Here is a 98,580-nt window from a genome sequence, read left to right on the forward strand (position 1 = left end):
TCCGTACATGTCCGAATGGGGAAACCCACCTAGCATAAGTTAGGTATCCTTAACTGAATACATAGGTTAAGGAGGCGAACCCGGGGAACTGAAACATCTAAGTACCCGGAGGAAAAGAAATCAACCGAGATTCCGTTAGTAGCGGCGAGCGAACGCGGATTAGCCCTTAAGCAACTTTTGTCTTAGTGGAACCTTCTGGAAAGTTGGGCGATACAGGGTGATAGCCCCGTACACGAAAAGGCAATTGTTGTGAAATCGAGTAGGTCGGGACACGTGTTATCTTGACTGAACATGGGGGGACCATCCTCCAAGGCTAAATACTCCCAGCTGACCGATAGTGAACCAGTACCGTGAGGGAAAGGCGAAAAGAACCCCTGTGAGGGGAGTGAAATAGATCCTGAAACCGTGTGCGTACAAGCAGTAGGAGCAGACTTGTTCTGTGACTGCGTACCTTTTGTATAATGGGTCAGCGACTTAATGTATGTGGCAAGGTTAACCGTTTAGGGGAGCCGTAGGGAAACCGAGTCTTAATAGGGCGTCCAGTCGCATGCATTAGACCCGAAACCCGGCGATCTATCCATGGGCAGGTTGAAGGTTAGGTAACACTGACTGGAGGACCGAACTCACTAACGTTGAAAAGTTAGGAGATGACTTGTGGATCGGAGTGAAAGGCTAATCAAGCCGGGAGATAGCTGGTTCTCCCCGAAAACTATTTAGGTAGTGCGTCATGTCTCACCCACGGGGGTAGAGCACTGTTTGGGCTAGGGGGTCATCCCGACTTACCAACCCCATGCAAACTCCGAATACCGTGGAGTGCAATCATGGCAGACAGACTGCGGGTGCTAACGTCCGTAGTCAAGAGGGCAACAACCCAGACCGCCAGCTAAGGTCCCAAATGTTAGTTAAGTGGGAAACGATGTGGGAAGGCTCAGACAGCTAGGAGGTTGGCTTAGAAGCAGCCACCCTTTAAAGAAAGCGTAATAGCTCACTAGTCGAGTCGGCCTGCGCGGAAGATGTAACGGGGCTAAAACTAGCAACCGAAGCTGCGGATGCTTTCGAGCATGGTAGGGGAGCGTTCTGTAAGCCGTTGAAGGTGAGTTGAGAAGCTTGCTGGAGGTATCAGAAGTGCGAATGCTGACATGAGTAACGATAAAGGGGGTGAAAAACCCCCTCGCCGGAAGATCAAGGTTTCCTATTCAACGTTAATCGGAATAGGGTTAGTCGGCCCCTAAGGCGAGGCAGAAATGCGTAGTCGATGGGAAACGGGTTAACATTCCCGTACTTGTTATTACTGCGATGGAGGGACGGAGTAGGCTAGGCCAGCACGGCGTTGGTTGTCCGTGTTTAAGGTTGTAGGCTGAGAGCTTAGGTAAATCCGGGCTCTTAAGGCTGAGAACTGATGACGAGTCTCATTGCGAGACGAAGTGGTTGATGCCATGCTTCCAGGAAAAGCTTCTAAGCTTCAGGTAATAACGAACCGTACTGTAAACCGACACAGGTGATCAGGTAGAGAATACCAAGGCGCTTGAGAGAACTTGGGTGAAGGAACTAGGCAAAATGGTACCGTAACTTCGGGAGAAGGTACGCCGGATCTGGTGATGGGACTTGCTCCCTAAGCTGGGCCCGGTCGAAGTGACCAGGTGGCTGCGACTGTTTATTAAAAACATAGTACTCTGCAAACACGTAAGTGGACGTATAGGGTATGACGCCTGCCCGGTGCCGGAAGGTTAATTGATGGGGTTAGCTTCGGCGAAGCTCTTGATCGAAGCCCCGGTAAACGGCGGCCGTAACTATAACGGTCCTAAGGTAGCGAAATTCCTTGTCGGGTAAGTTCCGACCTGCACGAATGGCGTAACGATGGCCACGCTGTCTCCACCCAAGACTCAGTGAAATTGAAATCGCTGTTAAGATGCAGTGTTCCCGCGGCTAGACGGAAAGACCCCGTGAACCTTTACTATAGCTTTACACTGAACTCTGAACCTATTTGTGTAGGATAGGTGGGAGGCTTTGAAACCATGTCGCTAGATGTGGTGGAGCTGCCCTTGAAATACCACCCTGGTATGTTTGGGGTTCTAACTCAGGTCCGTTATCCGGATCGAGGACAGTGTATGGTGGGTAGTTTGACTGGGGCGGTCTCCTCCCAAAGAGTAACGGAGGAGCACGAAGGTTGGCTAATCATGGTCGGAAATCATGAGGTTAGTGTAATGGCACAAGCCAGCTTGACTGCGAGTCTGACACGACGAGCAGGTACGAAAGTAGGTCATAGTGATCCGGTGGTTCTGTATGGAAGGGCCATCGCTCAACGGATAAAAGGTACTCCGGGGATAACAGGCTGATACCGCCCAAGAGTTCACATCGACGGCGGTGTTTGGCACCTCGATGTCGGCTCATCACATCCTGGGGCTGAAGCCGGTCCCAAGGGTATGGCTGTTCGCCATTTAAAGTGGTACGCGAGCTGGGTTTAGAACGTCGTGAGACAGTTCGGTCCCTATCTGCCGTGGGCGTTGGAAAGTTGAGAAGAGCTGCTCCTAGTACGAGAGGACCGGAGTGGACGAACCTCTGGTGTTCCGGTTGTTATGCCAATAGCATTGCCGGGTAGCTACGTTCGGACGGGATAACCGCTGAAAGCATCTAAGCGGGAAGCCTCCTTCAAGATAAGCTTTCCCTGGGACCTTGAGTCCCCTGAAGGGCCGTAGAAGACTACTACGTTGATAGGCTGGGTGTGGAAGCGTTGTGAGGCGTTGAGCTAACCAGTACTAATTGCCCGTGAGGCTTGACCATATAACAGAAACGACTGATTGATACGTTTTACGTGATTAATCGACGGACTTGAGTGAGACATACACAGTGTCCTCAGCAATTACCGAGATTGTTCCTGACAATCTTCGGCATACACTCCATCCGTGGAGATAACAACTTTGTTCATCGCCCTATTTGGTGTTGTGAGTACGCACTCTGCAAAGAGGTAAGACGAAAAACAACCCAAACCTGTTTGCTTGACGATCATAGCGAGTTGGAACCACCTGATTCCATTCCGAACTCAGCAGTGAAACGACTCAGCGCCGATGGTAGTGTGGGGATTCCCCATGTGAGAGTAGGTCATCGTCAAGCTTTAATACCAAAACGCCCAATCGAGCAATCGATTGGGCGTTTTACTTTGTGGGGAGCGAATCGGGTCACAGCCCAGGCTGCTTTCTTTGCTGCTTCGCGCTATTTACGGCCTCTTTGCCCCTGTGCCCACCCCTTTGGCGGAGCGGATATAGCGCGTGTCCTAGCGCTCTACCTTACAGAAAGCTTCGCTGGACCCGTCTGTCCAGAAACGCTTCCCATCACTAGGTCAGTTCCCCAGCACAACATTGTCTTTTTATGAGCTAATGTTCAACAAAGTGATAAAGAAAAGGTCTGTCAATGTGGCACACGACCTACCATAATCATGTCCAGCGTCCAGCGTCCAGCAAAGAAGAGGTTAATTCGTACCATTGAATATCAATACTGTCGATCTGACTGAGCAAAAAATAACTTGTTCAACCTGCCGTGCAAATTGCTGCCGTCTGGAGGTAATGCTTATCACCGACACCGGCGTGCCAGAAAGGTATATTGAGGAGGATCAATGGGGGGGCATGACAATGGCTAGATTAGAAGATGGTTGGTGTGCGGCACTAGACCGACAAACAATGCTGTGTACAATCTATGAAAACCGCCCTTTGATCTGTCGCGAGTTTGAAATGGGTGGGTATGAGTGTTTAGCTGAGCGTGATTAAAAAGATTTTTATTTTGGGGATAACAGTTACTTCGTTTTAAATTGTTGTCACATAAGATCACTTGATAGCTATATTCCAACTGTTCCCTCGGCAACTAATCTTAAGATACCCATTTCCGTATTTTTCTAAATTACCCTGTCTCCAGATTCGTATCGCCCATTTCATAGAGTTTCGCACCTTGATATAGTCAGTAATCCATAGTGGTACTCAGGTAGTAATGTTTATGCAAATTGACCAAACCCAAAATATCGCTTTGTTCCTGGATTTTGATGGCACCCTAGTGGATTTTGCGCCTACCCCAGATGGTGTATTTGTCTCTGAGGAATTAACTCAGATTTTGGGTACCTTAGCTGTGCAACTTAATGGTGCTTTGGCTCTGGTGTCTGGGCGGGCGATCGAATCACTGGCAGGCTTAATCGTCTTACCCTTGACGATGGCGGGTAGTCATGGTGCCGAGTGGCGCTTCGGGGACGGGCCTGTTATGTCTCATAAACTAGATCTAACTGAGTTTGCACATATCAAAGCCAAGTTAATAGATTACGCAACAAATGCTGGCTTAATCGTTGAAGATAAGGGGCATGCTGTTGCCTTGCATTACCGAGGTAAAGAGCATTTGCGTGAACACTTGGACAGTTTTATTGATGATCAGCTACAGTTGACTAAACGGACAGATATACGTGTGATTAAAGGCAACTGTGTCAGGGAAATACAGCCAATCGGAGTTGATAAGGGTGTTGCCGTTGCACGTTTTATGAGCACACATCCTTTTGCCGGCCGTCAGCCGGTGTACATTGGTGACGATACAACCGATGAAGACGCTTTTGCTTGGGTGAACCAGAATGGCGGTGTCTCTATCAAGGTTGGAGCCGGAGAAACGTGCGCTGGGGTACATTTAACAGATTCTGGCGAGGTTCTTGCTTTTTTAAAGTTACAACTCAATAGACTGGAGGGTGTGGATGAAAAAGCGAAATCTAAAAATGGGGTTAATTGGTAACTGTGTCATTGGGGCATTGGTCGATCAATATGCTGAAATTGTATGGACGTGTTTACCTCGATTTGATGGCGACCCTGTCTTTTGTTCGCTTTTAAAGACCGATGATGAGGATGCGGTACAAGGTACTTACGCCATTGATCTAGAAGACTTTAGCCATAGTGAACAGCATTACGAAAAAAATACAGCCATTCTAATAACCACTTTATATGATACCCATGGTAATGGGGTTGTGGTAACCGACTTTGTTCCGCGTTTTACTCAGTATGGCCGCATGTTTCGGCCCATGATGCTAAACCGAAAACTTGCACCTATAGGCTCTCCTAAAATTCGCATCCGGTTACGCCCCGCATACAGTGATGGCCAGTATCCCTATTCTCGCATACAGGGCAGTAACCACATTCGTTTTGTTGGCAATGATTTAGCGTTACGACTCACTACCGGCTTGTCGGTGACGGCGGTAATGGATGAAACCTGGTTTGTTCTTGACGGTGAACACTATCTTATTTTGGGTGATGACAAATCAATTAAGGAGCCTATTAAAGAAATAAGCGAGCGTTTTTACGCTGAAACGGAGTCTTATTGGTTGGAGTGGTCGCGCTATCTAGCGATTCCCTTCGAATGGCAGGGCGCGGTTATCAGAGCGGCCATAACTTTAAAACTGAGTGCCTATGAAGATACAGGGGCTATTATTGCCGCGATGACGACCTCTTTACCAGAGGCCAAAGATACCCAACGTAACTGGGATTATCGCTTCTGTTGGTTAAGAGATAGTTTCTTTACCGTGCATGCGTTAAATCGGCTGGGTACGACTAGAACGATGGAGCAATATTTACAATATCTTGTAAATATAGTTGCTGAAATGGATGAAGATCACCTACAGCCGGTGTTTTGTATTAATGGCTCTAAAAGTATGCCAGAGAGAATTGCTCATGATCTTCCTGGCTACCGAGGAATGGGGCCGGTCCGCGTGGGTAATCAGGCCGCCGAACAAATTCAACACGATGTATACGGCGCTATCGTACTTTCCGCCACGCAAATGTTTTTTGATGAGCGTATAAGACGCCCAGGCAGTGTTCAATTATTTGAGTTATTGGAAACTGTCGGAGATAAAGCCTATGCCTTTTATGATAAACCCGATGCCGGCTTGTGGGAGTTAAGAGGCTCGAAGCACGTACACACTTTTTCCAGCATGATGTGCTGGGCTGCGGCTGACCGATTGGCCAAAATAGCACGTAAATTAGAATTGCCAGAAAGAGTGGAATACTGGCAGTGTGCAAGCCATAAAATTAGCACTGCTATTGAGGCCAATGGTTTTAATAATGAGTTGAATGCCTATACAGCTACCTGGGGGGGGGACACCATGGATGCAAGCTTGTTATTAGCTTGTGAGCTGGGGTATATAGACGGTAAAGATCCACGATTTATAGGTACCATTACTGAGATTGAAAACAAATTAATTCCCGAAGGCAGTAAATATTTATTTCGCTATGTGGTTGAGGATGACTTTGGTACACCTGAAAATGCCTTTACGATTTGTTCGTTTTGGTATATCGATGCACTAGCTGCGGCAGGTCGTGAGCAAGAAGCTAGGGTTCTATTTGAAGATTTATTGTCTAAGCGTAATCACTTGGGATTAATGTCGGAGGATTTAGATCCTGAAACTGGTGAGTTGTGGGGTAACTTCCCACAAACATACTCAATGGTCGGCATTATCAATAGCGCTCGAATTCTTAGTAAGAAATGGGAGCATGAACTGTGAGTCGTTTAATTGTTGTATCGAATCGAGTGGCAAAAACGGATGGGGCCAACAAAGGTTCAGAAGGTGGTTTAGCCGTAGGTGTAATGGCTGCTATGGAAAAGGCCGGAGGTGTATGGTTCGGCTGGAGCGGTAAGGTAGACAACCGCGATGAAGCTGCCAAGCACGAAGTAAAAGGCAATATTGAATATATTACCGTCAATATGCGGCAGTCCGAATACAACCAATATTATAAAGGTTATGCCAACAGCGTCCTCTGGCCACTGTTTCATCAGCGTCCGGAATTAATGCAGTACAGCGATAGAGATTTGAGTGGCTATATACAGGTTAATAAGAAATTTGCCGATGAATTGTTAAAAATCATTACTCCCACCGATACCATTTGGATACATGATTATCACTTAATTCCATTGGGTAAAATACTGCGTGAAGCTGGCGTAAGAAATCCGATAGGTTTTTTTCTACACACGCCTTTTCCATCTATTGATTTATTGCGTACAGTGCCCGGTTATAAGAATGTATTGGAGTCTTTGCTGCACTATGACTTGGTGGGCTTCCAGACTGAAGCCGACCACCTAGGCTTTTGCATGGGTGTGGGGCAGGGGTTAGGCGGAGAAATTCTAAAGAATGATCGTTTGCGATTTGGTGACAGACACTGTACCTCGCGCGTTTATCCTATCAGTGTTGAGACACAAGCTTTACCGGGAGTCGCTGACCACGGTGAGTCTACCCAAGAGTACCAGCGTTTATACGAAAGCTTGGGGGATCGTAAACTACTTATTGGTGTAGACCGGCTGGATTATTCCAAGGGGTTGGTAAGGCGCTTTCAGGCCTACGATCGTTTGCTGGGGCATAATAGAGAATTTTTGCGGCAAGTGGTTTATTTACAAATATCCCCGACCTCACGCGGCGATGTACAGGCCTATGGTGACCTTGCCAAACGTATCGACCGAGAGGCGGGACATATCATTGGGACTTACGCTGATTTTGATTGGATGCCCTTGCGTTATCTAAATCGAGGATTTCGCCGTAAAACCATTCTGGCGATGTATCGTCTAGCGCATGTAGGTTTAGTGACTCCACTAAAAGATGGGATGAACTTAGTCGCCAAAGAATACGTGGTTGCGCAAAATCCGAAAGACCCAGGAGTGTTGGTTTTGTCGGAATTGGCGGGAGCTGCCGATGAGCTAGACTCAGCCGTTATAGTTAATCCCTACGATGTGGATGGTATGGCGGGATCTCTGGCGAAGGCATTACGCATGCCATTGGATGAGCGAATAGATCGCTGGCAGCGCATGATGAGCGTATTAGAAGCTCAAGATATTCACGCCTGGCAGAAAAGTTTCTTAACAGATCTTAAACAGTTAAGTGATGGACAGGCTGTTACTGCACGGGCTATCAATACCTGATAGATTGCCGCTGCTACTAGTGCTTTACCGGGCGCTTGCTCAGCTTTCGTTGTAATGTACGGCGGTGCATGCCTAGAGCGCGTGCAGTAGCCGATATATTACCATCGTGTGCGGCTAGAACGCTTTGTATATGCTCCCACGCTAGGCGATCGACCGAGGGCGGTTGATCAGGAATCGTGGGAGTTTCTCTCGTGTCAGTAAATGCCGCTAAAATCTCATCGGCATCGGCCGGTTTACACAAATATTGGATCACCCCTTTTTTTACTGCTTGCACGGCAGTGGCAATACTGGAATACCCAGTTAGCATAACAATGTGCAACGATGGTTTGCGCAGTAATAATTCATCGACTAATTCTAAGCCGGATTCGGCGCCAATTTTCAAATCAATAATAGCTCGTTGATAATCATTCTGTTCGCTTAAGGTATAAGCTTCTTGGCTATTATGAGCGACATCGGTCTTAAACCCTCGTCGAATTAAGGCGCGTTGTAAAATTTCGCCGAAAGTTATGTCATCATCAATAATGAGTATGGCGTCGCAGTTGTTCATATTCCACCTAAAGGCAAAGTAATGGTAGTGAGAGTCCCGCCCTTAGGGCCGGCCTCTAGGCTAACACTGCCACCGTAACGTTGAATACTGGCATGAGTTAGAAATAGACCGATACCTAGGCCATCGGGTTTGGTTGTGGATATCGGCTGTGTTCCTAATAAGGGGCGAGTGCTGGGTGCTATGCCTTTGCCGTCATCGATAATACGCCAGAGTAGTCGTTCATTTTCTATTGCCACCTTAATCGCTATACCTTCTTCACTGGCATCGGCAGCGTTATTTAGCACATTAATAATGGCCTGCTCAATAGTTGGGTGCAAGGTCACTGAGTGGCTCGCTAGGTTTTTATCTAAATCTTGTTGGGTCGACACATCGGGTCTTAATAATTGCCAGTGATCAAGCAATTGCTGACAGTACTTTAATGCCGGTACCGCAGAGGGGTTAGTGAGTTGATCAATATCCGCGCGCTGACGTAATTTTTGTAAAATACTTGCGCACTGACTCACCTGTGTACCGAGTAAAGCAATGTCATCTTGGGTTTGTTGCGGCAATAAAGGATCGGCTGCGATTTCCCCTAATAATACTTTAATGGTTGCTAGAGGCGTACCTAACTCATGGGCGGTGCCTGCGGCTTGAGTCGCAACTGCTATTAGTTGTTCATTGCGCAAATCTTCTTCACGCAGTGAATTTAACTCGTCTTGGTGTTGTCGTACGGTAGCCGTCATACGAACAATAAAAAAGCTGATTAACAGTGCGCTGAGGGCAAAGTTAAACCACATGCCTATCATATGAATATTCATACTGGGCAAATGGTGTGAATGGTGATCTATGTGCGGGGTAAATAAAGGCAGAGGTTGGTGCCAAAATAACAAAAGACTGTAAAGTGCAATGGCCAATAGGCTGAGCGACCAAGCATAGAGCCTGGGCAGTACGCTGGCGGCAATACAAACGGGCACGAGAATATAAGACAGTAATGGGTTGCTGACTCCGCCCGTGAAATAAGCCAAAATAGCCACTGCGGCGATATCGATTAACAAATGAAGGGCCAGCTCGGCTGGTTGAATCTCGAGTGCAGGGGAGGTTCTGGGCAGCGATGCAAAGTTAACCGCGATGAGGGTGAGGGTGATTACTGCGATCGGGATAACAGGAATTGATGAAAATAAATGAGCAATGGTGCTTGCCAAAACCAATGACAATATCAATAAAAAGCGAATAAAAACCAAATGTCGCAAATGCACAAAGCTCACCGTTTTAGAGAATCGTTGGCAGAATGCCCCAGTTGCGTTAAAAACTCAAAAAAACCGGGTGCGGCGAAATGTCGCAGGACTTATAGGCGTAAAGTGTAAGCCATAATGATGGCGTCTTCCCGCCCTTTGGCACTGGGGTAATAATTAGGACGAATGCCTACTTCGGCAAGTCCCAGCTCTTGATATAACATAATCGCCTTGATGTTTGATTGGCGTACTTCCAAGTAGAGTGTATCGGCAACGCAAGTGAGCTGTTCCAGTAAATAGCTGAGCAAGAGTCGAGCGAGGCCACGTCGTTGCCACTGTGGTGCAGTAGCAATATTCAATAGCTCAGCGTCACCAGCGGCGACACTAAAGACACAATAGGCAACGACGGTTTGCTGATCACACAAAAGTAAGCATTGTTGGCGCGAGTGGAGGCAGTCTTCGAACAACTGTCGACTCCATGGGTGAGAATGGACGGACTGTTCGATCGTTAAAACAGCGGCAATATCGTCTGCTGCCAGTGGCCGCAGTTGCAGGTATACCCCGTTCAACGGTAGCTGGGTGTTGAGCGCGTCCGCGCCAAGTTTATTTGTACTCACGAGCTTGTAACGTTTGCCAAACTTGGCGTTTCAGATCGGGGGTTTGCAGTAATTCGGTGAGGCTGGGAAGTACCGCGGCACGCCGTGTCGTTTCAGTTTCGCCATAACAGCTTACTAGCGCCTGACTAAACGTCGCTTCGGGTTTAGTTTCTGGGGTGGCTAAGTACTGTGCAGGCCGCAGACCAAAAATCCATAAATTGGCTTGCGGCGATTTAATTAATTCTTCATTGATCCAAGCTTTTAATTCTTCGCTCACATCTTCTTCGCGGTAACGGCTGGCCAGGTCATCATTAATGGGGCAGCGGATTCGCTCGGCCTCTGCTAGTGGCTGAGAGATCTGCTGGGTTGCCCGTAAAATATTGGTTAATAATGTTTCTTTGGGGAACGCCATTCCCGGCTCGTGTTGATCGACAATCATTAAGGACGGCGAGGCGCGCCAAAGATGTAAGTGCACCGGCTTTACGCCGGCGGTCTTGGGGGTAAGTGATGCTTTTAGCGGCGCTTTTGGGGCTGCTTTGCGCTCTTGATTCCCCCCTATACCGGCCAGTACCTGACCGACTGATTCTACATTTTCTTTCGGTGTTGAGCGTGCGGGAAGAGCCTCAGTCTCAGGCCGCATCAATGCTTGGGCCGGTGTGTGGCTTGACGCCTGCACAAGTGTCTCTGGTATCGCGCAGAGTACAGGTTGCGGCGCGTGGGGTAGCCGCACACGGGGCATATAGCCATCAATGCCTAGAGCGTTTAAATACTTTTGCCGCGCGAGCTCATCCATGTTCTGTTAAATGCCTTCGCGCTGCGGGTGCGAGCGCTCGGGAGCGGCCAGTAAATTCAAGGCGTGTAAATACGCCTTGGCTGAAGCAACGACTATGTCTGTGTCTGCCCCGACGCCGTTGACGATTAGGCCGTCTTTGGCCAAACGTACGGTAACATCGCCCTGTGAGTCGGTACCCTGAGTAATAGCATTCACCGAATAAAGTTTTAAGGTCGCGCCGCTATTCGCCACGCTTTCGATTGCTTTGTAAGCGGCGTCTACAGGGCCACTGCCGGTGGCGGAGCACTGGTGTTGCTCACCACTAATGGTGAGAGATAAGTGAGCTTCTGGCTGTTGGCCGGTTTTACTGATTACCTCCATGTCGCCAAGCACGTAAATGTCGGGTGCCTCTTGGGGTACCACACCACTGACTAGGGCCTGTAAGTCTTCATCAAAAATTTCGTGTTTTTTATCGGCTAAGTCTTTAAAACGCTCGAAGGCTACGGTTAGTTCTTCGGGTGTCTCAAAGGTAATACCGAGGGCTTCAAATCGAGCCTTCACCGCTGCTCGACCCGAGTGTTTACCTAATACCAGTTTGTTCGTGTTCCAACCCACATCCTCGGCGCGCATGATTTCGTAGGTTTCGCGATGCTTAAGCACGCCGTCTTGATGGATGCCGGATTCGTGGGCAAACGCATTGGCGCCAACGATGGCTTTATTAGGCTGTACTGGAAATCCGGTAATGGTGGATACTAGGCGCGAGGTGGGTACGATGTGACTGGCGTCGAGGTCGGTTTCGACCGGCATCATATCTTGTCGGGTGCGTACTGCCATGACAATCTCTTCCAGCGCTGCATTGCCTGCACGCTCACCTAAGCCATTGATCGTGCATTCCACCTGACGGGCGCCGTGCATCACAGCTGATAGGGAATTGGCTACAGCCAGCCCTAAATCGTTGTGACAATGGGTTGAGAAAATGGCTTTATCCGCATTGGGGATGTTTTCTATTAAACGGCCAAACATGGCCCCGTACTCGCCCGGTTCGCCATAGCCGACGGTGTCGGGAAGGTTGATGGTACGAGCGCCGGCATTGATTACCGCTTCAATGATTTGGCACATAAAGCCGAACTCTGAGCGGCTGGCATCTTCCAGTGAGAACTCAACGTCATCGGTGTAGTTACGTGCTTGCTTGACTGCAGCGACTGCTTGCTCCAGCACCTTAGGTGGCTCCATTTTCAGTTTGTACTGCATATGGATAGGGCTAGTGGCAATAAACGTATGTATACGGCCGCTGTTAGCAGGGCGAATAGCTTCGGCGGCGCGTTCAATATCCCCAGGTACGGCGCGAGCCAAGGAGCAAATAGTACTGTCTTTAACGACCTTAGATATCGCTTGAATGGACTCAAAGTCGCCTTTGCTGGCGATGGCAAAGCCCGCTTCGATAATGTCCACGCGCATTTTTTCCAGCATTCTAGCAATGCGGATTTTCTCTTCCCGGGTCATGGATGCGCCAGGGCTCTGTTCGCCGTCACGCAGTGTGGTATCAAAGATAAACAGTTTGTCTTTATTGCTCATGGTTGCCATTTCTCAAGGTCATATCTGCGACCCGCCGGCCGCAGTGTATTCATTAACAGCGTTGTAGCCCATTATAGAGTTTAGTGGCTCGCAAAAACACCATAACCGAGTCTGGCGCTGCTAGTTGGTCAGCTTATGGGCTGACAGGCAGCCACCTAGCGGGTCTGGTATACTTTGCCACCCGCCGTTAGGCTCCATACATCCGATTAGGTTGCCATTCATGCCGCCACTTCAGGCCACCATGACCGAGGGGCATGTGCCCACCCAGCTGCGTACTCTCGCGCTGCCGATGGTGTGGGGATTGATGGCGACCATGTCTTTCAATGTTGTCGATACCTATTTTGTCGCTCAATTGGGCAACAGCCAGTTGGCGGCAATGAGTTTTACCTTCCCTGTGGTGATGGTACTGACCAGTATCGGTATAGGCTTGGGCGCCGGCACCTCATCGGCTGTGGCCCGCCTGCTGGGTGCAGGTAATGCTTCCAGCGCCCAGCGCTTGGCAACCGATGCGGTGACACTAACACTGTTGATTGCGGTATCCGTGTGTGCACTAGGTTGGTTTACCATTGACCCTTTATTTACTCTGCTGGGCGCTCCACCTGAGTTGATACCACTTATTCACCAATATATGAGTATCTGGTATTTCAGCGCACCTTGTTTGTTAGTGCCCATGGTGGCGCTAGCATCGCTGCGTGCTATGGGCATGAGTCAAATTCAGGGAACATTAATGAGTGTCGCGGCTCTGTTTAATGCAGCGCTTGACCCTCTATTAATTTTTGGTTTGTGGGGGTTCCCCGAGCTCGGTATCGCCGGAGCGGCTTGGGCCACTTTGATCACTAGAGCACTGACGCTGGTGTTCGCTTTATATATACTGAAAGCTCGCGTTGGGTTATTGGGCCCCTTAAGGGCACCTATAGCCGTTATTGCCAGCTCTTGGCGAACGATTATTCATGTAGGGCTGCCGGCCATGGCGTCCAATATTATCATTCCGCTGGCCAGTGGTGTGGTGGTGATTATGGTGGCAAGCTTCGGTACCGATGCGGTGGCAGGGCTCGGAGTGGCAGTGCGAATTGAGCCATTAGCGCTGATTGCCTTTTACGCATTAAGTGGTGTAGTAGGCCCTTTTTTTGGGCAAAATGATGGAGCCGGAAAGCACCATCGAATGTACGAAGCCTTGACCATCATTACGCTTTTTTGTTTGGGCTTTGGTGCCTTACTAACAGGCCTAATGTGGTTGTTTGGCGCCCAGTTGGCTGAATTGTTTAGTGAGCACCGCGCAGTACTGGAAGTGGCCGTTTTGTATTTGGCCATTGTCCCTTTAAGTTATGGCTTATATGGGCTGACGATGTCAGTCAATGCGGCGTTTAATGGTTTGGGGGCACCTTGGCCGGCCATGATGTTATCCGCCAGCAGGGTGCTTTTGGTATTTCTGCCGTTAATGTTGTTACTCAAGTCAATCTGGGGTTTAACGGGCATATTTATCGCCATTGCTGTTACCAATGCCATTGTGGGTGTATGGGCCTATTTCTGGCTTCGCTCCCGTATTCAATGAGCCAGTAATACATTGTAAGATTGAGTGATCAGAAGAAGGATCAACGAGAGACACTATGAGCCAATCAGATAACCCCTACAAGTTAAAGGACATTACCTTGCCATCTAATGCGGTATGGCACACTTGTACCGTAAGCGCTGCTCAGCGCGCAGAGTTATTACAGCAGATGCCCCGTTGCATCTGGTTAACCGGGCTTTCTGGGTCGGGTAAATCCACGGTGGCCAATGCGTTGGATTCAGCTTTACATAGCAATGGTATTAAATCCTATTTATTGGATGGTGATAATGTCCGTCACGGGCTGAATAAAGACTTGGGCATGACGGAAAATGACCGCGCTGAAAACATTCGCCGAGTAGGAGAGGTTGCAAAGCTGATGGTGGATGCAGGTTTAGTGGTGATTTGTGCCTTCATCTCCCCTTACAAGCGTGACCGGCAGATGGTTCGTTCCATGTTTAATCACGGCCAGTTTATCGAGGCTTATCTGGACACTCCTTTATTTGTATGCGAGGGGCGCGACCCCAAAGGCTTGTATAAAAAAGCGCGCGCCGGTGTGATTAAGCAATTTACCGGTATTAGTGATCCATACGAGCAACCGGAAAATCCTGAGGTCATACTCGATACCAGCAAGTTGAGTGTCAATGATAGTGTTAAACAAATTTTCAATACGTTGGCACAATAACAGCGGAGAGCAAAACCTTGCAGAAGAATCAGTATGAGCAAGTCATCACCATTGCCCAGGCGGCCGGTGATAAAATCATGGAAGTTTACCAGCGCGATTTTGCTATCGAACAAAAAGTAGATCAAAGTCCCTTAACCGAAGCGGATTTGGCCGCTCACACTCTCATAGAAAAGGGTTTGCAAGAGCTGGGAGAAGTGCTGCCAGTGTTGTCAGAAGAGAGCGGCGATATTACTTGGGCCGAGCGTCAGCAGTGGAGCGAATACTGGTTGGTGGACCCTCTCGACGGCACCAAAGAATTTATTAAAAAAAATGATGAATTCACCGTAAACATTGCCCACATAGTTAATGGCGCCCCTGTGTGGGGCGTGGTGGTTGCGCCTGCCTTGGGGGTGACTTATCACGGCGGTACGGCCGTGGAAAACAGTTATAAACGTTCACCCAATGATATCGAGATGCAAGTGGCCGAGCTGCCAAGTGGGACGGCAGATTGGTGCATTGTGGGCAGTCGCTCACACCAAAGTGATGCTTTTGTTGAGTTTGTTAGCCGCTTCCAAGCGCCTAGTATCACCAGTATGGGTAGCTCATTGAAAATTTGTTTGGTGGCCGAGGGGAAGGCTCATTTGTATCCGCGGCTGGGCCCCACCAGTGAGTGGGACACCGGTGCTGCTCACGCGGTATTGCTGGGCGCTGGTGGCAAAGTGGTTGACTTGAACTCCAATCAGCCGCTGCTTTATAACCAGGAGGAGAATATACTCAATCCATACTTTTTAGCAGCTCCCCAAGAATATAATATCTAGGGTATGAATGGTGGTTGAGTTGGTTAAAAATTCTTTGTTTCTTGTCAATGCGCTCAGTGGTTCGCATTAACCAAATTTTCAATAGTTAAAGCAAGTTGTCAGTGTTTATTGTCTGATGGAAATTAGGTGGCTTGCGATAATTAATACACATTTTCCGGAGCTATTTTTTGTCATATAGATTACAAATAATAGCTCCTGCTTTGAACAGGTAATAACTCTTAATATGTCTAACACTGCGTTGCAAAAGCATATCGACAAACGCCGCACTTTCGCGATTATCTCGCACCCTGATGCAGGTAAAACCACCATCACTGAAAAGCTACTGTTGTTCGGCAACGCTATTCAGGTGGGCGGCTCGGTGAAAGGAAAAAAAGGCCCTCATGCCAAATCTGACTGGATGACTATGGAGCAAGAGCGGGGCATTTCGGTGACCTCGTCGGTGATGCAGTTCCCCTATAAAGAGCGCATTGTTAACTTGCTGGATACGCCTGGGCACGAAGACTTCTCGGAAGATACATATCGTACCTTGACCGCAGTGGATTCGGTATTAATGGTGATTGATGGGGCGAAGGGTGTTGAAGATCGCACCATTAAATTAATGGAGGTGTGTCGTCTGCGCGACACGCCTATTTTGTCGTTTATCAATAAAATGGACCGCGATAGTCGCGACCCGATTGAGGTCATGGATGAAATTGAAGATGTGTTGAAAATTTCTGCCGCGCCAATCAATTGGCCGCTAGGTAACGGCTCACATTTTAAGGGTGTATATAATCTTTATACCGACACTCTTCATGTTTACCGCTCGGGTCAAGGCCATACCATTCCTGAGGATGAGCAGGTTAAGGGGTTGGAGACCGACGAGGCGAAACAGTTGCTGGGTGACGAGTACGATGATATTTGTGATGAAATCGAACTGGTGCGTGGTGCCACTCACCAGTTCGACTTGGATGAGTATTTGGCAGGGCGTATGACGCCGGTATTTTTTGGTACTGCATTGGGTAATTTTGGTGTGCGTGAAATGCTCGATGGATTTGTTGAGTGGTCACCTAAACCTATTGGACGCGCGACCAACGAGCGATTTATCGAATCTAACGAGGAAGGGTTTTCTGGATTCGTCTTTAAGATACAAGCCAATATGGACCCGAAACATCGTGACCGTATTGCATTTATGCGTGTGTGCTCAGGGGTGTATAGCAAAGGCATGAAAATGCGGCACGTTCGTCTGGGCAAAGACGTGAAGGTTTCCGATGCGGTTACTTTTATGGCGGGTGACCGGGAGTCCGTGGAGCAAGCGGTAGCAGGTGATATTATCGGTTTGCACAATCACGGCACCATCCAAATCGGTGACACCTTTACCGCTGGTGAGGCGCTTAAATTTACCGGTATTCCCCATTTTGCACCAGAACTCTTTCGTCGTATTCGTCTAAAGGATCCTCTAAAAACCAAAGCGTTGCAAAAAGGTTTACAACAATTGTCTGAGGAGGGGTCCACCCAGGTTTTCTTTCCGCTGAATAATAACGATATCGTGGTGGGTGCGGTTGGGGTGCTGCAATTTGAAGTGGTTGCCTACCGACTTAAAGATGAGTACAAGGTCGAGGCCATTTACGAACCCGTTAATGTGGCCACAGCTCGTTGGGTTGAGTGTGATGACGCCAAGAAAATGGAGCAGTTTAAAAACAAGTGTGAGGATAACCTATCCATTGATGGCGGCGGCCACCTAACTTATTTAGCCCCAACACGCGTGAATCTGTCACTGGCAGAAGAGCGCTATCCGGATGTTAGATTCCGAGCTACGCGGGAACACTGACGCTGTACCGACCCGTAGTGGTGTGGCTGCTATGGGTTAAGCTTGTAGATTACAGTGGTCAGTGCGTTTAGGTATATTACGTTATACTAACGAGACGATTTGCCCTACATGGAACGGGAGCTGGTGTGGAAGAGACAAACGATAATAAAGATCTGGTGTGGGATCTTGACACTTTCAGTCAGCGTCAAAAGGCGGTTAGTTTTGTCATGGGTTTTGAAAACAAACTTTGTGTCTACTCCAGTTCGGTTCGTCAGCTTTACACTAACTACAATATTTTCTTTCCTAAAGAAGAGTCACGTAAGCTTGTGATTCTTCCCAACCCCTATGCCCCGCACGACACCTATAATGGTATTCCAACCCGTTCTGTAACTGCTAGCGGGTTGCATATTGTGCCTGATAGTGCGGGTGCGTTACAGCTTACCCTGCCACTTAAGCGCGGTACTAAAGCATACCGAAAGGTGCCATTGCGAGTAGGATTGCGAATGGTGGAGCAGCGACTGCCCGAAGGAAAGTCATTTTTACCCGTACTAATGAAGGGTGATTTACGTGAGATGGATGCGACCACACCGTGCCTGCATTTGCATTTTATCCATCTAGAGCGCTTAGAGTCTCACTCTGTGTTGGAGCAAACTGGAATTCGCAAGGTAATTGAGAGCCATTTGAACAGTTTGTGCTAATCATTGCGTTAGGTGCAGTGCCGTTTAGACGGCACTGCACCCATTCAGTTGTTATTGCAAAGCGAAAGTAATGGGAATGGTGAACTCGTGAAACTGGCCACTGATGACTTCCGGGATCTCGGCAAAAGGGGCGGCATCCGCGACGGCGTCTAGGGCTTCATTATTCAAAACAGAGTGATCGGCTTCTTCTAACAGATCAGTGCTCAACAAATCGCCATTGCGGTTGATGCGAACCGCAATACGGATAAACCCTTGATAGCCACGAGCCAGAGCTCTTTGTGGATATTCAATTTCTCGCTGAACTTTGATGACCAGTTTGGAGAAGTAACGTTGGTTGGCTAGTATCGACTCCGCGGTAAAGGCCGGTACAAAGTCTTCGTCGGTCTCGTCGACCATTTCACTGGCCTCACTGCTGGATGATGCAGCAATCTGCTCAGTCTTGGCAGGAATCGGTGGCTCGGGAGTGCTGTCTTCGACCACCTCGCTGTCCGGTGCTGGCTCAGAGGGCTCGCTGGTCGCGATATCGTTCGTGGCGACTGTATCAGTGGTGTCCTCAACTGAGCTGGGGCCGGCTAACTCCAGCTTGGGCGGCTTAATGGGGGTGGCGGCAATTGTTGGCTCAGGAGCTGGGGCAACAACAGGTTCTGGCTCAGGCGCAACAGCAGGCTCTGGTGCCGGCTCAGGGGGCGGCGGTGGAGCAATCCATGCTGCAACCTCTTGGCGACGCTCCTCATTGGGTTGAATGTTGCTATACCGGCTTTGCAGTGCACCGCTGACTTCACCTGCTTTTAACAGCTGGTCGCGAAAGGTAGATGATAGGGGCACTCGGCCCACCCAGGCACTCGCGAGTAAGCCAAAAAATGCGTCGCTTTCGATTCTTCCCAGTTCTACACCGTTAACGCTAATGGATGTTCCCTCCCCTGGGGCAAGGGCCATGACAATGTGATCATTTTCCAGCAGGCGATCTTGAAACATTTGGGTAAATGCGACCATGTTGTCCGCCTGCTCGGTCAGAGCGCTAGAGCGAATATTAATGGCCATGCCTTCAATCCACATGCGGCTAAAACGTCGGGCAGCCATGCCTCGGTCGGCGGTGATTTTCATCTCCAGCCGCATCGGCATATTTGAAGCTACCAGTAAGTCGGCGGCTTCGGTCAAGCGCTCGCTATAGATAGCCCCGATAAACCGGTCTTTACCTAGTTCTTGGTGTATCGCCATACCGTTTAACAGGGGCTCTGCATGAGCTTTGCCGATAAGCAGTAGGCTTACCAATAAAGTCATTAGGTAGGCTGGCCAGAGAGAGTTTTTTCGATTCGTTTGCATACTTGGCTTCACTTTTACGATAAGGTTTTATTCTTGGAAGTACGGTAAAGCAATGATTTTGGTACTTTATCAAGCGATCAACTTCAACTGTACCGAAAAACAACTCGTCAGAAAAGCAGTTTGGTTGGAATCTTGGCGTAGAATAGAGAATTGTCAGCTGCATTTGCTCTGAACGAGCGGAAAGGCTATAAAGTGTAAAGAACTGATAGCATTACATTGAAAAGTACCCGCTCGGTGGTACCTAAAACCTGTTAATTGAGCTGTATGGGCACGTATTTATGGAAATTAAGCGCATTGAAACAATGGGACGGCAAACGATAGAGCAGTTATTATCGGCCATTCCGTTTTTCAAAGCGGTCAAGCAGGCTGATTTGAGCCAGTTTGAGGTGTTGTTACAGTTTTCCCGTATTATTACCTACGCCCCTGGTGAAGTTGTCTTGCAGCGAGGCGATGGCGATCAGTGTTTGTACTTTTTGCTTAAGGGCCGTTTGGCGGTCTACCCTGGCGAGAGTCTCACTGCTGATCCAGTCAACTTTATTACCCCAGGAGAGGTGTTCGGTGACCTAGCCAGGCTTACCCACAGGCCTCGTTCGGCAACCATTGTCGCCGATAGCCCAGGCCGGGAAAGCATGGTGTTTTCGTCGGATTTCAGCGAGTTAGACAATCTGCGTTCAACGTATCCGATCAGCCTGCAAACTAAATTACTCTATTATCGAAACACGGTACATAATTTACGCTGGAAGCTTGAGGTCTATCGCTCGCAGCATCCTAAAGATGATCTGGCCAATCAGCACCGAGCCATCAGATTATATATGGGGCCTAAAGATACGCCCGAAGAACTGCAATCGCTCTACCAGCAAGCGTGTGAGTTAGCGAATTTGTTGGTGGCTTGGAACGATCAGTTTGGTGGTTTGAGCGGTGCGCAAGAGGCCTCAGGGGCAACTCAGCTGATCAGCGCAGTTGACCATTAACAGTTTTGACATGACACGGGTCATCATTGATAGGCTTAGCCCCACTTTGCTCCATGTAAAAAAGCGAATAGCGCACCTTATCGCGATGCGTTGGCTGCTCGCCTGAAAATTGAATATTAATGAGACTTGTTAACGATGGACTTTGAGGCCTTAAAACTTCCCCATGGCACCTCCCTTCAGTTACAGGTGACCAATGGGCAGGGGCAGCCAGAGCGGTATGCTTGTCGCTTTATTGGGGCCGTGCCTGGACGCAATTTAATGTTTTCCGTCCCCAAAGCCGCTGGCAAGCTTGTGCGTTTTCGGCCTGGTCAGCGATTGGCGGTGCGTATGATGGTGGCCAATGGGGTTGGTGTATTCGCCGTGGCAGTTGAAGCGCAAAGTAATGAGCCATTCCCTTTACTGTTTGTAAGTTATCCTGAATCGGTTAAATTCAAAGGTATTCGCAACGCCACGCGTGTGGTGGTTGATTTACCCATAAAAGTCGAAAATATCAGTAGCCTGACTAGTGTTAATGGTGCGGGCTACATAGCTGACATTAGCGTTACCGGTGCCCGCTTAGAATTAACAGAGGCATTGGCGAGCATTGGAGATGAGGTCATTATCCGGGCCCAAGTGCCTGTTGAGAGGCTCGCTTTACAATGGTCGATTAAGGCGGTTATTCGCTCTCGCGTGGAGCGCAGCACCCAGGAGCAAGTCCAAGAATTATCTGCGGTTTATGGTATTGAGTTTATCGAAAGCGAGCAGGAATCACTATTAACACTATATGCCTATGTGTATGCTCAAATTGTTGCCGATCAAACGCCGCAAGACAGTGAATAAGCAAGCGCTATTGATATTGGCGCTGGCTCTGACAACAGGTTCAGCCAATGCGGTAGAGCTCGATCAGTTACACCTGCCTAAAAGTTATTTGCGGTACCTGCCTCAATTGCTCGATGGTGCACGTTTAATGGAGTCTAGCGAGCAGTGCCACAAGTTTCTTTCCGGCACTCTAAAAACGGATGCCAGTCGCTTAGAGCGACCAGTTTTTGTGTATGCTTGCCGAGATGAAAGCTTATTAACCTATCGCTGGCTGGTCGACGGAATAGATTTAACGATCCTCGATTCCACGCGCCCCACCGGACGCATCAGTTTTACTGACCTACAAGCTGAGATCGATGCGGAGCGAGAGCGAATGCGCGCATTGGAAGCGGTGCGACAGGAACAAATGGCAGCCCTAAAAGCGGAGCGCGTGAAATTAGAAAGTATGCGTCAGCAGGAGCAGAAGAGACGTCAAGAGCTGCTTCGCCGTAAAAAGCTGTGGCAGGTATGTATGCAGAAGTTTAAATTCCAAACTCAGAATATGCAGGCCGTAGAGCTTAAAACCCTAGCACAACCACAGGCCATAGAATTAACGCAAGAGGATAAGCAGGCTCAGTCTCAATCAAGCCTGAGTGATGGCTCTCCTGCCGCCGCTGCGTCTAATCTTGCCATCCGTTTTATAATAGACTTTGATGCACGTGATATTTACGATCAGGCGCTCAATTACCGAGGGTACTGTGATGTGTCTGCTCAAGAGGAAATCGATTTAAATATCCATCCGCGCGCCCTGGAGCTAGAGTCGGCCCAAAGTTCAGAGTCAGTCGCTCGCTAGTTTATTGGGGAGTTTCCGGGTGCACACCTGGCCTGTTAACGCTGATTATCAATTTTGTGGTGTTTTAATCCTGCAAGGGTTTTAAGGTTATGAGTTGAGTGCGGCAGCTGGGACTGTCACTTGTTACCGCGCCGCCGCGGCTTTTTCCTTAGACTCTACACTTGTGGTGCCGGTTGCACTCCGGGTGCTCATAAGACGCCGACTGCTTCCGTATAGGTTATTTAAATGAGGGGGCAGTCAAAAGTGCAAATCCATGCTTGCATGGTTAACCGGGTCGTAAGCGTTCCGGCATAAAAAAACCGCCCTAATGGGCGGTTTTTTGTTTTTCCAAGCTTATACGACTAATTACTTAGCCTTTGGCTTGCGACCGCGTTTAGCAGCGGCTTTCTTGGCCGGTGCTTTTTTCGCAGTGGTTTTCTTTTTGGCCGGAGCTTTTTTAGCGGTTGTTTTGCGCTTAGCTGGGGCCTTTTTTGCCTTGGCTTTAGTGGCTGCTTTCTTAGCTGTGGCTTTTTGCTTGGCAGCAGCTTTTTTGGCGGCGACTTTAGCTTTGGCAGCGGCTTTACGCTCGGCAGCTTTTTGCTTGGCGGCGGCTTTCTTAGCAGCAGCTTTAGCTTTGGCAGCGGCTTTACGAGCGGCTAGTTTGGCTTTGGCGGCAGCTTTGCGCTCGGCAGCCTTTTGCTTGGCAGCGGCTTTCTTGGCAGCAACCTTAGCTTTAGCAGCAGCTTTTTTGTCAGCAGCCTTTTGCTTTTTGGCCATTTCACGCTGAGCTTTGCTCATGGCGGCAGAGAACTGAGCTGCTACCTTGTTGCCTGACTTGATTGAGGCCAGAGTCGCTTTGGCTTCAGCCAGAGCTGCGCTGGCGCTGTTAGCGGCAGTTTGAGCTTTCTTAACGGCGGCGTTAGCAGCAGTCACTTGTTTGGCCGAAGCCGGGGTTTTCTTTTTCTTTTTCGCAGCGGCCAGTTTTGTTCTGGCTGCTTTCAATGCGTTCTTTGCTTTGGTTACCGCTTTTTGCTGAGAATCAACGGTTTTAGCCGCCGCCTTTTCTTCAGCACTGCGGGCCTTGTTCAGTTGGGTTTGCAGCTGATCAAGCTGTTTTTCCAACTGTGCAACTGTATTTACAGTTTGGGTTTTACGAGCAGCCATGGTGAGCTTCCTTTATTGTTGTGAACAATTGTTATGAACAAAAAAGTGAACGGAATCTTTCCGCTGCCAATACGTTAAAACTTTGCAGAGGAATTTCAACCATTTTAAAGCATTTTTATTGAAAAAAACGCAGAAAATGGAAAATTAATGCCGATTTCGATGATTTTTTTGCCACTTGCTAAGAAAAAACGCATTTATAGAGCGTGCAAAGGATGAAATACAATTATTTTTTTAGACGCAGTACCGAAGTGTTGCAGGATATATACTGAATGCATGTACAGTTCATGGGGGTTTTTTTGAATCGATTTATAATTCATATTGATGCGGATTGTTTTTTTGCTGCGATTGAAATGCGCGATCGGCCCGAATTATTCGATCGTCCAATGGCAATTGGCGGCAGTGCAAACCGACGTGGTGTAATTTCAACGTGTAATTATTCGGCGCGACAGTTTGGTGTGCGCTCGGCTATGGCAACGGCATACGCATTAAGATTGTGCCCGGGCTTAACATTGCTGGAGCATCGTATGGCACTGTACCGAGAAGTCTCGCAAGAGATGATGGCAATATTTCACAAATATTCCGATATTGTTGAGCCGTTGTCACTGGATGAAGCGTTTCTCGATGTCTCATCGAATTGTGAATCGCTGCAGGAGGCGGGAAGCCTAGCGCAAGAGATCAGGCAAAAAGTTTGGCAAACATTGGGGATTACGGTCTCCGCGGGTGTTGCCGGTAATAAGTTTCTGGCCAAGGTGGCCAGTGATTGGCGCAAACCCGATGGAATGTTTGTCATTGATAGTGATCGGCAGAATTCATTTGTGGCGCAATTGCCTATACGGTGTATACCCGGCGTAGGGAAGGTCACCTCTGATCAGTTACAGTTTATGGGCGTGAGTTTGTGCCAGGATCTTTATTGTCACAGTGAAAACGATTTAGTTAAGCGTTTCGGTCGTTTTGGTGCTCGACTTTATCATTTAAGTCGAGGTGTGGATGAGCGGCCGGTCAAGCCGACACGGGAACGAAAGTCCGTTAGTGTGGAGCAAACCTACGCTCAAGATATCGAATCACTGAACGCTTGTGAGGCTTTATTGCCCGAGCTGTATCAGCGATTAATGCTACGGCTAGAAAAGCTGCCGGCGGATACGGTAATCGCTAAAGGGTTTGTCAAAATAAAATTTTCAGATTTCCGTCAAACCACGCTGGAGCGATTAGGTGGGGATTGGGCGGCGGATGCATTTTTACCCTTACTTGCACAGGCTTACTCGCGGGGTAATGGCCGGGTACGTCTATTGGGGTTGGGGGTTAGATTGGCGGGATCAGGCCCTCAGTCCGCTGCTGTGGAGCAAATAAACTTATTATAAAAAGCGGTTACCCGGGGGCGATTGGCTTGCGCAACACAGCGGTGGCCTGCACCAAGGTGGTGCGCCGGTGCGGGCTGCCTTCTTAGTATCCGTTGGTTTTAAAGTGACCCGATAAAAATTTTTACGCATATTTGCATGAAAAAGGTCTTCAAATGGTTAGTCATGGCCACCACAAGCTGGTAGTATTGCTCCTCGAAAATTAATACCAACCACCAGTAATAATAACGGGAGTGTGCGCGGTGAGTCGTAGAAAGAAAAACCGTAGCTCTGAAGAAAGTAATGATATCGATCTGACGCCAATGCTGGACGTCGTCTTTATCATGCTAATTTTCTTCATCGTAACAGCGTCTTTTGTTAAGGAAATTGGCCTCGACGTCAATGTGCCAGAAGAAAATGACGAGCCACCACCAGAGAATGCGGATCCTAATATCCTGGTTCAGATTACCGCTGACAACCAAATTTGGATGTTTGGTGATAATGGTTTGCGTCGGATAGATGAGGCTGCCGTGCGTTCTAATATCGCCCAGATGCGTGCCGAGCTGCCCAAGGCTGCGGTGATCATTCAGGCTAACCACGAAGCTGACTCAGGTGTTTATGTTGCTGTGGCTGATGCCGCTCGTGCAGCCAAGGCTCCTGCCGTCGTACTGGTGCCAGTGGAACACAACTGATACTCGTTCAAGAGTGTGAGTTAAAAAACCACCTACGGGTGGTTTTTTTATGCCTGTAAAAAGCGTTTAGAGTGCAAAGGTGTTGGCATTGCTCTGAAGTCGGTGTGAGTGGTCGGGGGGATGGCCCGAGCGCTGAACGCAGCCCGGGCCCAGTGGATGTATTAGCCTGCCAGTGCTTGGCGAACAGAAGCCAGCTTAACGCACACCACAAAGACCTCCATGGCACCGACAACCTCTTCAATGGAGGGTACGGAAGGTGCAATGCGTATATTGCGATTTTCTGGGTCATCACCGTAGGGGAAAGTCGCTCCTGCTGGGGTCAATTTGACGCCTGCTTCAGCGGCGAGCTTAACGGTGGCTTTGGCACATCCAGGGCGGGTATCAAAGGAGACGAAATAACCGCCAACAGGCGCTTCCCAATTGCCGAGGTCAGTGCCATCAAAGGCGGTGCCCAGTGCTGACAGTACGGCATCAAAGCGCGGTTGCAGCAGTGCAGCATGCTTTTTCATATGCTTGATCAGTGCGTCGCGATTGGGTAAAAATTGCGCGTGACGTAATTGGTTGACCTTGTCTGGCCCAATCGTACTGGCCCCTAAGAATTTCTTCAGACCGGCTAAATTTTCGGTGCTGGCGGCAGTAAACGCAACGCCGGCGCCGGCGAAGGTGATTTTAGAGGTGGAGGCAAACTGAATAACGCTATGTTCAGTGCCGTGCTTGGCGGTCAGTTCGAAAACGCTGGCCAGCTGTGGTGGGTTCTCCACCAAATCGTGCACCGCGTAAGCGTTGTCCCAAAAAACACGGAAATCGGCGTGAGCTATCTGGCCCAGTTTGGCAATTCGCTCGACAGTTTCGTCGGAGTAAACCACCCCGGTTGGGTTGGAGTACTTGGGAACGCACCACATGCCGCGGATACTGGAATCATTTTTAATCAGCTCTTCAACCGCCTGCATGTCCGGACCATTTGCGGTCATGGGCACGGTGACCATATCGATACCCAGTTGCTCACACACGGTGTAGTGACGGTCATAGCCGGGTACCGGGCAGATGACTTTCGGCTGCTCGGCATTTTTCCAGGCGCTATCGGGACCGGTAAGCCCGAAGTGGTAGGCTGTCATCATGGTTTGATGCATCAAAGTAAGGCTGGAGTTGCCTCCCACGACAATATTGCTGCTGGGCACGCCCATGAGGTCAGAGCCGAGGCGTTTGGCTTCCGCAATGCCGTCCAGGCCGCCGTAGTTACGGGTATCAGTGCCGTCGCTGGCCTTATAGTTGCCCTTTAAAATACCGTCCATGCCGTCCGACAGGGACAGTTGATCTGCAGAAGGCTTGCCACGAGTGACGTCGAGTGAGAGGTTTTTGCCGAGAATAGCGTTGTATTGCTCAGCCAGTTCTGATTCCCAGGCTTTGAGTTGCTCAGCGGTAGCTTGATCCAGTAACAATGGGGTCACCTCAATATTGGTTGCAAAGCGCGCGGGGCGCAGGTGTCGCTATTATAGCGGCACTGGAGCCAAGATTTAAGGTGCCGAAGCAAATACAGTTTTAACAGCGGCGGGATTGATTAGTGATTGCGGGCGAGGTCGGCTCTTAATGGTGGCACTGGGCAGTTTAAGCTATCGGCAACAGCGCGAAAGAGCTCTGCCTCAGCGATGGTGATAACACCGTCAGATTCGATGGCGCGCATCATAGCTTTAAGTAATTGCGGCTTTTGCAAAGGCTTAATTTGATTGAGCTTGTCGAGTGCGCGATCCAGTGTGTGAGTATCCAGCTGGAATAAATCGATCAAGGACAGCTCACTTAAACGCAGCTCTTGGCAGGCGGCGGTAAAGGCTTTTTGGCAGTGTTGTAAATTGTCGCTGCTGGCATGACTCATAAACGATAGCAATGTGGCGCACTCGCCGCGCAACTGACGAATACTGAGTGAACCACTGCGGTGCTGAATTGCCCCTAGGTGATGTTGGATAATACGTCTGACCGACCACTCCATGACATTAGTTTCTTGGTCGGCTTCAATTAATGTGTCGATGGCGGTCAAGAAGTTCCGGTGCTGTGTGTGGCTTAGGTTTTTTAATGCCGGCAGTGCCAGCTCAATTAGCGGCAGGCGCAAATGGATTTCAATTTTTTGCGCGCGCTGGGCTGTGGACGCTAATTGGTTAAGCTCTGTTGTAGGGTAGAGTTCGGTTAGGGCGCGCCACTGTTGCCCGCGCAGTTGTTGATCGTTATCCAGTAGCAGGCCAAAGACCACCGCACGCGCAGAAAATGGATCGTGAGCTGCAGCGTGCAATACATCGCTAATGCTTGCCATGGTTGACTGGGCCTGAGCCAAGTCTTCCGTGCTGGGTTGGCCGATATTGTCGACCGCGGCTGTCATATGTTCGCTGTGAAAACTGGCGGCACTTGCAGCGCTGAAGCCACTGACTTGTGCGCTGGCATTTGATGGTTCGCCTTGTTCAGGCGTCGCCGTAGTAGTGCTAGCCTTGCCCGCACTGGGGTAATCACCGTTCCATTCTGGTTGCACGCGCTTAATACGCTCGGGAAGTGGTGGGTGAGTGGCCATCAGGCTATTGAAAGCGGTGGAAACCCCCTGGCCAAAATACATATGGCTAAACTCGGCGCAGTGCTTGGCTTCCATTCGACTGCCAGCGGGTAGGCCGCCGATTTTTTTTAGCGCGCCAGCAATGCCACTGTTGTCGCGAGTAAATTGAACTGCGGAGGCATCGGCCAAAAATTCCCGTTGACGGCTGACGGCGGCTTTGATCAAACTGCCGAAAAACGTACCGGCATAACCAATTACCATTAGCGCTAAGCCTGCGCCTATAACAGCTCCCTGAGAGTTGTTTTTGCTGGAGCGGCCAGAGCGGCGATACAAAGAGCCGCGCAGTATATATTGACCGATAAGACCGAGTAATAAAATGCCGTTTAGTAAAGCGACCAAGCGCATATTTAAGCGCATATCGCCATGGAAAATGTGGCTGAACTCGTGGGCGACAACACCTTGTAGCTCATTGCGGTTGAGCTGTTCAATGCAGCCTCGCGTGACTCCAATCACCGCATCCTGAGGCGTGTGCCCCGCGGCGAAAGCGTTAATGGAGGCCTCTTCCAGCACGAATACTGGTGGCACGGGTGTGCCCGAGGCGATAGCCATCTCTTCGACCACATTCAGTAGTTGTTTTTCCGCGTAGTCGTTTGTGTCGTGATTGATCTGTCGACCGCCTAAAGCCTCGGCCACTGTGCTGCCACCACCGTTTAGCTGGAGGTACTTATAAATGCCTCCGAGCACCACAACGGTTATGACCATCAGGGCGATCCCTGTAGCGGTCTGCCAGCTTATCAATGTGTCCAGTTTTTGCAAAAATGTCATGCCGGCCGTTTCCATCACAAATAAGCTATTACCGGTTTGCAAATAATAAGTGATGCCAATAAAAAGCACTGTGGTGACGGCTATTAATGAGAGGACGGCCAGCCCAAGCAGAAAAACCAGGTTGCGTGTATTTTTCTTGGCAATGTCTTGCTGCTCAAAAAAGTTCATGGCGGCTCTCATTAATCATCAGTAGGCACTGAGGTGGTTACATAGAACCTTTAAAATTGAACTTTAGGAGCTTGTTGGATTTGCTCGCTGTCTTCAAATTCGAGTAGGCTGGCGTCTTCACTGTGACCCAATACGCCGGCCAGGGCAACCGGTGGGAAGCTTTGCTTATAGGTGTTGTAGTTCATAACCGAATCGTTAAACGCTTGGCGTGCAAACGCAATGCGATTTTCGGTGCTGGTTAATTCTTCCGATACCTGTTGCATATTGGCTGAGGCTTTTAGGTCGGGATAGGCTTCCATTACCATGTTCAACCGGCCCAGTGCGTTGGAGAGAACCCCCTCTGTCCCAGCTAATTGCGCCATGGCGCCGGCATCACCAGGGGACGCTGATGCGGCACTTAAGCCTGCCATTGCCTGATTGCGCGCCTCTGTGACAGCGGTCAGGGTTTCGTTTTCATGGGCGAGATATGCTTTCGCGGTTTCCACGAGGTTAGGGATTAAATCGTAGCGGCGTTTTAATTGCACCTCAATTTGAGCGAAGGCATTTTCAAACCGGTTCTTTAAGCTGACGAGCTTGTTGTAAATGCCAATGGCGTAAAAAACAATAACAGCCACGACGACTAAAAATACAATCGTTGAGATATCCATAATGATAGTTCCTGTCAGTTAATCGATGTATTCAAAAACTCTAACAACTTTTTGGACTCCGCCGGTGTGGCGGGCAATGTCGGTGATCACTTTTGCTTCAGCGTGAGTCACCAATCCCATTAAAAAAACAGTATTGTTTTCTGTGATGATATTCAGGCGCCCGCCGTCAATGTCACGGTTGGTGAGAAGCTTGGATTTGATTTTTGTGGTTAGCCAACTGTCGTTAGCGCCGTCCAACAGAGAGATAGGGGCTTGAACTTGCAGCTCGTTGTGCACTTGGCGAACATTGGGCAACTTTTTAACCGTAGCCCCTGCCAGTTCACGCATATCACTGGTGGGGACTTGTCCTACCAGCAAGACAACCGCATTAAAACTGTGTGCGCTGACCGGCGCTTGGTCGAGCAGAGCGTGCGCCTTATCGATATTGACAGAGGCTATAGTTTCAATTTGTTGATCATCAATCTTAACGCCGAGCGAGCGCTTACCTGGGTCAATGGTAATAGGCTCGTTTGTTGTGGCGCCGATAATGCTCGTACAGCCTGAGCTAATCAGGATGGTCATTAAAAGCCATAGCGGAAATAGAAATTTCAATGGCATTACTCATGGCCTCCAAATAATTGTTGTTCGATAAGGTCGCACAAACAAAAAAGCGTGAGTAGGTGCACCTCATGAGTTCTGGCGTAGGACATTTCGGGGGCCCTTAATTCAACATCGCGGTTGTCCAGCAAGGCCACAATATCGTCACTGTTCCGTCCCGTTAACGCAATAACTGGCATGTCGCGGTCGTGGGCGGCGCTGATCGCTTGCAGTAGATTACTGGCGTTACCGGCCGCACTCAAGACTACTAGAACATCGCCCGGGTTGCCTAGCGCGCGGATTTGCTTTGCGTAGATTTCATTAAAGGTATAATCGTGCGCGATGGCGGACTGAGTAATGTGATCGGCGCCGATGTTTAGAGCGGGAAGGCTGGGCCTTTCTTGCTCAAATCGGTTGATCAGCGTGGAGGAGAACGTCTGGGCTAGGGCCGCACTGGCGCCATTGCCGCAGGTTAGGATTTTGCCATCTTGCAATAAACTTTCAACGATTAACTCTGAGCTGTGAGCAATCAGCGGAGCCAGTTGTTCGCCGGCCTGCATCTTGGCTTCAATACTTTCGTGAAAGAGGGTAATGACCCTTTGTTCCATATCTGACCTTATTTCGCTTTTGCTACGTTGCGTGCGCCGCTGGTATGAAGGGGCAGCGCTCGCTGTGATGGCCTTGCTTTAAAAGTGGAAAGCGTTACTTATCCATTCTATAGAGGTGTTTGCTTCCAATGAGTTCAATGCTACCACATCAAAGCGACAAGGTACCTTATCCACTAGGTTTTCCTGCTGGAGGTAGTGCTGGGCGGTGGCCCACAGTCTTGCTTGTTTGGCGCTATTGACGCTCTCAGCGGCACTGGTAAATTGCCGGTTGCGCCTCAGGCGTACTTCGATAAAAACCAAGGCGTCGCCATCGCTCATAATGAGGTCAATTTCACCTCGGGGGCCTGCGTAATTACGCGCCAGCAATTGCAGTCCCTGTTGCTTTAAATGCTTGAGGGCTAAATCTTCCGCACAGGCCCCTGAGGATTTATTATTTCTCTTGAGCCAACTCACAGCGGTTATGACTCGTCGGCTGTTGTGGCCAGTGGTTGTGTGTTCAAGCGCTGTGCCGTGCCATCGCGAAATTCAGCCCACACAGATTGTCGATTGATCTGCCGGTCTGGGCTCATGCTGAGGATCCCTGTGGCACCCTCGAGGCGAGTTTGTGGTAGTCGCTTTAGTTGCGGTAGGCGAGGGTAAAGGTGAAATGCGTCTATCCCGAGCGCATGGAGCCTATTATAGGCATCGGGCGCATCAGTGTAAGAGTTAATGTTTTGGGTTTCGGTGCCGTCGTCGAAAAGCCAGGGCAGGGTGCTGAAGCGTATACCGTTTAGATCGCGATCGCTTTTGGGGTTGGGCTCACCGGTGTAAATTTGGCTGGTGGCAATCACGGGAATGTCGCCGGCGTAGTGGAAGGCCAGCGTGGGTTTTATTTGTCGCGCTTCTTTGGGGGTGGCAATTAAGAAGATAACGTCAATATCTTTACGTCGCCGGGGCTCAAACTCCATATTGGTGTAAATGGCACTGCGCAATTGTTGATGACGCTCCTCGCTATCATCAATGCGTAACGCTGATTTGATCACGCCAGAAAAATCACCGACTCCAATATAGCGGCTGTCGAGAATGACCTCGCCGCCGTTACCTTCCCAGTGTTCAATAAAGGTCTGCACGCTGCGTTCAGCCCAGTCAATATCTGGGGCAATAATCATTGCGCGCTTGTGCCCCGATAGATGGGCCAGCTGGGCAATTTGTTCAGCCTCATCCTCTGGCGCCAGGCCAAATTGGTAGAGTTCAGGAGTGAACAGCTGTGGGTTGTGGCGAGTGGGCAGGACCAGTGTCGGTAAATTTAGTCGGGGGGGTTCACTGGTATTTATATCTTGCTGGTTCAGCGCTAGTACCGGTACGGGCAGCTGGACGCGAGCGGCTAGCTGCTCGACATTCTCCTTGGCCAGGGGGCCAATAATCAGTTCAGCCCCCTCTCTTGCTGCTTGGTCAACTAAAAGATTGATGTCTACACCGCTGGTGTCATATTGGCGCACACTGGGCTTGGGTTCGTCTTGGCCAAGGTTGTAGTAGGCCGCTAAAAACCCATCGCGCACAGCTGTGGCCGCACTCGCTAGACGCCCCTGACGTGGTAATAATAAGGCGATTTTTTGCGGCTGTTGGGCGATAAGCGCGTTGAGTAGCCGTAAGTCACTAGGGGTATTCAAGCTTGCTGGATGCTGTGGCCATTGATCCTGCCATTGTTTTACGCTGCGCAATTGTTCGGTGAGATTGGCAGCATTGTTGCGGCTAATGTAAGCGAGCTCGGCCCAGCCACGCAATTCGTGTTGCTCGGCACTGCGTAGGTTTTCCAACTCTGATAGCGCCAGGCTCATTAAATCCTGCCAGATGGCTTCATTGTTGTACTGCTGGCTGTTGGCATCGGCTAAAAAGTGTCCCAGCTCAAGCCGAGCCGATAAACTTTGACGGTAATCCCCCAGTAGGCACTCGATTTCGGCGCGCCTTTGCAAAAGACGCTGCTGTTGGGCGGGGGGCTGTAGGGTCCAAATGGCGTCTAGGCGAGGAGCGGATAATAGTTGTCGGGCGCGAAGAAAATGGCCCGATTGAATCGCGGCGGCACTGAGTGTGTCGGTGTACTGAAGGAAGGTGAAGTCACCGATGAGGTCGGGGTCGATAGACTGAATAAGATTGAAAGCCCAGTCATCCTGATCTTGTTCGAGTAGCAATTGGGCGGCGTCGAGTAGTATTTTGGGGCGTTCGGTGGCGCTAGCTTGGCGCGCCTGGCGAACCAAGTTGTTAACTTTTTCCTCCAGAGCACTTTCGCTCAGTGTCTGGGTGCCTGAGTCTGTTTCGGGTTTGTCTACTTGATTTGAGCAGCTTGCCAGTAGTAGAGGAAAGGCGAGGGCCGCGAGTATCAGTGATAGCTTTCTTTGCATAGAGTAACTCGTCTTAATGTTAGACTGCTCGTTTTGGGCGGAAACTGTTATGACCAACTCCGTGGGAACCTTATATGTAGTGGCGACGCCTATCGGCAATCTGTCCGATATGGTGCCGCGCGCCGAACAAGTGCTCCGGGCGGTCAGCCTGATAGCCTGTGAGGATACCCGACACAGTGCCAGATTGCTGGAACATTTTAACATCCCGACGCGTACTACGGCCTATCACGACCACTCCGATGATAAAAAAACCGACCAGTTGTTGGCGCTGCTGGATAAAGGCGAAGACCTGGCGCTGATTAGCGATGCGGGGACTCCCCTGGTGTCTGACCCCGGCTACCGCTTAATTCGCCGTGCGCGCCAACAGGGTTATCGAGTGGAGCCGGTACCGGGTGCTTGCGCTTTAATTGCAGCACTCAGTGCCGCTGGCCTGCCTTCTGACCGCTTTATCTTTGAAGGTTTTTTGCCCGCCAAGGCGGTGGCCAGACGCCAGCGACTGGAGGCTTTGGCGGCGGAGCCTCGCACACTTATTTTTTACGAGGCCCCCCACCGGGTACTGGAGAGCTTACGGGCGATGCAGGAGCTATTTGGCGACGAGCGGGAAGTAGTGATTGCCCGGGAGATCAGCAAAACCTTCGAGACGATTGTGGGGCACCCTTTGCACATGATGGTTGATTGGGTGGAGAGCGATAAAAATCAGCAGCGTGGGGAGATTGTGTTGCTGGTGCACGGCGCCGCCGAGCGCCCTCAGGCTATCGATGAGAGAGCAGCGCACACCATGAGGGTTTTGCTGGAAGAGTTGCCGGTTAAGAAAGCCGCCGCTTTGGCCGCAAAACTCACTGGTCTGCGTAAAAATGAGCTTTATCAATGGGCGCTGGACAACGCAAAAGCTTGACTTTTATACCGCTGCGGTTATTGTGTTGCCACGGAGTCGGCTCGGCAGTCGCTGCCTGTTTACAGGTGGAGGAAAGTCCGGGCTCCATAGGGCAGAGCGCCAGGTAACGCCTGGGAAGTGTGAGCTTACGGAAAGTGCAGCAGAGAGTAGACCGCCTAAGCGCGCAAGCGCCGGTAAGGCTGAAAGGGTGCGGTAAGAGCGCACCGCGCGACTGGTAACAGTTCGTGGCATGGTAAACCCCGCTCGGAGCAAGACCAAATAGGAATCCATTGGTGTGGCCCGCACTGGATTCGGGTAGGTTGCATGAGGTGTCCGGTGACGGGCATCCCAGATGAATGACTGTCCACGACAGAACCCGGCTTACAGGCCGACTCCGTATTACCTTTCTTATACTTTTATTGTCTGATACCCCCCTATTTTTAATTCAAAATAATACCAAACTTAAAGTAGTTTCTTAAGAGTTGCTTGTAACCACCTGAAAATGCAAGATTTCCACTTGTCTTTCCTGCTGCTTTATCGGCCGGTTGGCCGATGTTGGCCGCAACTTCCCCCTGTTTTTGTGAATTTTAGCCGCAATTTCCCGACCTGTTGCTTGACTTTGTTTCCACCCGATTTATAGTGTGCCAATGTGGAGAAAAGTGGGTAATAGTGGTTTTTAGTGGGCTGCAGGACCTAATAAGTGGTGAATTGTGTTTACAGGTAACTATTCCATCAATATGGACGCCAAAGGGCGCATGGCGATACCGACCAAGGTAAGAGAAGGGTTGGTGGATCTGTGTGCCGGTCGTTTGGTGGTTACTGCCCACACCGAAGACAAGTGCTTGTTGGTGTACCCCGAACCACGCTGGAAAGAAATACTGCCCGCTATTCAGGCGCTGCCGGCCATGAACCGCCAAGTGCGACGAGTTCAGCGTTTGCTGATAGGTCATGCCTGTTCGCTGGAAATGGACGGCAATGGTCGGGTGTTGGTGCCGCCGACCCTACGCGCTTATGCGAATTTGGATAAAAAGCTAATGTTGGCGGGTCTGGGAGACAAATTAGAACTGTGGGATGAGGCGACGTGGACCGCTCAGATGGAAGAGCCGGGCGACGACGACATGCCTGCAGAATTACAAACGCTGGTGCTGTAGGAGGCCCTATGAAGCTACAGCCCCATATAACCGTACTTGAGCAAGAGGCGGTTGAGTCGCTGGTGATCGATCCGGCGGGTTTTTATATTGACGGGACTTTTGGGCGCGGCGGTCATTCGGCGCAGATTCTGCAAAACCTAGCGCCTGAGGGGCAGTTGCTGGCTATTGATAAAGATGTTGACGCCATTGCGGTGGCGAGCGAGCGCTTTGCCGATGAGCCGCGTTTTGAAATCGCCCACTGCAGCTTTGCACAGATGCGTTCTTTGGTTGAAGAGCGCGGCTTGATGGGCAAGGTGTCGGGCGTTTTACTCGATTTGGGGGTGTCGTCGCCGCAATTGGATGAGCCGGAGCGCGGTTTTAGTTTTTTACATGACGGCCCTCTCGACATGCGGATGGATCAAACCCGAGGCCAGAGTGCTGCCGAGTGGGTGAACACCGCTAGCGAAGCCGAATTGGCTCGCGTTATGAAAGAGTATGGCGAAGAGCGTTTCTCCAAACGAATGGCGCGAGCTTTGGTGGCGGAGCGCGAAAAGTCACCCATTGAGCGAACTGGCCGCTTGGCGCACATATTAAAAGAAGCAAACCCTGCCTGGGAGAAGGGGAAACACCCTGCCACCCGGGCATTTCAGGGAATACGAATTCACATTAACAGTGAGCTGTCAGATCTTGAGTCCACCTTGGATCAGGCGCTCGAAGTTTTGGCCGTTGGCGGTCATTTGGTGGTGATTAGTTTTCACTCGCTGGAAGATCGGTTGGTTAAGCGATTTATTCGTCGCCAAGAAAAAGGTGACCCTGTACCGCGCGATATACCGCTGATGGACAGTCAGTTAAATCGACGTTTAAAAAGTCGCTCCAAGGCGGTTAAGGCTGGTTCCGACGAGCTCGAGAAAAACATACGGTCGCGCAGTGCAGTGATGCGTGTGGCCGAAAAAATTGCGTGATCGGGGCGTTTACTTGTGACGGCTCGATGGTTGGTTGTGGCGCTCTGGTTCAGCTGTGTGATATCGGCCTTGATGGTGGTTCATGTAACTCATCAGGTGCGCAAAGAAACAGATCAGCTGGAAGGTTTGCGTCGAGAGTCGGCCCACTTGCAGGTGGAGTGGGGGCAGTTTTTGTTAGAGCAGAGTACCTGGGCCTCTTATTCTCGGGTGCGTACAGAGGCCGAACGGGAGCTGCAAATGCAGGTGCCGGAGTCGGGTCAAATAATATTTGTGGGGAAGGAATAATAGATGCAGCAGCAGCGCTTACAGTCGTGGCGTTTTTACAGCGTGGTTATTGCCATGCTGCTGCTGGCTGCCGTCTTGTTGTGGCGGATGGCATCGCTACAGGTGTTGCCCGATGCTGACCGTGGTTTTGAGTTTTTGCAGGGCCAGGGTGAGGCTCGAACAGTAAGAACCGAGCCTATCAGTGCTTATCGCGGTGTAATTACCGATCGCAATGGCGAGCCTTTGGCGGTGAGTACGCCGGTAGAGTCTATTTGGGCCAACCCTAAGGTTTTGCTTCAGCACCCCAAAGATTGGTCGCGATTAGCGCAGGCGCTGTCCTGGGATAAGGCCATGCTGGAGTCACGTTTAGTCAAATTCAGCGCAAAAGAATTTATGTACCTGGAGCGCCATCTCCCCCCACATGAAGCGGCGACAATTCTCGATCTGGGTATTGATGGAGTCTATGCCCAGCGTGAATATCGCCGTTACTATCCAGCCGGTGAAGTGACGGCCCATTTAGTGGGTATGACCGATATCGATGATCGCGGTCAGGAGGGGATGGAATTAGCTTACGACGCATGGCTCACGGGTGAGTCGGGCGCCAAACAAGTTATGAAAGATTTGCGTGGCCGAACCATTAAAGAGCTGGGGTTGATTAAGTCCGCGCGCAGCGGTCAAGCCATGGCGTTAAGTATTGATCTGCGATTGCAGTATGTGGCGTATCGCGAGCTCAAGCAGGCGGTTGCTAATTTTGGTGCCAAGGCGGGCTCTGTGGTTGTGCTCAATGCAAAAACCGGAGAGGTCTTAGCGATGGCAAACCAGCCGTCTTACAATCCTAATGATCGCAGTAATATCGCCCCTGCAAGTTTACGTAATCGCGCCATCACAGATGTGTTTGAACCGGGGTCAACCATTAAGCCATTGGCCGTTTTGGCTGCGTTAGAGACGGAGCAATTTAAGCCATACACCGTGATAGATACCACGCCTGGGTACGTTCAAGTGGGGCGGAAAACACTACTTGATCCGGTCAATTATGGTGAGCTGGACATTACCCGGATTATTGCCAAGTCAAGCCAAGTGGGTATGACTAAAATGGCGCTGCAATTAGAGCCTGACGTCGTTCGCGATATGTACTACCGGTTGGGTCTAGGGCAAGGCACCGGAACCGGCTTTCCCGGTGAGGCGGTGGGTGTGTTACCGGAATATGATCGCTGGCGACCCATTCAGCAGGCGACCTATGCATTTGGCTACGGGCTGAATTTAACCGTTGTGCAGTTGGCGCAAGCGTACGCAGTGATTGCCAATGAAGGTGTAAAGCGCCCAGTGAGTTTATTGCGCACGGATAAATCCCCGCCCGGACAGAAAGTTGTAGAAGCTCATTATGCTCGCGATGTTATGAAAATGTTGCGCAAGGTGGTTAGCGATGACGGCACTGGCAGCAGAGCTTTTATCGATTCCTATTCAGTTGCTGGGAAAACCGGTACCGCGCATAAAGCGGATGCTGGCGGTTATGCTGATCATCTATATATTGGCTCGTTTGTTGGAGTAGCACCGGCCGATGATCCGGAAATTATTGTTGCGGTCATGATTGATGAGCCACGAGATACCAAGTATCACGGTGGTCAGGTAGCGGCTCCAACATTTGCCAAAATTACCGAAGATGCTTTGCGTCTGCTGCAAGAACCCCCTCATAGCAAGCCTGTTCGTCTTAGTGTTAGTCCTAAGTCGGTTGATCAGCTTGCCGCTCACGGGGTGGCATTATAATGCGCGCGACGACAATGAAAATAGAGTCGCTGCTAGAGGAATCTCCATCCTCATTGGCGAAGCAAACGTTTACGGGTATTACCTTAGACAGCCGTAATGTGTTGCCGGGTGACCTGTTTATCGCCTTGCAAGGAGCACGCATTAATGCGGTCGATTACATAGATGACGCGATAGAGGCTGGGGCCGTTGCAGTGCTGGCGGATAAGCGTGGGTTTGATGATCATTTTAATGCACGATCAGTCGTGTGGATTGATCAGCTGGATAAAAAGCTCAGTCATATAGCTGGAATCGTCTTTGGCGACCCTAGCGCATCGATGGACGTGATCGGCATTACCGGCACCAATGGTAAAACAACAACAGCGTTGCTGATTGCTCAGTTAATGAGTTTGGTGGGAAAGAATGCCGCAAGTTTAGGTACATTGGGCTATGGAAAACCTCAAAGGGAAATAACTGCAACTGGGCTAACAACGCCTGACGCGATTACTGTTCAGCGAGCTTTGCAAGAGCTGGCCGCTGATGGTGTTGACGCCTTGGCTATGGAAGTTTCTTCTCATGCACTGGTACAGCACCGGGTAAAAGACATACGAATTACCACGGCTATTTTTACCAATTTATCTCACGATCATCTCGATTATCACGGTGATTTTAAGCAGTACGGTAAAGCTAAAGCTAAATTGTTGAAAAGCCGAGGCCTGAAGCACGCAATTTTGAACCTTGATGATGTGTGGTGTGCTGGCCTGCAGAAGCGGGCGGCTAAATATGCCGAGTGTTTTACTTATTCAATACATAATCCTAAGGCAGATTTATATTGTCACTCGTTGCAATATTCATGCAGTGGTGTTTCCGGTCGTATCGAATTTCGCGGTGAATCGGCATCATTTAATTCACCGCTAATTGGTGAATTTAATGCGAGTAATTTATTGGCGGCCATAAGTGCGATATTAATTCGCGGCTATGATCTTAAGCGAGTCGTACAATACGTACCGCTTTTGAAGTCGGCGCCGGGTCGCATGGAGCAGGTACAGCTGGGTCCGGAGCAAGGTGTGCAAGTTGTGGTTGATTACGCTCACACACCGGATGCACTCATAAAAGCATTGCGAGCGTTGCGCTTACATGCAGACGGCAGTGTCTGGTGTGTTTTCGGTTGTGGTGGTGATCGCGATGTCGAAAAAAGATCTATTATGGGACGCGCCGCGGAAAAATCCTCTGATTATATAATTGTGACTAACGATAACCCTCGAAGCGAAGACCCTGCTGCTATTGCAGCTCAAATCGTTGAGGGTATGCACAATCCGGAGCGCTGCCTGGTTATTCCCGATAGAGAGAAAGCTATAGAGTTAGCGGTACAGCAAGCCGCAGCGGGCGATGCTGTTCTTATTGCCGGTAAAGGGCATGAGCAGGTCCAGATTTTTGCTGACAAAGAGAGCCGTTTTAACGATGTGGAGTGCGCAATAAGCGCTCTACAAAAACGGGGAGGCGCATAATGATTGGCACTATGACAATTGCTCAATTGCGCGATGATTTTTCTCGCTATGCAGCGGCTCTTGCTACTGGTAACAGTCAGTCCTTTCAACAAGTGGGTATTGATTCGCGCAAAATAAAAGCGGGTGATTTTTTCGTCGCACTGCGCGGCCCCAATTTCGATGGCCATGCGTATTTGCAGCAGGTACAAGAAAAAGGGGCTGTAGGTGCCTTGGTTGATACGGTTGACCCCGATTGTGATTTACCTCAGTTGCAAGTAGACGACACTGTATTGGGGTTGGGTGAATTGGCTCGTATTAATCGCCAACGTTTTACCGGCCCGGTAATTGCAGTTACAGGCTCCAGCGGTAAAACAACGGTTCGAACAATGGTTGATGGTATCTTGCGTGAGCAAGGCCCTGTGCTGTCGACTCAAGGTAACCTCAATAATCATATTGGTGTGCCACTTACGTTACTGCGTTTATCGGGCAATGAGAGTTTTGCGATTGTCGAGATGGGAGCAAGTAGCATTGGCGAAATAGCTTACTTGTGTGAACTTGCCCTGCCTGATGTCGGTTTGGTCAATAATGTTATGCCTGCTCATCTAGAGGGGTTTGGTTCTCTAGAGGGAGTGGCGGAAGCCAAAGGTGAAATTTATCAGGGTGTTAAAGCTGATGGTTGTTGTGTGATTAATATCGATGACCAGTTTTCCGGTCAGTGGTTGTCGCAGATCAAAAAACGAACACTGCTTACATTCTCGCTGAACAATACCCAGGCCAACTGTTATGCATCGAATATTCAAACTTCAGCCAGTGGTTTGAGCTTTGATTTGCAATTGTTGGGGCGCACTTTACCAGTACAACTTCCGGTTAGTGGTTACCATAATGTTCGCAATGCCTTAGCTGCAGCCTGCTGCGCTTATGCTGTTGGAGCCCGAGATGAATCTATTGTTGAGGGGCTTGCTCGGTTTAATCCGGTTGATGGGCGAATGAAGTTTTGCGCGGGCCCTCATGGCAGTACCATTATTGATGACTCCTACAATGCCAATCCAGGTTCGGTGCGTGCGGCAATTGATGTTTTGGCAGAGATTAAAGGTGTGAATATTTTAGTTATGGGAGATATGGGTGAGCTGGGTGATGAGTCCTATTTGCATCATGCCGACATAGGTGCATACGCTTCAGAAAAATCCCTACAAGCTGTATTTACTATCGGTTCAATGGCAAAGGCTGTGGCGGAACACTTTGATGGGCCGTGTAAACATTTTGAGACGCAGGATGATCTTATCAGTCATTTATTATGTGTGATGACTGACAGCGACTGCACTGTATTAATTAAAGGCTCTCGTAGCGCGCGTATGGACTTAGTCGCCGAGGCATTGATTCGCGGGGAAGATATCTAATGTTGCTCTGGTTGGCTGAAAACTTACAAGAATACAACAGTCACTTTTTTGTGTTTCAGTACCTGACGTTGCGCGCTATTTTGAGTGTTATGACCGCCTTAGGCATTTCATTGTTAATGGGCCCCTGGATGATTCGTAAATTGAATCAGTTGCAAATAGGGCAGTCAGTGAGAGACGACGGACCTCAATCGCATCTGACCAAGTCGGGCACGCCGACCATGGGTGGTACTTTAATTCTGGCGTCTATCTTTATCAGTACTTTGTTGTGGGCTGATTTGGCAAATCGATATGTATGGGTAGTGTTGATGGTGACCGCAGTATTTGGTGCTGTGGGCTGGGTGGATGATTACCGAAAAGTAGTACAAAAAAATTCGCGTGGGTTACCAGCGCGCTGGAAATACCTGTGGCAATCGGTTGGGGGTGTTGGTGCTGCCGTTTTTTTGTATATGACTGCAACGGAAGCGGTAGAAACTCAATTGTTTTTACCCTTTTTGAAAGACTTTGCGTTGGAGTTGGGTGTTTTTTATGTGGTGCTGACCTACTTTGTCGTGGTCGGGTCAAGTAACGCGGTGAACCTAACCGATGGTTTAGATGGCTTGGCCATTATGCCGTCGGTGATGGTGGCGGGTGCTCTCGGTGTGATTGCCTATGTCACTGGGCACTTTGAATTTGCACAGTACCTGCATATTGCTCATGTGCCTGGCAGTGGTGAGCTGGTGGTTTTTTGCGCTGCGTTGTGCGGCGCGGGTTTAGGTTTTCTCTGGTTTAACACCTATCCCGCACAGGTGTTTATGGGTGATGTGGGCGCGCTGTCGCTGGGCGCTGCACTGGGCATTATTGCTGTCATCGTGCGTCATGAAATAGTGTTTTTTATTATGGGTGGCGTTTTTGTTATGGAAACCGTCTCGGTGATTTTGCAAGTAGGTTCATATAAATTGACCGGCCGACGAATTTTTCGAATGGCGCCACTGCACCACCATTTTGAGTTGAAAGGTTGGCCGGAACCACGAGTGATTGTGCGGTTTTGGATTATCACCGTTATGTTGGTCCTGTTTGGGCTGGCGACACTGAAATTACGTTGAGGTTAAGCGTGAGTGAGCTGATTGCAACAAGTAGATGCGTAGCAGTTATAGGCACCGGAATTACCGGCCTGTCTGTTGCGCGCTTTTTGCAAGAATCAGGGCAGCGTTTTACGTTTTTTGATACACGCGAACTGCCACCCAATGCCACTCTTATCGCTGAGCAGTTTCCCGATGTGCATTGTGAGTTTGGCTCGTGGGATGAGTCGTTGCTCTTGTCCATGGACGAAATTATTGTCAGCCCAGGGGTGAGTCTGAAAGAGCCACGGCTGGCGCTGGCGAAAGCACAGGGCGTGGCAGTGTTGGGTGATATCGATCTATTTGTGCAACATGCAAAAGCTCCCATTATCGCTATTACCGGGTCAAATGCTAAAAGTACGGTCACCACATTAGTGGGAGAAATGGCCCAGGCGCAAGGGGTAAATGTTGCTGTCGGTGGAAATTTAGGCACGCCTGCGCTGGATTTATTGAATGATGCCATAGAGTTGTATGTGTTGGAGTTATCCAGCTTTCAGTTGGAGACTACATCCAAGCTCGGTGCGCAGGTTGCCAGCATTCTCAATATCAGTCCCGACCATATGGATAGATATGACTCCATACCTGCCTATCATGCGGCTAAACAACGAGTGTATTTTGGTGCGCAGCAGGTGGTTGTCAATCGACGTGATATTTTAACCCATCCTCCAATTGCAGCGGATGTAACGGTCACCTCTTTCGGAGGCAGTGCTGACTTTAAAAATATGGGGCTGCAGGTGCGTGAAGGGGAAGCATGGCTTTGCGATCAGCTCACTCCTTTAATGCCGGTCGGCGAGTTGAGTATTGTCGGCAGTCATAATGTCGATAATGCACTGGCTGCATTAGCTATAGGCAAAGCGGCAGGCTTCACGCAAGAGGCTATGGTTCAGGCGTTGCGTTCATTTAGAGGTTTACCTCATCGCTGTGAGCCCGTTGGTGTTATCGACGACGTTAAGTTTATCAATGATTCTAAGGGCACCAATGTCGGTGCCACCTTGGCCGCTATTAACGGATTGGCTAATCCCTCGGCAAAGTTGGTAGTTCTGTTGGGCGGAGTAGCCAAAGATGCTGATTTTTCAGCGTTAAAGCCTGTGTTAATGCAACAGGCTCGCCATGTGATTGTATACGGCCAAGATGCATCGTTATTGGCAGAGGCTTTACAGGGGGTGCCTGGTTTGGTGCAAGTGGCCGGTATGGCTGAGGCCTTTGACTCTGCCCGAAAGTTTGCTCAACCCAAAGATAGCGTGCTCTTAAGTCCGGCTTGTGCAAGTTTTGATGAGTTCGATAATTATATTCAGCGCGGGGAAATTTTCTCCCGCTGGGTGGGAGAGGCTGCGAATGGTTAAGTGGCAGCCGCTTTTGCCCGCTAGTGAACCAGACTGGAAGCTTCTGCTTTTATGGGGCGCGCTGGTGTCTGTGGGTATTGTTATGGTGGCCTCCGCCTCTATTGCCTTTGCTTCGGCGTACTATGGCAATGCGTTTTATTTTGTGGAGCGCCACATAATTTTTCTCGTTATGGGGGTCACCAGTGCAGCGGTTGTGTTTTTAGTGCCGGGTGAGCTTTGGCAAAAGCTGGGTGAGCCCCTGTTAATTGTAGCGATAATGCTTTTGGTTGTTGTATTAATCCCCGGAATTGGGAAAAAAGTGAATGGTTCGCAACGCTGGATTAGCTTTGGGTTTTTTGCGGTGCAGATTTCAGAGCTGGCTAAATTTGCGGTGATTATATTCTTCGCCAGTTATTTTTCGAGACGTCAGCCAGTGGCTGTTAGCAGTTGGAAAGAGTTTGGTGCTTTAATTGCTGTGTTGGGGGTGCTACTTGCCCTTTTAATACTGGAGCCGGATTTTGGTAGCACAGTTGTGATTGGTGCGACCAGCATCGCCATAATGTTTATTGCAGGTTTAAAGCTTAGGTATTTTTTACCTATGGCACTGGGTGCTTTGGGGATGCTGGCTGCGCTGGCAGTTGCTAGTCCATATCGATTGAAACGGTTGGTGACATTCTTAGATCCTTGGGCAGATCAATTTAATTCAGGCTATCAACTGACCCAGTCATTAATCGCGTTTGGGCGCGGCGAGTGGTTTGGTGTTGGCTTGGGTAATAGTGTACAAAAGTTGTTTTTTTTGCCTGAGGCTCATACCGATTTTATTTTTGCCATTATTGCAGAAGAAATCGGGTTAATAGGCTGTGTATTGTTGTTGGCAATATTCGCCGGGCTTATAAAGCGCACTTTGACAATTGCCAGCCGCTGCTACAATCGACATTTATTTTTTTATGCCTATGCCTGTTTTGGTGTGGCGATTGTTTTGTCGCTGCAGGTGTTTATTAATGTGGGAGTGTCTTGTGGCTTATTGCCCACTAAAGGCTTGACCTTACCGTTTATTAGCTACGGCGGTAGTAGCTTGATCATTTGTTGTTCGATGCTGGCCTTGGTGATGAGAGCGTCGATGGAAGCCAATGTGGTGCCGCAGACGCAAACAGCTGTGACTAATCCATCGCGCTTGCGACGAGAGTCAATGGTTGCAGGAGAAATGTCATGACACGGGTGGTTATTATGGCTGGTGGTACCGGTGGCCATGTGTTTCCTGCGCTCGCTCTCGCTGATGAGTTGCGTCGCCGCCAAGTACTTGTATCTTGGCTGGGAACAAAAGCGGGTATTGAGTCACGTTTAGTGCCCCAGGCGAATATTGACATCGACTACCTCAGCGTTGAAGGCGTTCGTGGCCGAGGGCTCTTAGGATTGTTAAAGGCCCCATTTTTTATTGGGCGAGCTATTGTTCAGTCATTAAAAGTTTTAAAGAGTTTAAAGCCGGATGTGGTAGTTGGATTTGGTGGATTTGCATCTGGCCCCGGAGGTGTTGCTGCAAAGCTTTTGGGTGTTCCTTTGGTGATTCATGAGCAAAATGCCATTGCCGGTACAACGAATAAAATTTTGAGCCGTGTGGCCATTAAAACACTGACCGGATTTGAAAATGTGTTCGCGCAAGGTCTGTGGGTCGGTAATCCAGTTCGAGCGAGTATTCAGGCTCTGCCAGAGCCGAGTGTGCGATACGCCGCGCGTGGAGAAGAGCCTTTGCGACTATTGGTGCTGGGAGGGAGCTTGGGGGCGTTAGCTATTAATGAGTTAGTGCCTAGCGCCGTTGCATTAATAGAGGAGAGCCAGCGTCCACAAATTCGTCACCAGTGTGGCGCCAAGCATGTTGAGATAACATCAGCCGCTTATGTGAAAGCCCAAGTAAAGGCGAAAGTTGAGCCTTTTATTGAAGATATGAGTGAAGCGTATGGATGGGCTGATTATGTTATTTGCCGGGCCGGGGCGCTCACAGTGGCAGAACTGGCATCGGCAGGGGTGGCCGCCTTACTTGTGCCTTTACCCAGCGCTATTGATGACCACCAGACGCATAATGCCGCCGTATTAGCCGGGGGCGGCGCTGCACTCAGTGTGGCACAACGCGATTTAAACTCACAAACATTAGCTGATTTGCTGCACCAGCACTGCGCTAAGCGCTCAACACTTTTAGGCATGGCAGAAAATGCGCGAAAAGTGGATCGCCCTGAAGCGGTGCAAAGTGTGGCAAATCAGATTGAGGAATTGGCGAATGGATAAGTCCATAACCTATTACGAAGTTCCAGAAATGCGCCGTATTCGCCGTATTCATTTTATTGGTATTGGGGGCGCAGGCATGAGTGGTATTGCCGAAGTGCTGTTAAATCAAGGATATGAGATTTCTGGATCAGATTTAAAAAAATCCGATGTCACTGAGCGTTTACAGTTAATGGGTGCACAGATATTTATCGGTCATAGTGCATCCCATGTTGCCGGTGTTGATGTGGTAGTGAACTCTAGTGCGGTGGGAGAGCACAACCCTGAGATGGTGGCGGCACGCGATAAACGTATCCCTATTGTTCGTCGTGCAGAAATGCTTGCGGAATTAATGCGTTATCGGCACGGTATTGCTGTAGCTGGCACGCACGGCAAAACTACCACAACCAGTTTAATGGCGTCGGTGCTGGCTGCAGCGGATAGACACCCCACCTATATAATTGGTGGGGTCGTGAATAGCTCAGGCAGTAATGCCCAGCTGGGCGAAAGCCGGTATTTAGTAGCCGAAGCTGATGAGAGCGATGCATCGTTTCTACATTTGCAGCCAATGGTCGCTGTGGTTACTAATATTGATGCCGATCATATGGATACTTATGGCGGAGATTTCTCCAAGCTCAAGCAAACCTTTGTCGAGTTTCTGCATAACTTGCCATTTTATGGTGTGGCTGTGGTCTGCGGTGATGATCCCGTAGTGCAAGAGATTCTGAATGATGTGTCGCGTGCGGTAGTCACCTATGGCTTTTCTGAGCATTGCGATATACGTGCCATCGATGTTCATCAAAATAAAATGCTATCGACTTTTAATGTCGTGGGTTCAGGTTTGAGTGAACCCTTAAGTGTCAAAATTAATATTCCAGGTGAGCACAACATATTAAACGCCTTGGCGGTTGTTGCAGTTGCCTTGGATGAAGGGGTGAGTCCACAGGCAATAGTGCAGGGCTTGGAAAGCTTCACTGGTGTTGGGCGGCGGTTTCAGGTGTATGGCGAGTTTCCGGTTTCTGAAGGCAACGCTATGCTAGTGGATGATTATGGTCATCATCCTCGAGAGGTGGCCGCCACTATTAAAGCCATTCGTGATGGTTGGCCAGACCGGCGTTTGGTGATGGTATATCAACCGCATCGTTTTTCTCGTACGCGCGATCTATTCGAAGATTTTGTCGACGTGTTATCGGGGGTCGATGCTCTGGTAATGCTTGAAGTTTACAGCGCCGGCGAAGAGCCCGTGCCCGGTGCCGATGGCCGTACTTTATGTCGAAGTATTCGCAACCGAGGCCTAATCGACCCCATTTTTGTTGAGGGCGTCGATGGTGTGCCCGCTGTTATTCAAGATGTTGTACAAGCTGGGGATATTGTCATAACTCAGGGGGCCGGTAATGTCGGCGCTCTGGCGGTTGAGTTGGCCAAGCGTCAACTTATTAATTAGTGATAGTGAAGGAAATTATTCAGTGTCGGAAGTAAATACACAAAAATACGGTCGAGTTGGCGTTTTGTACGGTGGCAACTCGGCTGAGCGTGAAATCTCTCTGAAAAGTGGTGCGGCAGTACAGTCGGCGCTGGAAGGGCAGGGTGTTTATTGTGTGGGTATCGACATTGGTAAAAACAGCATCGTGGAATTGCAGGCTGCCGAGTTAGATCGAGCATTTATTGCATTGCATGGCCCCGGAGGTGAAGACGGTAAAATTCAAGCCGTTTTAGAGTACCTAGAAATACCATTTACCGGGAGTCGAGTTCAGGCGTCGGCTATTGCTATGGATAAACTCAGAACCAAGCAGTTGTGGCAGGCCATGGGCGTGTCGACACCTGATTTTGCAGTTCTTGATGACGATACCGATTGGGCCGCGGTAATAGAAAGATTGGGTGGCGACGTTATGGTTAAGCCCGCCCATGAAGGTTCCAGTATTGGCATGTCAAGAGTGAATACGGCGAGTGCTTTACATCGAGCCTATCAATTGGCTGCTGAGTACGATGGCTTGGTCATCGCAGAGAAGCTCATTGTAGGCGCTGAATACACCGTGGCCATTTTAGGCGATAGGGCTTTGCCCCCCATAAAATTGGAAACGGGGCATACTTTTTATGATTTTGAGGCTAAATATGTCACGGGTGATACACAATATATTTGTCCTTGTGGCTTGAGCGATGAGCAAGTGGAAACTTTGCAATCCTTGGCGTTAAACGCGTTTCAGTCGATTGGTTGTCGCGGCTGGGGGCGGGTGGATGTGATGGCTGATGCCAACGGTAATTTTTATATGTTGGAGGTGAACACGGTGCCCGGAATGACCGAGCACTCTTTGGTGCCAATGGCGGGCAAAGCGAAAGGGCTGAATTTTTCTGAGCTCACATTGGCCATTCTAGAAGAGACTCTGGCCGGATGAATAAGCCCGCTAATCGCTCTAGAAATATACGTCAAGCAACCCCTAGACGTGGGGCCGAAATTTATTCCGGTCGCATGGCTGGGTTAGTGAAGGTGCTGGGGCGGCTGGTGCTGGCAGGGTGTGTCGTTGCTAGCATAGTTGGTGCTTATTTTTACGGTGATAAAGTTTGGCAGCACGGTGTTCAACAGCCGGTAGAGTCGGTCAAAGTTGAAGGTGAGTTTAAGCACTTGTCACGTGACGAGGCGAGCCGATTGATTGGGGAGGCAATTAATCAAGATTTCGTCAACCTTAATATTGCGCAACTAAAAAAATTGATAGAGCAGCACCCATGGGTTGAAAGGGCGATTGTAGCGCGTGGCTTATCACGTACTTTACGAGTCACCATCATTGAGCAGACACCGATAGCGGTGTGGGGTGAAGCGGGGTACCTGAATCAACGTGGACAAGTTATTCATACCGATAAGGTGCAAGGCTTGGCAGAGTTGCCGGTGTTGGATGGGCGAGAGCAAGATTCAGAAAAAATTATGCGTCAGTTTCAAGATTTGTCGCAAATGGTTCGTTCGCGCAATTTAGGTGTTCGTCAATTGTGGGTGGACGAGCTGGGGAGTTGGACCGTTAAGCTGGATGGTGGTGTGCAACTCATGCTGGGAAAAGATCAGTTACCTGAAAAAGTACAGCGGTTTTTAGTAGTGTATGACGAATATTTAGTGCAGCGATTTGATGCTGTTGAACGCGTGGATTTACGCTATGCCAATGGTTTGGCGGTGGCTTGGTCGGACAGTTATAACGTGTCCGTTGAAGTGGCGGGTTAAGACCCATGACAACACATAAAGATTTGGGGAAAAGAGGTCCAAATAATGGCAGGCTCTAACGACAATAAAATGATTGTTGGGCTGGATATCGGCACTTCCAAAGTGGTGGCCATAGTCGGGGCAATTACACCCGAAGGCGATTTGGAAATTGTTGGTATTGGCTCTTGCCGCTCAAACGGTTTGAAAAAAGGTGTGGTGGTCAATATTGAGTCGACAGTCCACTCCATACAGCGAGCCGTAGAAGAGGCGGAATTGATGGCAGGGTGTCAAATTCATTCTGTTTATGCGGGTATTGCCGGTAGCCATATTCGCAGTTTGAATTCGCACGGTATTGTGGCGATTAAAGACCGCGAAGTTTATACCCAGGATATAGACCGGGTGATTGATGCCGCACAAGCCGTAGCCATTCCTGCAGATCAAAAGATCCTACATATTTTGCCGCAAGAGTTTTTGATTGACGATCAAGAAGGCGTTAAAGAGCCCTTAGGGATGAGTGGCGTTCGCTTAGAGGCAAAGGTGCACTTGGTGACCTGTGCGGTCAATGCTGCGCAAAATATCGATAAATGTATTCGGCGCTGCGGGCTGGATGTTGAAGACATCATTTTGGAACAATTAGCGTCTAGCTATTCGGTATTAACCGACGATGAGCGTGAGCTTGGGGTTTGCATTGTGGATATCGGTGGCGGTACAACCGATATTGCTATCTTTACCGATGGTGCGATTCGTCACACGGGTGTCATTCCAATAGCAGGTGATCAAGTTACCAATGATATCGCCATGGCCTTGCGTACACCTACTCAAAATGCCGAAGAGATTAAAATAAAATACGCTTGTGCGTTAGCTAAATTAACAGGCCCTGATGAAACCATTAAGGTGCCAAGTGTTGGCGAGCGCGCACCTCGCAACTTGTCTCGCCAGGCCCTGGCTGAAGTGGTCGAGCCGCGTTATGACGAGCTGTTTACGTTGGTGCAAGCCGAGGTTCGTCGCAGTGGGTTTGAGGATATGATTCCCGCGGGCATTGTGCTGACGGGCGGTACCGCAAAAATGGAAGGCGTTGTTGAGCTGGCAGAGGAAATTTTTCATATGCCGGTGCGCCTGGGGGCCCCACAAAATATTACGGGCTTATCCGATATTGTGAACAATCCTATTTATTCTACCGGTGTGGGGCTATTGCAATACGCATTAAAGCAACACCAGGGTGAACACTCTGCCACACCGGCCAGTGAAAGCGAGCCTAACCTGCTCGCTAAACTGAAAAAAATGTTTCAAGGTGAATTTTAATTTTTGATTTAATATGGAAGAGAGGGGAACGTCATGTTTGAATTAGTCGATAGCATGCCACAAAATGCAGTTATTAAAGTGATCGGTGTCGGTGGCGGCGGTGGTAACGCCGTTAAGCACATGATCGGAAATAATGTCGAAGGTGTGGAGTTTATCTGTGCCAATACAGATGCGCAGGCACTGAAAGATATTGATGCCCGGGTTGCTTTACAGCTGGGTAACAGTATGACCAAAGGCTTGGGTGCGGGTGCCAATCCAGAGGTGGGTCGACATGCGGCGATGGAAGATCGTGAACGTATTGCTGAGGTGTTGAGCGGTGCGGATATGGTGTTTATTGCAGCGGGTATGGGCGGTGGTACCGGCACCGGTGCGGCCCCTATCGTTGCCGAAGTCGCGCGCGATTTGGACATACTGACGGTGGCGGTAGTTACCAAGCCTTTCCCTTTCGAAGGGCGCAAGCGTATGTTAGTGGCGGACGCCGGCATTAAAGAGCTGCAAGAGCGAGTTGACTCGCTGATTACCATCCCTAATGAAAAGCTTTTATCTGTGCTGGGTAAAGCCACCAGTTTGCTAGACGCCTTTAAAGCGGCCAATAGCGTGTTGCAAGGAGCAGTACAAGGTATTGCGGATTTGATTATACGCCCCGGCATGATCAACGTAGACTTTGCTGACGTACGCACGGTGATGTCTGAAATGGGTATGGCTATGATGGGCACCGCGCACGCGGAAGGTGAAACCCGCGCTCGCGAAGCGGCGGAAGCGGCTATTCGCAGTCCCTTGCTGGAAGATGTTAACTTGCAGGGCGCACGCGGTATTCTGGTGAATATTACCGCCGGTATGGACTTATCTTTGGGTGAGTATCAAGAAGTCGGCGATACCATCGCTGAGTTTTCATCGGATGACGCCACGATAGTGGTGGGTACGGTGATTGATCCGGAACTGACTGATGAGCTGCGTGTCACAGTTGTGGCTACGGGTTTAGGCGCCGCACAAGCGGCAAAAGCGCCTACCAAAGTCGTGGTGGATAACACCCGTCGCCCAGATGGCCAGCTCGATTACTCAGCTCTGGATCGCCCGACAATTATGCGCAATGGCCCCGGCGGTCAGAGTGATGCAGCGCCCGCTGCCGATAAAGATATGGAATATCTTGATATTCCAGCTTTTTTACGGCGCCAGGCAGACTGATGCGTGGCCTAAGGTTGGCGATTAACAGGGTGTGACAGCGTGTTTGCACCACATTTGGGCGCCAAAGTGGCTGTTACTGGTGGACATTTAGCATTTTGTGCTATAGTTCCGCCTTTACAGCCGTAATTTACGGGCAATGTCATATTGCTGTGAGTTATGGTGCCCGATACAGTGGCTATGACTCGGTATCGGGCTTTGTAGCCGTTTCAACTATATGCCCGTCATCGCAAACGAGAGCCAGACTCAAACAATGATCAGACAACGTACCCTTAAAAATGCAATCCGCGCTACCGGCGTGGGCCTGCATACCGGTCAAAAGGTGTTCCTTACGTTACTTCCCGCCGAAGTGGATACTGGCATCATCTTTCGACGGGTCGACTTAGACCCAGTCGTGGAAATTGAAGCTAAGGCCGAAAACGTCGGCGATACCACCCTCTCTACTAGCTTGGTCAAGGATGACGTCAAGGTATCGACCGTGGAACATTTGCTGTCAGCAATGGCCGGTTTAGGGATTGATAATGCGATTGTTGAGGTCAGTGCGCCTGAAGTGCCAATCATGGATGGCAGTGCTGGTCCGTTTGTGTTTTTGATTCAATCGGCGGGTATTCAGGAGCAGGCTGCCGCAAAGAAATTTATCCGTATCAAGCGTCCGATCACGGTAGAAGATGGCGACAAATCTGCCAGCTTTGTGCCATTTGACGGTTTTAAAGTGACCTTCTCGATAGAGTTTGATCATCCGGTCTTTCAAGACCGCTCACTGGAAACCTCGGTAGATTTCTCCAGTACCTCATTTGTGAAAGAAGTTAGCCGCGCCCGAACCTTTGGTTTTATGCACGAAATAGAGTATCTGCGCTCTAAGGGCTTGGCCAAGGGCGGCAGTGTCGACAATGCCATCGTAGTTGACGAGTACCGAATCCTCAATGAGGATGGGCTGCGTTACGAAGATGAGTTTGTAAAGCATAAAGTACTCGATGCTATTGGTGACCTTTACCTGCTGGGCAATAGCCTGATCGGTGAATTTAAAGCACATAAATCGGGTCATGCCCTCAACAACAAGTCTCTGCGGCAACTTATTGCTCAGCCTGACGCGTGGGAGGTGGTGACGTTCGATGATGAAAATGCCGCCCCGATCTCCTATATGAAGCCATTATTGGCGGTGTGAAAAAATACCTAAAAAGGCCCGCTGATTGTGTTTAGCGGGCCTTTTTTATATAGTTAACGGAAATGAGCGTCGCATGTCGCTATTGCAAATTTAGGCAGCTAATTAAAGTAGGGATGGAGGCCAAGGTTAGTGATTACTTGCTAATCCTTCAGCCCATACAAAATACACATGAAAATTATATTGGTAAGCAAACGACACGGCCATACTCGCAGCATTACGCTGGGAGGGTGGACTCGTGCGGTCTTATCCGTGTGTATTTTGGGAATGCCGGCGGTGGCAGGTGTTCTAGGTTACCACTTCCTCGTAGCACAAAATAATAGCAATTTATTTTCGGTTGAGTCGCGCCAAGCATGGCAAATGGCGCTGGCTGAGCAAAAAGAACAGGTCTTTGAAAGCCGCCGTCAAGCACAGGCTGAAGTTGCCGCATTGACATTAAAGGTCGCTGAATTACAGGCGCGTCTGGTTCGCCTAGATGCTTTGGGCGAACGCTTAACCACCATTGCTAAGCTTGACCAAGGTGAGTTCGATTTCAGCCAAAAGCCCGCTATCGGTGGGCCTGAGGGTGAGCTGCTGGGCGATGCCTACGCGGCGCCCGACTTTCTTACCGCTATTGATGACTTATCGCGTCAAATTGCCAACCGTGAACAACAGCTAGAAACACTCGATGCGCTGCTGGTAAATCGCCGATTAAAAGAAGACATATTTGTCGCTGGCCGCCCGGTCGAAAAAGGCTGGATGTCATCGCGCTTTGGCCGCCGTACCGACCCTTTCACTGGGAAGGTCGCCTGGCACGGTGGTGTCGATTTTGCCGGTAAAGAAGATTCCAATATTATTGCCGTTGCCTCTGGAGTGGTGACTTGGTCTGCTGATCGCCACGGTTACGGCAATCTAGTGGAAATAAGCCATGGCAATGGCTTTTCTACGCGTTACGCACACAATAAGGCTAACTCGGTTGAAGTTGGCGATGTTGTAAAAAAAGGGCAAGTCATTGCTCTAATGGGCTCTACTGGCCGCTCTACCGGCCCGCATGTGCATTTTGAAGTTTACAAAAATGGCCGTGCGGTTGACCCCTCCTCCTATATTCATCGCACCCTGCGATAAAAGCCCACCTGTTTTCACTATACCTTCACGCTTGGTGCTGCCTTGGCTAGCGCCCAATTATTATTTTTTGTACGGATGTGTTAGATGTTAGGCAAGATTACTAAATTCATATTGGGATCTAAAAACGATCGCGTGCTAAAGCGCATGCGCAAGACAGTTGTGCGTATCAACGCATTAGAAGAGCAATTACAAGCGCTCAGCGATGAGGAGCTCAAGGCGAAAACAGCTGAGTTCAAGCAACGCCATGAAAATGGCGAGTCACTTGATGCTTTGCTACCAGAAGCATTCGCCACCGTGCGCGAAGCAGGTAAGCGCACCATGGGAATGCGACACTTCGATGTTCAGCTTATCGGTGGTATGGCATTGCACGAAGGTTGTATTGCCGAGATGCGCACCGGTGAAGGTAAAACCTTGATGGCCACCTTGCCTGCCTACCTGCGCGCACTAACCGGTTTGGGTGTTCACATCGTAACAGTGAACGACTACTTGGCCACACGCGATGCGGCCTGGATGACGCCTTTGTTTAATTTCCTAGGTATGGATGTTGGGGCTATTGTCTCGGGCCAAGATCCGCAGCAAAAGCGCGCGGCTTATCAGGCCGATATTACTTACGGCACCAATAACGAATACGGATTTGATTATTTGCGTGACAACATGGCGCTGTCAAAAGCCGATAAGTTTCAGCGCCCTCTACACTTTGCTGTGGTGGATGAAGTCGACTCCATTTTGATTGACGAGGCACGTACACCATTAATCATCTCTGGTCCGGCTCAAAATAGCTCGGAAATGTACCAGCGTATGAATAAGTTAATTGCTAACCTGACTCGTCAAAAAGAAGACGAAGAAGATGGCGACTACTATGTTGATGAAAAAGCTCGCCAAGTTGAAATGACCGAGCAAGGTCATCAGCATGTAGAAGAGCTATTGATTAAGGCCGGCTTACTGTCTGAAGAAGAAAGTCTGTACTCTGCTGCCAATCTAAGTTTGTTGCATCATGTCAATTCGGCACTGCGCGCGAATGCACTGTTCAATCGTGATGTTGAATATATTGTGCAAAACAATGAAGTAGTGCTGATTGATGAGCACACAGGCCGCACAATGGCAGGTCGTCGGTTGTCAGAAGGTTTACACCAGGCGATTGAAGCCAAAGAAGGCGTACAGATTCAAAGCGAAAGCCAAACCTTGGCATCGACTACTTTTCAAAACTATTTCCGCTTGTACTCCACCCTGTCGGGCATGACCGGCACGGCAGATACCGAAGCGTTTGAGTTTAGGGAAATCTACAGCCTGGATGTTGTGGTTATTCCTTCTAACCGGCCCACGCAACGCGATGACTTAAACGATTTGGTGTATTTGTCCATCGCAGAGAAGTTCGATGCCATCGTACAGGATGTGGAAGAGTTCCGGGCTAAAAATGCACCTGTTCTCGTAGGTACCGCATCGATTGAAACCTCGGAAGAGATGTCTAAACGGTTGAAGCAAAGCAAAGTGCCGCATCAGGTGTTGAACGCAAAATACCATGAGAAAGAAGCGGAAATTATTGCCCAGGCTGGCCGCCCAGGTGCTGTGACTATTGCGACCAATATGGCCGGTCGTGGTACTGATATTGTTTTGGGGGGCAATTGGGAGTCTGAGGTAGCGCAGCTCGATAACCCCACCCAAGACCAAATCGATACAATCAAAGCAGACTGGAAAGAGCGTCACGACAAAGTCATTGCTGCGGGCGGATTACATATTGTCGGCACAGAGCGCCACGAATCGCGTCGCATTGATAACCAGTTGCGTGGGCGGGCCGGTCGTCAAGGTGACCCAGGGGTTACCCGCTTTTATTTATCGCTGGAAGATAACCTGATGCGTATCTTCGCCTCGGACCGGGTGCGTAATTTTATGCAGGCCCTGGGTATGGATAAAGGCGAGGCGATTGAGCACCGCATGGTCAATAACGCTATTGAAAAAGCGCAAAGGAAAGTAGAAGGGCGTAATTTTGATATGCGTAAGCAATTGCTAGAGTTTGATGATGTGGCAAATGACCAGCGTCAAATTGTTTATCAGCAACGCAATGAGTTGCTTGAGGCCGGTGACATCTCTGACACCATAACCAATGTTCGCGCCGATGTGGTCGACGAGGTGATCAGTACGCATATACCGCCACAGTCCATTGAAGATCAATGGGATGTAGCAGGACTTGAGAAACAGCTAGAGTCTGATTTTGGCTTGAAATTGCCGGTCAAACAATGGCTGGATGAAGATGACAATCTGCACGAAGACACTTTGCGTGAGCGAATCCTTAAGGATGTCCAAGCCGCTTATGATGCCAAGTGTGCCGCAGTGGGTGAGGCTGCAGGTAACCCAGATGCTATGCGCCCGGTCGAGCAACAAATTATGTTGCAGGTGTTGGATACCGCGTGGAAAGAGCAGCTATCCAGTATGGATCATCTGCGCCAGGGGATTAACCTACGTTCTTACGCACAGAAAAACCCCAAGCAAGAGTATAAGCGCGAAGCGTTTTATCTTTTCCAAGACATGCTGTCTACGGTTAAGCGAGAAGTGGTTGTTGTCCTTGCTCGCTTTCAGCCCTATACCCGAGAGCAGTTGGAGCAGATGGAACTACGCCGGCGCGAAATGGAAGAGCAAGCCCGCAGTAAAATGCAATTGCAACACGAGCAGGCATCCGCTATGGGGGGCGAGTCTGAAGCGCCCTCGGCTGGACAGCCAGGTGCAGCTCCGATGACCCGCGAGGGGCGCAAAGTCGGCCGTAACGATCCGTGTCCTTGTGGGTCAGGTAAGAAGTACAAACAATGTCACGGTAAATTGAGTTAACGGAGATAAACATGGCTGTCGGTGAACTTTCTTTTCCTTGCATGCCGCCAATTGCAGGCGTTGAAATTGGCGTTACGGGGGCGGCCATTAAAAGTCCCGGGCGCGATGATATGCTTATCTTTGCGTTGCCCGACGGTGCCAGTGTCGCTGGTGTGTTTACCCAAAGTGCTTTTTGCGCAGCACCGGTTACGCTATGCCGTGAACATTTGGAAAAGGCTAGCCCGCGTTTATTGCTGATTAATTCCGGTAATGCTAACGCTTGTACCGGTGAGAGAGGCCGTCAAGAAGCTCTGCAATTATGTAGGTCTTTAGCGCAACATTACGCTTTGTCAGAAAGTGAAGTCTTACCTTTCTCAACAGGGGTTATTGGGGAGCATTTGCCGGTTGATAAAATGCAGGCTGCTCTGCCGTTGCTCGTAGAAAGTACCAAGGAGGATGCTTGGGAGCGTGCAGCTCGGGCCATTATGACAACCGATACCCGCCCTAAGGGTGCCACCACCACGCTAGAGTTAGCAGGTCGAACCGTGACCATTAATGGCATTTCCAAGGGATCGGGAATGATAAACCCCAATATGGCCACCATGCTCGGGTTTATCGCGACAGATGCCGCCATTGATCAATCGGTATTACAGCGGTTAGTGCGTGAGGTAGCTGGCTTGTCGTTTAACCGCATCACCATCGATGGCGATACATCGACAAACGATGCCTGTATGTTGATGGCTTCGGGTAGGGCGGGCAATACCCGAATTACAAGTGTCGATAGTCAAGACTATGTTGCGTTAAAAGCTGCCGTTACCGATGTGTGTGTACAGCTGGCGCAAATGATTGTTGCTGATGGAGAGGGTGCCACAAAGTTTGTCACCATTAATGTGCAAGGTGGTGCCAATCACGAAGAATGCTTAAAAGTGGCCTATGCCGTGGCCCACTCCCCTTTGATTAAAACCGCGCTGTTTGCTTCTGACCCTAACTGGGGGCGAATAGTTGCAGCTATTGGCTATGCTGGTGTGAGCGATCTCAATGCAAGTAAGGTTCGTGTGTTACTTAACGATGTACTGATTGTCGAACAAGGTGGTAGGGCGGCCAGCTATACCGAAGCTCAGGGGCAACAAGTGATGGATGGCGAACGAATTACAATCACTATTGATCTGGGACGCGGTGAGTGCCAAGAGCTGTTGTGGACCACGGACTTGTCCTATGAGTATGTGCGAATCAACGCTGATTATCGAACCTAAGCGGTTATGAAACGAATTCAGGTTGCCGTCGGAGTGGTGCAAGATACCGAGGGGCGAATATTAATTGCCAAACGTCCCGAGCACGCTCATCAAGGTGGCTTGTGGGAGTTTCCTGGGGGTAAGATTGAATCCGGTGAAACGCTTATACAGGCATTAGATCGCGAATTATTCGAAGAGCTTGATATCCGGGTGGATGCCACAACACCCGTTATTGATATTATTCACGATTATCCCGATAAACAGGTATGCCTACAGGTTCACAAGGTGGATTCTTGGCGCGGACTCGCCCGCGGAAAAGAAGGGCAGCCAATTTGCTGGGTTGCCCCGCAAGCGCTCAGTCAGTACACATTTCCCGCCGCGAACTATCCCATATTGAATGCCTTACAGCTGCCTGATCGCTGTCTTATCACGGGTAAGTTTGCCAGCCTCCAGGATTTTTCAGATCGCCTGCAGCGAGCTTTACTCTCTGGCATTGCCATGGTGCAAGTGCGCGCGCACCACCTCTGCGACAAAGACTATAAAGTTTTGGCTCAGCGGACCGTAGAAATTTGTAAAGCCCATGAAACGCTTGTGCTATTAAATCACTCGTCGGCTATAGAAATCGTGAATACCCTTGGGGCCGATGGGGTGCATTTGAGTTCAGCGCAATTGCAGGCGGCGACAGCATTGCCGCAGAGCGGTTGGGTTGGGGCTTCTTGCCACAACCGTACGGAGTTGGCTCGGGCGGAGTCCTTGGGGGTTCACTATGCTTCGCTTTCACCTGTGCAGGTTACGGCATCCCACCCGCAAGCAGCGCCCTTAGGGTGGCCTGAGTTCACCGATATGGTGCGTATGGCGAAGCTGCCTATATATGCTCTGGGTGGCATGGTGCCAAATGATCTGAGGCGAGCCAAGGCTGCGGGTGCGCAAGGTATTGGCTCGATCAGCGCCTGGTGGTAATCAAAAGCAGGCATTGGTGAACGCTAAAGGATTAGTCATCGAACTCATCGTTTTGTGCGCTGGCATCTTCTCCGGCGATACGATGATTTTCGTTAGCCCATTCCCCTAAGTCGATTAATTTACAACGCTCCGAACAAAAAGGTCGGTGCGGGAACTCATCACTCCAAAATATTTTCTTTTGACAGGTGGGGCAGGCGAGCTTAATGGGCGGAGTATTATCATTCATGGTGTTAATGCCAAATATTGATTGTGCAGTCGCAGCACTTGGGTGTGTAAGTCGGCTAAGTCACCGTGATTATGCAAAATATCATCGGCCTGTTTGAGTCGTTCCGGGCGAGACATTTGCGAGGCCATAATCGTTTTCACCTGAGTGGCGCTGGCGTTATCACGCGCTTGCGCACGCTCCACCTGCAGCGCTTCTGGGCAGTCAATTACGATGACTCTATCTGTGAGTGTGTGTTGATTGGTCTCTAATAGCAGAGGTGAGACAAGTAAACTGTAGGCGCTGTGAGCGCAGGCCAATTGCTCAATAATTCGCTGGCGTATAGCGGGGTGGAGCAGTGCCTCAAGCCAGGCTTTCTGGGTCGAGTCTTGAAAAATGATCTCTCGTAACTTGCGCCGGTTAAGGGTTTGCTCGGCGGTTAAAATTGCCTCACCAAAGTGATCGATGATCGCTTTTAGTGCGGGCTCGCCAGGCATGACGACCTCTCGGGCGACGATATCCGCATCGACAATGGCAATGCCCTGCTCGGCGAAGAACGCGGCAGCGGCACTTTTACCGCTGCCAATCCCTCCTGTTAAACCAACACAATAAGGATTACGCATGAGGGTTCAAAGGGTTAACCGATGTGAGCAAACTGTAAATAAGAGCGGGTAATGTCGCTGCCCCACAGCATGGCGATCCAGCCGGCAATGGCAAGGTAGGGGCCGAAGGGAATGGGGATATTCTTGTCTCGGCCTTTGATGACAATCAAACTTATGCCAATGGCCGCTCCCACAAACGACGAGAGAATAACGATCAGGGGTAGCATTTGCCAACCCATCCAGGCGCCCAGAGCGGCGAGTAACTTAAAGTCGCCATAGCCCATGCCTTCCTTGCCGGTGAGTAGCTTAAACAACCAAAAGATAGACCACAGGGATAGGTAGCCGAAAATAGCGCCCCAAAGCGCACTGGGTAAATCTGTAATCAGGCCAAAATAATTGACAATTAGCCCCAACCAGAGCAAAGGCAGGGTAATGCTGTCGGGCAAAAGCTGGGTATCAAAGTCGATAACGGTAAGAGTCAGCAGCGCCCAGGTAAACACAAGCACACCGAGAGCCGTCCAGTTGAAGCCAAGTTGGCTTACCACAGCAACAGAAATCAGCGCGGTGGCGAGCTCTATAATCGGATAGCGAGGTGAGATAACGGCTTTACAGCTGGCGCAACGGCCTTTTAGCAGCAAGTAGCTAATGACCGGGATGTTGTGCCACGGTCTAATGGGATCCTTACATTTAGGGCAATGCGAGTTGGGAAAGGCAATGCCTATTGGTTTTTCATCGGGGACTGGCTGCTCCAAAAGCTCGCAGCAATCTCGCGTCCACTGCTGCTGCATTTGTTTGGGTAGGCGCAAAATCACCACATTAAAAAAGCTGCCAATAGCTAAAGAGAAAACGGCGACAACCACGTAGGCGTACCAAGTGAAATAATCAGAGGCGAAAAATTCGGGTTCCGACACGTTTAAATGACCTGGCCAATCTGGAAGATGGGGAGGTACATAGCAATCATCAAGCCGCCGACTAATACCCCAAGTACAGACATGATCATGGGTTCCAGTAGGGATGACAATGCATCTACCTTATTATCTACTTCCTCTTCGTAATAATTGGCTGCCTTGTCCAGCATGTCGTCTAGTGCCCCAGACTCCTCACCAATAGAAGCCATTTGGATCAATAGTGATGGGAACATGTTTTGATTACGAATAGAGGTGTTAAGCTGAATGCCTGTAGAGACATCTTCTCGAATGCGCAAAATGGCATCGTTGTACAACTTATTGCCTGCCGCGCCTGCGACAGAGCTTAGGGCGTCAATTAAGGGGACACCGGCGGCAAAGGTGGTGGACAGAGTTCGTGCAAAGCGGGCCATGATTGACTGATACAGAATATCGCCGACAATTGGAAGTTTGAGCATGTACCGGTCAACTAAATAGGCAAATTTGGGGCTGCGCCGTTTTAATTCTTTGAAAGCATATATAAACCCGATAATGCCTAGCAAAATATAAAACCAATAGGCTTGAGCAATCTCAGATAAGTGCAGTACAAATAAGGTAAACGCAGGCAGCTCACCGCCAAAGCTGGCAAAAGTGTCCGCGAATTGAGGCACTACTTTGATAAGCAAGATAGACGTTACTACAAGTGCCACAACGATCACTGCAATTGGGTAGGTTAATGCTTTCTTGATTTTGGATTTAAGCGATTCGGTTTTTTCTTTGTAGGTGGCAATGCGGTCTAGCATGGTTTCTAGTGCACCAGACTGTTCACCGGCATCCACTAAGTTACAAAATAAATCGTCAAAATACTTGGGATGGTTGCGCAGTGCAGGAGCAAAGCCTGTACCAGATGCTACATCATCACGAATTTTATTGATCAGTTCTTCTAGCCCGTTGTGGTCGACACCTCCGGCGACAATGTCAAAGGACTGAACAAGGGGGACACCGGCTTTCATCATAGTGGCCATTTGACGGGAAAATACAGCGATATCGCCCGGAGTAACCTTTTTCTTACCTGTGCCAAACAAAGGCTTGGGTTTTTTTCGTACGCTTTGGATGGAGTAGCCTTGTTTTTGCAGCTGTGCTCGCACTACTGCTGCGCTACTGCCAGAAGCCTCCCCCTGAGAAACTTTACCTTTGCGGTCTTTAACTTTATAAAGGAAGGTCGCAGATACCGTGGCTTTAGGTTTGGACCTGGTTTTTGATTTGGTTGCCGTAGTTGTCGCCATGTTTTAATCCTTTGTAACGCGGTTGGCTTCTTCGAGGCTGGTTAGGCCTTGCGCCGCTTTGCGTAGAGCGGATATGCGTAAATTATTGAAACCTGCTTTATGAGCTTCTTTGGCAATCACCAGAGAGTTGCCGCCCTCCATTATAAGGCTTGCGATGTCTTGTGTGATGCGAACCACTTCATACACACCGACTCGACCTTTATAGCCCTTCATGCAGCTGTCACAACCAACGGGGTGATAAAGTTCTAATTCTTCGCGTGGTATGCCAATCTCATCAAACCCCTCTTCGGTGAGAATCTCATCCGGTATGTCATCAGCGGGTTTTTTACATTTGGGGCACAAGCGGCGGGCAAGTCGTTGGGCAATAATCAAGCTGACACTGGTGGCCACATTAAAAGCAGGTACACCCATATTGAGTAGGCGGGTCAGGGTTTCTGGCGCGCTGTTGGTGTGCAGGGTCGACAATACCAAATGCCCCGTTTGCGCCGCTTTAATGGCAATTTCGGCGGTTTCTAGGTCACGAATCTCACCCACCATGACAATATCGGGGTCTTGTCTTAGAAATGAACGCAAAGCCTCGGCAAAGGTCAACCCCACCTTGGTGTTCATTTGAACCTGGTTAATGCCCTCTAGGTTAATTTCTACCGGGTCTTCGGCGGTAGAAATATTGCGCTCTTCGGTATTGAGAATGTTCAGTCCAGTATACAGAGAAACTGTTTTACCGCTACCGGTGGGGCCGGTAACCAAAATCATACCCTGAGGTTGTGCTAGCGCATCTAGGAACAGCTTTTTCTGATCATCCTCATAGCCCAAAATGTCAATCCCGAGCTTGGCCGAGCTGGAGTCGAGAATACGCAGTACGATCTTCTCACCAAAAAGCGTGGGTAGAGAATTAACCCGAAAATCAATCGCCCGACTCTTAGTGATTTTCATTTTAATACGCCCGTCCTGGGGGACGCGGCGCTCAGAAATGTCCATCTGCGACATCACTTTCAAGCGGGCCGAAAGCCGGGTGGCTAGGTTTATCGGGGGTTTGGCGACTTCTTGTAAAATACCGTCAGTGCGAAACCTAACCCGGTAGGCCTTCTCATAAGGCTCAAAGTGGATGTCTGATGCGCCCGATTTAATAGCATCCAGTAATATTTTATTAATAAACCGGACAATAGGGGCTTCATCCGCCTCGGAGGTGTCGTCATCGCTCTTTTCGTCACTGCCGGGTTCTGTGTCTAAATTGGCCAGTTCGTCATCATCCAGGCCGCCTAGAGCGTCGCTTAGACTTTCTTCATTGGCATTAAGATAGGCTTCAATGGCTGTGGATAATAGGTCTGCCTCCACCAGGACCGGTTCGGTATTAATGCCGGTGTTGAATTTGATTTCATCCAGTGCGTGTAAGTTGGTGGGGTCGAGTACAGCGACGAATAATCGATTGCCGCGGCGCACCAAAGGTAGTGCATGATGCTTTTGGATAAGCTTGGGGTCGACCAGCTTTTTGGGGATGGCATCGGTATTAATGGCGCGCAAATCAAACAGGGGGGTGCCAAACTCATCCGCCGCCACGGAGGCTAAAGTTTTAGAGTCCACAACACTGTTTTTAGCCAAATACAAAACAAAAGGAATCTTTTGCTTGCCGGCTTCAGACAAAGAGTCCCGTGCCAGCTCCTCATCCAATAAGTTGTCGTTAACAAGCCGTCGTGCCAATCCGCTGAGTGTGCTCATATCCCATGCTTGGCCTAAGCCGCCCCTTGAACAATTACATTTTCTTCAATTCTAGAAGATTTATTTACCTACTTTACGTTTTACATTAACTTTTGGCAATAAGTCTATAAAAGTTACGTTAATTAAGGGGGGGGCACTGCCGAGAGTTAGCCTTCGCCCCAGCATTGGGGTCAGCGAGCGATTGCACAGCAAAAGGTGGGTGGTGGTTTTGAGCGGTAATTGCTTGGGGTGACGTATTTTGTCATCAGGTGACGCTTAGCGTCTGCCGAGGGCGACTGAGTTGCGCGCGAGACGCTGCTAACAGGCAAGATGGGTGCTTAGCTGTGTTGGCACGCTACCTGCTTAAGTCATTGTTAGCAGCACTCTAGAATACTAGAGCTGCACCGTGTTTGGCTCAATTGAGTGCCAAAGACATGAATAAACTATTATTCGTTGGAGAATTCTTATGAAAAAACAAGCTGGTTTTACCCTGATTGAATTAATGATCGTTGTTGCGATCATCGGTATTTTGGCTGCCATCGCGCTGCCTGCTTACCAGGACTACACCATTCGCGCCAAAGTGAGTGAGTGCTCTGGTATTATCGCCGCTTGCAAAACGTCTGTTTCTGAGTACTACGCCTCAGAAAACGGTTTGCCGGCCGATTCTGATGCAGCTGGTTGTGCAACTACAGAAACTCAGTATTGTGGTGCCCCCTCAGTTGCTGCAGGTGTGATCACTGTGGAAGCAAATACTGACACTGGTCTGCCAGGTGCTTGTAACTTGGTTATGACCCCTGCTGCTGATGTAACTTCTTGGGAAGGCAGCACAACTTGTGATTCAAAATATGTAGCTGCCACTTTCCGTTAATAATTCGGTTGGCGTTACTAAAAGCCCGGCTCTGCCGGGCTTTTTTTTTACTTTGAAATCAGGTTATGCTCTTATTAACAGCTTGTTTGCTCTAAATGTATCTCTATTGTTTTGGGTATTGTTTGAAGCTAAAGCATTTTGCGTTACTGCTGTTGCTAGCGGTGTGAAATAGCCTTAGTGGTGTCTGGGTGGGTGTTTAAGAAAATTCTGTTTTATAACTAAGGCAGTCGGCCGGACTTTCCTGCCCTTTGAGGTGACTGCTGAGCTTGATGTTTAGTTGCCCGTGCGCGAAAAGGAGGGGCGTTTCCAGTGTGTATTTCAGTTATAGCACTACTATCTTTCCGGTCTGTGTGTTGTGCCGATAATCTCCTAAGTTGATTTGTTAACGGTTATAGGTTGGGCGAATTTAAACGCTGGTGGGTTTTTGGAGTATCTTTATTAATTTATGCGAATTAAGGTGCAGTTTGTGATTCATTAATTTGTGGTGATAAAGAGCTTTGAGGTGTACGTGGTGAATGGGCAGTCATAGTTTGTAGTTAGGAAAGGTTGATGGATATATTATTAGAGTCTCGCGCCCTTTGGGCCTCTTTAATTGCTTTGGCAATTTTACCACTCGCTCCTTGGCGTTGGTTGGTTTGGGTCATTTGCTTGTTCCTCGGTAGCTCTCTATTGGCATCACTCGTTCATTTGCTCGCAAATTATTTTACTGGCCAGGGGATTACTGTGGCGGTATGGCATCATTTAGGGATGGCGTTCGACCCGGCTGTTGCATCGCAGTTTTGGTATCTGTGGTTGTGTGTTATAACGGCTTTTTTAGTGCTGGGTCTGGGGCTGCACTTTTGGGGGCGAGTTTCAATAAATACTCGCTTGACCCATTTAACATGGACAAGTGAAGTGGGGTTAGGGGGGGTCTTGCTTGTTCTTAGCAGTGTTTCGGTACTGACACACCCGGCTGTGGTGGATTTTTCGAGTGTGATGCATAAACGCTTTCAGCTGAGGGGGCCTGATTTATTGGCAGAAACTCTAAAGGGGCAGTCGTCCGTGGTTAAGGCCATAACCCCTAAGAGTTTTGTCTATTTGTATCTCGAAAGTTTCGAAAGGATATTTCTTGACCAAGAACGATTTCCAGGCCTGACGCCCAATTTAAATCGATTGTTTTCTCAGGGAGTGCAAGTAGGGCGTATTTATACGGCCCCGATGACGGGCTGGACGATGGCTGGCATGGTGTCCAGTCAGTGCGGTCTTCCTTTGTCGACAGCAGCATCAGTTCCCGCGTCAGTCGAGGGCAGCGATCAGTTAACTTGCTTGGGTGATATCCTCAATAAAGAGCAGTATCACTTAACATATATGGGGGGAGCCGATGCGGGCTTTTCCAAAAAGGGGCGGTTTTATACTTCTCATGGTTTTACTGAAGTTTATGGAACTGAGGAGTTAGAAAATCTTGCTGGTAGAGCTTTACCGCAATCACCCTGGGGGGTTTATGATGATGATTTGTTGTCTATGGCTTACCAGAAGTTTGAAAGTATTGCCAGTCAATATGATCGTTTTGGCTTGGTGCTGCTGACCCTAGATACCCATCAGCCGTCAGGCCATAAAACGCCTAGTTGTAAGGGGCTTACCTATGGTGATGGGGAAAGTGGTATGCTCAACTCCGTCAAATGTGCTGACCGTATAGTTAGCCGCTTTATCGAACAAGTGCTAGCCTCTGAGCATGCTCAGGATATTGTGCTTATTGTTGGCTCTGACCACCTGCTAATGGGTAATGATGCAGGTATTGAAGAGGAGACGACTACGCGGGAAAATTTGTTTTACTTATTTAATGTAGATCAGCCCTCAGTGGTGGATCGCCAGGCGACTAAATTTGATCTGGCGCCAACCATATTGCATTCACTGGGGTTTCAAGTTGGCATTTTAAATTTTGGTCGTAATTTGTTTGAGAGTCAGCCGACTTTGAGTGAAAGTTTTGGGCGCGATGAATTCAATCGTTTGCTTTATGTGTGGAGGAATCAGCTAGAGGCTAGCTGGCAGGAAGAGTGACAATAGTTATCGTATTGGATGAAATCATGAAGAATCGAATAAAAGCATTTAGCGTTCATTTGGCGATCAGCATCGTTATATTTTTAATGATCCTTGCGGTAGTCTATTGTTCGTGGTTTCCGGCAGGGCTCTTTCAGGCGGGTGCTTGGCAGGGGTTGAAAATAATTGCCTTTGTGGATTTGATACTAGGGCCTGTGTTGACATTTATTGTTTTCAATACCAAGAAAAAAAGTCTAAGGTGGGATCTCACCGCCGTAGGGATTCTGCAAGCAGTATGCCTTGGTTATGGCCTAATGCAACTGGAGCAGCAGCGAATCGTGTCTATGGTTTTAATGGATGACCAATTGTTTGTTGTGCATAAAATGGATTTGGAGCTGTCAGGATATAAAGCAAAAGAACTTGAGTTGAGCTTAGTTGGGCCACCAGTGTTGGCTTTTTATAACCTTCCCGAAAACATAGCGGCTGTTAAAAATGATTTAATGATTGTTGCTAATTTAGAAGGGCAGCCTCAATTTCAAATAAACCATTATATCCCCACACATAAAGCACTTACGGACGAGCATATTGAAAAGCGCCTACAGTGGCGACTAGATCGGCTACGTTACAATGCCGACGATGAGTGTTATTGGGTCGATATTGACGATAAATTTGTCGATGGTGAGGCCTGTTTTGCTCCATATCAGGGCGTTAAGCGTTTTGAGCAATACCAAGAGTAAACGTTAGTTGTTTGAGGTGACGCGCATCGATAAATCTATGCAAGTGATGTGCTTGGTGAGCGCGCCGATGGATATTCTAGAAATGATACTGTTGTATTGCTGCAGTTTTGCTGACGATTGAAGGTTGATGTTCCCAGAGGCTTCTAATTGGGCTTTGAATTGTCGGCCCTGTAAATGTATTTGCACCTGTTCGAGGTCCATCTCGTCCAGCATAATAATATCAGCATTAGCGGCCAGCGCCTGATCCAGTTCATCTAAGCTTTCAACTTCCACCTCTATGGGCTTGCCTGGAGCAATCTCTCGCGCCTTGGTCACGGCTTCTGCGATGCTCCCTGCTGCCATTATGTGGTTCTCTTTAATTAAAAAGGCGTCAAATAGCCCGATGCGATGATTGTGGCAGCCACCGCAGGTGACAGCGTATTTTTGTGCCAAGCGCAGGCCGGGTATGGTTTTGCGGGTGTCGAGTATTTTGATGTCTGTGCCTGCGACCAGTTTGGCGTATTGTGCGGCGACCGTGGCGGTGCCAGATAATAACTGCACAAAGTTCAGCGCAGTGCGTTCGCCGGTTAGCAGTGAGCGAGCGTTGCCCTGCAAAGTGAAGAGTATTTGGTTGGCGTGGGCGATCTCACCATCGCTGATATTCCAAGTAATTTCTACATTTTCGTCTAGTTGGTGAAAGGTCTCCTCTACCCAAGCTTTACCGCAAAAGACACAGTCTTCACGGGTAATAACCTCCGCGGTTGCCAGCTCACCCTCTGGTACCAACTGGGCGGTAATGTCGCCAGTGCCGATATCTTCATCCAGTGCGATAGCGACGCTTCTTATGATCTCAGCTTGCAGGCTGGAAGTGAGTTCAGGGGCTTGATTGTGCATATAAAGTCTCAGAGAATTGGATAGTCAGAGTATTTTACAGCACATGGCCTCACTAAAGCGGCCTTTAGCGCCAATGTTACTTTAAGCGGTCCTGTATATGCCAGTTAGTTATCAGCAGGAGGCAAAGATAACTATTTGTTATTAGCTGGTGATGTAAAGTGTTGGAAGTGTGATATAGCACCCAATGTCTAAACTTAAGGTTGGGCTTGCCGATCTATATACCTATACTAAACAGTAACAGATACCCTCAGAAATGAGTGACTCATGACAGAATCATCAAACTCAAGCGATAAGGTTGTCAAAATCGGCGGTAATCGCAATAGGTCCGCCTCTGGCGTACTGACCAGAATGCCTGCTGCCCTGCACCAGATGCGAGAAAAGGCAAAAAGCAAACTGGCTCCTTTGCTCGGACGTTTTTTTGAGCAGGCGGATGATGCTCTGTTTTCTTTGGCGGATCAAGCATCCAATAATCATGAGCAAAATGCATATTTTGACTCAATGCGGGCATTGAGGTTATCGAGAAAGTCCACCGAAGACACATTTTTTGCAACTATAGATAAGGGTTTGGCACAATTGTTAGACCCTGCGCTTGAGCAAGAGAGTGAGGAGGTGGATGAATCCATTGATTCCCTGTCTCTCGTGGGGAAAGAAGAGCTGGAAGATCTTGTGGCAGGCGAGTCAATGATGAAGCGTGCCAATGAAGAATTTGCCGAAAAAATCCAACACTTGAATTTGCGCATTGATCAGTTGGTGCCGGTAAAAGTTTACAATGAAAATAACCCCGTAGGTCCGGCCGCGATTTGCAACGCTTTTTTCGGTACCGCAGCGCACAATGACCTTGAGATTAAAGCGCGGCTGGTTTTATATAAATTGTTTGATCGCACCATTATGCAAGCCTTGGGTGGTGTCTACGATCAACTCAACGAGATGTTTGTTGAGGCCAATATACTCCCCTCTCTTTCTTCGCCGACCGCTAAGAAAAAGCCACGGCCCAGCAGGGCGGGTGGTGCATCCGCGTCCCGTGGCGCCGAGCTGGATGAAGGTGCAGAGCAAGTGTTGAACTCGCTCAGAGAGTTGATGGGATCGGCACAAGTATCTGATGAAACAGGCTCACAGGTAGGCCAGACGGGCACGGTCGGTGCCAACACCTTGCGTTCGGAAGATTTGCTGGGCTTATTAACTTTGGCGCAAAGACAGGCGGCTCCGGATCAGACTGCGGCTGTCGCTACGCCTGCCACACCGGCCCAAATAAGCACTATGTTGACCGAGTTGCTGCAAGAGAGCGGCAAAGGTGATAATGCCATCAATCAAGTTGACGCCGATGTTATCAACTTGGTTAGCATGATGTTCGAGTTTATTCTCGATGACCGCAACTTGGCCTCCAGCATGAAAGTATTGCTGGGCAAATTACAAATTCCGTTGGTTAAGGTAGCCATTGCCGATAAAACATTTTTTGGTAAAGGCGGGCATCCAGCTAGGCGTTTGCTGAATGAAATGGCGACAGCGGCCCTGGGTTGGCAAGAGCTGACTGAGGAGAAGCGCGAAAAAGATGCGCTTTACCAAAAGGTATCCGTCACGGTTGATCGTGTATTGGCCGAGTATGAAAAAAATGTCGATATCTTTGATGAATTGCTACTGGATTTCAGGGGCTTTCAGGAGCGCGATAAGCGCCGGGCGAAGATTCTTGAACAACGCACTATCGATGCCGAAGATGGTAAGGCCCGCTCGCAGCGAGCTCGGGCCGAAGTGGACGCCGCACTGGAAGAAATTTCCGCTGGGCACAGTGTGCCGCAAGCTGCCGCTGAACTATTAAGTACGGCTTGGGCGAATGTATTGTTTGTGACCTGCCTCAAAGAAGGTGCTGATAGCGAAAACTTCAATCAGCAAATTCAAACGGCCAGGCAGCTTATCTGGAGTGTCACGGTCGATATGACACCGGAAAAGCGACAAAAGTTACTAAAACTAGTGCCGCGATTGCTAACTAAGTTGCGTACTGGATTGGAAGAAATTGCCTTTAATCCCTACCAAATGGGGAAACTGTTTAAATCGCTGGAAAAGCTCCACCTGCAGGTATTACGGGGTCAGGCACCTGTCGAGCCGGCTCAGGCTGCCAGTCATCCCGAGCCGCAAGCTGAGGCGCCGCTAGTGCCCGCTCCCGCTTCCAAGGCAGCACAAGCTGAACCGACGGTAGCGGAAAGAGTGCACCGTGAGGCCATCCAAGAGCGATCGACTACTCCGGCTGTAAAACCAGTACAAACCGAACCTACTTCGCAGCAGTCTGTTTCAGCGGATGCTCCCGTGGGGGAAGCTGCGCAAGAAACCATCGACGGTCAAACCTTGGCGCTGGTATCTAATTTATCGCAAGGTGCTTGGTTTGAGATGACAGCTGCTACTGGTGAGAGTTATCGTTGTCGTTTGGCCGCTATTATAAAACCTACCGGTAAGTACATTTTTGTAAACCGCACCGGCATGAAAGTCGCTGAAAAGTCCAAAGAAGAATTGGCCATATCCATGCGTGACGGCAAAATCCGTTTATTGGATGACGGTATGTTATTTGATCGGGCGTTAGAGTCTGTGATCGGCAATTTGCGTCAGTCACGCTCTTAGGACTTATGCTCGGAGTTTGCCTCAATGCTTTTGAGGTAGGCAAGCCTACCGTTACAATTGAAATTACAGCTTTGCGTCTCCTCTATAGTATTTTTTTCTCTGCTAATAAAGCCCCGCCACATTCGTTATACTGACACACTATTTTTCTGGCAGTATAAGTGTATGGCGCAATATTCAATTGTGGGTGGGTGGATTGATCAGGCCGAACGGTGCAGTTGCCCGAATTTTGGCGAGCGCCCTAACCCTCAAGACATCAGTTTGCTTGTTATTCACAACATTAGCCTACCTCCTGGTGAGTATGGCGGCGGTTGGATTGACCGCTTTTTTGCCAATAAGCTCGATCCGGCTGCTCATCCCTATTTTAGCGACATTGCCAATCTGCAGGTGTCCTCTCATTTATTAATCGAGCGCACAGGCGTTATTAAACAATTTGTGAATCTTGAGCAGCGGGCCTGGCACGCGGGCCGATCTGAGTTTAATGGCCGGGAGGAATGCAACGATTTTAGCATTGGAATTGAGTTGGAGGGGACAGATGATACCCCGTATACAGACGCACAATACCAAACATTAATAGCGGTGACGCAGGCGATTCTTACCTGCTATCCAGCCATAGACAAAAGCCGAATCCTTGGTCATAGTGATATTGCTCCCGGCCGAAAAACTGACCCAGGGCCGAGTTTTGATTGGTCGAGATATAAAATCGCATTATAAAAAAGGCAATGAATATTTGCCGCAGAGGTGGGTATGGCATTTTTAAGTTTAATTATTGTTCTGTTGTTGGTGCAGTGGTGGGGCTCAGGTAAGCCCTTGCAGCGCGATCAGTGGTTCTACCAGTTGTGGCTAGTCATTGAGCGGTCAGCAGATAGGCTTCCCTTTAAGCGCTATACCCCTATTGTTTTGGCCTTGGGGCTACCTGTTGCTCTATTGCTCGCATTACAAATTGGGTTGTATCGGGCCGATGGATGGTTTTGGTTGTTACTGCTCAATGTATTAGTGTTGTTGTTCAGTTTGGGGCGAGGTGATTTTAGTGCGAGTATTGGCCGTTATCTAGAGGCGGCGCAAGCGGATGATTCTGTTAGAGCCGCACAAGTTCTGGATGAGAATAACCTAGACCCGCAACTGCGCCAAGAGCGAACGTCCTCCAGCTGGATGGACTTGCACAATGAGGCCTTGCGGGTATTTGGCTACCGCGGGTTTGAGCGTATGTTTGCCGTTATTTTTTGGTTTATGGTGTGTGGGGCCGCGGGGGCATTAGGGTATCGGCTAGTGGTGCTAGCTTGGAGTCGCTGGCTGGCCGTAAATGATGCGCGCGCGGCTTGTTTGGGGCGAGTGTTGCTCTGGTTGGAGTGGCCTGCCGCCCGACTGATGGGGGTTGCTTGGGCATTGGTCGGTAATTTTGAGGTTTGTATGCAGCCTTGGCGTGAAAACTGTTTCAAGGCCGTTCCTACCCAGCGGTTTCTATCGAGTATTATTCGCGGTGCTTTAGGGGACGATCAGGCCTGTGGCAGTAATACGCTAAGCGCCACCGCTGCAACCCGTATAGAGCCTGCCTACTCATTGAGTCTCGTGAAAAATCTAGAGGGCATGTTTTCGCGGGCATTGCTTTTTTGGGTGGTCGTTGTGGCGGTGATCAGCTTAACGCTATAGGTCGAAGCACTAATTTTATTGATGGGCCCAGCTTTGGGCTGTTAGAGGAGAGAGGGTTGTTATGCCATCGTTTGATGTGGTTTCAGAAGTCGATAAACATAACCTGACCAATGCGGTTGATCAGGCCAATAGAGTGGTGACAGGCCGCTACGACTTTAAAGGCGTGGAGGCAAAGTTTGAGCTGAAAGAATATACCGTCACCATGACCGCCGAAGGTGACTTTCAGCTCAAGCAAATGCTGGATATTTTGCAAAGCGCAGCGATGAAAAATAGCATCGACATTGCCTGCCTTGACAGTCAGCCGGCGCGCCCCAGTGGCAAGTTGGTGATTCAAGAGGTGGTGGTTAAAACCGGTATCGAAACCGATTTGGCGAAGAAAATCGTCAAAATGATTAAAGAGCAAAAGCTCAAAGTGCAAACACAAATACAGGGCGATCAGCTGCGGGTAACTGGCAAAAAACGCGATGACTTACAATCGGCCATTGCCTTTTTACGCAGCTCCGATATTGAGCAGCCCTTGCAGTACAATAATTTCCGCGATTAGTCAGTGTTGGATTGTTTGCCACCAGCTTCTAATTCAGTCACCCAAAAAACGGTGGCACCAGCCACCGCAATGGGCATGGCAAAGATGTTAATTACAGGAACCATGCTGGCAAGCATGATCAGGCCGCCGAATGAATAGCTGGTTAAGGTGGGGTGGCGCAGTCGTCGGCGCAACTCAGGGAAGGGGGTTTGATGATTGTCAGCGGGGTAGTCGACATATTGCACGGCCATGCACCAAGCGGCCCATAAGGCTGAAACGACCAGTACGATAAGATTTACCCCAGGGATAAACCAGCTGACGAAAATCAATAATAAAATCAATAACCCGCGGGTGAAAAAATACCAAAGTTTTATCAGCTCGCGTCCCAGTGTGCGAGGTATTAACGCAGCCCAACTTTCTTCTGGCGGTGCAGTGCCGGTTAGCTTTTGCTCAATTTTTTCCGCTAAAATACCGTAAAAAGGGGCCGCTATTAAATTAGTAATAACATTAAAGCTATAGCCATAAATAAACAAAACGGCCACAGCAAAAATCGCCCAAAGTAGCCAAGCCAGAAACTCCAGCCAGCCCGGCAGCCACCCCATCAGAAGCGACAAGAAATCGCTAAAAGCCGAAATAAGCACTAGCGTTGTACCGATAAAGACCAGTAGGTTGGTCAGCAGCGGTACGATAATAAACCGTTTTAACCCCGGGGCGAGCATTAACCTCGCCCCGCGGCTTAAGTGGTCCAGTGCGTGTGATGGGTTGCCTTGCACTTACTGGGCGCCAGCCTTTTCTAGTATGGCCACATATGGCTCACCGTGGCGGTGTTGCTTGACTGTTTGCAAAAGGGTTTTCCCCTCTGGTCCCAGTGTGTTTAAGCTGTAGCCTGCCGCCAGAAAAAAGTCGACAAAGGTGGCAAAATTTTCAGCCTTCATGCCGCGGTAGGCTTTTTCTAGCAAGTGATAGTCGTGGCTGATGCCCGCCGGGGCGGGGTAGTTTAAAAAGCCTTTAATGCGTTCGTCATCAAACACTTCACCCAGTACTTTTTGTTTGTCTTTTTTCAATGTCATTGTTCGCCCAGCTTCTTCAGTAGTATTTCGTTAACGGCTTGTGGGTTGGCTTGGCCTTTACTGGCCTTCATGATTTGTCCGACAAAAAAGCCCAGCATTTTGGGGCGTTTTTTATCGTCGGCATTTTTGTAGTTATTCACCTGTGCGGGGTTGTTGGCAATGACTTCATCCACCATTTTTTCAATGGCGCCGGTATCAGAGACTTGTTTTAGACCGTGCTTGTCAATAATCGTATCGGCATCGCCTTCGCCATTGGTCATGGCTTCGAACACTTGTTTGGCAATTTTCCCCGAGATAGTGCCATCTTTGATACGACTGATTAAGCCGGCTAATTGTTCGGCATTAACCGGGCAGGTGGCCAGTGTCGTCTCTGACTTGTTTAAGTAGGCCGCTAAATCCACCATTACCCAGTTGGCGGCAAGCTTAGCTTCGCCCGAGCCTTTGGCGACGGCTTCAAAAAAATCTGCCGTGGGGCGATCTGTAGTGAGTACTGCCGCGTCGTATTTAGATAGACCATGTTCGCTCACAAAGCGGTCGCGTTTGGCATCGGGCAGTTCAGGTAGGGTGTTTCGAATTGTCTCGATATAGTCGTCGTCGAGTATAACGGGAAGCAAATCTGGGCAGGGGAAGTAACGGTAGTCGTTGGCCACTTCTTTGCTGCGCATAGAGCGTGTTTCGCTTTTGTCGACGTCGAATAAACGGGTTTCTTGAACCACGGAGCCGCCGTCTTCAATAAGGTCAATTTGCCGGGCAGCCTCAATATTGATGGCTTTTTCCACAAATTTAAACGAGTTAATGTTTTTAATCTCGCAGCGAGTGCCGAGTTTTTCCTCGCCTTTTAAGCGCACGGACACATTGGCATCGCAGCGCATAGACCCCTGCGACATATCGCCGTCAGAAATTCCCAGATAGGTAATAATAGAGTGAATTTTCTTTAAGTAAGCCACGGCTTCTTCGGCCGTGCGCATGTCGGGTTCCGAGACGATCTCAATCAGTGGCGTGCCGGCTCGGTTAAGGTCGATACCGCTCATGCCGTGATAATCTTCGTGCAGGGATTTTCCCGCATCTTCTTCTAGGTGCGCGTGGTGCAATCGAATCGATTTAGTTTCACCGCTGGCCAGTTCGACCTCTATGACGCCAGGGCCAACAATGGGTTCCTCCAATTGTGTGGTTTGATAGCCTTTGGGTAAGTCTGGGTAAAAGTAGTTTTTGCGCTCAAACACTGAACGTTTACCAATATCGGCGTTCATGGCCAAGCCGAACATAACGGCAAATTTAAACGCCTGCTCGTTGGCCACCGGCAATGTGCCGGGCATGGCCAAATCGACCGCACAGGCTTGAGAGTTAGGCGCTGCCCCGAATGCGGTACTCGCGCCAGAAAAAATTTTCGATTGGGTGGAAAGTTGTACATGAATTTCCAGCCCGATAACCGTTTCCCATTCCATATTATCTACCTCTTACGCTGTTGCGGGGGCCGTTTGCTGATGAAAGTCAGTGGCCTGCTGGAATTGATGTGCGACGTTAAGCAGTTTGCCCTCGGCAAAATAATTGCCAATGAGCTGCAGGCCGATGGGTTTGCCATCGATTAGGCCGCAGGGAATGGATAGGCCGGGTAGCCCCGCCAAGTTGGTGGCAATGGTGTAGATGTCTTCCAGGTACATGGCCACCGGGTCGCCGCCCTTGGCGCCAAATTCAAACGCGGGGTTGGGCGCGGTGGGGCCGAGAATGACATCGACATCAGCAAAAGCCTCGACAAAGTCTTGTTTGATCAGGCGTCGCACTTGCTGGGCTTTGTTGTAATAGGCGTCGTAATAACCGGCAGATAAGGCGTAGGCGCCGACTAAAATACGGCGTTTGACCTCATTGCCAAAGCCTTCGCCGCGCGAACGTTTGTACAGGTCGGCAAGATCTTTGGGGTCCTCGCAACGGTGTCCATAACGCACCCCGTCAAAGCGTGATAAGTTGGCAGAACACTCGGCCGGTGCAATCACATAGTAAGCCGGCACTGCTAGATGGGTGTGCGGCAGACTGATGGGTTTGATGGTTGCGCCCAGTGACTGGTAGGTCTTAATGGCAGCTTGCACAGCTTCGGCGGTTTTGGGGTTTAGGCCTTCGCCGAAGTACTCATCGGGAATGCCAATGGTTAAACCGTTTAAACTGGCAGCGAGGCCTTGAGTGTAATCTTCTAGCGGTTGATCGACACAGGTGGAGTCTTTAGCGTCAAAGCTTGCCATGGTGTTAAGCATAATGGCCGCATCTTCCGCAGAGCGGGTGAGTACGCCGGCCTGGTCTAGGCTGGAGGCAAATGCAATCATGCCGTAGCGCGATACCCGACCATAGGTGGGTTTAATCCCGGTAAGGCCGCATAGTGCTGCTGGTTGGCGAATAGAGCCGCCAGTGTCGCTGGCGGTGGCGCCAGGTGCGAGAAGCGCCGCTACCGCCGCTGCAGAGCCGCCAGAGGAGCCCCCAGGGACACAGTTGGTGTTCCAGGGGTTTTTCACCGGCCCGTAATAACTGGTTTCATTCGATGAGCCCATGGCGAACTCATCCATATTGGTTTTGCCGAGCATAACGGCACCGGCTTGCTGATAATTCTCGACAATGGTGGCATCGTAAGGGGCAATAAAATTGTCGAGCATCTTAGAGGCGCAACTAGTGCGTACACCCTTGGTGCAAAAGATGTCTTTATGAGCAATGGGAACGCCGCACAGGGCTGGGGCGTCGCCTGCCGCCAGTCGCTGGTCGGCAACCTGAGCCTGCGTCAAGGCGATATCGCCGGTTAGGGTGATAAAGCTGTTGTAGCGATCATCGTGTGCCGCAATACGATCTAAAAAGTGTTGCGTGAGCTCTACACTGGAAAATTCTTTGTTGCGCAGGCCGCTTATCAGCTGGGCAATAGTTTTGCTGTGCATGAACAGTGTCCTTGGTTTAAGGGCTGTAAGTGTGTGTCGTTTTGGTCGTCAATTTGAGCGCATGATCACTCGATCACTTTAGGTACCAAGTAAAGGCCATCTTGCGTGGCTGGCGCCATGGCTTGTAGTGATTCTCGCTGATCGGTTTCGGTGACTACGTCAGCGCGCAAGCGCTGTACGGCATCCAGCGGGTGGGCCATGGGCTTAACGTTTTGGGTGTCTGCCGCTTGCAGTTGATCCACCAGCTCCAGCACTTGGGAAATGCTTTGCGCGGTTTCGGCCGCCGCTTCTTCTGAGATTTGCAGGCGCGCAAGTTCGGCCAGCTTTTCTATATCGGACTGATCTACAGCCATGGGTGTCTGCTCCAAAATCCAGTTGTGGCGGCAAAACTTGTATTTTACCGCTCTGTTGGTCATTTTACGGTCGAATCTACCGCCTGCCGAGGTTAAATTCGGCGAAAATGTCGATAAACCCCAAAAAGGCGCTAAAGTTATCACATTTGCGCCTTGCTCTAAATCCCTGCCGTTGATAGAGTGCCAGCATTAGCGAGCTGTCTGTGGTTAGTATCTCTTAATAAGGTAGTGGCTATTAATCACAGATTATTCGTGTAACACGTTAAATGGGGCCCCTATGGGGTCATCGGACAGACACATAATTGTCGGCTCGGGGCTTAAGTTAAGCCTCGGGCTCGCTTAGTATCCAAGGCCAGCTACTCTCATGTTCAAATATCTTCGCGGCGCATTTTCCAACGATTTATCCATCGATCTCGGTACAGCTAACACTCTTATTTATGTCAGGGGCAGAGGCATAGTACTGGACGAGCCCTCCGTTGTGGCCATTCGACATCACAATGGTCAAAAAATAGTGGAGGCCGTGGGCACAGAAGCTAAGCGCATGTTGGGGCGTACACCGGGTAATATTACCGCAATTCGTCCTTTAAAAGACGGTGTAATTGCCGATTTTCAGGTCACCGAGAAAATGCTTCAGCATTTTATTCGCAAGGTGCATGAAAACAGCTGGTTTGCCCCTAGCCCCAGAGTACTGATCAGTGTGCCCTGTCTTTCAACAGAGGTGGAGAAGCGAGCCATTCGCGAATCGGCGTTAGGTGCGGGTGCATTGGAGGTTCGCTTGATCGAGGAGCCAATGGCCGCCGCAATAGGTGCTGGCTTAAAAGTAGCCGAGGCAAGTGGCTCCATGGTGGTGGATATTGGCGGTGGCACCACGGAAATTGCCGTAATCAGCCTCAATGGCGTGGTTTATTCTGACTCTGTGCGCATCGGTGGGGATCGTTTTGACGAGGCTATTGTCAATTACGTAAGACGCCACTATGGCAGTATTATTGGCGATGCCACGGCTGAGCGCATCAAGCAAGAAGTGGGTTGTGCTTACGCTAGCTCTGAGGTGCGAGAAATCGATGTGCGTGGTCGCAACCTGGCCGAAGGTGTGCCGCGCAGCTTTACTCTCAATAGCGATGAGGTATTGGAAGCATTACAAGAGCCGCTGGCTGGAATAGTGCAGGCTGTAAAGAGTGCTCTTGAGCAGTCGCCACCAGAGTTGGCCTCCGATATTGCCGAAAGTGGTGTTGTGCTCACCGGTGGTGGCGCTTTACTGCGTGATATCGACCGTTTGTTGGCCAACGAAACCGGCTTACCGTTTGTGGTGGCCGAAGATCCGCTAACCTGTGTGGCTCGAGGCGGCGGTGTCGCAATGGAAATGAACGACAAGCGCAATATCGACCTGCTGTCCTCCTAATGTTACCACCGAGCCTGTGTCTTTGTGATGCAGGCTAAAACCTTGGAGCAATAGCCATTAAAACGCTGTTTACCAAAGGCCCAGCGGTCAGTTCGCGATTTGTGCTGTTTGGTCTTTTGGCCATCGTATTGATTTTGCTCGGTCTGTATACAGACGTCCTCGATAAGCCGCGAAGTCAATTAATTGATTTCGCCAAGCCTCTCTACCAAGTAACTGACTGGCCCCGTCGGATTAATCATTGGCGGCAAGAGACATTTGTCGCGCGCGGTGAGTTGCTGCAAGAAAATAAACGTTTACAAACCGAACTCCTCATACATAAGCGCAAACTACAGCAGTTGGCATCCCTGTCGGCTGAGAATGTGCGCCTGCGGCAATTGCTTAACGCCACCGAGCTACTTAAAGATGATGTCTTGGTGGCCGAGCTTATTGGGGTGTCGCCCAATCCGTTAAGTCATACTCTAATACTAAACCGCGGCACTTTAGATGGGGTCTTTTCTGGCCAACCTGTACTCGATGCCAACGGCTTGTTGGGGCAAGTGGTTGAGGTCAGCCCCCACAGCGCCAGGGTGTTACTGTTGACTGATCCAGCCCATGCGTTGCCTGTGCAAGTGAATCGCAATGGTGTGCGTACTATCGCTGAGGGCACGGGTGATTTGGGGATGCTGAAGTTGCGTCATGTATCGAACACTACTGATATTCAAGAGGGCGACTTACTTGTCAGCTCAGGCCTAGGGCAGCGTTTTCCTGCAGGATACCCTGTGGCGACAGTTAATCGGGTGAGCCGTGATCCTGGCCAGCCCTTTGCTGATATTTATGCCAAACCTATGGCGCAAATGGATCGAGCGCGCAACGTATTGTTGGTGTTTGATACTAAGCAAGCGGAGCGTTAACCGCTATGGTTCGCGAACGTTTTCCAACCTATCTATTACTGTTTAGCTCTTTGCTACTCGCTTTTTTATTGGATATTTACCCGCTCGCTCTGGAGTACCGTGTATTGCGCCCGCAGTTTGTGCTGCTAGTGGCAATCTACTGGGTATTTGTTTTACCGCAGAGCGCCTCTATGACGCTATTGTTCCTGCTGGGTCTTATGCAGGATATTGTGGTTGGAGTTCCGCTCGGTCAGCATGCACTGATATTTGTGGTAGTTGCCTATCTGTGCTTACGTTCATGTCGGCGCGTTCGGCACTTTGCCCGCTGGCAAGAGGCTTTGTGGATACTTTGTTTAGTCGCTTTGGGTCAAGCGATTTCCGGCTGGGTGCAATCTTTGGCGGGGCGCGAAATCACTGGGTGGCAATTTTTGTTGCCAGCATTGGCCAGCGCCAGTGTTTGGCCCCTGCTATCGCTGGTCATGGATGTTTTGCGTCGTTATTATCGTATTGCACGACAAATTTAGGACCACATTATGCCTGAGCACGACACACCACCTGCCTTAGTGCTGGCGTCAGGCTCACCACGTCGGCGCGAATTATTGCGTCAAATCGGAGTGGCATTCACTTCGGTGTCTATTGATGTGGAAGAGCAGCGCCGGTCGGAGGAGTCCCCCGAAGCTTATGTACAGCGTTTAGCTCTGGAAAAAGCTCAAGCTGGGCTGGCCAACCTGAACCCAAAAGAACAGGCGGTAGTTTTAGGGGCTGATACACTGGGGGTGCTTAATGGTCAGGTGTTGGAAAAACCTCATAATCAGTCCCATGCCGCGCAAATGTTAACCTCTATGTCTGGTGTAAGGCACCAAGTGTTATCCGCTGTGGCCCTGACCGATGGCGTTAAGCAGCGACTGGCGCTGTCGACTACTTGGGTTACCTTTAGGGAAATAACTGCAGCCGAGATCGAGCGCTACTGGTACACAGGAGAGCCTCAGGATAAAGCGGGTGGTTATGCCATTCAGGGGCTGGGGGCGGTATTTGTCACGGCAATCGAGGGCAGTTACTCGTCAGTCGTAGGCTTGCCTCTAGAGCTGACTCAGAACCTGTTAGCTCAGTACAATATTCCCGTATGGGGTAATGCTGCTAGCGCAGCCAACGTGAATGAGAGCGACTCGTGAGCGAAGAAATTCTGATCAATGTATCGCCGGTTGAGACTCGTGTAGCGCTGGTGGAAAACGGTGTACTACAAGAGCTACACGTTGAGCGAACGCACAACAAAGGCTTTGTTGGGAATATCTATAAAGGAAAGGTGGTTAGGGTCTTACCCGGTATGCAGGCCGCTTTCGTTGATATAGGTTTAGAACGTACCGGCTTTATTCACGCGCAAGAGTTAATACCGGAATCTGCCGATGGCGATAGGCATTCCGATTTGCCCGATATTCGCACCTTAGTGCGAGAGGGGCAAGCCGTACTGGTTCAAGTCAGTAAAGACCCTATTGGTACTAAAGGTGCGCGTTTAACCAGCCATATCACCTTGTCCTCACGCTATTTAGTGTATATGCCCAATAGTTATCATATAGGTGTATCCATCCGTATCGACGATGAAGCGGAGCGAGCCCGTCTGAAAAATGCGGTTGAGCAGGCGGTTAAAGACGATGACAGTAAAGGTGGATTTATCGTTCGAACGGTCGCGGAGGGTATTAGCAGTGATTCGGTTATCGCAGATATTCCGTTCTTAAAAAAATTATGGCAAGGGCTTCAGACCAAAATGGGCGCTTGCAACGTACCGTCTGTGGTATACGAAGATATGCATCTCGCTTTGCGTTCATTGCGCGATTTGGCACGGCGTCCGATTGAAAAGATTCGGGTGGATTCACGTCAAAGTTGGTCGCAGATGCGAGAGTTTGCTAATGAATACTGCCCGCAATTGATCAACAGTATTGAATGCTATCAGGGTGAACGCCCTCTAATGGACTTGTACGGCATTGAGGATGAAATTGCACGAGCTTTAAACACCCATGTGCAACTTAAATCCAGTGGCTATTTAATTGTAGAGCAAACTGAAGCGATGACTACGGTTGATGTTAATACCGGAGCTTTTGTGGGGCGTCGCAACCTAGAAGAAACTATTTTTAAAACCAATATGGAAGCGGCTACTGCAATTGCCCGGCAGCTTAGGGTACGCAATATTGGTGGTATTATTGTTCTCGACTTTATCGATATGCAAGATGTTGAGCACCAGCGTCAGGTTATTCGAGCTTTAGAAAAGTCTCTCGAAAAAGATCACGCCAAAACCAAAATCACAGGTGTGTCAGAGCTCGGTTTGGTTGAGATGACGCGCAAGCGAACTCGTGAATCCCTAGGGCAAATGCTGTGTGAGACCTGTCCCGTCTGTCAGGGGAGAGGTGAGTTGAAGTCAGCAGAAACCATCTGTTATGAAATTTTTCGCGAAATACTGCGTGAGGCCCGTGCTTACGATAATGAGAAGTTTTTGGTGATGGCTGCGTCAAATGTAGTGGATCGGCTGCTGGATGAAGAGGCGGCTTACGTTGCTGATTTGGAGTCTTTTATTAAGCGCACGATCGAGTTTCAAGTCGAGCCGCTGTTTAATCAGGAACAGTATGACATTGTGCTGGTTTAATGCCGACGGTGACATGGCAATGAGGACGGACGGTATTTACTCATGTTTCATGCGCTAAGATTTATATTGCGTAAATTCTACCTTCTGCTGGCAATCTTAGTGATTGTGTTGGCCGTCGTTGTGCAGCTGGGTCGAAACTTTTCATACCTAATATCCGATTATCGCGATGAAATCGCAACTGCTCTTTCAGTGCAAGCCAAGGCCCAGGTGACATTGAGTTCTCTAGAGGCTCAGTGGGATGGACTTCAACCATCGGTCATTGCCCAGGGCATCCGGCTGGAGGATGACGACGGTACATTGTTGGGGGAAATTGCGCGAGCACAGTTAAGATTAGATTTAATTGCTTCCCTGCTGAATTTTCAGCCGGTGTGGAGCAACGTGGCTTTTAGTGGTGGCTCACTGACCGTTAATCAAAGCGAAGCTGGACATTGGATGTTGAGCGAGAAAGCCGTTAGCGAAGAGGCCTCAAAAACCAGCAGCGGTGACAATCAAAAATTAATGGATATGTTGCTAGCCGCTCGTCGAATTAATTTTGATCATACTCAACTACATTTTAAATTTCAAAACGGTGATACCATCACTTTGCAGTCCCCCAGAGTATTGGTGGAGAACCGCAATGATTTTCATCGGCTATTAATCAGTGTCGATGTTGAGCAAAACAAAAATGCACTCTTTATTGTCATGGAGTCTTCAGGTGATCCTCGCCAGCCTGATTCAACCGTGGCCAGTTATATACAATTTCGAGACTTCCCCTTAAGTACACCCGCCGATGTGCTCACTGCGCAATTCGTAAATAAACACCTAGGTCGGGGCGATTTACAAGGCACCTTGAATGCCGGTATTTGGCTTAATAAAACCGAGAGCAACTCTGCCTTTGAAGTGGTTGGGGAGTTGAGTTTGTCGAACACTGTGATTCCTGTGGCTAACGGGGAGTTGGATTTACAAGCGGTTAACGCTGATCTTTCCGGTTACGTCAGTGATTTGAATCACTGGCAGCTTGGGGTTTCATCTCTGGAGGTGACCGCCCAGGGCAAAGCCCAAACGGATTTGGCACTATTAGCGATTAAAAGCGGTGCTCGCTCCCCCACAACCCTGCGCATAAATGAGCTTAATCCCCAGTGGCTGACCCAGGTGCTATTGGGGGGTAATTTTTTTGAGCCCGATGGCCAGTTAGAAAATTTAGCTTTATCACTTGACCCTCATGGTCGATTACACAATTTACAGTTTGTAATGCCCGCAGGCCAGCCCGCTTTATGGCAGCTGACAGCGTTCAGTGACAATATTGACGTGGGTAGCTGGAATGGAGCTCCTGGGGCAACGGGTGTGTCGGGTTACATTACAGCTAATGCTCGGCAGGGCGTGGTACATCTCGATGCTCGAGATAATTTTTCTGTGTTGTTTGAGGGGGTCTATGAGCAACCCATGCAGTTTAATCGTGCTCAGGGCCAAGTGAGTTGGCTATTGCGTCCGGAGCAAAATGTCATAGATGTGTACTCTAGCGAAATCACCGCCTCGGATGGTACTGAGCAGTTGCAGGGGCAGTTTCACTTGCACTTACCTTATCAGCGAAACTCAGGACCGATTGAGCTTACCATCAGTGCGACAGCGCAGCAGGTAGCAGCTCAGCAGTATAAAAAATACATTCCAATTGTCTTACCTGAATCTTTACGTGAGTATATTGAGCAAGGAGTTGGCAAAACGAATGCAGGTATTGCGAAGCAGGCGCAATTTATTTATCGCGGCGTGCTTAATGATGGTGCTCCAGAGGCGCACAATGTTGCACTCAGCCTGAATATAGATCAGGCCTCGTTTCATTATCAAGATAACTGGCCTGAAGTGCATGACACACAGGGTAGTCTGTTGGTCGACAATGATGATGTCTACGTGCGGATCGCATCGGGCCGAATTTATAATAGTGAAGTAATCGATGCCGAAGTGATATTGAATGATAACCCTGCGGGCGAGGGGGCATTGTTAACCATCGTCGGGCACGTGGATGGTATTGCTAGTGATGGTTTGCGCATATTACGCCAAAGTGTATTGCGCGAGTACGTGGGCGATCAAATGGATAGCTGGTACTTGCACGGGGAAATACAGGCGGCTATTGATATTGCGATACCCTTGCAGGAGCAAGCAGCAGGTGGACACTACGCCGTTGATGTCAATGTTCAAGCTTCCAGTTTTGACCTCGATAATTTAGCCCTCGAGCTGGATGATGTTAAAGGCCGTATTCGATACGATGATAAAGCTGGCATTCAAACGCAAGATTTAACCGCTCAACTTTTTGGTCATCCGCTACAAGTTGCAATGCGCAGCGCTACGAATGAGAGTGGGCTGCTGACGATTATAGAGGCGCAAGGCAGCGCCAGCGCAGATCAGTTGGCGCACTGGAGTGAACAGCCGGGACTCTTGTTTGCCGATGGAACCATGCCTTTGCGTTTATCGGTGGAGCTCAATCATGGTGATGAAACCGCTGAGTCGAGAGAGGATCAACGCCTGGCGGCTATTTCAGTACATGCAGATTTGACCGAAGCGGCGGTTAACTTGCCCACTCCTTTGGGTAAAGAGCGTGGTGAACCTGGTACGGCGGTGGTCAATTATATAATGGGCAGTGAGACTACCTTTGTCGATGTTCACTATTTAGATCAAGTTCGAGCGATGTTGCACTTTGAACAGGACGAAAAAGCATTGATTAGTGGTGCGGTTGGGCTTGCCGCTGAGCCTGAGTTTCCATCGACCCCTGGCTTACATATATCGGGCAGGGTAGAGCAAATAGATATTGCTACCTGGCAGAATGTTTTGAGTCAGTATAGAGGCTACGAACAGCGCATGCTCGGTGAGTTAAATGAGCCGCAAGTAGCCTCTAGCCAGATACCAATCTCTACAGACTTGCTAATACATCGACAGCCTCTTGGTGCAATTGCTCTGACTGACTTACGTTTAAGGGCGAGACAGCTTGAAAGTGGCTGGGACTTTCTTATTAATAATAACGCAATAAATGGCGAACTCTATTGGCCAATACTAGCGTCTGAGCCGATGCGTATTGTCATAAATAGTTTGAATGTTCCCGCTGAATTACTGGAAGGTGAGGGGGGCGACAAATCACTGGAGTTGACCAACACACACACTTGGCCGGATGCAGAGGTGAGTATCGACTCGTTACGGCTGGCCGATAAGGATTATGGCCAGTGGTCTTTTAACCTTCAGCCCAGTAAGGATAAATTGGCTTTCACTGATATTAAAGGCGAAATCCGTGGTATGGAAGTGAAGGGTATCAACGGTGCTGGTGCTACCCTAGATTGGACGTTGGGTGAAGCTCCTCAGACTGCGTTGGCCGCCGAGCTTAAGGTCGCCAATATGTCGAAAACTTTGCAGGCATGGGGTGCTCCTCCCAGCCTGGAGAGCCAAGATGCTTTGTACAGAATGGACTTTACTTGGCCGGCATTGCCGACGGATGTCGATTTAGAAACAGTATCGGGCCAACTCGATGTGAAATTGGGGCAGGGACGTTATTTACGTGACAGTGCCGGTGCCAGTGATGGGCTGCTGAAATTCTTAGGATTATTTAATTTCGATTCTTTAGCGCGCCGGGCAAGGTTGGATTTTTCTGACCTGTATAAAAGTGGTTTGGCGTTTGACAGTATTACCGGGCAAGTGGCGTTTGATGAGGGGCAGCTTAATATTACAAAAGCCTTTCAGTTGCAGAGCCCTTCAAGCCGAATGGAGTTGACAGGCAGTGTGGACATGGTGGCGCAAACTTTGGATACTCGGCTGGTCGCCACTTTGCCGATGACCGGTAATCTGACAGTTATTGCAGCTCTTGCTGCAGGTTTGCCGGCTGCAGCTGGTGTGTTTGTTATCAGTAAACTGTTTGAGGAGCAAATGAATAAGGTCACCAGTGTTCGCTACGCAATTACCGGTGACTGGGATGATCCGCAAACGGAATTTTTAGGCGTGGCTGATAGTGCTGCGAATGATTGATACCGTTTTTGAGTTTCTAAATTATTGGTGTGCCAGCACAGTATCACGCAAGTAGCGGAATAATTTGCGGGCATGAGCAGGAGCTTTCGCTTGGCTTTTCTCTTTTTGCGCCATTCGAACCAATTGTCTTAAATGCTGGATGTCGACATCGGGATGATCGCTAATAAATTGTTGCAATGTGTCCGGGTTGCCGTCGATAAGCTGGTCGCGCCAATTCTCCACTTGATGTTGACGCTGAGTGTTGAGTGAATGCTTGGCGTTTAGATTGTCCAGTTGTTGTCTAACCTGTTCGCCGTCTACCTTACGCATGACCTTGCCGATAAACTGAAGGTGTCGACGGCGAGCCTCCCGCTGCCTGATGCGGTGCATCTCTTGAATGGCCTCCAGCACTTCGCTGGGAAGGTCGAGGCTTAGCAGTTGGCTATCACTTAATTCCGTCAGCTCCTGCCCCAGTGCTTGCAGAGCGTGCATCTCGCGTTTGCGTTGAGACTTGCTCGGTAGGTCATCAAACTCTAGGTCGTGCTCTTGATCTTGATCGTTCATGGTGTGTCTTCGTCCAATTCTTCAAAGCCCGACTCAATTAATGAGCAGATGGCTTCCAGCGCCTGATCGGCATTGTCGCCACAAGTGGCGATGTGTAATTCTTTGCCCAACCCGGCCGCGAGCATCATCAGCGCCATAACACTGTGGCAATTGGCATTTTTACCTTCGCAGGTCAGTTCGATTTGGCAGTCGTATTGATTGGCCACGGCCACCAATTTGGCGGCGGATCTGGCGTGTAAGCCCTTGCGGTTAATTATGGTCACAACTCGGGTTGGCATGGGAGGCTCTATTGTGGCGCGTCTAATTCTCTGTGACGAACCTGCACATTGTCCAGTTCACCTGAGAATTGTTGTTGTAGCTTGTCGCATAAATAGACCGAACGATGCTGACCGCCGGTACAGCCAATAGCGACAGTAATATAGCTGCGATTATTAGCTTGGTAGTGTTGCCACCAGCGACCTAAGAAGTGGGTTATATCTTGTAGCATGTCTTGTACTAGCGGTTCTGAATCTAGAAAATCAATAACATCGACGTCGCGTCCAGTTTGGCTGCGTAGACTTTGCTTCCAGTGCGGATTGGGTAGGCAGCGTGCATCAAACACGATGTCGGCATTGTTGGGCGGGCCGTGTTTAAAGCCAAATGACTCAAATAATACTGCCATGCCATCTGAGTGAGGTTCGGCAATACGAGATTTAATCAGCTCGCGCAACTGATGCAGGTTTAGATCCGTAGTGTTGATGACAAGATCTGCCGCATCTCGCATGGGCTCAAGTAACTGGTGTTCGGTTTCAATTGCTGCGGTCAAGTGGCGATGTTTGTCACTCAGTGGGTGTTTACGTCGAGTTTCACTGAACCGCTGCACAATTTTTTTGGTTTCAGCGTCTAGAAAGACAACGGTAAAGGGTAGGTGAGCATCTTTATGATGTCCTACCATTGAGGGGAAAATTTCTAAGTCTTGCCAAGCGTCGCGAATATCGATGCCAATGGCAAAATTTTGATTGTCCGCGTCTTTGTGCAGTTGAATTTGAGTGATTAGCGCAGGCAGCAGGCTTACCGGTAAGTTATCGATACAGTTATAACCGGCATCTTCCAGCGCGTTTAGCGCGGTACTTTTCCCCGAGCCCGACAAACCACTGACAATCACCAAATGCATAGTGGTTAGCCTGCTGGTGACTGGGTGGCAGCGGCAAAAAGCGCTTGCGGGTTTTGCGCAGACCGCAATGCCTGGCGAAACTGATTGTCATTAAGCGCGCTGGCCAGCGCGGCCAGCGTTTTTAAGTGTTCGTCACATGACTCCTCGGGAACCAACATGGCAAATAATACATCGACCGGTTCACCATCCATTGCATCGAAGTCAATGGGGTCTTTTAAGGTGATTAGTGCGCCCAATGTACAGTCGCAACCTGGTATGCGTGAGTGGGGGATGGCGATGCCATGGCCAATACCGGTAGAACCGAGCTTCTCCCGCGCGATTAAACGCCGAAATACGTCATCGGCGTCGAGCATGGGTGAGTTCTCGGCAATGGTATTGGCGAGTATCTCTAGTGCGCGCTTTTTACTGACCCCTTCGATATGGCATAGGGTGCGTTCTGGGGATAATATTTGAGAGATTTCCATGAGTATTATCTGTGGCTTTTCAGCTTTTCTTTGTGTTTGATCACTTGACGGTCAAGCTTGTCGGTAAGGGCGTCAATGGCGGTGTAGAGATCTTCGGAGTCTGCATTAGCAAAAATGTCTTTGCCGCTGACATGTATGCTCGCTTCAGCTTTTTGGGTTAGTTTTTCCACAGTGAGAAAAACATTAATGCTAGTGATGAGGTCATTATGGTGCGTTAACTTTGCAAATTTATTATGAACATACTCTTCAATTGCTTCGGTTACCTCAATGTGATGACCGCTGATGTTTATTTGCATATAGCTATCCTCCTGAATCAGGGTGGGCCTATCCCACCCAGCCGGCCGCAATAGTGCCACCGGTGCATAAACAGACTGTATCAGACAATGCTTTTACGTTCATTTGATGGTGGAATATTGAGCGACTCTCGATACTTGGCAATCGTTCGCCGTGCGACCCTTATTCCCTGCTCGGCCAGCATGTCGGTAATTTTGCTGTCGCTGAGTGGTTTTTTCGAGTTTTCGGCTGCCACCAATTTCTTAATGATAGCGCGGATTGCAGTAGACGAACACTCACCGCCTGAATCGGTGCTGACGTGAGATGAAAAAAAGTATTTCAGCTCAAAAATACCCTGGGGGGTGTGCATATATTTCTGCGTAGTCACCCGCGAAATGGTCGACTCATGCATTTCTACCAACTCGGCGATATCGTGTAACACCAAGGGTTTCATGGCTTCTGCGCCATACTCCAGAAATCCTCGTTGCTTTTCCACAATACAGGTGGCGACTTTCAACAGGGTTTCGTTACGACTTTGTAAGCTTTTTAGAAACCAGCGGGCCTCTTGTAAATTGTTTTTCAAAAAGGTGTTTTCGCTGCTGGAATCGGCTCTTTTAACCAGTGATGCGTAATCGGAGTTGATTCGTAACCGGGGAGCTATATCCGGATTAAGCTCAACGGTCCAGCGCCCTTCGCGTTTATCGACAAATACGTCGGGCACGACATACTCGGTTTCGCGAGTGTCAATAGCGTCACCCGGGTGGGGGTTGAGGGTTTTGATTAGGGCAACCGCCTGCGCTAACTCTGGCTCTTTTAAGCGTGTTTTGCGCATTAATTGCCGGTAATCGCGGCTGGCGAGCATGGGGAGATATTGTTGAACGATTTGCTTGGCGGCATCCAAAAAAGGTGTGTCGGCGGCAAATTGGGTCAGCTGAACCAACAGACACTGCTCTAAATTCTCGCTGCAGATTCCCGATGGATCGAATTGTTGCAATCGGTGCTGTACAGCTTGCACCTCATCCAGTTCAAGTTCTTCGAAGTTGGGTGCTAAGCCTTCAAAAATTTCTTCCAGAGTAACGCTCAGCAGCCCGCTGGGCTCTACAGCGTCAATAATGGCCAGTGCGATGATTTCATCGCGCTCAGACATCGGTGTTAAATTGAGTTGCCACATTAAGTGGTCGTACAGTGTTTCAGTACTGCCTCGACGGCTTTCGAAATCTGAGTCGTCGCCCTCGTAGTTGCTGGCCGGTAGTGCCGGCGCAGAGCTCTCGTAAACATCATCCCAGCTGGTGTCCACCGGGAGGTCCTGAGGGATTTCTTCGTTCCAATCGCCCTCGGCATTGTTTTCAGGTTCGGTTTCAGTGGCTTTGGCGGATTCTTGAGTGAGGCTGCTGGTCTCATTAATAGCAGCTTCTTGTTCGGATTTTTTTTCCGCCTCGGTGCTAGGCTCGTTGTTCTCTTCGGTTTCCAGCATGGGATTGGAATCCAGCGCCTCTTGGATCTCCTGCTGGAGGTCCAAGGTCGACAGCTGCAGCAGACGAATCGCCTGTTGCAGTTGGGGGGTCATAGTGAGCTGTTGGCCCAGTTTTAATTGTAACGATTGTTTCATGGCTTCTTCAGTACGATCTTGCAGACTATGGTTTGAGTTTAGTCAGCATGTCGCCCCCAAGCAATAGCTCCTAGCAATCTTTATGCCTAACAAGGAGAATTAAGTATATGTCAAGGTGGCGAACCGGCTTTTAGAGCATAAAATGCTCGCCAAGGTAAACTTTGCGCACTTTCGCATTGTTCAGTACTTGTTCTGAACTGCCTTCGGCGATGATATGCCCTTCGCTGACGATATACGCTTTTTCGCATACACCTAAGGTTTCACGGACATTGTGGTCGGTAATCAGTATACCGATATTGCGGTCTTTTAAGTGGAGGACAATCTGTTGGATATCGCTGACGGAGATAGGGTCGACCCCGGCAAAGGGTTCATCTAAGAGGATAAACTTAGGGTCGGTGGCAAGGGCACGCGCTATTTCTACCCGCCGTCTTTCACCGCCTGACAGAGCCATGCCCAGGCTGTCGCGAATGTGGGTGATGTGGAACTCTTGCAGTAGTGACTCTAACTGCTCTTCGCGTTCGGCTTTAGAAAGCTCCTTGCGAGTTTGCAATATGGCGAGAATATTATCCGCGACAGATAATTTACGAAATACTGAAGCCTCTTGTGGTAGATAGCCAATACCCGCTTGGGCACGCCCGTGGATGGGCATATGTGTCAGGGATTGATCGTCGATGGCCACTTTGCCTTTATCGGCGCGAACCAGGCCGGCAATCATGTAAAAGCAAGTCGTTTTCCCCGCCCCGTTGGGGCCGAGGAGGCCGACTATTTCGCCGCTTGATACGCTTAGGGAAACATCAATGACGACTTGGCGCCCTTTATAGCTTTTGGCCAGATTATCTGCGCGTAGTGTCGACATATTACTGCTCTATCAGTGCCGGGGGGATGGTCATTTGAATGGGTTGGTCAGATTCATGATCGCCTTCGGCGCTGACCAGTTCGCGGTTGATGTCGTAGCGAATCTCATGACCTTGCATAACCGCGCCGTCTTGCTCCAGTAAAGCGCCTTTACTTAGCGATACGGTATTGTTGGCACTGTTGTAGGTAATAATGCCCGCCTTAGCGCTAACCACGCCGCGATCAATGCTCGGTTGCTGCTCAAAGTGGGCGGGTGAGCCCTCGGCAGTGATTTGTTCAACGCTATTGTCTTGATCGAATTGAACCACAATGGTGTTGGCGCGGATGATCAGTGAGCCCTGCTGTAGGCGGGCCTCGCCAGTGTATGTAACACGACCATTTTTCTGATCGAACGTTTGCTGGTTCGCTTGCAGCTCAAAATTTTGCTCGCGATCACTGGGTAGGCCAAAAGCAGTTGTGCTGACGATTGCCAATAGCACAGTGAGTACGCAGTGCTTCAGTTTAGCGGGAAGCCTTTTAGTCGGGAGCATAAATACCTTTTACCTCAGACAGCAGTGCCACACGACCTGAGTCGAGATCGGCGGATAAGCCGACGGCGCTGGTAGTGCCGCGAGCGCTTTGCATGGTAACAGGTTTATCTGTTGTGGCAATTTGCTCGTGAGTGTTTACTAAGAGATCTTCGGTAGTGACATCCAGTCGGCCGTAGCGTGGATGCTCGCTATAAGCGTTGACGGTGCCGCTTAGCTGAAGAGTCTGTTGTTCAATATCCGCTATTCCCTGGTTGGCGACTAGGTGCCAGGGGTGACTGGAATTCTCACTCAGAAAAGTGAGTTCCGGTTGCTCAATATAACCCTCGGTGGTATCAGCGGTTTTAAAGTAGGTGACTTGGCGCGCTTTAAGGGTGTGGGTCAGTCGGCCGCTGTCATCGAATGAGCGATCGGTCATTTCTACTAGATAAACCTCGGGAAAATCTGGGGTGCTCGTCTCGCCGGCGCCTTTTACTAAATCGTTGGGTGAGTATTGCAAGGCGCTGTACAGCAAACCGCTGACCAGCGCAATGGTAATAATCCAGGATCGCGGTTGACGAGGTCGCATTAAGCTTGCTCTGGCGGTAAGTGCTGGCCAATGGCCGCGCGATAGTGCCCCTGCGCTTGCAGGAGTAAATCGCACGCTTCGCGTACGGCGCCATCGCCGCCGTTACGGTGACTGACCCAGTGCGCGTATTCAGCTACCGAAGCGTGCGCGTTGGGAACGGTTAGGGCCAGGCCCACGCGTGTCATGATGGATAAATCGGGCCAGTCATCACCCATGTGGGCAATTTCTTCGGGTTTTAAATTAAGCTGGTCAAACACCTCTTGCAGCGCTTGCCATTTATCTTCGCGGCCTTGTATCACCAAATCTACCCCCAGCTCTTTAGCGCGCCGGGCGACGATCTCGCTCTTGCGCCCAGTGATAATGGCAACTCGGACATCACTGTACTTTTGCAAGCTCCTAATGCCTTGTCCGTCTTGGGTGCAAAAACTTTTCATCTCGTTGCCGTGATTGTCATAGTAAAGCTTGCCATCGGACAGAATACCGTCGACATCGAGAATCAGCAATTTTATCTGTTTGGCCAGTGCCAGTGTTTGTTGAGTCATAAGTAAGTACTTGTACCTGAGGGCATTAGACCACACCCGCCCGCAAAAGGTCGTGCATATGTAAGATGCCACAGGCCCGGTCGCCTTCGGTGACCACCAGTGCGGTAATCTTGGCTTCTTCCATCACTTTTAAGGCTTCAGCCGCTAAGGTGTCACGGGCGATGGTCGTGGGGTTGGGGGTCATGATGTCACGCATGATGGCAGAGTGAATATCAATGCCCTTATCTATTTGGCGGCGCAGGTCTCCGTCGGTAAAAATACCGATGAGCTTATCGTCTTGGAGTACGGTGGTCATGCCGAAGCCTTTGCTGCTCATCTCTAGCAGAGCTTTTGACAGGCAGTCCTCGGGGCTGGAGATGGGTAGCTGGGGGCCGGTGTGCATCAGGTCTTCGATCTTGAGCAGTAGCTTGCGCCCCAGTGTGCCGCCCGGGTGTGAGAAGGCAAAATCTTCGGCCGTGAAACCGCGCGCTTCCAGCAAGGCGATGGCCAGCGCGTCGCCCAGGACGGTGGTGACTGTGGCGCTGGACGTGGGGGCTAGTGCCAATGGACAAGCCTCGCGCTCAACTTCAATTGATAGATGAATGTCGCAGCTCTTGGCTAAGGTGGAGTCGGGGTTGGCGGTTAGGGCAATCATGGGAACCCCTAGGCGCTTGATCAGGGGCAGAAGAGTAATCAGCTCGCTGGAGTTGCCCGAGTAAGAAATGGGCAGCAAAATATCATCGCGAGTTAGCATGCCGAGGTCGCCGTGGCTGGCCTCGCCGGGATGCATAAAGAAGGCTGGGGTGCCGGTGCTGGCCAGTGTCGCGGCAATTTTTTTGCCCATATGGCCGGATTTCCCCATGCCGGAAACGATAACGCGCCCCTTACAGCCGAGCATAAGTTGACAGGCCCGGGCGAAGTTACCGTTGACGCGCTGGCCCAAGGCTGCGACCGAAAGGGCCTCCTGCTCAATGGTGCGTTTAGCCGAAGCGATAAAGTCAAAGTCGGTCATAAGTGCTTTTCGTTACTCTTAGTCAGCGGTTCTGTTCCTATTCTATCAGCCGAGAAGAATAAAGTAGTAGCCTGCGTATATCGCAAGAAACACAACACCCATCAGTTTGCCCAGTCGGGGGCCTCCCCGGCGGCGGTAAACAAAAGCGCTGACCAGTAAAGCTAGGGCGAGCAGGGCCGTTAATGCCGCCATGGCGAGATAATCTCGGTGAAATACCGCCGGCTCCATAGCCAGAGGGGCAATCACACCGGGCAGCGACATAACTGCCAATAAATTAAATAGGTTGGAGCCGATAACATTGCCAATGGCGATATCGTGATGGCCTTTGAGAGCGCTGGTTACCGAGGCGGCAAGTTCGGGTAGGCTGGTGCCCACCGCGACGACGGTCAGCCCAATGACCAGGGGGCTAACTCCAAAGTGAAGAGCAAGGTCGCTGGCGCCGCGCACGAGAATATCCGAGCTCACCACCAGAGCGGCCAGGCCAAACACAAACCAGAACAGAGCCCGTCCTCGGCTCATGTTGGGGATGTCGTCGTCGATCTCTTCCGGGTGGTGACGTTTACTCCAGATAATCAGCGCCATAGCACAGGGTAGGGCAAGGAGAAGTGCAACGCCTTCACCTCGGGATAAGTGCGCATCCCAAAGGAACCAACCTGCCAGCGCGGTGATCAATAGTAAAACCGGCATTTCGGTTTTAAGTAAATGATTTTGTACCGGCAGTGCGGCGATTAACGCAGTCGCACCCAGTACCAAGCCTATATTGGCGAGGTTGGACCCCAAGGCGTTGCCAATAGCCAAGTCGCCTTGACCTTGCAAAGATGCATTTAAGGAGACTAGTACTTCCGGTGCAGAGGTGCCCAGAGCCACAATGGTTAGGCCAATGATTAGCTTTGAAACACCGTAGTTATTCGCTAACGCGGCGGCACCGCCAACAAATTTATCGGCGCTCCAAATCAGGCCGGCGAAGCCTACCAGTACGAGTAGCGCGGGTAGCCAGAGGTCGGTCATAGAGGGCTCTCAGGGTGTGGGTTGAATCTCAGATTGTGGGTTTTGCTCAGTTTATACTGGGCGGCGCCAAAAGGCGCAGTTGCATACCGCTTTATAAGTGGGTTGCAGCGAGGTGAGATGGTATAGTGTTACGCCTTGCGCGGCAATTGTCGTCGTCGCCATTTTTTTTGAATTTTTATCAGATAAAGGAAGCGTGTAATGAGCACAGAAGGCTTGAAATCCATTATCGGTCGTCTCGGCTTGTGGGCAACAGCTCTAATGTTGGCGGTATCGGTCAATGCACAGGCGGCTGACCCGTACCAAGTCGTCGAAAATGTGACCGATGAACTGGTCGCTGCGGCCAAGGCCAAGAATGACGGTGGCGATAAGGCCAGCTACGACGCGGAAGTTCTCGCGGCGCTGGACCCCGTTGTGGCTTTTGACTATATAGCTCGTGTCGTAATGGGGGATTACTACAAATCTGCCAGTGCTGAGTTGAGAAAGGAATTCGCCGAAAAGTTCAAAACCGGGCTAGTAGCCTCTTACGCTAAAGGCATTGCCACTTACGCCGACAGTGACATCCAAGTGTTGAAGCCCGATGAGCCGGTTGGCGAGCAACGCCGAGTGACGGTTAAGCAACAGGTCAAGCATCAGGGGTCGGTACATAAGTTGTCTTACACTATGGGGAAAAACAAAAGTGGCGAGTGGAAGTTGATTAACGTGGTTCTTAACGGGGCCAATTTAGGTTCATCCTTTGCCAGCCAGTTCGAGCAATTAGCCAATAAATACGACGGCGATGTCGCCAAGGTCGTGGCCAACTGGGATGCCAGCGAAGCCTAAACTCTCCAATCTAGCCGCTGGGCGTGATTCTGGTGGCTTAATCCGGTAATATTCCCGCCCTAAGACAACCTGCCGGTGCCCTTGGTGCCGGCCTTGCCCTATGGGGATTGCAATGCAAGCTGAGCAAATCAAGGCGATGATCGAAAACGCCGTGCCTGACAGCCAGGCCGAAGTCCGAATTGAGGGTAATCACGTCCATTTGCGAGTGGTTAGCCCAGCGTTTGCCGGCCAGAGTCCGGTAAAAAAACAACAGATGGTATACGCTGTATTGAATGACATGATTGCCAGTGGAGAAATTCACGCCGTGCACATGCAGACCTTGACCCCAGAGCAGGCACAATAGCAATCATGGATAAACTATTAATTAACCGCAGCGGCCCGCTGAACGGTGAAATTCGCATCTCGGGTTCGAAAAATTCGGCCCTGCCCATTCTTGCGGCCAGTTTGTTGGCCGACAGCCCGATGCATATCTCGAACTTGCCGCATCTGAATGACATTACCACCATGTTGGCTCTGCTGCGCTGTATGGGAGTGGGTGTCACGGTGGATGAGCGCATGTCGGTTGAGATTGATGCCAACAGCATCAATGACTTTACCGCGCCCTACGAGCTGGTGAAAACCATGCGCGCCTCGATTTTGGTGTTGGGGCCAATGTTGTCCCGCTACGGCGTCGCCAACGTCTCCTTTCCCGGCGGTTGCGCCATTGGCTCGCGTCCGGTGGATATTCACCTGCGCGGTCTGGAGGCGATGGGAGCGGTTATTGAAGTGGACGAGGGTTATATCCGTGCCCGCAGTGACGGTCGCTTAAAAGGCGCTCATATCCTGATGGATACTGTAACCGTGGGCGGCACCGAAAACCTGCTGATGGCCGCTGTGTTGGCCGAGGGCCGCACCGTACTGGAAAACGCCGCTCGCGAGCCGGAAGTAGTCGACCTGGCCAACTGTCTGGTGGCTATGGGGGCCAATATCGAAGGTATTGGCACTCAAACCATGATTATTGACGGGGTGAAATCACTTGCCGGCTGTCATTATAAGATTATGCCTGACCGCATTGAGACTGGAACCTATTTGGTGGCGGCCGCTGCCAGCCGTGGCAAAGTACGATTAAAAGACACGCGCGAGGATATACTCGAAGGCGTGCTGCTGAAACTAGAAGAGGCCGGCGCGCATATCGAAACTGGTCTGGACTGGATCAGTATTGATATGAAGGGTAATCGCCCTAAAGCGGTTAACTTGAAAACAGCGCCTTATCCGGCTTTCCCAACCGATATGCAGGCCCAGTTCACCGCCATGAATGCGGTAGCCGAAGGTTCAAGCTCGGTGATCGAAACGATTTTTGAAAATCGATTGATTCAGGTGCACGAACTAAACCGTATGGGTGCCAAAATCAACCTGCAGGGTAATACCGCCATAATCGAGGGCGTCGAGTCACTAAAAGGCGCGCCGGTTATGGCGACGGACTTGCGTGCCTCAGCCAGCTTAGTGATTGCGGGCATGGTGGCCGATGGCACCACCTTAGTGGATCGCATTTATCATATCGATCGCGGTTACGAATGCATCGAAGAGAAACTGCAAGCGCTCGGGGCGAATATTCGCCGCGTGCCCAACTGATGTTGCGACAGGCAACAATGAGTCTGACATGAGCCAAATGATTACCATCGCCCTGACCAAAGGGCGTATTTTAAAAGAGACTTTACCTCTGTTTGCAGCGGCCGGTATTACCCCGCAAGAGGATATCGATAAAAGCCGCAAGCTGGTATTTCCCACCAATCGCGATGACGTGCAGCTGTTAGTGTTGCGCGGCGCCGATGTGCCCACTTATGTGCAGTTTGGTGCGGCGGATATGGGTATTTCGGGCAAAGACACCCTAATGGAAAATGGTGCCGAGGGCTTGTATGAGCCGCTTGATTTACACATCGCCAAATGCCAGCTGATGACCGCGGCCATTAAAGGTGTGCCGCGCAAAAGTGGGCGCATTCGCGTCGCCACAAAGTATGTCAATATTGCCAAGCAATACTACGCCGCGCAGGGTCGCCAGAGTGATATCATCAAACTCTACGGCGGTATGGAGCTGGCGCCGATTATGAACTTGGCCGATGAAATCGTCGATATTGTCGATACCGGGAACACCCTCAAAGCCAATGGTCTGGAGTCGCGCGAGCACATTGCCGACATCAGTTCACGCTTGATCGTCAATAAAGCCTCGATGAAAATGAAGCACGTAGGTATTCAGGCCATTATTGATGGCATTGCGACTGCCGTACAGCGCGACTGAGATTGCGCCAGCCATAGACCTTTTACAAGAGCGTTAACTTATGATCACCCGACTCGATAGCCAAACTCCCGATTTCAGTGCCAAGCTGGACGCCTTACTGGCGTGGGATTCGGTGTCTGATCATAACGTGGCTCAGGTCGTTGACGACATTATCGCCGAGGTCAAAGCGCGCGGCGATGCGGCTGTGGTGGAATACACCAATCGCTTTGACCGCCGCGATGCCGGCTCCATGGCAGAGTTTGTAGTAGCGGCCGATACGTTGAACAGCGCCTTGGCCGCCATTGCCCCGGAACAGCGACAGGCCTTAGAGGAGGCTGCCCGCCGAGTGCGCGCTTACCACGAACACCAGCGGCAAGAATCGTGGCAGTACACCGAGGCGGATGGCACGGTGTTGGGGCAAAAAATTACTCCGATGGAGCGAGTGGGACTGTATGTTCCCGGTGGCAAAGCCTCCTACCCGTCTTCGGTATTAATGAACGCTATTCCGGCCAAAGTTGCCGGGGTGGATGAGTTGACCATGGTGGTGCCCGCGCCCGACGGTGAACTGAACGATATGGTACTAGCGGCAGCTAAAATTGCCGGTGTGGATCGGGTGATTACTATCGGAGGTGCGCAAGCGGTGGCAGCGTTGGCCTATGGCACCGAGACCATCACCAAGGTCGATAAAATTGTCGGCCCCGGTAATATCTTTGTCGCCACCGCTAAACGCGCTGTGTTTGGCCAGGTGGCGATCGATATGATTGCCGGCCCGTCCGAAATCTTAGTGCTGTGTGACGGGCAAACCGACCCGGACTGGATTGCCATGGACTTGTTTAGTCAGGCCGAGCACGACGAGCAGGCGCAATCTATTTTGGTCAGCCCCGATGCCGTCTTCCTAGATCAGGTCGAAGCGGCAATGCAACGTTTGCTGCCCACCATGTCGCGCCAGACGATTATTGCCGAATCGCTCGCCGGTCGCGGTGCCCTGATTAAAGTGGCGGATATGGATGAGGCGATTGCGCTGTCAAACCGAATTGCTCCCGAACACCTTGAGGTGTCGGTGGAAGATCCAGAGGCATTGCTGCCCAGCATTCGCCACGCCGGTGCGATCTTTATGGGTCGCCACACCCCCGAAGCTTTGGGTGATTACTGCGCTGGCCCCAATCATGTTTTACCGACTTCGGGTACGGCGCGTTTCTCGTCACCTTTGGGGGTGTACGATTTTCAAAAGCGCAGCTCAATTATCTTTGCCTCGCCTCAGGGCGCATCGACCTTAGCGCAAACAGCCTCTATTTTGGCGCGCAGTGAAGACCTTGAGGCACACGCCCTATCGGCGGAGTATCGCAAGCGGTAAATGCTGGGTGGGTGGTTTAGACTTGTCTGAACGCTGAACGCTGAAC

90 protein-coding genes, 2 rRNA genes, 1 other RNA gene and 1 pseudogene (1 of these 94 cut by a window edge) are annotated in these 98,580 nt (G+C 49.9%); 57 read left to right on the forward strand and 37 right to left on the reverse strand.

Annotated features, from left to right (window positions below; all coding sequences use genetic code 11):
* The 6 genes from Q4526_RS04885 to Q4526_RS04910 form a co-directional block, all read left to right on the forward strand.
* Positions 1-2,781, forward strand: a 23S ribosomal RNA gene (locus Q4526_RS04885); it begins 103 nt to the left of the window's first position.
* Between the two features lie 214 nt (positions 2,782-2,995).
* A 5S ribosomal RNA gene (gene rrf, locus Q4526_RS04890) occupies positions 2,996-3,111 on the forward strand.
* Positions 3,112-3,479: 368 nt separating this feature from the next.
* On the forward strand, positions 3,480-3,761 hold the full coding sequence (locus Q4526_RS04895; protein WP_215975777.1) for a YkgJ family cysteine cluster protein: 282 nt from the start codon (positions 3,480-3,482) through the stop codon (positions 3,759-3,761).
* Positions 3,762-3,984: 223 nt separating this feature from the next.
* On the forward strand, positions 3,985-4,755 hold the full coding sequence (gene otsB / locus Q4526_RS04900) for a trehalose-phosphatase (RefSeq protein WP_215975778.1): 771 nt from the start codon (positions 3,985-3,987) through the stop codon (positions 4,753-4,755).
* Positions 4,718-6,514 carry a glycoside hydrolase family 15 protein gene (locus Q4526_RS04905; RefSeq protein WP_215975779.1) on the forward strand — a complete coding sequence of 599 codons (1,797 nt, stop codon included), beginning with the start codon at positions 4,718-4,720 and terminating at the stop codon, positions 6,512-6,514. The genes otsB and Q4526_RS04905 overlap by 38 nt, the downstream gene beginning before the upstream one ends.
* The gene (locus Q4526_RS04910; protein ID WP_215975780.1) at positions 6,511-7,920 is read left to right on the forward strand and encodes a trehalose-6-phosphate synthase; all 1,410 of its coding nucleotides are present in this window, start codon (positions 6,511-6,513) and stop codon (positions 7,918-7,920) included. Before Q4526_RS04905 ends, Q4526_RS04910 begins: the two co-directional genes overlap by 4 nt.
* Positions 7,921-7,936: 16 nt before the next feature.
* On the opposite strand, the gene Q4526_RS04915 is transcribed toward Q4526_RS04910, so the two are convergent.
* The 5 genes from Q4526_RS04915 to Q4526_RS04935 all read right to left on the reverse strand — a co-directional run bounded on the left by Q4526_RS04915 (position 7,937) and on the right by Q4526_RS04935 (position 12,621).
* The gene (locus tag Q4526_RS04915) at positions 7,937-8,467 is read right to left on the reverse strand and encodes a response regulator transcription factor (RefSeq protein ID WP_215975781.1); all 531 of its coding nucleotides are present in this window, start codon (positions 8,465-8,467) and stop codon (positions 7,937-7,939) included.
* Positions 8,464-9,702 (reverse strand): ATP-binding protein, encoded by a 1,239-nt coding sequence (locus tag Q4526_RS04920; protein ID WP_215975782.1) that lies wholly within the window; start codon positions 9,700-9,702, stop codon positions 8,464-8,466. The genes Q4526_RS04915 and Q4526_RS04920 overlap by 4 nt, the downstream gene beginning before the upstream one ends.
* An 89-nt stretch (positions 9,703-9,791) precedes the next feature.
* Entirely contained in the window at positions 9,792-10,295 is a 504-nt protein-coding gene (gene rimI, locus Q4526_RS04925; RefSeq protein WP_303609539.1) for a ribosomal protein S18-alanine N-acetyltransferase, read from the reverse strand.
* Entirely contained in the window at positions 10,282-11,067 is a 786-nt protein-coding gene (locus Q4526_RS04930) for a hypothetical protein (RefSeq protein ID WP_215975783.1), read from the reverse strand. The genes rimI and Q4526_RS04930 overlap by 14 nt, the downstream gene beginning before the upstream one ends.
* 6 nt (positions 11,068-11,073) lie before the next feature.
* Positions 11,074-12,621 (reverse strand): 2-isopropylmalate synthase, encoded by a 1,548-nt coding sequence (locus tag Q4526_RS04935; RefSeq protein ID WP_215975784.1) that lies wholly within the window; start codon positions 12,619-12,621, stop codon positions 11,074-11,076.
* Positions 12,622-12,841: 220 nt separating this feature from the next.
* Between Q4526_RS04935 and Q4526_RS04940 the strand changes: the two genes are divergently transcribed.
* The 5 genes from Q4526_RS04940 (at position 12,842) to Q4526_RS04960 (ending at position 18,133) form a co-directional block, all read left to right on the forward strand.
* Complete coding sequence (locus tag Q4526_RS04940; protein WP_215975785.1) at positions 12,842-14,173, forward strand: MATE family efflux transporter; 1,332 nt, start codon at positions 12,842-12,844, stop codon at positions 14,171-14,173.
* A gap of 55 nt (positions 14,174-14,228) precedes the next feature.
* Positions 14,229-14,852 carry an adenylyl-sulfate kinase gene (gene cysC / locus Q4526_RS04945; RefSeq protein ID WP_215975786.1) on the forward strand — a complete coding sequence of 208 codons (624 nt, stop codon included), beginning with the start codon at positions 14,229-14,231 and terminating at the stop codon, positions 14,850-14,852.
* A 17-nt stretch (positions 14,853-14,869) separates the two neighbouring features.
* Entirely contained in the window at positions 14,870-15,649 is a 780-nt protein-coding gene (gene cysQ / locus Q4526_RS04950; RefSeq protein ID WP_303609540.1) for a 3'(2'),5'-bisphosphate nucleotidase CysQ, read from the forward strand.
* A 223-nt stretch (positions 15,650-15,872) separates the two neighbouring features.
* Positions 15,873-17,456 (forward strand): peptide chain release factor 3, encoded by a 1,584-nt coding sequence (gene prfC, locus Q4526_RS04955; RefSeq protein WP_215975787.1) that lies wholly within the window; start codon positions 15,873-15,875, stop codon positions 17,454-17,456.
* Between the two features lie 125 nt (positions 17,457-17,581).
* Positions 17,582-18,133, forward strand: a complete 552-nt coding sequence (locus tag Q4526_RS04960) for a hypothetical protein (protein WP_215975788.1) — start codon at positions 17,582-17,584, stop codon at positions 18,131-18,133.
* A gap of 51 nt (positions 18,134-18,184) precedes the next feature.
* On the opposite strand, the gene Q4526_RS04965 is transcribed toward Q4526_RS04960, so the two are convergent.
* Entirely contained in the window at positions 18,185-19,456 is a 1,272-nt protein-coding gene (locus Q4526_RS04965) for a TonB family protein (protein WP_215975789.1), read from the reverse strand.
* Positions 19,457-19,734: 278 nt separating this feature from the next.
* On the opposite strand from Q4526_RS04965, the gene Q4526_RS04970 reads away from it, so the two are divergent.
* The 3 genes from Q4526_RS04970 (at position 19,735) to Q4526_RS04980 (ending at position 22,057) form a co-directional block, all read left to right on the forward strand.
* Complete coding sequence (locus Q4526_RS04970) at positions 19,735-20,427, forward strand: cyclic nucleotide-binding domain-containing protein (protein ID WP_215975790.1); 693 nt, start codon at positions 19,735-19,737, stop codon at positions 20,425-20,427.
* A gap of 135 nt (positions 20,428-20,562) precedes the next feature.
* Positions 20,563-21,246 (forward strand): flagellar brake protein, encoded by a 684-nt coding sequence (locus tag Q4526_RS04975; RefSeq protein WP_215975791.1) that lies wholly within the window; start codon positions 20,563-20,565, stop codon positions 21,244-21,246.
* Entirely contained in the window at positions 21,203-22,057 is an 855-nt protein-coding gene (locus tag Q4526_RS04980; protein ID WP_215975792.1) for a hypothetical protein, read from the forward strand. Before Q4526_RS04975 ends, Q4526_RS04980 begins: the two co-directional genes overlap by 44 nt.
* 345 nt (positions 22,058-22,402) lie before the next feature.
* Here the strand turns inward: Q4526_RS04980 and Q4526_RS04985 are convergent, their stop codons facing one another.
* Positions 22,403-23,200 (reverse strand): hypothetical protein, encoded by a 798-nt coding sequence (locus Q4526_RS04985; protein ID WP_215975793.1) that lies wholly within the window; start codon positions 23,198-23,200, stop codon positions 22,403-22,405.
* 296 nt (positions 23,201-23,496) lie between these two features.
* Between Q4526_RS04985 and dinB the strand changes: the two genes are divergently transcribed.
* Both dinB and Q4526_RS04995 read left to right on the forward strand, forming a co-directional pair.
* A complete protein-coding gene (dinB, locus tag Q4526_RS04990) occupies positions 23,497-24,558 on the forward strand; it encodes a DNA polymerase IV (protein WP_303609541.1) in 1,062 nt (353 codons plus the stop codon).
* A gap of 239 nt (positions 24,559-24,797) precedes the next feature.
* Entirely contained in the window at positions 24,798-25,226 is a 429-nt protein-coding gene (locus Q4526_RS04995) for a biopolymer transporter ExbD (RefSeq protein ID WP_215975794.1), read from the forward strand.
* A 161-nt stretch (positions 25,227-25,387) separates the two neighbouring features.
* Here Q4526_RS04995 and Q4526_RS05000 read toward each other — a convergent pair whose 3' ends face one another.
* From Q4526_RS05000 to Q4526_RS05030, 7 genes are all read right to left on the reverse strand, one after another.
* Positions 25,388-26,665 carry an aminotransferase class I/II-fold pyridoxal phosphate-dependent enzyme gene (locus Q4526_RS05000; protein ID WP_215975795.1) on the reverse strand — a complete coding sequence of 426 codons (1,278 nt, stop codon included), beginning with the start codon at positions 26,663-26,665 and terminating at the stop codon, positions 25,388-25,390.
* Between the two features lie 119 nt (positions 26,666-26,784).
* Positions 26,785-28,752 (reverse strand): M48 family metallopeptidase, encoded by a 1,968-nt coding sequence (locus Q4526_RS05005; RefSeq protein ID WP_215975796.1) that lies wholly within the window; start codon positions 28,750-28,752, stop codon positions 26,785-26,787.
* A 50-nt stretch (positions 28,753-28,802) separates the two neighbouring features.
* Positions 28,803-29,399: a LemA family protein gene (locus tag Q4526_RS05010; protein WP_215975797.1), complete on the reverse strand. Its 597-nt coding sequence runs from the start codon at positions 29,397-29,399 to the stop codon at positions 28,803-28,805.
* A gap of 18 nt (positions 29,400-29,417) precedes the next feature.
* Positions 29,418-29,996: a BON domain-containing protein gene (locus Q4526_RS05015; protein WP_215975798.1), complete on the reverse strand. Its 579-nt coding sequence runs from the start codon at positions 29,994-29,996 to the stop codon at positions 29,418-29,420.
* The gene (locus tag Q4526_RS05020; RefSeq protein WP_215975799.1) at positions 29,996-30,583 is read right to left on the reverse strand and encodes an SIS domain-containing protein; all 588 of its coding nucleotides are present in this window, start codon (positions 30,581-30,583) and stop codon (positions 29,996-29,998) included. Before Q4526_RS05020 ends, Q4526_RS05015 begins: the two co-directional genes overlap by 1 nt.
* 78 nt (positions 30,584-30,661) lie before the next feature.
* A complete protein-coding gene (locus Q4526_RS05025) occupies positions 30,662-31,036 on the reverse strand; it encodes a YraN family protein (RefSeq protein WP_215975800.1) in 375 nt (124 codons plus the stop codon).
* Between the two features lie 5 nt (positions 31,037-31,041).
* Entirely contained in the window at positions 31,042-32,961 is a 1,920-nt protein-coding gene (locus tag Q4526_RS05030) for a penicillin-binding protein activator (protein WP_215975801.1), read from the reverse strand.
* A 49-nt stretch (positions 32,962-33,010) separates the two neighbouring features.
* On the opposite strand from Q4526_RS05030, the gene rsmI reads away from it, so the two are divergent.
* The 22 genes from rsmI (at position 33,011) to Q4526_RS05140 (ending at position 58,415) form a co-directional block, all read left to right on the forward strand.
* Entirely contained in the window at positions 33,011-33,856 is an 846-nt protein-coding gene (gene rsmI / locus Q4526_RS05035; protein ID WP_215975802.1) for a 16S rRNA (cytidine(1402)-2'-O)-methyltransferase, read from the forward strand.
* A 32-nt stretch (positions 33,857-33,888) separates the two neighbouring features.
* An RNA gene (rnpB, locus tag Q4526_RS05040) (RNase P RNA component class A) lies at positions 33,889-34,235 on the forward strand.
* Positions 34,236-34,545: 310 nt separating this feature from the next.
* Positions 34,546-34,986: a division/cell wall cluster transcriptional repressor MraZ gene (gene mraZ, locus Q4526_RS05045; protein ID WP_215975803.1), complete on the forward strand. Its 441-nt coding sequence runs from the start codon at positions 34,546-34,548 to the stop codon at positions 34,984-34,986.
* Positions 34,987-34,994: 8 nt separating this feature from the next.
* Positions 34,995-35,927 carry a 16S rRNA (cytosine(1402)-N(4))-methyltransferase RsmH gene (gene rsmH, locus Q4526_RS05050; RefSeq protein WP_215975804.1) on the forward strand — a complete coding sequence of 311 codons (933 nt, stop codon included), beginning with the start codon at positions 34,995-34,997 and terminating at the stop codon, positions 35,925-35,927.
* Between the two features lie 15 nt (positions 35,928-35,942).
* A complete protein-coding gene (ftsL, locus tag Q4526_RS05055; protein ID WP_215975805.1) occupies positions 35,943-36,212 on the forward strand; it encodes a cell division protein FtsL in 270 nt (89 codons plus the stop codon).
* Positions 36,213-36,215: 3 nt separating this feature from the next.
* Positions 36,216-37,955 (forward strand): penicillin-binding protein 2, encoded by a 1,740-nt coding sequence (locus Q4526_RS05060; RefSeq protein WP_215975806.1) that lies wholly within the window; start codon positions 36,216-36,218, stop codon positions 37,953-37,955.
* Entirely contained in the window at positions 37,955-39,439 is a 1,485-nt protein-coding gene (locus Q4526_RS05065) for a UDP-N-acetylmuramoyl-L-alanyl-D-glutamate--2,6-diaminopimelate ligase (protein WP_303609542.1), read from the forward strand. Before Q4526_RS05060 ends, Q4526_RS05065 begins: the two co-directional genes overlap by 1 nt.
* An 11-nt stretch (positions 39,440-39,450) precedes the next feature.
* Positions 39,451-40,815, forward strand: a complete 1,365-nt coding sequence (gene murF / locus Q4526_RS05070; protein ID WP_215975807.1) for a UDP-N-acetylmuramoyl-tripeptide--D-alanyl-D-alanine ligase — start codon at positions 39,451-39,453, stop codon at positions 40,813-40,815.
* Complete coding sequence (mraY, locus tag Q4526_RS05075) at positions 40,815-41,897, forward strand: phospho-N-acetylmuramoyl-pentapeptide-transferase (RefSeq protein WP_215975808.1); 1,083 nt, start codon at positions 40,815-40,817, stop codon at positions 41,895-41,897. Before murF ends, mraY begins: the two co-directional genes overlap by 1 nt.
* A gap of 8 nt (positions 41,898-41,905) precedes the next feature.
* Positions 41,906-43,255, forward strand: a complete 1,350-nt coding sequence (gene murD / locus Q4526_RS05080) for a UDP-N-acetylmuramoyl-L-alanine--D-glutamate ligase (protein WP_215975809.1) — start codon at positions 41,906-41,908, stop codon at positions 43,253-43,255.
* Positions 43,248-44,447 (forward strand): putative lipid II flippase FtsW, encoded by a 1,200-nt coding sequence (gene ftsW / locus Q4526_RS05085; RefSeq protein WP_215975810.1) that lies wholly within the window; start codon positions 43,248-43,250, stop codon positions 44,445-44,447. The genes murD and ftsW overlap by 8 nt, the downstream gene beginning before the upstream one ends.
* Complete coding sequence (gene murG / locus Q4526_RS05090) at positions 44,444-45,514, forward strand: undecaprenyldiphospho-muramoylpentapeptide beta-N-acetylglucosaminyltransferase (RefSeq protein ID WP_215975811.1); 1,071 nt, start codon at positions 44,444-44,446, stop codon at positions 45,512-45,514. The genes ftsW and murG overlap by 4 nt, the downstream gene beginning before the upstream one ends.
* Positions 45,507-46,934: a UDP-N-acetylmuramate--L-alanine ligase gene (gene murC, locus Q4526_RS05095; RefSeq protein ID WP_215975812.1), complete on the forward strand. Its 1,428-nt coding sequence runs from the start codon at positions 45,507-45,509 to the stop codon at positions 46,932-46,934. Before murG ends, murC begins: the two co-directional genes overlap by 8 nt.
* Positions 46,935-46,956: 22 nt before the next feature.
* Complete coding sequence (locus Q4526_RS05100) at positions 46,957-47,883, forward strand: D-alanine--D-alanine ligase (RefSeq protein WP_303604019.1); 927 nt, start codon at positions 46,957-46,959, stop codon at positions 47,881-47,883.
* Positions 47,880-48,695, forward strand: coding sequence for a cell division protein FtsQ/DivIB (locus Q4526_RS05105; protein ID WP_215975814.1), 816 nt, complete (start codon positions 47,880-47,882; stop codon positions 48,693-48,695). The genes Q4526_RS05100 and Q4526_RS05105 overlap by 4 nt, the downstream gene beginning before the upstream one ends.
* Positions 48,696-48,740: 45 nt before the next feature.
* Positions 48,741-49,976 (forward strand): cell division protein FtsA, encoded by a 1,236-nt coding sequence (gene ftsA / locus Q4526_RS05110; RefSeq protein ID WP_215975815.1) that lies wholly within the window; start codon positions 48,741-48,743, stop codon positions 49,974-49,976.
* Between the two features lie 33 nt (positions 49,977-50,009).
* The gene (ftsZ, locus tag Q4526_RS05115) at positions 50,010-51,161 is read left to right on the forward strand and encodes a cell division protein FtsZ (protein WP_215975816.1); all 1,152 of its coding nucleotides are present in this window, start codon (positions 50,010-50,012) and stop codon (positions 51,159-51,161) included.
* 250 nt (positions 51,162-51,411) lie between these two features.
* Positions 51,412-52,323 carry a UDP-3-O-acyl-N-acetylglucosamine deacetylase gene (gene lpxC, locus Q4526_RS05120; protein WP_215975817.1) on the forward strand — a complete coding sequence of 304 codons (912 nt, stop codon included), beginning with the start codon at positions 51,412-51,414 and terminating at the stop codon, positions 52,321-52,323.
* 168 nt (positions 52,324-52,491) lie between these two features.
* Positions 52,492-53,424 carry a M23 family metallopeptidase gene (locus tag Q4526_RS05125; protein ID WP_215975818.1) on the forward strand — a complete coding sequence of 311 codons (933 nt, stop codon included), beginning with the start codon at positions 52,492-52,494 and terminating at the stop codon, positions 53,422-53,424.
* Positions 53,425-53,508: 84 nt separating this feature from the next.
* Positions 53,509-56,244 (forward strand): preprotein translocase subunit SecA, encoded by a 2,736-nt coding sequence (gene secA, locus Q4526_RS05130; RefSeq protein ID WP_215975819.1) that lies wholly within the window; start codon positions 53,509-53,511, stop codon positions 56,242-56,244.
* Positions 56,245-56,255: 11 nt separating this feature from the next.
* Positions 56,256-57,476 (forward strand): bifunctional glutamate N-acetyltransferase/amino-acid acetyltransferase ArgJ, encoded by a 1,221-nt coding sequence (gene argJ / locus Q4526_RS05135; protein ID WP_215975820.1) that lies wholly within the window; start codon positions 56,256-56,258, stop codon positions 57,474-57,476.
* Positions 57,477-57,482: 6 nt separating this feature from the next.
* Positions 57,483-58,415: a Nudix family hydrolase gene (locus Q4526_RS05140; RefSeq protein ID WP_215975821.1), complete on the forward strand. Its 933-nt coding sequence runs from the start codon at positions 57,483-57,485 to the stop codon at positions 58,413-58,415.
* A 31-nt stretch (positions 58,416-58,446) separates the two neighbouring features.
* On the opposite strand, the gene yacG is transcribed toward Q4526_RS05140, so the two are convergent.
* The 5 genes from yacG to pilB are packed head-to-tail and all read right to left on the reverse strand — an operon-like array spanning position 58,447 to position 63,105.
* Entirely contained in the window at positions 58,447-58,641 is a 195-nt protein-coding gene (gene yacG / locus Q4526_RS05145) for a DNA gyrase inhibitor YacG (protein WP_215975822.1), read from the reverse strand.
* A complete protein-coding gene (coaE, locus tag Q4526_RS05150) occupies positions 58,638-59,240 on the reverse strand; it encodes a dephospho-CoA kinase (RefSeq protein WP_215975823.1) in 603 nt (200 codons plus the stop codon). Before coaE ends, yacG begins: the two co-directional genes overlap by 4 nt.
* 14 nt (positions 59,241-59,254) lie before the next feature.
* Positions 59,255-60,079, reverse strand: coding sequence for an A24 family peptidase (locus Q4526_RS05155; RefSeq protein ID WP_303609547.1), 825 nt, complete (start codon positions 60,077-60,079; stop codon positions 59,255-59,257).
* A gap of 53 nt (positions 60,080-60,132) precedes the next feature.
* A complete protein-coding gene (locus Q4526_RS05160) occupies positions 60,133-61,389 on the reverse strand; it encodes a type II secretion system F family protein (RefSeq protein WP_215975824.1) in 1,257 nt (418 codons plus the stop codon).
* Positions 61,390-61,392: 3 nt separating this feature from the next.
* Entirely contained in the window at positions 61,393-63,105 is a 1,713-nt protein-coding gene (gene pilB / locus Q4526_RS05165) for a type IV-A pilus assembly ATPase PilB (RefSeq protein ID WP_215975825.1), read from the reverse strand.
* 445 nt (positions 63,106-63,550) lie between these two features.
* Here pilB and Q4526_RS05170 point away from each other — a divergent pair.
* The 4 genes and pseudogenes from Q4526_RS05170 to Q4526_RS05185 all read left to right on the forward strand — a co-directional run.
* A pseudogene (locus Q4526_RS05170) lies at positions 63,551-63,673 on the forward strand (prepilin-type N-terminal cleavage/methylation domain-containing protein); the annotation flags it as partial.
* Positions 63,665-63,952, forward strand: a complete 288-nt coding sequence (locus tag Q4526_RS05175) for a pilin (RefSeq protein ID WP_303609548.1) — start codon at positions 63,665-63,667, stop codon at positions 63,950-63,952. The pseudogene Q4526_RS05170 and the gene Q4526_RS05175, both read left to right, overlap by 9 nt.
* 549 nt (positions 63,953-64,501) lie before the next feature.
* On the forward strand, positions 64,502-65,989 hold the full coding sequence (locus Q4526_RS05180) for a sulfatase-like hydrolase/transferase (protein WP_215975827.1): 1,488 nt from the start codon (positions 64,502-64,504) through the stop codon (positions 65,987-65,989).
* Between the two features lie 14 nt (positions 65,990-66,003).
* A complete protein-coding gene (locus Q4526_RS05185; RefSeq protein WP_303609543.1) occupies positions 66,004-66,705 on the forward strand; it encodes a hypothetical protein in 702 nt (233 codons plus the stop codon).
* 3 nt (positions 66,706-66,708) lie between these two features.
* On the opposite strand, the gene nadC is transcribed toward Q4526_RS05185, so the two are convergent.
* Positions 66,709-67,578 (reverse strand): carboxylating nicotinate-nucleotide diphosphorylase, encoded by an 870-nt coding sequence (gene nadC, locus Q4526_RS05190; protein WP_215975829.1) that lies wholly within the window; start codon positions 67,576-67,578, stop codon positions 66,709-66,711.
* Between the two features lie 264 nt (positions 67,579-67,842).
* On the opposite strand from nadC, the gene Q4526_RS05195 reads away from it, so the two are divergent.
* The 4 genes from Q4526_RS05195 (at position 67,843) to Q4526_RS05210 (ending at position 72,376) form a co-directional block, all read left to right on the forward strand.
* Positions 67,843-70,185, forward strand: a complete 2,343-nt coding sequence (locus tag Q4526_RS05195) for a DUF1631 domain-containing protein (RefSeq protein ID WP_215975830.1) — start codon at positions 67,843-67,845, stop codon at positions 70,183-70,185.
* Positions 70,186-70,347: 162 nt separating this feature from the next.
* Entirely contained in the window at positions 70,348-70,896 is a 549-nt protein-coding gene (gene ampD / locus Q4526_RS05200; RefSeq protein WP_215975831.1) for a 1,6-anhydro-N-acetylmuramyl-L-alanine amidase AmpD, read from the forward strand.
* 33 nt (positions 70,897-70,929) lie between these two features.
* Positions 70,930-71,832 (forward strand): regulatory signaling modulator protein AmpE, encoded by a 903-nt coding sequence (gene ampE, locus Q4526_RS05205; RefSeq protein WP_215975832.1) that lies wholly within the window; start codon positions 70,930-70,932, stop codon positions 71,830-71,832.
* Positions 71,833-71,893: 61 nt separating this feature from the next.
* Positions 71,894-72,376 carry a YajQ family cyclic di-GMP-binding protein gene (locus Q4526_RS05210; protein WP_215975833.1) on the forward strand — a complete coding sequence of 161 codons (483 nt, stop codon included), beginning with the start codon at positions 71,894-71,896 and terminating at the stop codon, positions 72,374-72,376.
* Here the strand turns inward: Q4526_RS05210 and cysZ are convergent.
* The 5 genes from cysZ to gatC form a co-directional block, all read right to left on the reverse strand.
* Positions 72,373-73,128 carry a sulfate transporter CysZ gene (gene cysZ / locus Q4526_RS05215; RefSeq protein WP_215975834.1) on the reverse strand — a complete coding sequence of 252 codons (756 nt, stop codon included), beginning with the start codon at positions 73,126-73,128 and terminating at the stop codon, positions 72,373-72,375. The genes Q4526_RS05210 and cysZ overlap by 4 nt on opposite strands.
* The gene (locus tag Q4526_RS05220; RefSeq protein WP_215975835.1) at positions 73,129-73,425 is read right to left on the reverse strand and encodes a PA4642 family protein; all 297 of its coding nucleotides are present in this window, start codon (positions 73,423-73,425) and stop codon (positions 73,129-73,131) included.
* Positions 73,422-74,870, reverse strand: a complete 1,449-nt coding sequence (gene gatB, locus Q4526_RS05225) for an Asp-tRNA(Asn)/Glu-tRNA(Gln) amidotransferase subunit GatB (protein ID WP_215975836.1) — start codon at positions 74,868-74,870, stop codon at positions 73,422-73,424. Before gatB ends, Q4526_RS05220 begins: the two co-directional genes overlap by 4 nt.
* A gap of 12 nt (positions 74,871-74,882) precedes the next feature.
* On the reverse strand, positions 74,883-76,337 hold the full coding sequence (gatA, locus tag Q4526_RS05230; RefSeq protein WP_215975837.1) for an Asp-tRNA(Asn)/Glu-tRNA(Gln) amidotransferase subunit GatA: 1,455 nt from the start codon (positions 76,335-76,337) through the stop codon (positions 74,883-74,885).
* A gap of 65 nt (positions 76,338-76,402) precedes the next feature.
* The gene (gene gatC / locus Q4526_RS05235; RefSeq protein ID WP_215975838.1) at positions 76,403-76,690 is read right to left on the reverse strand and encodes an Asp-tRNA(Asn)/Glu-tRNA(Gln) amidotransferase subunit GatC; all 288 of its coding nucleotides are present in this window, start codon (positions 76,688-76,690) and stop codon (positions 76,403-76,405) included.
* Positions 76,691-77,054: 364 nt separating this feature from the next.
* Between gatC and Q4526_RS05240 the strand changes: the two genes are divergently transcribed.
* The 6 genes from Q4526_RS05240 to Q4526_RS05265 all read left to right on the forward strand — a co-directional run bounded on the left by Q4526_RS05240 (position 77,055) and on the right by Q4526_RS05265 (position 85,574).
* Positions 77,055-78,089 carry a rod shape-determining protein gene (locus Q4526_RS05240; RefSeq protein WP_215975839.1) on the forward strand — a complete coding sequence of 345 codons (1,035 nt, stop codon included), beginning with the start codon at positions 77,055-77,057 and terminating at the stop codon, positions 78,087-78,089.
* Positions 78,090-78,154: 65 nt separating this feature from the next.
* Entirely contained in the window at positions 78,155-78,979 is an 825-nt protein-coding gene (mreC, locus tag Q4526_RS05245; protein ID WP_303604045.1) for a rod shape-determining protein MreC, read from the forward strand.
* A gap of 5 nt (positions 78,980-78,984) precedes the next feature.
* Positions 78,985-79,482 (forward strand): rod shape-determining protein MreD, encoded by a 498-nt coding sequence (gene mreD / locus Q4526_RS05250; RefSeq protein WP_215975840.1) that lies wholly within the window; start codon positions 78,985-78,987, stop codon positions 79,480-79,482.
* 9 nt (positions 79,483-79,491) lie between these two features.
* On the forward strand, positions 79,492-80,130 hold the full coding sequence (locus Q4526_RS05255; RefSeq protein WP_215975841.1) for a nucleoside triphosphate pyrophosphatase: 639 nt from the start codon (positions 79,492-79,494) through the stop codon (positions 80,128-80,130).
* Positions 80,127-81,593: a ribonuclease G gene (gene rng / locus Q4526_RS05260; protein WP_215975842.1), complete on the forward strand. Its 1,467-nt coding sequence runs from the start codon at positions 80,127-80,129 to the stop codon at positions 81,591-81,593. The genes Q4526_RS05255 and rng overlap by 4 nt, the downstream gene beginning before the upstream one ends.
* Before the next feature lie 66 nt (positions 81,594-81,659).
* Positions 81,660-85,574 (forward strand): YhdP family protein, encoded by a 3,915-nt coding sequence (locus tag Q4526_RS05265; protein ID WP_215975843.1) that lies wholly within the window; start codon positions 81,660-81,662, stop codon positions 85,572-85,574.
* Between the two features lie 21 nt (positions 85,575-85,595).
* Here Q4526_RS05265 and yjgA read toward each other — a convergent pair whose 3' ends face one another.
* The 12 genes from yjgA to Q4526_RS05325 form a co-directional block, all read right to left on the reverse strand.
* Positions 85,596-86,117 carry a ribosome biogenesis factor YjgA gene (gene yjgA, locus Q4526_RS05270; RefSeq protein WP_215975844.1) on the reverse strand — a complete coding sequence of 174 codons (522 nt, stop codon included), beginning with the start codon at positions 86,115-86,117 and terminating at the stop codon, positions 85,596-85,598.
* Positions 86,114-86,395, reverse strand: coding sequence for an HPr family phosphocarrier protein (locus Q4526_RS05275; protein ID WP_215975845.1), 282 nt, complete (start codon positions 86,393-86,395; stop codon positions 86,114-86,116). The genes yjgA and Q4526_RS05275 overlap by 4 nt, the downstream gene beginning before the upstream one ends.
* Before the next feature lie 8 nt (positions 86,396-86,403).
* Positions 86,404-87,270 (reverse strand): RNase adapter RapZ, encoded by an 867-nt coding sequence (gene rapZ, locus Q4526_RS05280; RefSeq protein WP_215975846.1) that lies wholly within the window; start codon positions 87,268-87,270, stop codon positions 86,404-86,406.
* A gap of 5 nt (positions 87,271-87,275) precedes the next feature.
* The gene (gene ptsN / locus Q4526_RS05285) at positions 87,276-87,734 is read right to left on the reverse strand and encodes a PTS IIA-like nitrogen regulatory protein PtsN (RefSeq protein WP_215975847.1); all 459 of its coding nucleotides are present in this window, start codon (positions 87,732-87,734) and stop codon (positions 87,276-87,278) included.
* A 5-nt stretch (positions 87,735-87,739) separates the two neighbouring features.
* On the reverse strand, positions 87,740-88,030 hold the full coding sequence (raiA, locus tag Q4526_RS05290; protein ID WP_215975848.1) for a ribosome-associated translation inhibitor RaiA: 291 nt from the start codon (positions 88,028-88,030) through the stop codon (positions 87,740-87,742).
* Between the two features lie 80 nt (positions 88,031-88,110).
* On the reverse strand, positions 88,111-89,616 hold the full coding sequence (locus Q4526_RS05295) for an RNA polymerase factor sigma-54 (protein ID WP_215975849.1): 1,506 nt from the start codon (positions 89,614-89,616) through the stop codon (positions 88,111-88,113).
* Positions 89,617-89,746: 130 nt separating this feature from the next.
* Positions 89,747-90,472, reverse strand: a complete 726-nt coding sequence (lptB, locus tag Q4526_RS05300; protein WP_215975850.1) for an LPS export ABC transporter ATP-binding protein — start codon at positions 90,470-90,472, stop codon at positions 89,747-89,749.
* A 1-nt stretch (position 90,473) separates the two neighbouring features.
* On the reverse strand, positions 90,474-91,001 hold the full coding sequence (gene lptA / locus Q4526_RS05305) for a lipopolysaccharide transport periplasmic protein LptA (protein WP_215975851.1): 528 nt from the start codon (positions 90,999-91,001) through the stop codon (positions 90,474-90,476).
* Positions 90,988-91,566, reverse strand: coding sequence for an LPS export ABC transporter periplasmic protein LptC (gene lptC / locus Q4526_RS05310; RefSeq protein ID WP_215975852.1), 579 nt, complete (start codon positions 91,564-91,566; stop codon positions 90,988-90,990). The genes lptA and lptC overlap by 14 nt, the downstream gene beginning before the upstream one ends.
* Positions 91,566-92,108: an HAD family hydrolase gene (locus tag Q4526_RS05315; RefSeq protein ID WP_215975853.1), complete on the reverse strand. Its 543-nt coding sequence runs from the start codon at positions 92,106-92,108 to the stop codon at positions 91,566-91,568. Before Q4526_RS05315 ends, lptC begins: the two co-directional genes overlap by 1 nt.
* Before the next feature lie 25 nt (positions 92,109-92,133).
* Positions 92,134-93,099 carry a KpsF/GutQ family sugar-phosphate isomerase gene (locus tag Q4526_RS05320; protein WP_215975854.1) on the reverse strand — a complete coding sequence of 322 codons (966 nt, stop codon included), beginning with the start codon at positions 93,097-93,099 and terminating at the stop codon, positions 92,134-92,136.
* 45 nt (positions 93,100-93,144) lie between these two features.
* Positions 93,145-94,107 (reverse strand): calcium/sodium antiporter, encoded by a 963-nt coding sequence (locus tag Q4526_RS05325; protein WP_215975855.1) that lies wholly within the window; start codon positions 94,105-94,107, stop codon positions 93,145-93,147.
* A 198-nt stretch (positions 94,108-94,305) separates the two neighbouring features.
* On the opposite strand from Q4526_RS05325, the gene Q4526_RS05330 reads away from it, so the two are divergent.
* The 5 genes from Q4526_RS05330 to hisD all read left to right on the forward strand — a co-directional run bounded on the left by Q4526_RS05330 (position 94,306) and on the right by hisD (position 98,534).
* Positions 94,306-94,926, forward strand: coding sequence for a phospholipid-binding protein MlaC (locus Q4526_RS05330; protein WP_215975856.1), 621 nt, complete (start codon positions 94,306-94,308; stop codon positions 94,924-94,926).
* 112 nt (positions 94,927-95,038) lie between these two features.
* On the forward strand, positions 95,039-95,269 hold the full coding sequence (locus tag Q4526_RS05335; protein WP_215975857.1) for a BolA family protein: 231 nt from the start codon (positions 95,039-95,041) through the stop codon (positions 95,267-95,269).
* Positions 95,270-95,274: 5 nt separating this feature from the next.
* Positions 95,275-96,537 carry a UDP-N-acetylglucosamine 1-carboxyvinyltransferase gene (murA, locus tag Q4526_RS05340; protein ID WP_215975858.1) on the forward strand — a complete coding sequence of 421 codons (1,263 nt, stop codon included), beginning with the start codon at positions 95,275-95,277 and terminating at the stop codon, positions 96,535-96,537.
* Between the two features lie 37 nt (positions 96,538-96,574).
* The gene (gene hisG / locus Q4526_RS05345; protein WP_303604044.1) at positions 96,575-97,201 is read left to right on the forward strand and encodes an ATP phosphoribosyltransferase; all 627 of its coding nucleotides are present in this window, start codon (positions 96,575-96,577) and stop codon (positions 97,199-97,201) included.
* Positions 97,202-97,241: 40 nt separating this feature from the next.
* A complete protein-coding gene (gene hisD / locus Q4526_RS05350; protein ID WP_215975860.1) occupies positions 97,242-98,534 on the forward strand; it encodes a histidinol dehydrogenase in 1,293 nt (430 codons plus the stop codon).
* The last annotated feature ends 46 nt before the right edge of the window (positions 98,535-98,580 follow it).

The sequence above is a fragment of the Gilvimarinus sp. 2_MG-2023 genome (assembly GCF_030547685.1).
Taxonomy (GTDB): domain Bacteria; phylum Pseudomonadota; class Gammaproteobacteria; order Pseudomonadales; family Cellvibrionaceae; genus Gilvimarinus.

What these genes read in the sequence shown, in the direction of transcription:
- otsB (WP_215975778.1), top strand. Translation starts at nt 3,985, where the DNA reads ATGCAAATTGACCAAACCCAAAATATCGCTTTGTTCCTGGATTTTGAT.
- Q4526_RS04905 (WP_215975779.1), top strand. Translation starts at nt 4,718, where the DNA reads ATGAAAAAGCGAAATCTAAAAATGGGGTTAATTGGTAACTGTGTCATT.
- Q4526_RS04915 (WP_215975781.1), bottom strand. Translation starts at nt 8,467, where the DNA reads ATGAACAACTGCGACGCCATACTCATTATTGATGATGACATAACTTTC.
- Q4526_RS04930 (WP_215975783.1), bottom strand. Translation starts at nt 11,067, where the DNA reads ATGGATGAGCTCGCGCGGCAAAAGTATTTAAACGCTCTAGGCATTGAT.
- Q4526_RS04935 (WP_215975784.1), bottom strand. Translation starts at nt 12,621, where the DNA reads ATGAGCAATAAAGACAAACTGTTTATCTTTGATACCACACTGCGTGAC.
- Q4526_RS04940 (WP_215975785.1), top strand. Translation starts at nt 12,842, where the DNA reads ATGCCGCCACTTCAGGCCACCATGACCGAGGGGCATGTGCCCACCCAG.
- cysC (WP_215975786.1), top strand. Translation starts at nt 14,229, where the DNA reads ATGAGCCAATCAGATAACCCCTACAAGTTAAAGGACATTACCTTGCCA.
- prfC (WP_215975787.1), top strand. Translation starts at nt 15,873, where the DNA reads ATGTCTAACACTGCGTTGCAAAAGCATATCGACAAACGCCGCACTTTC.
- Q4526_RS04965 (WP_215975789.1), bottom strand. Translation starts at nt 19,456, where the DNA reads ATGCAAACGAATCGAAAAAACTCTCTCTGGCCAGCCTACCTAATGACT.
- Q4526_RS04970 (WP_215975790.1), top strand. Translation starts at nt 19,735, where the DNA reads ATGGAAATTAAGCGCATTGAAACAATGGGACGGCAAACGATAGAGCAG.
- Q4526_RS04975 (WP_215975791.1), top strand. Translation starts at nt 20,563, where the DNA reads ATGGACTTTGAGGCCTTAAAACTTCCCCATGGCACCTCCCTTCAGTTA.
- Q4526_RS04980 (WP_215975792.1), top strand. Translation starts at nt 21,203, where the DNA reads ATGCTCAAATTGTTGCCGATCAAACGCCGCAAGACAGTGAATAAGCAA.
- Q4526_RS04985 (WP_215975793.1), bottom strand. Translation starts at nt 23,200, where the DNA reads ATGGCTGCTCGTAAAACCCAAACTGTAAATACAGTTGCACAGTTGGAA.
- Q4526_RS05005 (WP_215975796.1), bottom strand. Translation starts at nt 28,752, where the DNA reads ATGAACTTTTTTGAGCAGCAAGACATTGCCAAGAAAAATACACGCAAC.
- Q4526_RS05010 (WP_215975797.1), bottom strand. Translation starts at nt 29,399, where the DNA reads ATGGATATCTCAACGATTGTATTTTTAGTCGTCGTGGCTGTTATTGTT.
- Q4526_RS05015 (WP_215975798.1), bottom strand. Translation starts at nt 29,996, where the DNA reads ATGCCATTGAAATTTCTATTTCCGCTATGGCTTTTAATGACCATCCTG.
- Q4526_RS05020 (WP_215975799.1), bottom strand. Translation starts at nt 30,583, where the DNA reads ATGGAACAAAGGGTCATTACCCTCTTTCACGAAAGTATTGAAGCCAAG.
- Q4526_RS05030 (WP_215975801.1), bottom strand. Translation starts at nt 32,961, where the DNA reads ATGCAAAGAAAGCTATCACTGATACTCGCGGCCCTCGCCTTTCCTCTA.
- rsmI (WP_215975802.1), top strand. Translation starts at nt 33,011, where the DNA reads ATGACCAACTCCGTGGGAACCTTATATGTAGTGGCGACGCCTATCGGC.
- rsmH (WP_215975804.1), top strand. Translation starts at nt 34,995, where the DNA reads ATGAAGCTACAGCCCCATATAACCGTACTTGAGCAAGAGGCGGTTGAG.
- Q4526_RS05060 (WP_215975806.1), top strand. Translation starts at nt 36,216, where the DNA reads ATGCAGCAGCAGCGCTTACAGTCGTGGCGTTTTTACAGCGTGGTTATT.
- Q4526_RS05065 (WP_303609542.1), top strand. Translation starts at nt 37,955, where the DNA reads ATGCGCGCGACGACAATGAAAATAGAGTCGCTGCTAGAGGAATCTCCA.
- murF (WP_215975807.1), top strand. Translation starts at nt 39,451, where the DNA reads ATGACAATTGCTCAATTGCGCGATGATTTTTCTCGCTATGCAGCGGCT.
- mraY (WP_215975808.1), top strand. Translation starts at nt 40,815, where the DNA reads ATGTTGCTCTGGTTGGCTGAAAACTTACAAGAATACAACAGTCACTTT.
- ftsW (WP_215975810.1), top strand. Translation starts at nt 43,248, where the DNA reads ATGGTTAAGTGGCAGCCGCTTTTGCCCGCTAGTGAACCAGACTGGAAG.
- murG (WP_215975811.1), top strand. Translation starts at nt 44,444, where the DNA reads ATGACACGGGTGGTTATTATGGCTGGTGGTACCGGTGGCCATGTGTTT.
- murC (WP_215975812.1), top strand. Translation starts at nt 45,507, where the DNA reads ATGGATAAGTCCATAACCTATTACGAAGTTCCAGAAATGCGCCGTATT.
- Q4526_RS05105 (WP_215975814.1), top strand. Translation starts at nt 47,880, where the DNA reads ATGAATAAGCCCGCTAATCGCTCTAGAAATATACGTCAAGCAACCCCT.
- ftsA (WP_215975815.1), top strand. Translation starts at nt 48,741, where the DNA reads ATGGCAGGCTCTAACGACAATAAAATGATTGTTGGGCTGGATATCGGC.
- ftsZ (WP_215975816.1), top strand. Translation starts at nt 50,010, where the DNA reads ATGTTTGAATTAGTCGATAGCATGCCACAAAATGCAGTTATTAAAGTG.
- lpxC (WP_215975817.1), top strand. Translation starts at nt 51,412, where the DNA reads ATGATCAGACAACGTACCCTTAAAAATGCAATCCGCGCTACCGGCGTG.
- Q4526_RS05125 (WP_215975818.1), top strand. Translation starts at nt 52,492, where the DNA reads ATGAAAATTATATTGGTAAGCAAACGACACGGCCATACTCGCAGCATT.
- secA (WP_215975819.1), top strand. Translation starts at nt 53,509, where the DNA reads ATGTTAGGCAAGATTACTAAATTCATATTGGGATCTAAAAACGATCGC.
- argJ (WP_215975820.1), top strand. Translation starts at nt 56,256, where the DNA reads ATGGCTGTCGGTGAACTTTCTTTTCCTTGCATGCCGCCAATTGCAGGC.
- Q4526_RS05140 (WP_215975821.1), top strand. Translation starts at nt 57,483, where the DNA reads ATGAAACGAATTCAGGTTGCCGTCGGAGTGGTGCAAGATACCGAGGGG.
- yacG (WP_215975822.1), bottom strand. Translation starts at nt 58,641, where the DNA reads ATGAATGATAATACTCCGCCCATTAAGCTCGCCTGCCCCACCTGTCAA.
- coaE (WP_215975823.1), bottom strand. Translation starts at nt 59,240, where the DNA reads ATGCGTAATCCTTATTGTGTTGGTTTAACAGGAGGGATTGGCAGCGGT.
- Q4526_RS05160 (WP_215975824.1), bottom strand. Translation starts at nt 61,389, where the DNA reads ATGGCGACAACTACGGCAACCAAATCAAAAACCAGGTCCAAACCTAAA.
- pilB (WP_215975825.1), bottom strand. Translation starts at nt 63,105, where the DNA reads ATGAGCACACTCAGCGGATTGGCACGACGGCTTGTTAACGACAACTTA.
- Q4526_RS05180 (WP_215975827.1), top strand. Translation starts at nt 64,502, where the DNA reads ATGGATATATTATTAGAGTCTCGCGCCCTTTGGGCCTCTTTAATTGCT.
- nadC (WP_215975829.1), bottom strand. Translation starts at nt 67,578, where the DNA reads ATGCACAATCAAGCCCCTGAACTCACTTCCAGCCTGCAAGCTGAGATC.
- Q4526_RS05195 (WP_215975830.1), top strand. Translation starts at nt 67,843, where the DNA reads ATGACAGAATCATCAAACTCAAGCGATAAGGTTGTCAAAATCGGCGGT.
- ampD (WP_215975831.1), top strand. Translation starts at nt 70,348, where the DNA reads ATGGCGCAATATTCAATTGTGGGTGGGTGGATTGATCAGGCCGAACGG.
- ampE (WP_215975832.1), top strand. Translation starts at nt 70,930, where the DNA reads ATGGCATTTTTAAGTTTAATTATTGTTCTGTTGTTGGTGCAGTGGTGG.
- Q4526_RS05210 (WP_215975833.1), top strand. Translation starts at nt 71,894, where the DNA reads ATGCCATCGTTTGATGTGGTTTCAGAAGTCGATAAACATAACCTGACC.
- Q4526_RS05220 (WP_215975835.1), bottom strand. Translation starts at nt 73,425, where the DNA reads ATGACATTGAAAAAAGACAAACAAAAAGTACTGGGTGAAGTGTTTGAT.
- gatB (WP_215975836.1), bottom strand. Translation starts at nt 74,870, where the DNA reads ATGGAATGGGAAACGGTTATCGGGCTGGAAATTCATGTACAACTTTCC.
- gatA (WP_215975837.1), bottom strand. Translation starts at nt 76,337, where the DNA reads ATGCACAGCAAAACTATTGCCCAGCTGATAAGCGGCCTGCGCAACAAA.
- gatC (WP_215975838.1), bottom strand. Translation starts at nt 76,690, where the DNA reads ATGGCTGTAGATCAGTCCGATATAGAAAAGCTGGCCGAACTTGCGCGC.
- Q4526_RS05240 (WP_215975839.1), top strand. Translation starts at nt 77,055, where the DNA reads ATGTTCAAATATCTTCGCGGCGCATTTTCCAACGATTTATCCATCGAT.
- mreD (WP_215975840.1), top strand. Translation starts at nt 78,985, where the DNA reads ATGGTTCGCGAACGTTTTCCAACCTATCTATTACTGTTTAGCTCTTTG.
- Q4526_RS05255 (WP_215975841.1), top strand. Translation starts at nt 79,492, where the DNA reads ATGCCTGAGCACGACACACCACCTGCCTTAGTGCTGGCGTCAGGCTCA.
- yjgA (WP_215975844.1), bottom strand. Translation starts at nt 86,117, where the DNA reads ATGAACGATCAAGATCAAGAGCACGACCTAGAGTTTGATGACCTACCG.
- Q4526_RS05275 (WP_215975845.1), bottom strand. Translation starts at nt 86,395, where the DNA reads ATGCCAACCCGAGTTGTGACCATAATTAACCGCAAGGGCTTACACGCC.
- rapZ (WP_215975846.1), bottom strand. Translation starts at nt 87,270, where the DNA reads ATGCATTTGGTGATTGTCAGTGGTTTGTCGGGCTCGGGGAAAAGTACC.
- ptsN (WP_215975847.1), bottom strand. Translation starts at nt 87,734, where the DNA reads ATGGAAATCTCTCAAATATTATCCCCAGAACGCACCCTATGCCATATC.
- raiA (WP_215975848.1), bottom strand. Translation starts at nt 88,030, where the DNA reads ATGCAAATAAACATCAGCGGTCATCACATTGAGGTAACCGAAGCAATT.
- Q4526_RS05295 (WP_215975849.1), bottom strand. Translation starts at nt 89,616, where the DNA reads ATGAAACAATCGTTACAATTAAAACTGGGCCAACAGCTCACTATGACC.
- lptB (WP_215975850.1), bottom strand. Translation starts at nt 90,472, where the DNA reads ATGTCGACACTACGCGCAGATAATCTGGCCAAAAGCTATAAAGGGCGC.
- lptA (WP_215975851.1), bottom strand. Translation starts at nt 91,001, where the DNA reads ATGCTCCCGACTAAAAGGCTTCCCGCTAAACTGAAGCACTGCGTACTC.
- lptC (WP_215975852.1), bottom strand. Translation starts at nt 91,566, where the DNA reads ATGCGACCTCGTCAACCGCGATCCTGGATTATTACCATTGCGCTGGTC.
- Q4526_RS05315 (WP_215975853.1), bottom strand. Translation starts at nt 92,108, where the DNA reads ATGACTCAACAAACACTGGCACTGGCCAAACAGATAAAATTGCTGATT.
- Q4526_RS05320 (WP_215975854.1), bottom strand. Translation starts at nt 93,099, where the DNA reads ATGACCGACTTTGACTTTATCGCTTCGGCTAAACGCACCATTGAGCAG.
- Q4526_RS05325 (WP_215975855.1), bottom strand. Translation starts at nt 94,107, where the DNA reads ATGACCGACCTCTGGCTACCCGCGCTACTCGTACTGGTAGGCTTCGCC.
- Q4526_RS05330 (WP_215975856.1), top strand. Translation starts at nt 94,306, where the DNA reads ATGAGCACAGAAGGCTTGAAATCCATTATCGGTCGTCTCGGCTTGTGG.
- Q4526_RS05335 (WP_215975857.1), top strand. Translation starts at nt 95,039, where the DNA reads ATGCAAGCTGAGCAAATCAAGGCGATGATCGAAAACGCCGTGCCTGAC.
- murA (WP_215975858.1), top strand. Translation starts at nt 95,275, where the DNA reads ATGGATAAACTATTAATTAACCGCAGCGGCCCGCTGAACGGTGAAATT.
- hisG (WP_303604044.1), top strand. Translation starts at nt 96,575, where the DNA reads ATGATTACCATCGCCCTGACCAAAGGGCGTATTTTAAAAGAGACTTTA.
- hisD (WP_215975860.1), top strand. Translation starts at nt 97,242, where the DNA reads ATGATCACCCGACTCGATAGCCAAACTCCCGATTTCAGTGCCAAGCTG.